The organism is Levilactobacillus suantsaii, assembly GCF_004115745.1.
Lineage (GTDB): Bacteria > Bacillota > Bacilli > Lactobacillales > Lactobacillaceae > Levilactobacillus > Levilactobacillus suantsaii.
Genome location: NZ_QXIL01000003.1, coordinates 1 through 115,343, shown reverse-complemented (window position 1 = coordinate 115,343; position 115,343 = coordinate 1). Strand labels below are relative to the sequence as shown.

The 115,343-nt window shown below is 52.1% G+C and carries 106 protein-coding genes, 1 pseudogene and 1 riboswitch (1 of these 108 running past the window's edge); of the genes and pseudogenes, 94 read left to right on the top strand and 13 right to left on the bottom strand.

Annotated elements, in window-relative coordinates:
• From dltB to lepA, 4 genes are all read left to right on the top strand, one after another.
• Window positions 1-814: the 3' portion of a D-alanyl-lipoteichoic acid biosynthesis protein DltB gene (gene dltB, locus DXH47_RS02585; RefSeq protein ID WP_129031520.1), read on the top strand. The gene continues 398 nt to the left of window position 1, outside the view; only the last 814 of its 1,212 coding nucleotides appear in the window; the start codon falls outside the window, past its left edge; the stop codon is at window positions 812-814.
• Window positions 815-850: 36 nt separating this feature from the next.
• On the top strand, window positions 851-1,084 hold the full coding sequence (gene dltC, locus DXH47_RS02580) for a D-alanine--poly(phosphoribitol) ligase subunit DltC (protein ID WP_129031519.1): 234 nt from the start codon (window positions 851-853) through the stop codon (window positions 1,082-1,084).
• A 3-nt stretch (window positions 1,085-1,087) separates the two neighbouring features.
• The gene (dltD, locus tag DXH47_RS02575; RefSeq protein ID WP_129031518.1) at window positions 1,088-2,377 is read left to right on the top strand and encodes a D-alanyl-lipoteichoic acid biosynthesis protein DltD; all 1,290 of its coding nucleotides are present in this window, start codon (window positions 1,088-1,090) and stop codon (window positions 2,375-2,377) included.
• Between the two features lie 122 nt (window positions 2,378-2,499).
• Window positions 2,500-4,332, top strand: coding sequence for a translation elongation factor 4 (gene lepA / locus DXH47_RS02570; protein WP_129031517.1), 1,833 nt, complete (start codon window positions 2,500-2,502; stop codon window positions 4,330-4,332).
• 77 nt (window positions 4,333-4,409) lie between these two features.
• Here the strand turns inward: lepA and DXH47_RS02565 are convergent, their stop codons facing one another.
• The 3 genes from DXH47_RS02565 to mscL form a co-directional block, all read right to left on the bottom strand.
• Entirely contained in the window at window positions 4,410-4,616 is a 207-nt protein-coding gene (locus DXH47_RS02565) for a hypothetical protein (RefSeq protein ID WP_129031516.1), read from the bottom strand.
• A 132-nt stretch (window positions 4,617-4,748) separates the two neighbouring features.
• Entirely contained in the window at window positions 4,749-5,111 is a 363-nt protein-coding gene (locus DXH47_RS02560) for a hypothetical protein (protein WP_129031515.1), read from the bottom strand.
• 136 nt (window positions 5,112-5,247) lie between these two features.
• Window positions 5,248-5,622 (bottom strand): large-conductance mechanosensitive channel protein MscL, encoded by a 375-nt coding sequence (gene mscL / locus DXH47_RS02555; protein ID WP_129031514.1) that lies wholly within the window; start codon window positions 5,620-5,622, stop codon window positions 5,248-5,250.
• A 257-nt stretch (window positions 5,623-5,879) separates the two neighbouring features.
• Between mscL and DXH47_RS02550 the strand changes: the two genes are divergently transcribed.
• The 8 genes from DXH47_RS02550 to DXH47_RS02515 all read left to right on the top strand — a co-directional run bounded on the left by DXH47_RS02550 (window position 5,880) and on the right by DXH47_RS02515 (window position 12,442).
• Entirely contained in the window at window positions 5,880-6,140 is a 261-nt protein-coding gene (locus DXH47_RS02550; protein ID WP_129031513.1) for a hypothetical protein, read from the top strand.
• A gap of 365 nt (window positions 6,141-6,505) precedes the next feature.
• A complete protein-coding gene (locus DXH47_RS02545) occupies window positions 6,506-6,823 on the top strand; it encodes a hypothetical protein (protein ID WP_170954933.1) in 318 nt (105 codons plus the stop codon).
• Window positions 6,824-6,918: 95 nt separating this feature from the next.
• The gene (gene prmA, locus DXH47_RS02540) at window positions 6,919-7,869 is read left to right on the top strand and encodes a 50S ribosomal protein L11 methyltransferase (RefSeq protein WP_129031511.1); all 951 of its coding nucleotides are present in this window, start codon (window positions 6,919-6,921) and stop codon (window positions 7,867-7,869) included.
• 3 nt (window positions 7,870-7,872) lie between these two features.
• Window positions 7,873-8,634 carry an RsmE family RNA methyltransferase gene (locus DXH47_RS02535; RefSeq protein WP_129031510.1) on the top strand — a complete coding sequence of 254 codons (762 nt, stop codon included), beginning with the start codon at window positions 7,873-7,875 and terminating at the stop codon, window positions 8,632-8,634.
• 98 nt (window positions 8,635-8,732) lie between these two features.
• Window positions 8,733-9,035 (top strand): hypothetical protein, encoded by a 303-nt coding sequence (locus DXH47_RS02530; RefSeq protein WP_225423482.1) that lies wholly within the window; start codon window positions 8,733-8,735, stop codon window positions 9,033-9,035.
• Between the two features lie 17 nt (window positions 9,036-9,052).
• Window positions 9,053-11,281 carry a RelA/SpoT family protein gene (locus tag DXH47_RS02525; RefSeq protein ID WP_129031509.1) on the top strand — a complete coding sequence of 743 codons (2,229 nt, stop codon included), beginning with the start codon at window positions 9,053-9,055 and terminating at the stop codon, window positions 11,279-11,281.
• A gap of 13 nt (window positions 11,282-11,294) precedes the next feature.
• On the top strand, window positions 11,295-11,738 hold the full coding sequence (gene dtd / locus DXH47_RS02520) for a D-aminoacyl-tRNA deacylase (RefSeq protein WP_129031508.1): 444 nt from the start codon (window positions 11,295-11,297) through the stop codon (window positions 11,736-11,738).
• 59 nt (window positions 11,739-11,797) lie between these two features.
• Complete coding sequence (locus DXH47_RS02515; protein ID WP_129031507.1) at window positions 11,798-12,442, top strand: HAD-IA family hydrolase; 645 nt, start codon at window positions 11,798-11,800, stop codon at window positions 12,440-12,442.
• Between the two features lie 86 nt (window positions 12,443-12,528).
• Here the strand turns inward: DXH47_RS02515 and DXH47_RS02510 are convergent, their stop codons facing one another.
• Window positions 12,529-13,371 (bottom strand): fructosamine kinase family protein, encoded by an 843-nt coding sequence (locus tag DXH47_RS02510; protein ID WP_129031506.1) that lies wholly within the window; start codon window positions 13,369-13,371, stop codon window positions 12,529-12,531.
• Between the two features lie 26 nt (window positions 13,372-13,397).
• The gene (locus DXH47_RS02505) at window positions 13,398-14,249 is read right to left on the bottom strand and encodes an N-acetylmuramoyl-L-alanine amidase (RefSeq protein WP_129031505.1); all 852 of its coding nucleotides are present in this window, start codon (window positions 14,247-14,249) and stop codon (window positions 13,398-13,400) included.
• 362 nt (window positions 14,250-14,611) lie between these two features.
• On the opposite strand from DXH47_RS02505, the gene hisS reads away from it, so the two are divergent.
• The 8 genes from hisS to DXH47_RS02465 all read left to right on the top strand — a co-directional run bounded on the left by hisS (window position 14,612) and on the right by DXH47_RS02465 (window position 23,735).
• Entirely contained in the window at window positions 14,612-15,907 is a 1,296-nt protein-coding gene (hisS, locus tag DXH47_RS02500) for a histidine--tRNA ligase (RefSeq protein ID WP_129031504.1), read from the top strand.
• A gap of 25 nt (window positions 15,908-15,932) precedes the next feature.
• Window positions 15,933-17,723 (top strand): aspartate--tRNA ligase, encoded by a 1,791-nt coding sequence (gene aspS / locus DXH47_RS02495; protein WP_129031585.1) that lies wholly within the window; start codon window positions 15,933-15,935, stop codon window positions 17,721-17,723.
• A gap of 155 nt (window positions 17,724-17,878) precedes the next feature.
• Complete coding sequence (msrA, locus tag DXH47_RS02490; protein ID WP_129031503.1) at window positions 17,879-18,406, top strand: peptide-methionine (S)-S-oxide reductase MsrA; 528 nt, start codon at window positions 17,879-17,881, stop codon at window positions 18,404-18,406.
• 80 nt (window positions 18,407-18,486) lie between these two features.
• A complete protein-coding gene (locus tag DXH47_RS02485) occupies window positions 18,487-19,362 on the top strand; it encodes a YitT family protein (protein WP_129031502.1) in 876 nt (291 codons plus the stop codon).
• Window positions 19,363-19,556: 194 nt separating this feature from the next.
• Complete coding sequence (locus tag DXH47_RS02480) at window positions 19,557-20,720, top strand: CDP-glycerol glycerophosphotransferase family protein (RefSeq protein ID WP_129031501.1); 1,164 nt, start codon at window positions 19,557-19,559, stop codon at window positions 20,718-20,720.
• A gap of 21 nt (window positions 20,721-20,741) precedes the next feature.
• Window positions 20,742-21,551, top strand: coding sequence for an ABC transporter permease (locus tag DXH47_RS02475; RefSeq protein WP_129031500.1), 810 nt, complete (start codon window positions 20,742-20,744; stop codon window positions 21,549-21,551).
• Window positions 21,552-21,571: 20 nt separating this feature from the next.
• Window positions 21,572-22,795: a CDP-glycerol glycerophosphotransferase family protein gene (locus DXH47_RS02470; RefSeq protein WP_129031499.1), complete on the top strand. Its 1,224-nt coding sequence runs from the start codon at window positions 21,572-21,574 to the stop codon at window positions 22,793-22,795.
• Between the two features lies 1 nt (window position 22,796).
• On the top strand, window positions 22,797-23,735 hold the full coding sequence (locus DXH47_RS02465) for a deoxyribonuclease IV (RefSeq protein ID WP_129031498.1): 939 nt from the start codon (window positions 22,797-22,799) through the stop codon (window positions 23,733-23,735).
• Between the two features lie 77 nt (window positions 23,736-23,812).
• Here DXH47_RS02465 and DXH47_RS02460 read toward each other — a convergent pair whose 3' ends face one another.
• A complete protein-coding gene (locus DXH47_RS02460; RefSeq protein WP_129031497.1) occupies window positions 23,813-24,640 on the bottom strand; it encodes a pyruvate, water dikinase regulatory protein in 828 nt (275 codons plus the stop codon).
• A gap of 179 nt (window positions 24,641-24,819) precedes the next feature.
• On the opposite strand from DXH47_RS02460, the gene rpsU reads away from it, so the two are divergent.
• Window positions 24,820-25,008: a 30S ribosomal protein S21 gene (gene rpsU, locus DXH47_RS02455; protein ID WP_024746218.1), complete on the top strand. Its 189-nt coding sequence runs from the start codon at window positions 24,820-24,822 to the stop codon at window positions 25,006-25,008.
• A gap of 43 nt (window positions 25,009-25,051) precedes the next feature.
• On the opposite strand, the gene DXH47_RS02450 is transcribed toward rpsU, so the two are convergent.
• Window positions 25,052-26,065 carry a zinc-binding alcohol dehydrogenase family protein gene (locus DXH47_RS02450; RefSeq protein WP_129031496.1) on the bottom strand — a complete coding sequence of 338 codons (1,014 nt, stop codon included), beginning with the start codon at window positions 26,063-26,065 and terminating at the stop codon, window positions 25,052-25,054.
• A 144-nt stretch (window positions 26,066-26,209) separates the two neighbouring features.
• On the opposite strand from DXH47_RS02450, the gene DXH47_RS02445 reads away from it, so the two are divergent.
• From DXH47_RS02445 to DXH47_RS02250, 40 genes are all read left to right on the top strand, one after another.
• Window positions 26,210-26,656: a GatB/YqeY domain-containing protein gene (locus tag DXH47_RS02445; RefSeq protein WP_129031495.1), complete on the top strand. Its 447-nt coding sequence runs from the start codon at window positions 26,210-26,212 to the stop codon at window positions 26,654-26,656.
• 207 nt (window positions 26,657-26,863) lie between these two features.
• On the top strand, window positions 26,864-27,835 hold the full coding sequence (locus tag DXH47_RS02440; RefSeq protein WP_170954935.1) for a PhoH family protein: 972 nt from the start codon (window positions 26,864-26,866) through the stop codon (window positions 27,833-27,835).
• Window positions 27,835-28,323, top strand: coding sequence for an rRNA maturation RNase YbeY (gene ybeY / locus DXH47_RS02435; protein ID WP_129031493.1), 489 nt, complete (start codon window positions 27,835-27,837; stop codon window positions 28,321-28,323). Before DXH47_RS02440 ends, ybeY begins: the two co-directional genes overlap by 1 nt.
• A complete protein-coding gene (locus DXH47_RS02430) occupies window positions 28,301-28,705 on the top strand; it encodes a diacylglycerol kinase family protein (protein ID WP_129031492.1) in 405 nt (134 codons plus the stop codon). Before ybeY ends, DXH47_RS02430 begins: the two co-directional genes overlap by 23 nt.
• Window positions 28,706-28,717: 12 nt before the next feature.
• Window positions 28,718-29,623 carry a GTPase Era gene (era, locus tag DXH47_RS02425; RefSeq protein WP_129031491.1) on the top strand — a complete coding sequence of 302 codons (906 nt, stop codon included), beginning with the start codon at window positions 28,718-28,720 and terminating at the stop codon, window positions 29,621-29,623.
• Between the two features lie 18 nt (window positions 29,624-29,641).
• On the top strand, window positions 29,642-30,436 hold the full coding sequence (recO, locus tag DXH47_RS02420; RefSeq protein WP_129031490.1) for a DNA repair protein RecO: 795 nt from the start codon (window positions 29,642-29,644) through the stop codon (window positions 30,434-30,436).
• Window positions 30,437-30,725: 289 nt separating this feature from the next.
• On the top strand, window positions 30,726-31,652 hold the full coding sequence (gene glyQ / locus DXH47_RS02415) for a glycine--tRNA ligase subunit alpha (protein ID WP_129031489.1): 927 nt from the start codon (window positions 30,726-30,728) through the stop codon (window positions 31,650-31,652).
• Window positions 31,652-33,727, top strand: a complete 2,076-nt coding sequence (gene glyS / locus DXH47_RS02410) for a glycine--tRNA ligase subunit beta (protein ID WP_129031488.1) — start codon at window positions 31,652-31,654, stop codon at window positions 33,725-33,727. Before glyQ ends, glyS begins: the two co-directional genes overlap by 1 nt.
• A 292-nt stretch (window positions 33,728-34,019) precedes the next feature.
• Complete coding sequence (pepI, locus tag DXH47_RS02405; RefSeq protein ID WP_129031487.1) at window positions 34,020-34,898, top strand: proline iminopeptidase; 879 nt, start codon at window positions 34,020-34,022, stop codon at window positions 34,896-34,898.
• A gap of 236 nt (window positions 34,899-35,134) precedes the next feature.
• Window positions 35,135-36,985, top strand: a complete 1,851-nt coding sequence (gene dnaG, locus DXH47_RS02400; RefSeq protein WP_170954932.1) for a DNA primase — start codon at window positions 35,135-35,137, stop codon at window positions 36,983-36,985.
• A 10-nt stretch (window positions 36,986-36,995) separates the two neighbouring features.
• On the top strand, window positions 36,996-38,126 hold the full coding sequence (gene rpoD, locus DXH47_RS02395; RefSeq protein WP_404820002.1) for an RNA polymerase sigma factor RpoD: 1,131 nt from the start codon (window positions 36,996-36,998) through the stop codon (window positions 38,124-38,126).
• Between the two features lie 258 nt (window positions 38,127-38,384).
• Entirely contained in the window at window positions 38,385-38,909 is a 525-nt protein-coding gene (locus DXH47_RS02390) for an RrF2 family transcriptional regulator (RefSeq protein WP_129031485.1), read from the top strand.
• A gap of 43 nt (window positions 38,910-38,952) precedes the next feature.
• On the top strand, window positions 38,953-42,339 hold the full coding sequence (locus DXH47_RS02385) for an MMPL family transporter (RefSeq protein WP_225423484.1): 3,387 nt from the start codon (window positions 38,953-38,955) through the stop codon (window positions 42,337-42,339).
• Between the two features lie 143 nt (window positions 42,340-42,482).
• The gene (locus DXH47_RS02380; RefSeq protein WP_129031483.1) at window positions 42,483-43,190 is read left to right on the top strand and encodes a tRNA (adenine(22)-N(1))-methyltransferase; all 708 of its coding nucleotides are present in this window, start codon (window positions 42,483-42,485) and stop codon (window positions 43,188-43,190) included.
• On the top strand, window positions 43,177-43,986 hold the full coding sequence (locus DXH47_RS02375) for a Nif3-like dinuclear metal center hexameric protein (RefSeq protein WP_129031482.1): 810 nt from the start codon (window positions 43,177-43,179) through the stop codon (window positions 43,984-43,986). Before DXH47_RS02380 ends, DXH47_RS02375 begins: the two co-directional genes overlap by 14 nt.
• 39 nt (window positions 43,987-44,025) lie before the next feature.
• Window positions 44,026-45,267: a peptidase T gene (gene pepT / locus DXH47_RS02370; protein ID WP_129031481.1), complete on the top strand. Its 1,242-nt coding sequence runs from the start codon at window positions 44,026-44,028 to the stop codon at window positions 45,265-45,267.
• A gap of 137 nt (window positions 45,268-45,404) precedes the next feature.
• Window positions 45,405-48,020 (top strand): ATP-dependent chaperone ClpB, encoded by a 2,616-nt coding sequence (clpB, locus tag DXH47_RS02365; protein WP_129031480.1) that lies wholly within the window; start codon window positions 45,405-45,407, stop codon window positions 48,018-48,020.
• Between the two features lie 193 nt (window positions 48,021-48,213).
• A complete protein-coding gene (locus DXH47_RS02360) occupies window positions 48,214-49,332 on the top strand; it encodes an ABC transporter ATP-binding protein (protein ID WP_129031479.1) in 1,119 nt (372 codons plus the stop codon).
• A complete protein-coding gene (locus tag DXH47_RS02355) occupies window positions 49,289-50,236 on the top strand; it encodes a carbohydrate ABC transporter permease (RefSeq protein WP_129031478.1) in 948 nt (315 codons plus the stop codon). The genes DXH47_RS02360 and DXH47_RS02355 overlap by 44 nt, the downstream gene beginning before the upstream one ends.
• Complete coding sequence (locus DXH47_RS02350) at window positions 50,236-51,057, top strand: carbohydrate ABC transporter permease (RefSeq protein WP_129031477.1); 822 nt, start codon at window positions 50,236-50,238, stop codon at window positions 51,055-51,057. Before DXH47_RS02355 ends, DXH47_RS02350 begins: the two co-directional genes overlap by 1 nt.
• Entirely contained in the window at window positions 51,057-52,421 is a 1,365-nt protein-coding gene (locus DXH47_RS02345; RefSeq protein WP_129031476.1) for an ABC transporter substrate-binding protein, read from the top strand. The genes DXH47_RS02350 and DXH47_RS02345 overlap by 1 nt, the downstream gene beginning before the upstream one ends.
• Before the next feature lie 53 nt (window positions 52,422-52,474).
• Window positions 52,475-53,173 (top strand): glycerophosphodiester phosphodiesterase family protein, encoded by a 699-nt coding sequence (locus tag DXH47_RS02340; protein ID WP_129031475.1) that lies wholly within the window; start codon window positions 52,475-52,477, stop codon window positions 53,171-53,173.
• A gap of 104 nt (window positions 53,174-53,277) precedes the next feature.
• On the top strand, window positions 53,278-56,613 hold the full coding sequence (gene dnaE / locus DXH47_RS02335) for a DNA polymerase III subunit alpha (protein WP_129031474.1): 3,336 nt from the start codon (window positions 53,278-53,280) through the stop codon (window positions 56,611-56,613).
• Between the two features lie 93 nt (window positions 56,614-56,706).
• Complete coding sequence (locus DXH47_RS02330) at window positions 56,707-57,438, top strand: transaldolase (RefSeq protein WP_129031473.1); 732 nt, start codon at window positions 56,707-56,709, stop codon at window positions 57,436-57,438.
• Window positions 57,439-57,685: 247 nt separating this feature from the next.
• Complete coding sequence (gene pyk, locus DXH47_RS02325) at window positions 57,686-59,443, top strand: pyruvate kinase (RefSeq protein ID WP_129031472.1); 1,758 nt, start codon at window positions 57,686-57,688, stop codon at window positions 59,441-59,443.
• Window positions 59,444-59,697: 254 nt separating this feature from the next.
• The gene (locus DXH47_RS02320; RefSeq protein ID WP_129031471.1) at window positions 59,698-60,591 is read left to right on the top strand and encodes a CvfB family protein; all 894 of its coding nucleotides are present in this window, start codon (window positions 59,698-59,700) and stop codon (window positions 60,589-60,591) included.
• 31 nt (window positions 60,592-60,622) lie between these two features.
• Complete coding sequence (gene xerD, locus DXH47_RS02315; RefSeq protein WP_129031583.1) at window positions 60,623-61,504, top strand: site-specific tyrosine recombinase XerD; 882 nt, start codon at window positions 60,623-60,625, stop codon at window positions 61,502-61,504.
• Window positions 61,505-61,526: 22 nt separating this feature from the next.
• Complete coding sequence (locus DXH47_RS02310) at window positions 61,527-61,922, top strand: N-acetyltransferase (protein WP_129031470.1); 396 nt, start codon at window positions 61,527-61,529, stop codon at window positions 61,920-61,922.
• Window positions 61,876-62,661, top strand: a complete 786-nt coding sequence (locus DXH47_RS02305) for a segregation and condensation protein A (protein ID WP_129031469.1) — start codon at window positions 61,876-61,878, stop codon at window positions 62,659-62,661. Before DXH47_RS02310 ends, DXH47_RS02305 begins: the two co-directional genes overlap by 47 nt.
• Window positions 62,639-63,256 (top strand): SMC-Scp complex subunit ScpB, encoded by a 618-nt coding sequence (gene scpB / locus DXH47_RS02300; protein ID WP_129031468.1) that lies wholly within the window; start codon window positions 62,639-62,641, stop codon window positions 63,254-63,256. Before DXH47_RS02305 ends, scpB begins: the two co-directional genes overlap by 23 nt.
• Window positions 63,232-63,957 (top strand): pseudouridine synthase, encoded by a 726-nt coding sequence (locus DXH47_RS02295; RefSeq protein ID WP_129031467.1) that lies wholly within the window; start codon window positions 63,232-63,234, stop codon window positions 63,955-63,957. Before scpB ends, DXH47_RS02295 begins: the two co-directional genes overlap by 25 nt.
• Before the next feature lie 62 nt (window positions 63,958-64,019).
• Window positions 64,020-64,140: riboswitch (FMN riboswitch) on the top strand.
• Between the two features lie 107 nt (window positions 64,141-64,247).
• On the top strand, window positions 64,248-64,826 hold the full coding sequence (locus DXH47_RS02290) for an ECF transporter S component (RefSeq protein WP_129031466.1): 579 nt from the start codon (window positions 64,248-64,250) through the stop codon (window positions 64,824-64,826).
• A gap of 103 nt (window positions 64,827-64,929) precedes the next feature.
• Window positions 64,930-65,976: a helix-turn-helix domain-containing protein gene (locus DXH47_RS02285; RefSeq protein ID WP_129031465.1), complete on the top strand. Its 1,047-nt coding sequence runs from the start codon at window positions 64,930-64,932 to the stop codon at window positions 65,974-65,976.
• Complete coding sequence (locus DXH47_RS02280; RefSeq protein WP_129031464.1) at window positions 65,973-67,406, top strand: RecQ family ATP-dependent DNA helicase; 1,434 nt, start codon at window positions 65,973-65,975, stop codon at window positions 67,404-67,406. The genes DXH47_RS02285 and DXH47_RS02280 overlap by 4 nt, the downstream gene beginning before the upstream one ends.
• Window positions 67,407-67,466: 60 nt before the next feature.
• Entirely contained in the window at window positions 67,467-68,093 is a 627-nt protein-coding gene (locus DXH47_RS02275) for a LysM peptidoglycan-binding domain-containing protein (protein WP_129031463.1), read from the top strand.
• Between the two features lie 40 nt (window positions 68,094-68,133).
• Complete coding sequence (cmk, locus tag DXH47_RS02270) at window positions 68,134-68,820, top strand: (d)CMP kinase (RefSeq protein ID WP_129031462.1); 687 nt, start codon at window positions 68,134-68,136, stop codon at window positions 68,818-68,820.
• A gap of 73 nt (window positions 68,821-68,893) precedes the next feature.
• Entirely contained in the window at window positions 68,894-70,204 is a 1,311-nt protein-coding gene (gene rpsA, locus DXH47_RS02265) for a 30S ribosomal protein S1 (protein ID WP_129031461.1), read from the top strand.
• A 100-nt stretch (window positions 70,205-70,304) separates the two neighbouring features.
• Entirely contained in the window at window positions 70,305-71,612 is a 1,308-nt protein-coding gene (der, locus tag DXH47_RS02260) for a ribosome biogenesis GTPase Der (protein ID WP_129031460.1), read from the top strand.
• Between the two features lie 240 nt (window positions 71,613-71,852).
• Window positions 71,853-72,128, top strand: coding sequence for an HU family DNA-binding protein (locus DXH47_RS02255; RefSeq protein WP_011667553.1), 276 nt, complete (start codon window positions 71,853-71,855; stop codon window positions 72,126-72,128).
• 116 nt (window positions 72,129-72,244) lie between these two features.
• On the top strand, window positions 72,245-73,516 hold the full coding sequence (locus DXH47_RS02250) for a tetratricopeptide repeat protein (RefSeq protein ID WP_129031459.1): 1,272 nt from the start codon (window positions 72,245-72,247) through the stop codon (window positions 73,514-73,516).
• A 143-nt stretch (window positions 73,517-73,659) separates the two neighbouring features.
• On the opposite strand, the gene DXH47_RS02245 is transcribed toward DXH47_RS02250, so the two are convergent.
• Entirely contained in the window at window positions 73,660-74,553 is an 894-nt protein-coding gene (locus DXH47_RS02245) for a YitT family protein (protein WP_129031458.1), read from the bottom strand.
• A 171-nt stretch (window positions 74,554-74,724) separates the two neighbouring features.
• Between DXH47_RS02245 and DXH47_RS02240 the strand changes: the two genes are divergently transcribed.
• The 4 genes from DXH47_RS02240 to DXH47_RS02225 are packed head-to-tail and all read left to right on the top strand — an operon-like array spanning window position 74,725 to window position 79,325.
• Entirely contained in the window at window positions 74,725-75,924 is a 1,200-nt protein-coding gene (locus DXH47_RS02240) for a CCA tRNA nucleotidyltransferase (RefSeq protein ID WP_129031457.1), read from the top strand.
• Window positions 75,925-75,957: 33 nt separating this feature from the next.
• On the top strand, window positions 75,958-77,850 hold the full coding sequence (locus DXH47_RS02235; RefSeq protein ID WP_129031456.1) for an ABC-F family ATP-binding cassette domain-containing protein: 1,893 nt from the start codon (window positions 75,958-75,960) through the stop codon (window positions 77,848-77,850).
• A 19-nt stretch (window positions 77,851-77,869) separates the two neighbouring features.
• Entirely contained in the window at window positions 77,870-78,820 is a 951-nt protein-coding gene (locus DXH47_RS02230; protein WP_129031455.1) for a thymidylate synthase, read from the top strand.
• Between the two features lie 13 nt (window positions 78,821-78,833).
• Window positions 78,834-79,325, top strand: coding sequence for a dihydrofolate reductase (locus tag DXH47_RS02225; protein ID WP_129031454.1), 492 nt, complete (start codon window positions 78,834-78,836; stop codon window positions 79,323-79,325).
• Between the two features lie 114 nt (window positions 79,326-79,439).
• Here DXH47_RS02225 and trhA read toward each other — a convergent pair whose 3' ends face one another.
• Window positions 79,440-80,081: a PAQR family membrane homeostasis protein TrhA gene (gene trhA / locus DXH47_RS02220; RefSeq protein ID WP_129031453.1), complete on the bottom strand. Its 642-nt coding sequence runs from the start codon at window positions 80,079-80,081 to the stop codon at window positions 79,440-79,442.
• A 137-nt stretch (window positions 80,082-80,218) separates the two neighbouring features.
• On the opposite strand from trhA, the gene DXH47_RS02215 reads away from it, so the two are divergent.
• From DXH47_RS02215 to DXH47_RS02160, 12 genes are all read left to right on the top strand, one after another.
• The gene (locus DXH47_RS02215) at window positions 80,219-81,070 is read left to right on the top strand and encodes a DegV family protein (protein ID WP_129031452.1); all 852 of its coding nucleotides are present in this window, start codon (window positions 80,219-80,221) and stop codon (window positions 81,068-81,070) included.
• Between the two features lie 74 nt (window positions 81,071-81,144).
• Window positions 81,145-82,065 (top strand): SGNH/GDSL hydrolase family protein, encoded by a 921-nt coding sequence (locus DXH47_RS02210; RefSeq protein WP_129031451.1) that lies wholly within the window; start codon window positions 81,145-81,147, stop codon window positions 82,063-82,065.
• A gap of 16 nt (window positions 82,066-82,081) precedes the next feature.
• Complete coding sequence (locus DXH47_RS02205; RefSeq protein WP_129031450.1) at window positions 82,082-82,678, top strand: YpmS family protein; 597 nt, start codon at window positions 82,082-82,084, stop codon at window positions 82,676-82,678.
• Window positions 82,679-82,698: 20 nt separating this feature from the next.
• Window positions 82,699-82,920, top strand: coding sequence for a YozE family protein (locus tag DXH47_RS02200; protein WP_129031449.1), 222 nt, complete (start codon window positions 82,699-82,701; stop codon window positions 82,918-82,920).
• A gap of 11 nt (window positions 82,921-82,931) precedes the next feature.
• Window positions 82,932-83,801, top strand: coding sequence for a ribosome biogenesis GTPase YlqF (ylqF, locus tag DXH47_RS02195; protein WP_129031448.1), 870 nt, complete (start codon window positions 82,932-82,934; stop codon window positions 83,799-83,801).
• Window positions 83,785-84,567, top strand: a complete 783-nt coding sequence (locus DXH47_RS02190) for a ribonuclease HII (RefSeq protein WP_129031447.1) — start codon at window positions 83,785-83,787, stop codon at window positions 84,565-84,567. Before ylqF ends, DXH47_RS02190 begins: the two co-directional genes overlap by 17 nt.
• Window positions 84,568-84,608: 41 nt before the next feature.
• Complete coding sequence (gene dprA, locus DXH47_RS02185) at window positions 84,609-85,502, top strand: DNA-processing protein DprA (RefSeq protein WP_129031446.1); 894 nt, start codon at window positions 84,609-84,611, stop codon at window positions 85,500-85,502.
• A gap of 134 nt (window positions 85,503-85,636) precedes the next feature.
• Window positions 85,637-87,748 carry a type I DNA topoisomerase gene (gene topA, locus DXH47_RS02180; protein ID WP_129031445.1) on the top strand — a complete coding sequence of 704 codons (2,112 nt, stop codon included), beginning with the start codon at window positions 85,637-85,639 and terminating at the stop codon, window positions 87,746-87,748.
• Between the two features lie 222 nt (window positions 87,749-87,970).
• A complete protein-coding gene (gene xerC / locus DXH47_RS02175) occupies window positions 87,971-88,912 on the top strand; it encodes a tyrosine recombinase XerC (protein ID WP_129031444.1) in 942 nt (313 codons plus the stop codon).
• A gap of 20 nt (window positions 88,913-88,932) precedes the next feature.
• A complete protein-coding gene (gene hslV, locus DXH47_RS02170) occupies window positions 88,933-89,475 on the top strand; it encodes an HslVU peptidase proteolytic subunit (RefSeq protein WP_129031443.1) in 543 nt (180 codons plus the stop codon).
• Between the two features lie 20 nt (window positions 89,476-89,495).
• Window positions 89,496-90,914, top strand: a complete 1,419-nt coding sequence (hslU, locus tag DXH47_RS02165) for an ATP-dependent protease ATPase subunit HslU (protein WP_129031442.1) — start codon at window positions 89,496-89,498, stop codon at window positions 90,912-90,914.
• 87 nt (window positions 90,915-91,001) lie between these two features.
• The gene (locus DXH47_RS02160; RefSeq protein WP_129031441.1) at window positions 91,002-91,877 is read left to right on the top strand and encodes an aldose 1-epimerase family protein; all 876 of its coding nucleotides are present in this window, start codon (window positions 91,002-91,004) and stop codon (window positions 91,875-91,877) included.
• A 132-nt stretch (window positions 91,878-92,009) separates the two neighbouring features.
• On the opposite strand, the gene plsY is transcribed toward DXH47_RS02160, so the two are convergent.
• Entirely contained in the window at window positions 92,010-92,636 is a 627-nt protein-coding gene (gene plsY / locus DXH47_RS02155; RefSeq protein WP_225423481.1) for a glycerol-3-phosphate 1-O-acyltransferase PlsY, read from the bottom strand.
• Window positions 92,637-92,894: 258 nt separating this feature from the next.
• On the opposite strand from plsY, the gene parE reads away from it, so the two are divergent.
• The 7 genes from parE to DXH47_RS02120 all read left to right on the top strand — a co-directional run bounded on the left by parE (window position 92,895) and on the right by DXH47_RS02120 (window position 102,481).
• On the top strand, window positions 92,895-94,865 hold the full coding sequence (gene parE, locus DXH47_RS02150; RefSeq protein WP_129031439.1) for a DNA topoisomerase IV subunit B: 1,971 nt from the start codon (window positions 92,895-92,897) through the stop codon (window positions 94,863-94,865).
• Between the two features lie 27 nt (window positions 94,866-94,892).
• Window positions 94,893-97,343 carry a DNA topoisomerase IV subunit A gene (gene parC, locus DXH47_RS02145; protein ID WP_129031438.1) on the top strand — a complete coding sequence of 817 codons (2,451 nt, stop codon included), beginning with the start codon at window positions 94,893-94,895 and terminating at the stop codon, window positions 97,341-97,343.
• Window positions 97,344-97,479: 136 nt separating this feature from the next.
• The gene (locus tag DXH47_RS02140) at window positions 97,480-98,439 is read left to right on the top strand and encodes a LysR family transcriptional regulator (RefSeq protein WP_129031437.1); all 960 of its coding nucleotides are present in this window, start codon (window positions 97,480-97,482) and stop codon (window positions 98,437-98,439) included.
• 39 nt (window positions 98,440-98,478) lie between these two features.
• Entirely contained in the window at window positions 98,479-99,414 is a 936-nt protein-coding gene (locus tag DXH47_RS02135) for a manganese-dependent inorganic pyrophosphatase (protein WP_129031436.1), read from the top strand.
• Window positions 99,415-99,838: 424 nt separating this feature from the next.
• Window positions 99,839-100,477, top strand: coding sequence for a hypothetical protein (locus DXH47_RS02130; RefSeq protein ID WP_129031435.1), 639 nt, complete (start codon window positions 99,839-99,841; stop codon window positions 100,475-100,477).
• Between the two features lie 77 nt (window positions 100,478-100,554).
• Entirely contained in the window at window positions 100,555-101,625 is a 1,071-nt protein-coding gene (locus DXH47_RS02125; RefSeq protein WP_170954930.1) for a WxL protein peptidoglycan domain-containing protein, read from the top strand.
• Window positions 101,626-101,650: 25 nt separating this feature from the next.
• Window positions 101,651-102,481 carry a WxL domain-containing protein gene (locus DXH47_RS02120; RefSeq protein ID WP_129031433.1) on the top strand — a complete coding sequence of 277 codons (831 nt, stop codon included), beginning with the start codon at window positions 101,651-101,653 and terminating at the stop codon, window positions 102,479-102,481.
• Window positions 102,482-102,566: 85 nt separating this feature from the next.
• Here DXH47_RS02120 and DXH47_RS02115 read toward each other — a convergent pair whose 3' ends face one another.
• On the bottom strand, window positions 102,567-103,427 hold the full coding sequence (locus DXH47_RS02115) for an alpha/beta fold hydrolase (RefSeq protein ID WP_170954929.1): 861 nt from the start codon (window positions 103,425-103,427) through the stop codon (window positions 102,567-102,569).
• A 250-nt stretch (window positions 103,428-103,677) separates the two neighbouring features.
• Between DXH47_RS02115 and DXH47_RS02110 the strand changes: the two genes are divergently transcribed.
• The 6 genes and pseudogenes from DXH47_RS02110 (at window position 103,678) to DXH47_RS02090 (ending at window position 108,358) form a co-directional block, all read left to right on the top strand.
• Window positions 103,678-104,388, top strand: coding sequence for a GntR family transcriptional regulator (locus DXH47_RS02110; protein WP_129031431.1), 711 nt, complete (start codon window positions 103,678-103,680; stop codon window positions 104,386-104,388).
• A gap of 104 nt (window positions 104,389-104,492) precedes the next feature.
• Window positions 104,493-104,684 carry a hypothetical protein gene (locus DXH47_RS12005; RefSeq protein WP_318531338.1) on the top strand — a complete coding sequence of 64 codons (192 nt, stop codon included), beginning with the start codon at window positions 104,493-104,495 and terminating at the stop codon, window positions 104,682-104,684.
• Between the two features lie 18 nt (window positions 104,685-104,702).
• The gene (locus DXH47_RS02105; RefSeq protein ID WP_318531337.1) at window positions 104,703-105,659 is read left to right on the top strand and encodes an enolase C-terminal domain-like protein; all 957 of its coding nucleotides are present in this window, start codon (window positions 104,703-104,705) and stop codon (window positions 105,657-105,659) included.
• A 237-nt stretch (window positions 105,660-105,896) separates the two neighbouring features.
• Window positions 105,897-106,607, top strand: a pseudogene (locus DXH47_RS02100) (alcohol dehydrogenase catalytic domain-containing protein); the annotation flags it as partial.
• Window positions 106,601-106,996 carry a M57 family metalloprotease gene (locus tag DXH47_RS02095; protein ID WP_129031429.1) on the top strand — a complete coding sequence of 132 codons (396 nt, stop codon included), beginning with the start codon at window positions 106,601-106,603 and terminating at the stop codon, window positions 106,994-106,996. The pseudogene DXH47_RS02100 and the gene DXH47_RS02095, both read left to right, overlap by 7 nt.
• A gap of 324 nt (window positions 106,997-107,320) precedes the next feature.
• Window positions 107,321-108,358, top strand: a complete 1,038-nt coding sequence (locus DXH47_RS02090) for a DUF5776 domain-containing protein (protein WP_129031428.1) — start codon at window positions 107,321-107,323, stop codon at window positions 108,356-108,358.
• 99 nt (window positions 108,359-108,457) lie between these two features.
• On the opposite strand, the gene DXH47_RS02085 is transcribed toward DXH47_RS02090, so the two are convergent.
• Window positions 108,458-110,716, bottom strand: a complete 2,259-nt coding sequence (locus tag DXH47_RS02085; RefSeq protein WP_129031427.1) for a hypothetical protein — start codon at window positions 110,714-110,716, stop codon at window positions 108,458-108,460.
• Between the two features lie 871 nt (window positions 110,717-111,587).
• Between DXH47_RS02085 and msrB the strand changes: the two genes are divergently transcribed.
• The 4 genes from msrB (at window position 111,588) to DXH47_RS02065 (ending at window position 114,242) form a co-directional block, all read left to right on the top strand.
• On the top strand, window positions 111,588-112,052 hold the full coding sequence (gene msrB, locus DXH47_RS02080) for a peptide-methionine (R)-S-oxide reductase MsrB (protein WP_129031426.1): 465 nt from the start codon (window positions 111,588-111,590) through the stop codon (window positions 112,050-112,052).
• Window positions 112,045-112,566 (top strand): peptide-methionine (S)-S-oxide reductase MsrA, encoded by a 522-nt coding sequence (msrA, locus tag DXH47_RS02075; RefSeq protein WP_129031425.1) that lies wholly within the window; start codon window positions 112,045-112,047, stop codon window positions 112,564-112,566. Before msrB ends, msrA (DXH47_RS02075) begins: the two co-directional genes overlap by 8 nt.
• A gap of 23 nt (window positions 112,567-112,589) precedes the next feature.
• The gene (locus DXH47_RS02070) at window positions 112,590-113,024 is read left to right on the top strand and encodes an NUDIX domain-containing protein (protein ID WP_129031424.1); all 435 of its coding nucleotides are present in this window, start codon (window positions 112,590-112,592) and stop codon (window positions 113,022-113,024) included.
• A gap of 342 nt (window positions 113,025-113,366) precedes the next feature.
• Window positions 113,367-114,242, top strand: coding sequence for a DMT family transporter (locus tag DXH47_RS02065; RefSeq protein ID WP_129031423.1), 876 nt, complete (start codon window positions 113,367-113,369; stop codon window positions 114,240-114,242).
• A 185-nt stretch (window positions 114,243-114,427) separates the two neighbouring features.
• Here the strand turns inward: DXH47_RS02065 and DXH47_RS02060 are convergent, their stop codons facing one another.
• Window positions 114,428-115,141: an alpha/beta hydrolase gene (locus DXH47_RS02060; RefSeq protein WP_129031422.1), complete on the bottom strand. Its 714-nt coding sequence runs from the start codon at window positions 115,139-115,141 to the stop codon at window positions 114,428-114,430.
• Between the last annotated feature and the right edge of the window lie 202 nt (window positions 115,142-115,343).

The following is a 115,343-nucleotide window of genomic DNA, read 5'->3' as shown; positions in this document are numbered from 1 at the left end:
GACGCGCGATGGCACGTTGAAAAACTTTCAGATTATGACGTTTCTGCAGTTTATGCTCTTTTTCCCCACGATTTCTTCGGGGCCCATCGACCGTTACCGGCGCTTTGAGCACGATTACCGGTCGGTGCCGGACCGCGACACCTATTTGGGGATGATTCAAAAGGGTGTGCGCTACATCTTCGTCGGCTTTTTGTACAAGTTCATTCTGGCTTATTACTTCGGGCAAATCTTATTGCCACGGTTGCTCCAAATGGGGATGCAAGCGCGGGGCGGGTTCCTGGATCTGTCCTGGCCGGTTCTAGGCTACATGTACGTCTACAGTGCTTACTTGTTCTTTGATTTTGCGGGGTACAGTTTGTTTGCTGTGGGGACCTCGTATCTGATGGGCATTGCCACGCCGATGAACTTTAAGCAACCTTGGCGTTCACCTAACATCAAGGATTTCTGGAATCGGTGGCACATCACGTTGTCCTTCTGGTTCCGGGACTTTATCTACATGCGCTTGGTCTTTTGGTTCATGAAGCACCGCGTCTTCAAAAATCCGCGCACGACGGCTAACGTGACGTACATCATCAACATGTTAGTCATGGGGTTTTGGCACGGGGTGACCTGGTATTACATCACGTACGGCCTGTTCCACGGCTGTGCATTAGTGATCAACGATGCCTGGTTACGTTACAAGAAGAAGCACCGTGAGAGTGTGCCGCATAACCGGTTCACCCAGTGGTTCGCCATCTTCTTAACGGCCAACCTGGTGTGCTTTAGTTTTCTGATTTTCTCAGGATTCTTGAATCAACTTTGGTTCACCAATTAAAACGGAGTCTTCAATTTCATTTAGGGGGAAATAACAATGGATGTTCAAGCAACGGTATTAGAAATTTTAGCAGATCTAACGGGGAACGATGTCAGTGGAGCGATGGACGATAACTTGTTCGATAGTGGCTTACTGGATTCCATGGGATCTGTGCAACTGCTTTTGCAATTACAAAGCGAGTTAGGAATCAGTGTGCCAGTCTCTGAATTTGAGCGGTCAGAGTGGGACACGCCCAACAAAATCATTACTAAAGTGGAAAGCCTGGTCTAACTAATGGCTAAGCGACTACTACGGATTTTTGGGCCGATTATTTTAGCGGCCCTGCTGGTTCTCGCGGTATTCGTCTCACCAGTTACTTTCGGCTTTAAGCACGTCAGCGCAGGTGAAGAACGTCAAGCAGCCGTTTCCTTATCACCCAATGTGTTGAAGGGTAAACGACTCAAGGCGGCCGCACTCGGAGAAAATTACGTGCCGTTCTTTGGCTCATCGGAGTGGTCGCGGTTCGATCCGATGCACCCGTCGGTTCTGGCCCAAAAGTACGACCGGAGTTACCGGCCGTTTCTGTTGGGGGCACGGGGCACGCAATCTCTGACGCAGTTCTTCGTGATGCAAAACATCCAGGGGGACTTGCGGCATAAAAAGGCAGTCTTCGTGATTTCACCGCAGTGGTTCGTCAAAAATGGGACGCGTAAAGACGCCTTTGGCTTCTACTACTCCCAGCTACAAACGACGGAGTGGCTGTCGCATTACCGGCACGATGCCATTGACCGGTACGCCGCCAAACGCTTGCTGCAGATGCCGGTCGCACAATCTGACCACTTCATTTACGCGGCGTTGCAGCGGGTGGCGTCTGGGAAGTCGTTGACTGACTACCAAAAAGTTTACCTGCGTGCCAAAATGAACATGCTGACGCAAGAAGATCAATTCTTCTCCGGAATTAACTTGCCGTCGCAGAACCTAAACAAGGTGATGCAACAAACGAAGAAGTTACCCACTCATTACTCCTACGCTACGTTGAATCGCCTGGCCGGTCAGTTGGGGAAAGCCCAAACGGGTAATAACCGGTTCCACATCAGTGATACCTTTTATAAGCAACGGTTAAAAAAGGTGATTCGCAAGGGGAAGCTGAAGAACTTCCAAAAGAACCTCAGCTACACGCAATCCCCAGAGTTTGCGGATTTCCAACTGGTCTTGGATCAATTTGCGCGGTTGGACACCAACGTGATGTTTATCATCCCGCCGGTCAATGACCGCTGGTCCGCGTACACGGGGTTATCCAAGTCGATGTTGCGCCAGTTCGACCGCAAGATTCGCTACCAATTGGAATCGCAAGGTTTCACGCACATCTGTGATTTGAGCCACGATGGTAACGTGCCGTACTTCATGACGGATACGATTCATCTGGGGTGGCGCGGCTGGTTAGCCGTGGATCAACAACTCAATCCGTTCTTGACCAAGTCCCAACCAGCGCCACATTACAATATTAACGATAAGTTCTACTCGCAACAGTGGCAACAGTTACCACCGGAGCGTTTAGCCGCTTATAAGGTCACATCGAAATAGGGTCAGGGGAGGCGTTCGGCAACTTGTCGGTCGCCTTTTTGTGTGCGTGGGCCTAAGTTTGTACTTCCCCGTGATGGTTGGTATAATTATCGAGACAAATGGTAAAGAAAGTAGGAACGCAAATGGATTTGGAGAAATTAGCGCAACATCAAAAATATATTCGGAATTTTTCCATTGTGGCCCATATCGACCACGGGAAATCGACCCTCGCGGACCGGATCTTGGAAATGACCGATACGGTCGCCAAGCGAGACATGCAAGACCAAATCCTGGATAACATGGACTTGGAACGGGAACGCGGCATCACCATCAAGCTGAACGCCGTCGAACTGACCTACCACGCTAAGGACGGTCATGATTACGAATTTCACTTGATCGATACTCCCGGCCACGTGGACTTCTCCTATGAAGTTTCGCGGAGCTTAGCGGCGTGTGAAGGCGCCGTCTTGGTCGTCGACGCGGCTCAAGGGGTCGAAGCTCAGACCCTAGCCAACGTCTACTTGGCCCTCGATGATGACCTGGAAATCGTCCCGGTGATCAATAAGATCGATCTGCCATCGGCTAACCCTGATAAGGTCAAAAAAGAAATCGAAGACGTGATTGGCTTGGATGCTTCCGATGCCGTTTTGGCCAGTGCCAAGCAGGGCATCGGTATCGAAGACCTCTTGGAACAGATCGTGGCCAAGGTGCCGGCACCGACTGGTGATTTGACCGCGCCGTTGAAGGCGTTGGTCTTTGACTCGGTCTACGACGATTATCGCGGCGTTGTGTTGAGCGTGCGGTTGTATGACGGCACGGTGCGCCCCGGTGACAAGATTCGAATGATGAACAGTGAAACGGAATATGAAGTCACCGAAGTGGGCGTGAACTCGCCCAAACCTCTAAGTCGCGACTACTTGATTGCCGGGGATGTGGGTTACATCACGGCGGCTATCAAGGACATCACGAAGACCCGAGTCGGGGATACCGTGACTAATGCTGACGACCCGGCGGCTAAGGCCTTACCGGGCTACCGGGAAATGAATCCGATGGTCTACGCGGGACTTTACCCGACGGATAATGCCAAGTTGAACGACTTACGGGAAGCTTTGGAAAAGTTGAAGTTAAATGATGCGGCCTTGGAATTTGAACCAGAATCCTCCCAAGCATTAGGTTTTGGCTTCCGGTGTGGGTTCTTGGGGATGCTCCATATGGACGTGGTCCAGGAACGCCTGGAACGGGAATTCAACCTGGATTTGATTACCACGGCACCATCGGTCACGTACCATGCCTACTTGACGGATGGCACGATGAAGGAAGTCGAAAACCCGTCCGAAATGCCGGAAGCGGCGGCTATCAAGCGCATCGAAGAACCCATCGTTAAGGCGACCGTCATGGTCCCCAACGACTACGTGGGGGCGGTGATGGAGCTATGTCAGCACCGGCGCGGGCAGTTCGTGACCATGGAATACCTGGACGATTACCGGGTCAACATCGTCTACAACATGCCGTTGTCCGAAATCATTTTCGATTTCTTTGATAAGTTAAAGTCCAGTACCCGCGGTTACGGGTCCTTAGATTATGAGATGAACGGGTATCAGGAAAGTGACCTGGTCAAAATCGACCTGTTGTTGAACGGCGACAAGGTGGATGCCTTGAGTTTCATTGCCCACCGGACCTTTGCGGCCCAGCGCGGTCGGGAGATTGCGACGCGGTTGAAGGGCATCATTCCACGGCAAAACTTTGAGATTCCGATTCAAGCGGCCATCGGCGCGAAGATCATTGCCCGGACGACTATCAAGGCTTATCGCAAGGACGTGACGGCCCACCTGTATGGAGGGGACCGGACTCGGCGGATGAAGCTGTTAGAGAAGCAAAAGGCCGGTAAGAAACGGATGAAGGCTGTGGGGCAAGTTGAAATCCCCCAGGAAGCCTTCATGGCCGTGTTGAAGACCGATGAAGACGAAACGAAGTAAACTTAAATAATCCCAAATAAGGCTTATCTCAGTTGGCATGATGCTAATTGAGATAAGCCTTTTGGTGTACGATGAGATCAGTGCTTATGCACCTCAAGTGTCAACGACCGGGGTGCGTGGCCGCGGACCTTGTAGGTGGCGCTTTGGGCGGTATCCGCCTGAGTGAGTTTCTGCGCCAAGGCCTTCGCCTGCCCGTCATCGAGGCCTTCCAAATCGTAGGTGACGACCCAGCGCGCGGGAATGGCCCGTACTTTGACTAAAATTGGTTGAATCAGGTTGTCCATAATTATTTGCCTCCTGATAAATCTTAGGTTCATTGTAGCAAAGTTTAAGTTCTACAGCCGGGGCCAAACAAAAAAGCCCGGACGAGTGGTCCAGACTTTTGGTAATTGACGGGATGCATAGGGTGAATCGACTTACTCCGCCGTGGCGTCCTCTTCCAACTCTAACCAAATCGTGAGGGGGGAAGGGATATAATCGGGCCAATTCTCCATCTTCTTGGCACACCGGTCGAGCAGGTGGCTTTGACCATCGGTAGCGAGGTCATCAAAGACGCTTAAAGCGGCCGGATTATCGGTTAAATCAGTCATCAACGTTGGCACGGCGTGTTTCCACTCCTCAATTAAATCTTGATAGATGACGATTCGCCGGGCTTGGAGGATGGTGTAATCAACCCCCTCCACGTGGAGTCGTTTGATCAACCGGTCGTACTCGTTGAAGACGGCGGTCTGGGCGCGTTGCCAATCCGTTTTGGTGAAGGTTACTTTTTCTTCTCGCATGGTCGAATACCCTCTTTGACAGTGATATCACAATTTTGTGTCGCTTACCTAAAGCAAGCCTGACAACAGTATAGCATTTTACTGTCGAATGGGTAACGGCTTTCGGGTGGGGAAGTCGTTGCGGGGGTTCAGAAACCTAATGCTCCTCTTTCTTTAACAACGTTACGATTTCCTGTAAGTATTTTTCTTCGGCCGTTGGCTCCGCTTCTTCTTCCTTCTTAGGGGCTGGCAGGACCTTATTGATGGTTTTGACCAGCAAGAAGACTACGAAGGCGATGATAATGAAATTGATGATGGCGTTGATAAACGCCCCATAACGAAAGTGTGCTTGGCCCACGGTTAAGACCAGGTTGGAAAAATCGATACTGCCAACGAACATCCCGAGCAGGGGGTTGATCAGATTTTCGACCAGGGAATTCACGATGGCGGTGAAAGCTGCTCCAATAATGACCCCAACGGCGAGGTCCAAAACGTTGCCCCGAGCCACGAACGCCTTAAATTCTTTAAACATAATGTGACACCTTCCTCATTAAGTTGACTTGCCCTAATTTTCGACGATTTATTGGGAAAATGCAACCTAAACGCGGGGCTAATGGTGAGGGACCACGGTGATGAAGCCCATAAAAATGGCTGGTACGTCACAATTATTTGACCGTTAAAAGGTTAACGGGACGGGCACGAAAGGACTAGGCACCAGGCCCATAATCCGGTATATTATGGGGATAGCCACCAAGATAAACGGATTTAAATAAAGGGGGAATCACTGTTATGGAAGAAGAACAAGAAGTCAACTGGTACGCTGAGATGCGGGCCATTGAAGCGGCGGAGGACCGGGCTTTGTGTGTCTTAGGGAGCCCCTTGACCAACCAAGAGATTGCGGTTGCTGCGGAGATCCCATTAGCTGTGATTACGGCCGTGCGGGAGCAAGAAGTGGATTACCGGATGTTAACGGTTGAAGATATTTTGTCTCTGGACGATATTTATGAGTTGGCTCAGGAAGCTTTTGACGAACCAGAATTTTTTGGCTAACTGCTAATCAATGATCAGAAAAACTATTCTGTGGGGCTCCGCGACTAACGTTAGGAGTCCCGTTTAGTTTGGCCATCGGGGGTCGCCAATCAATCCCAAGAAAACTTAAGGTTTTTAGGGGTTATGAGTTTCTAATTTCAATCACTCATGCTATAATGTAAGTGGTTTCATGAAACGGAATTGGCGTAAAAACTGGTTTTCATCGGAAATCGGTCTTGAATTTTGGCTTCCCTAAACTAATTGCTTGCATTTTAGGGGCAAATCCATTACTATGTTTAATTGATACAATTTAAAGTGTCGACAACCGAAGACGGTCGTTCCCGTTGGTTAAACCAAAGTAGATTGTCATTTAGGAGGTGATTACCATGCTGAGTCGAACCAAAGAATATTTACGACAACATAATTATCGTTACGAAAAGTCGTACATTCGACCGCTAATGGCACCCGAGAGTGTCTACGTATTCAAGTTCGGTCGCAATTCGCTCAATAATCGGGTAATCATTCGTTATGGTCATACGTGGACTGGACGCCAGCGAATCAACGAGATTGACTTGCGGCTCCACAAGCAAAAGCATCCCCGTGTGTTTCAAAATGAAGCGGATATGCTGGATTATTTAGAAACACATCTTGCCCGTCGAGAGCAACGAAATGCTGACCATCCGACCGATGCCGAAAAGGTCTAAGGTTGGTTCCATTAATTTTTAAAGGCTAATGGTGAGCCAGCGACAACTTGAAATTGTCGCCGGCTCTTTTCATTTTTAAGGAGGACATTTCAGTTATGCAGTGGACAGAAGTCAGCGTGCTGACGACTAATGAAGCGGTTGAGGCCGTTAGTAACATTTTACAAGAGGCGGGGGCCAGTGGGGTCAAGATCGATGACGCCGCCGATTACGCCAATTTAAAACCAGGTAAGTATGGTGAGGTCGTGGATCTCAACACGATTCCGCACCGAACTACGGGCGCCGAAATCACCGCCTACTATCCGGAAACGGTCTTCGTACCGGAGATTCTTCCCACCATCAAGCAACGGGTCGCACAATTAAGCCAGTTCGGTTTGGACCCGACCCCTGGCACCGTGACCACCAAGGCGGTCGCTGACGAAAGCTGGGCCACGGCTTGGCAGAAGTATTATCATCCGGTACGAGTGACCCGCTATTTGACGGTTACGCCGAGCTGGGAAGCCTATGAACCCGTGCAAGCCGGCGAACAAGTCATTCGGCTGGATCCGGGGATGGCCTTTGGGACCGGGACCCATCCGACCACCATCTTATCGTTGATGGCCTTAGAAACGGTCATCCGTGGTGGGGAAAGTCTCTACGACGTGGGAACCGGTTCGGGTGTGCTCAGCATTGCGGCTAAAGCTTTAGGGGCGGATCACGTCGAAGCGTTCGACTTAGATGACGTGGCGGTGCGTTCGGCCAAAACAAACTTAGATTTGAATCCAGTGGCTAAAGATGTGGTTGCTCGGCCGAATAATTTATTGAACGACATTCACCAGCCGGTCGACATCGTGGTGGCCAACATCTTGGCCGAAATCATCGTGTCCCTGGTGCCACAAGCCTGGGAGAACCTCCAACCCGGGGGCCATTTCTTGACGTCGGGCATTATCGCTGACAAATTAGATACTGTGGTGGCCGCCCAAGAAAAGCAGGGCTTTATCATCGACAACGTGCTACAGATGAAGGATTGGCGCGGTGTCATCGCTCACAAACCAACGGAGGATGAATAAGGGATGCAACGTTATTTCTTAGAGACGCCCCAACAGGACGGGGATCAAGTGACGTTACCGGCGACGGTACAACACCACTGGGTCGTGGTCTTACGCGCCCAAGTAGGCGACGTGGCTGAATTTGTAGATCAGACGGCCCACCTGTTTCACGGTGAGCTTCTGCGCGTCACGAACGACGGTCACGCCGAGGTGCGGTTGACGGCGGTGGTGACGCCCACGGTCGAACTGCCCGCGCACGTGATCATCGCTTGTGGTTTACCGAAGCAGGAAAAAGCGGAGTGGATTGCGCAAAAGGCGACCGAAATGGGGGTCCAACAGGTTATTTTCTACGGGGCCGACTGGTCGATTGCCAAGTGGCATTCCCAGAAAGTTGCTAAAAAAGTTGCGCGCTTGACTAAGGTCGCTAACGGGGCGGCTGAACAATCTCACCGCTTAGTCCGACCGACCGTGACTTACGTGCCTAACCTTGCAGCGGTATTGGCGACCCCTAACGACCTCACCTTAATGGCTTATGAAGAATCCGCTAAGCGGGGCGAACACAGTGCGTTAACGGCGAACTTACAACGGGTCGTCGCCGGGCAAACCGTGCTGGCCATCTTCGGTCCCGAGGGTGGAATCAGTCCCGCCGAAGTCACCCAAGCTCAAACGGCTCACGCGATTTTGGTGGGGTTAGGGCCGCGAATCTTACGGACGGAAACGGCGCCATTATACTTTTTGGCCGCGGCGTCGACCATTTGGGAGTTACAAAGTCCGCAACGAGGGTGAAATCCCCTTGAAAACATGCTAAAATAGGTCCAATTATAGAGAGAGTAAAGGTGAATGCAATGGCATTTCTGGAAAAGTTGGGCTGGCGGTATTGGCTCATGGGAGTAGTTGTGGGCGTGGGCTTACCAGCCCTAGCAATGGGGTTGGGATTGGATCCAGTCTGGCGTTTCGGTGGGCTATTGTTAATCTTGAACGGGGGCGTTTCAATTGGGCTAGGTCACTTTGTGGCCACGCGACAACGACCGTGGTGGCTACTGCTGGTCTTTCCCGTGTTCTATTTTATCGGGGCGAGTGGGTTTCTCCCCGGTTACACGCGCTACTTCGCACTGGTCTATCTGTGCCTGTCTTATTTGGCTTACGGATTGACGGTTACGGCGCAAGCAGAAGAATCTAAAAATTAAGGGTGGTGGCGTCCAATATGACCAAAGAACGTGTCTGGACGGCTGAAGAAGTAATTGCCAGAGTGGGTAAATATATGAATGCGCAACATGTCGAAATGGTGGTCAAAGCCTGTCATTTCGCCACCGTTGCGCACCGCGACCAAACGCGGCAATCTGGCGAACCCTACATTATGCATCCTATTCAGGTGGCCGGTATCTTGGCCGACCTCAACATGGACCCCGAGACCGTCTCAGCGGGCTTTCTGCACGATATCGTGGAGGACACCGGCGTGACCTTGGGCGACGTGCGGGAACTCTTCGGGGATGACGTTGCGTTGATCGTGGATGGCGTGACCAAGTTAGGGAAAATCAAATATAAGTCTAACCGGGAACAGTTGGCGGAAAATCACCGGAAACTGTTGCTGGCCATGTCCAAGGACATTCGGGTCATGATTGTGAAGTTAGCCGACCGCTTGCATAACATGCGGACCTTGCAACATTTGCGGCCCGATAAGCAGCGGCGGATCGCTAACGAGACGCTGGAGATTTACGCACCGTTGGTGGACCGCTTGGGGATTAGCACTATCAAGTGGGAACTGGAAGACGTGTCGCTTCGGTATCTGAACCCGCAACAGTACTACCGTATCGTGCATTTGATGAATTCACGGCGCGACCAACGGGAACAGTACATCGCAGCGGCCATCAAGGTCATCCAAAAATCCATTAAGGACCTGCATTTAAAGCCCGAAATCTACGGTCGCCCAAAACACATCTACTCGGTCTACCGGAAGATGAAGGACCAGCACAAGCAGTTCAGTCAGATTTACGACCTACTGGCGATTCGGGTCATCGTGGACACCATCAAGGACTGCTACGCGGTCTTGGGGGCCATCCATTCCCAGTGGAAGCCGATGCCTGGCCGGTTCAAGGACTACATCGCGATGCCGAAGGCGAATATGTACCAGTCGTTGCACACCACGGTCATTGGACCTGAAGGCAAGCCCCTCGAGGTCCAGATTCGGACTAAGGAAATGCACGCCGTGGCGGAATACGGGGTCGCGGCGCACTGGGCTTATAAGGAAGGTGTCAAGGACAAGGTCCACGAGACCAACACCGGTGATAAGCTGAACCTATTCAAACACATCATCGAACTGCAAGAAGATACCGATGACGCGGCAGATTTCATGGACAGCGTCAAGGGCGAACTGTTCGGCGACCATGTTTACGCGTTCACCCCCAAGGGTGACGTGCTCGAGTTGCCTAAGGGAGCTGGTCCACTGGATATGGCCTACGCTATTCATACGGAAGTTGGGCACCACACCACGGGGGCTACGATCAACGGTAAAATCGTGCCACTGAACTACGAGATTAAAAACGGCGACATCGTGGATATCCGGACCTCGAGTAGTTCTGCTGGCCCGAGCCGGGACTGGTTGAAGCTGGTCTCGACGCGGCGGGCCCGCAATAAAATCAAGCAGTTTTTCCGTTTGCGAGACCGGGAACAAAGCATCACCCAGGGCCGCGAAATGGTCGAACGGTTGATCCGTGAAGCCGGCTACGATCCCAAGACCATCATGACGAAGGAAAATGGGGAAAAGGTCACCGCTAAGTTGCATTATCAACATATCGATGACTTGTTGGCCGCGATTGGGTTTGGGGATCTGCAACCCCAGGGAGTGGTCAACCGCTTGACCGATGACGTCCGCCAGGCGGCCGAAGACGAGCGCCGGCGCCAAGAGGAACGTGAAATCTTGGAGCAGCACCAGTCCATCAAGAGCGATAGCGATGCCGACCGTAAGGACCGTAAGAAGCAGCCTGACGGCGTGGTCATCGAAGGCGTCGATAATTTGCTGGTACGGTTGAGTCATTGCTGTGCCCCGGTTCCTGGCGACCAGATTACAGGTTACATCACCAAGGGGCGCGGGGTCTCCGTGCACCGGGTGGACTGCCCGAACGTGCGGCACGCTGAAGAAAGTGGCGAACGCATCGTGCCGGTCCGCTGGGGCAACGAACACGGCGACCGGACCAACTACCACGCCGATATCCAGGTCCAAGGCTACAATCGTAATGGGCTACTGAACGACGTGTTGCGGATGATCAATAACTCGACGAAGGACCTGACGTCCATCAACGGCAAGGGCGATCACAATAAGATGGTCATTATCTCGGTCAGTCTGGGGATTCGCAACCGTTGGGAACTTCAACGGATTATGGATAACATTAAAAATATTCCTGATGTTTACGTGGTCAAGCGACCGTTTCGGTAGAAAGGAAGCAAGTATGCGAGTTTTGTTACAACGGGTCACTCAAGCCAGCGTGACTATCGACAAACAAGTCGTCGGGTCGATTGCCCAGGGCTACTGCTTGTTGGTGGGTGCCGAAGATAGCGACACTAGCGACCAGGTCGATTATTTGGTGCATAAGATTAGTCATCTGCGGGTCTTTGAAGACCAGGCAGGAAAAATGAATCGCAGCATCACCGATGTTGCCGGCAGTATCTTATCGGTGTCGCAGTTCACACTTTACGCCAACACCAAGAAGGGTAACCGGCCGAGCTTTGTGGGCGCCGGGGACCCTAAGCACGCGCAAGCGATGTACGACGAGTTCAACCAAAAGCTAGCAGCGACGGGGATTTCGGTCGAGACCGGGGTCTTTGGGGCCGATATGCAGGTGGCACTGGTCAACGACGGACCGTGCACCATCTGGTTCGACACGGACGATTAAACTAAAATTAAAACGGGAGTCGGTCAAAAACCGGCTCCTTTTTTAGGGGGACATCAGTAATGCGGTATCAACAGTTATTTTGGGATTTTGACGGGACGTTAGTCGATACTTACCCGGGGATGGTCGCGGCGTTTACCACGGCGTTGACCCAGACGGGCGTGAACGCCTTTGAAATCGACCAGCCGGCCATCTACCAAGCCATGCGGCAACACAGTATGGGGACGGCATTGCGGCAGTTCAGTGCCGAGTACGGGGTGAGTCAGGATCGCTTGACCAACCTGTACCAACGACAGGCTGCCCCGAAATTAGCGACGGCGCCAGCCTTTGCCGGTAGCGCGGCCATTTTACAGACCGTGACCATGCACGGTGGGCGCAATTTCTTATTGACCCACCGCGACCAGCGGGCCATTGACCGACTCAAAGACTTAGGTCTATGGGGCGAGTTCAGTGGGGCCGTGACCGCTAGTGACGATTACCCACGCAAGCCTGACCCGACCAGCTTGAATGCGCTGTGTCAAGAATACGGCGTGCTTCCGCAAGATGCTTTGATGGTCGGCGACCGCAATCTCGATATCCAGGCGGCGCACCGCGCGGGGATGGCCGGAGCACTGTTCGATCCGGAACATCTGATTGTTGATGAGAGTCAATCTGAGGTCCGGGTCATTCGGTTAGCCGAGCTGCAGGCTTGGCTATTGGCCGATTAAGGACCGTAACCACAACAAAATGGGACCAACGCCGAATTAGTGCGCTGGTCCCATTTCGTTTTCAGATTGATTGTTTGGCGTGGTGGTTAACCGCGAGCTAACAGGTCATCGACGGCCCCACCGTATGCTTCACCGAAGAGGTTTAGGTGAGCTAATAGGTAGTACAACTGATAGTGGGGTAACCGCTCCGCGTATCCAGCCGGTAACGGGTACGCGGCTTGATAGCCCTTGTAGAAGTCCTGGGTGAAGCCGCCGAAGATGGTGGTCATGGCCAAATCAAACTCACGGTCCCCATAGAGGGTGTCTGGGTCGATCAAGGTCGGTGTGCCGTCGGCGGTGAACAGGTAGTTACCAGCCCAGAGATCACCGTGTAACAGTGACGGGGTGATGTCCCGGCCCTTATTTTCGGTGATGATGTGTTGGCGGACCTGGTCGTAGCCGGCCTGGCGCCGGTCGTTCCACAGGTTATGGGTTTGGGCCCGTTGCACTAACGGGTCGAGCCGTTGCTCAAGATAAAAGGTGGTCCAGTCGCTTTGCCAGTGGTTATTTTTAGGGAGTTTGCCGACCGCGTTATCCTGGTCGAACCCAAACTGCGGGGCCGTCACGTGGTGGACTCGGGCGACCGTTTCGCCCAGCGCGTACTGACTGCCGTGGCCGGTCTCTAGAAATTCCATCAGCAGGTAGGCGTCGCCGTCGATGGTGCCGGTCCCGAAGACTTCCGGGACGTTAGCGGCCTGACTTAGCGCCTTTAAGCCGGCAACTTCGTGTTGGTAGAAACTTGCTGGAGTCCGTGGTTGGACCAGCAAAAAGTAGGGTCCCTCGGGGGTGCTCAAGCGAAAGGCTTCGTTGATGTCGCCCCCGGAAACGGGGGTGGCGGAGGTGACTTGGCGTAACGGTAATTGTTTGAGCCAATCAGCAGTTAAAGTCATAAAATAATCGCACTTCTTTCATTAAATTAATGCTGAGTTTTGAAGTATTGGGTGAGACCGGCCACAACGCGGGTCGCCACGGCCCGTTGGTACTTAGCGGATTCGATTTCACGAAAATCCTTTTTAGTATTAATATATCCCATTTCGAGGAGCAATGACGGGCGGCTATTGTCGCGGATGACCTCGAAGTTGCCGAAGCGGATGCCCCGGTTGGTTAACGGCAGGTCGCTCATCTCTTGATTGATGTCCTGTGCCAAAGCGTAAGAGGTGCTCCGGTGGTAATAGTAGGTCGTGGTGCCCGAAGCCAGGTTATTGGTGGGCGACGAATCAAAGTGGAAACTGATGAAGGCACTGGCCTGGTTGTCGTTGGCTAAAGCCGGGCGATCAGCAAGACTGACGCTCTTGTCACTGTCCCGAGTCATGATGACGTGAGTCCCTTTAGCCCGTAATTTTGCGGCGACTCGTTTGGCCAACTGAAGGGTGTAAGTCTTTTCGTCGTGCTTTTGATTGATCGACAACGCGCCAGAATCGCTGCCCCCGTGGCCGGGGTCCAGCACGATGGTCGCTTCGGAGAGGGTCGTAGCGGTCTTTAACTTACCGGGGTGGTCGACCAACCAGCTGGCGACCCAGCCGAAACGATTATGACTGTCGCGAACGTGGTACCAATTGTTCTTTTCGCCTAAGATGGTCAGGCGACTATTTTTTTTGACCCGGGTGGTGACGTCGTAAGTCAGACCGGGGCCCTCCCGCAGACGCAGGTTGTTGACGGTCGCAGTGACCGCGTTGTGCTGGATAAACGCCCACAGGACGCCTCCCGCGATGATTAAGATGATGAGGCTGACGATTAAGCCAATCCAGTTTTTAGGTTTAAAATGCATGGCGGCACTCCTTGCTTCAAATTGAATCAATTATACCACGTCGATTGACCCGCGGCGAAGGTCGGCCCAAAGCGGCCCCTTGACTTTTTCAAGCGGGTTCAGTATTCTAAAGAAGAATCTAATATAGAAGCCGATGAGAAAGATCAGTAGCAGGCATGCCCGCTTGCAGAGAGGTCGCGGAGCTGAAAGCGACTAACGGGGGCTGGCGAAGACACTTTTGAGGCTAGTGACGCTTGGCGTCATTCGTTTGCAACGTTATCCTGCTGAGAAAAATAAAAGGTGGTACCGTGCATACCTGCGCCCTTGTCAATTGACAGGGGCGTTTTTTATTTGTTTAGCGGTTGAGGAAGGGAAGAATGTTTATGCGTTACCAACGGCCAAAAGGGACGGCAGATATCCTACCGGGGACGTCTGAAACCTGGCAGTTCGTCGAAAAAACGGCGCGCGATTTGTTCGCCCGTTACCGGTTCGACGAGATCCGCACGCCAATGTTTGAAAATTTCGAGGTGTTCTCCCGGACATCGGGCGATACGTCCGATATCGTCACCAAGGAAATGTACGACTTCAAGGATAAGGGCGACCGACACCTGTCCTTACGTCCAGAAGGCACGGCCGGTGTCGTGCGGGCCTTCGTAGAAAATAAATTATATGGTCCCGAAACGCAAAAGCCATACAAGGTCTACTACATGGGCCCGATGTTTCGCTACGAGCGGCCCCAATCCGGGCGGCAACGGGAATTTCACCAAATCGGGGTGGAGGCCTTCGGCAGTAATGCGCCGGAACTTGACGTCGAAGTCATCGCTTTGGGCATGGCGTTACTTAGTAAACTGGGCTTAAAGCACCTGCGCTTAGCGTTGAACACGTTGGGGGATCAGGAGACCCGCGCGGCTTACCGCCAAGCATTGATCGACTTCTTGGAACCCCACTACGATGACTTGAGTGACGATTCCAAGGTCCGGCTGCACAAGAACCCGTTACGGGTCTTAGACAGTAAGGACAAGCACGACCAGGCCATCGTGGCCGACGCACCGTCCATTTTGGACTTTTTGACGCCGGACGCGACGACGCATTTTAACCAGGTCAAGGCTAGTTTAGATGCTTTAGGCATCGCTTACGACGTCGATGCAACCATGGTCCGGGGGTTGGACTACTACAACCACACCATCTTCGAAATTATGGCCGATTCACCGGCCTTGGGCGAAGGCTACACCACGGTGTTGGCCGGTGGCCGCTACAACGGCTTAGTCGAAGAACTCGGCGGCCCCGAGATGCCGGGAGTCGGTTTCGGCATGGGCGTGGAACGCCTGGTCTTATTGATGCAGGCTGAACAGGTCGCAGTCCCGAATAACCACCCATTAGACGTGTACGTCGTGGGCATTGGCGAGCAGACGTCGATTGAGACCTTGAAGCTGGTCCAAGCCATTCGAGCGGCCGGCTTAACGGCGGACCGGGATTACCTGGGACGTAAACCCAAGGCCCAATTCAAGACGGCTAACCGCTTAACGGCGCGTTACACCTTAACGATTGGGGAAAAGGAACTCGAGACGCAAACGGCCAACTTGAAGGCCATGGCGACGGGCGAAGAAATCAACGTGCCCCTAGCCGACATTTACCAAGATTTTCAAGCCGTTGTGGCACAACGGTTTACCACCAAATAAGAGGGGAAATTAGATGGAAAAGAATTTGAAACGGACCACGTACGCGGGTCTCGTCGACGAGCAATATCTCGACCAGACCGTTGTTTTAAAGGGTTGGGTGCAAAAGCGCCGCGACCTGGGGGGCTTGATCTTTGTTGACCTCAGAGACCGCGAAGGCTTAGTCCAACTGGTCTTTAGTGAAGAATACAGTCCGGAAGCTTTAGCGGTTGCCGAACAGTTGCGGAGTGAATACGTGATCGAGATTCAAGGTCACGTCGTCGCTCGGGTCGCAAAGGAAATCAACCCGGACATGCGTACCGGAAAGGTCGAGGTCCGGGTCACGGGCATCAACCTCTTGAACAAGGCCAAGACGCCACCGTTCGATATTCGTGACGGTATCACGGCGTCCGATGACCTGCGGCTGCAATACCGCTACTTGGACTTACGCCGGCCGGAAATGCAACAGGGCATCATGCTGCGGAACCGAATCGTGCAATCCGTTCACAGCTACTTCGACCACAACGGGTTTATCGACATCGAAACGCCCGATTTGACCAAGTCGACGCCAGAAGGGGCCCGGGATTACCTGGTGCCTTCTCGAATCTACCATGGTCACTTCTACGCCTTGCCGCAATCGCCGCAACTCTTCAAGCAATTATTGATGGGGTCCGGTTTTGACCGGTACTACCAGATTGCCCGGTGCTTCCGAGACGAAGACTTGCGGGGAGACCGGCAACCGGAATTTACCCAGATTGACTTGGAAACGTCCTTCTTAACCGCCGAAGAGATTCAGGACCTGACCGAGGGCTTGATCGCCAAGGTCATGAAGGATACCTTGAACGTTGACGTTACCTTACCGTTCCCGCGGATGGACTGGGATGACTCCATGGCCCGTTATGGGACCGACCAACCAGATGTACGGTTTGGCATGGAATTGAAAGATTTGTCGGCTATCATGAAGGATACCGACTTCAAGGTCTTCTCCGGGGCCGTTGCCAACGGGGGCCAAGTCAAAGCCATCGCCGTTCCCGGTGGGGCCGACCTGTACAGCCGTAAGGACCTCGACAAGTACGCGAAATATATCGAACGCTTTGGCGCGAAGGGCTTAGCTTGGTTGAAGGTCACTGATGACAGCTTCAGTGGACCAATTGCCAAGTTCTTCAAGCACGATGGTGATTTTGCTAAAATCACTGAAGCTACGGGTGCTAAGAGTGGCGACCTGTTATTGTTCGCAGCCGATTCCAAACGCGTCGTGGCCCAGACTTTGGGTTACCTGCGAGTGGCGATTGCTAAGGAACAAGACATGATCGACCAAAACAAGTGGGCCTTCTTATGGATCGTCAACTGGCCATTGTTCGACTACGACGTGGATTTGAAGCGCTGGGTCCCAGCCCATCACCCGTTCACGATGCCAGCCGAAGGCGATGCGCACTACCTAAACGACGGCGAAGACCCGCACAAGGCCTACGCTCAAAGTTACGACATCATCTTGAACGGGTTGGAACTCGGTGGTGGGTCCATCCGGATTCACACCCGCGACTTACAGATGAAGATGCTGAAGGCGTTAGGCTTTACGCCAGAACGGGCCGAAAAGCAATTTGGTTTCCTGTTGAAAGCTTTAGACTACGGTTTCCCGCCTCACGGTGGTTTGGCTATCGGACTCGACCGCTTTGCCCGCTTACTGGCTAAGCGCGACAATATCCGGGACGTCATTGCCTTTCCGAAGAACTCCAAGGCAACGGAACCGATGACTCAGGCACCAAGTACCGTCACGGACAAGCAACTGGATGATTTAGACTTAGAAATCGCTAAGTTGGATACCGACGACGAAAAATAGTTGAAGTAAGCTACATGAAAAAACGCTAAGGGGGCGTTGGGTGATGTCAATTGGCACACTCAACGCCTTTTTGGCGGTCGCAGCGGGTAAGCGGCTTGACCTTTGCGGCTAAAAGCCGTTAAATAGAGCCATTAGTAAAAAAGCGAGGGATGTTGATGAGTAAAATAGAAACCGCAACGTTTGCGGGGGGCTGCTTCTGGTGCATGGTCCAGCCCTTTGAAGAACAACCAGGCATCGAAAGGGTCCTGTCGGGCTACACGGGTGGGACGGTGGCTGATCCGACCTACGAACAAGTTAAGACCGGTAAGACTGGTCACACCGAGGCCGTCAAGATTTGGTTCGATGCTGAGCAAGTCAGTTATCGACAGTTGGTCGATCTCTACTGGCAACAGACTGACCCGACCGATGCTTCAGGACAGTTCCAGGACCGCGGCGATAATTACCGGCCGGTGATTTTCGTGAATAGTGCTGCCCAGCGCCAAGTCGCGGAAGCCTCCAAGCAGGCCTTGCAGGACCGCGAACAGTTCGACCAGCCCATCGTGACCCAGATTCAAGTGGTCCAATCTTTCTACCCGGCAGAAGAACGGCATCAGCAGTTCTATAAGAAGCAACCGCAACGCATGGCTGAACAGGAAGCTGGCGGTCGGGCCGCCTTTATCCAGGCCCACTGGACGCAAGGTTAGGCCGGCGGTGAATATGACAACGACTAGTCAACTAATCAGTCGGCGCAGCACACCTAAAAGCGAGGTCGGGGGAGTAAATCATGGATGATGTACAGCAGCTATTCAAACGGCACACCTATACGGCTAAAATTTCGGTAGCTTTTTTCTACGGGGTTCTGGTGTCCATTGCGGTCAACTTCTTTTGGACGCCCGGCCATATCTATTCGTCCGGGGCGACCGGGTTGGCCCAATTGATCAACACCTTGACGGGCCGATACGCACCGGTACAGATTACCACGGCGTTGGGGTTGTTTCTGATTAACGTGCCGCTATTCGTCCTGGCGTGGAAGCAGATTGGCAAGTCCTTTACGATTTTTACCTTCATCTGCGTGCTCTTTGCGTCCGTCATGATTCGAATCATCCAGCCCGTTCACTTGACCACCGATCCCATTATCTGTGCGATTTTTGGTGGGGCGGTCAACGGGTACGGGACTGGGTTCACCCTAAAGAACAGCATCTCTACCGGGGGACTCGACATCATTGGGATCGTGGTCCGGCGTAAGACTGGCCGCAGTATGGGGACCATCAACATGGCGTTCAACAGTTTAATCGTCATTAGTGCCGGTTTCGTCTACGGCTGGCCGTACGCGTTTTACTCCGCATTGGGCTTGTTCGTCAACGCCAAAGTGATTGATTTGACCTTCACCCGGCAGCAACGGATGCAGGTCATGGTCATTACTAACCGGCCCAAGACGGTCATTGACAGTATCCAAAACCATATGCGGCGAGGAATCACCATCGTCCATGGGGCCGAAGGGGCTTACCATCACGATGAAAAAACGATTCTGTTTACCGTGATCACCCGTTACGAGATGGATGCCTTAGAGGTCGCCATGGAAGAAGCCGACCCAAAGGCCTTCGTCAGCATTTCCGATACCGTCAAGGTGCTGGGGCACTTCTACGAACCTAAATGGTGAAAAACAACATTTAAATTCAGCAATCTTAACCGGGTCCAAGATAGCTTCTTGGCCCGGTTTGTTAGGTGTTGGGCCCGGTAAAGAGGGAAAACTCGCTTGGCTTTCTTAAAGCTTCTTAAATTTCTCTAGGTTCGGCGGGCAGATGTGGTATAATTTTCGATGTTGTGGGCTGTTAAAAATAAGTGATATTGGTGATGAATGTGAAAGAATTCTATTTATGGTTAGTCCGGTGCGTGTCCATGTTGTGGTGTCACCGGCGACGCGATGCGGTGGTGTATCTGTTGAGCTTCAACGATAACCTGCCCTTTATCCTAGCAGTCAAGGCGGCGTTACCGGCTGACCAGCCGTTAATCGTATTTTATCGCCCACAACAAGCCACCAGTGCCCAGTACTTGGCCCAGCAGGGGGTCCGAACGATTTTGTTTCGAGACGGTCTGCGGTTTGCATTGACCGGAATTCCGCGGGTAATGCGTGCCCGGGTCTTGTATTGTGATAACTACTATGCCTTTTTGGGCGGCTTAGCGCATCCGCGTAACATGCGGATCGTGCAACTTTGGCATGCTGTCGGTGCAATCAAGAAGTTTGGCTGGGAAGACCCGACCACACCGCTGCGTTCAGCCAGTGACCAGCGCCGGTTTCAGGCCGTTTACGACCACTTCGACGAGTACGTGGTGGCGTCACCGGCCATGGGCCAAGTGTTCACGCGCAGTTATCGGGTTCCCGCACACCGGATGCAGGTGTTGGGGTACCCACGTTCGGACCGATTATTATCGCCGCAGTGGGTTGCGCAAGCCCGCGCTAAGGTGGCCCGCGTGGCCCCGGAACTTATGGGGAGCCGAATCATCTTATATGCGCCGACGTATCGACCCGGGGTGACGTTTACGCCGCCCCAAGACTTGGCGCAGGCCCTTACAGCCGACCCGCAAGCCAAAGTGGTGGTCAAACTCCACCCAGCGTTAGCCCAGACGGCCACGACGTTGCAGGCTCAATTGGGGACGCAAGTGGTCGTGGCTGATCAGCTCAGCACTTCGGAATTGCTGACAGTTACGGAAACACTGGTGACGGATTATTCTTCAGTGGCGTTTGACTACAGTCTGTTAGCCAACGCCCATAGTTTATTGTTCTACTTGTTTGATTTGTCGGCTTACCAACGTGAGCCGGGGATTCAAGCTGACTTTTTGTCCTGGTTACCTGGTCGGGCTTTGCGGAATAGCCAAGAGTTGGCGGCGGCGATTATTGCCGACCAAACGACCGACCTACGCCACTTCAATCAGCAGTGGAATACGGCCAATGACGGTCAGGCGACCGCCCGGGTCGTCGCACGTTATCACGGGTCTGCGACTCGCGGTAATGATTAAAAGTTAAAGGAGTGCAGCGCCTTGAAAGAGGTCATGACCTTATTTAAAGAGCAAGTATCAAGCTTGGGGATTATTTTTCGAATTTCTCGTTACGAGGACCAAGCCAGTTATCAAAGCCATTATTTGGGCTTGATGTGGGAGTACCTGTACCCGTTGATTCAAATCGGAATTTATTGGTTAGTTTTCGGGGTTGGCTTGAAGCATGGTCAACCATTGAACGGGGTCAGTTATTTGCCCTGGATGGTCATTGGGATTTCACCCTGGTTCTTTATGAATCGAGCCACGTTGGACGCGTCGAAGAGTATCTACCAACGGGTCAATATGGTGGCTAAAATGAAGTTCCCTGTGTCCGCGTTACCAACCATTAAAGTGGTCAGCAACCTGAGTTCCTTTTGGACGATGATGGTCTTTTCCATCTTTATCGGGTTGTTGAACGGCGTCTACCCGAAGGTCTCCTGGTTCCAGTGGATCTACTACTTCTTCGCCATGATTTGTTTGTTAGTGGCGTTAGGGATTTTTAATTCGTGTATTAGTGTGTTAGTTCGTGACTACCACATCCTGTTACAATCCGTGATGCGGATGTTGTTCTACGTGTCCGGCGTGCTGTTCAACTTCGTGACGACGTCGTTTCCGGCACCATTCGTGCACTTATTGGAACTCAACCCGTACTATTACGTGGTCAATGGGTTCCGGGAGTCGTTCTTAGGGACCGGTTGGTTCTGGGAGAACCCCTTACTGACGCTTGAATTCTGGGCCTTCGTGTTCTTCGTTTTACTGCTTGGCTCTCACTTGCATTACAAGTTCCGGTCCCGTTTCGTGGACTTAATCTAGATTGAAAGGAGCAACTGAAAATGACGAACAGTCGACAACGCCTGGTCCAGTCATTAAAGCTCGTTGCTCGCTATGGGCTCATCGTGTTGAACGGTGGGCTTATTTGTTTACCCATTAAGCAACGCTTAGTGATCTTTGAAAGCTTTAACGGTAAGGACGTCAACGATAATCCAGCGGCCATTTACCGTGCCCTTGTCCGGGCCGACCCGCAGTACCGACAAACGGCGTACTTCAGTGTAAAGCTCCGCGAATACGCGACCTTGCACGCCAAGTATCCCGAGATTCGCTTGGTCAAACGCTTCACCCCGCGCTGGGTCTGGTTGATGGCCCGGGCGGAATACTGGGTTTTGAACTCCCGGTTGCCGAATTGGTGGCACGCCAACCGACGGACCACCACGATTCAAACCTGGCACGGGACGCCGCTGAAAAAATTGGGGGTCGATATTGACCACGTGGCGATGCCAGGGACCACTACAGCCCAGTACCACACGGATTTTGTGACAGCAGCCAGTCGGTGGGATTACCTGATTGCCCCTAACCAATATTCTCAAAAGATTTTTAAACGGGCCTTCGGGTACCAAGGAAACTTTTTGCCCATTGGGTATCCCCGCAACGACGTGCTGTATACCGCGAATACCCCAACGCACATTGCGACTTTGAAACGCCAACTACTCGGAGACGTGACGGGGCCCATCGTCACCTATACCCCGACCTGGCGGGACGATACCGCCGTGCGGCCCGGGGTCTACCGGTTCGAGTTACCATTTGACCTCGGTGAGTTCTTCCAACACGTACCGGAGGGCACTCATTTGATTATCCGGCCCCATTACTTAGTAAAGGACCAAGTCAATATTGATGGTTATGAGGACCGGGTCACGGTGCTTGCGGAAGCCGACATTGCTTCTTTGTACTTAATCACGGATCTCTTGATTACGGACTACTCCTCGGTAATGTTTGATTTTGCCAACCTCAACCGGCCGCAATTGTTTTTCGCTTACGATTTGGCCCATTACCGCGACCAGCTCCGGGGCTTTTACTTTGCGTACAAGTCCGCGGCGTTGCCCGGACCCTTGGTCACCACGGCCAGGGCGTTCTATGATCAGTTGGACGTCTGGCAACAAGCCGGAAACTTTCCCGCGTATGCCCGCCAGCAAGCGGCCTTTAACCACCGCTTCTGTGCCTGGGAAACGGGGACGGCCAGTCAACGGGTCGCGCGGTTAATTCAGACTGGAAAGGAAGACTAAAATGGCAGACACAGAATTCTTGATTGGCTCGCACGTCAGTATGAAGGGCGACGCCATGTTATTGGGCTCGGCGCAACTCGCCGCAAAAAACGGTGAGAACGTCTTTATGGTCTACACAGGGGCCCCGCAAAACACGCGCCGTAAGGCCATTGAGAAGCTTAACGGACCAGCCGGCAAAGCTTTTATGGCAGCTCATGACCAACGCGCGGTGGTGGTCCACGCTCCTTACGTGGTCAACCTGGGTAACACCAAAAAGCCGCAAAACTTTGCCTTTGCCGTGGAATTCTTGACGGCGGAGATCCACCGGGCAGCCGCGATTGGGGCACGACAAATCGTCTTGCATCCGGGCGCACACGTTGGGGCCGGTGCCCCAGCGGCGATTGCCCAAATTGCCCAGGGCCTCGACCAGATTCTTCGGGAGACGGCCGACGAACCCGTCCAGATTGCCTTAGAGACCATGGCGGGCAAGGGGACCGAAGTGGGTCGGACCTTTGAAGAATTGGCCAGTATCATCGACCAAACGCCGACCAACGACCGGCTATCGGTTTGTTTTGACACTTGCCATACGAGCGATGCCGGTTACGCCATCGCCAGCGACTTTGACGGTGTCCTGGCGGAGTTCGACCAAGTCGTGGGCTTAGACCGGCTCAAGGTGGTTCATCTGAACGACTCGAAGAATCCGCAGGGCAGTCATAAGGACCGCCACACCAATATTGGGTTCGGGACGTTGGGTTTCACGGTCTTAAACGCCGTCGCCCATCACCCCCAATTAGCGGCGGTGCCGAAAATCATGGAGACCCCACCAGTGGGGCCGGACCGCAAGACCGGTGCCGACCCCCACGGGTATGAAGTGGCGATGTTAAAGGCACAGCGCTTCAATCCCGATTTGGAAGCCGATGCCTTGGATCAGCGGCCGTTTACGGCTTATTTGGACCGCTAAAAATTAGAGAGATTAAAAAGCGAGCACCCCAGTTTGGGGCACTCGCTTTTATCTTTCAGATGGGAATAGGCTTAAACTTAATCGCCGAGGGGATGCGGCCGCTGGTCGTAGTCCAAACTCTCCATAATCAGCGTGGCCGTTTCTTCAATGGACTTGTTGGACACGTCGATCACTAAACACCCGATTTTTTGGTAGAGTTTTTTAGCGTAGGCCAGTTCCTCGCTGATTTTTTGGGTATCAGAATAGGCGCCATCCGCGGGGAGCCCGTAGGAAATCATCCGTTCACGCCGAATCCGCCGCAGAATATCGGGTTGGTTGGTCAGCCCGAAGATGCGTTTCGGGTCGACCTGCCAAAGTTCTTCTGGCAATTGGGTCTTAGGCGAGAGCGGCAGGTTAGCCACCCGTAAGTTCCGGTTAGCCAAGAACAAAGATAGTGGGGTCTTTGATGTTCGGGAAACACCTAGAATCACAATGTCGGCTTTTAACAAGCCAGTTGGATCCTTACCATCATCGTAGGCGACCGCAAATTCCATGGCGGCGATGCGGTCGAAGTAGGTGCTGGTCAGGTTGTGGACCAAGCCGGGGACGCCCTCGGGTTGTAAGTCCGTCGCGGAGGCCACGATTTTCATGGCCGGTTGGATACAGTCGAAGTGTTGCAACTGATTGTCTTCGGCGAATTGACTCACGTGGTCACTGAGTTTACGGTTCACCAAGGTGTGGAACAGCATGGCGTGTTGTTTCTTGGCTAAGGATAGGATACCACCTAGGATGGAATCGGTTTGGATGAACGGAAACCGTTGATAGGTCGCGTGGACGGCCGGAAATTGAGAGACGGCCGTTTGGGCCACGGTCAGGGCAGTTTCTCCCGACGAATCGGAGATAATAAAGATAGTAATAGGCGCCATAATGGGGCCTCCTCTGGTTAGTTTCCTTTAGTGTACTCGTTGCCCGGAAACGGTTCAAATTAATTGAGTTGGATTATTGACGCGGTTTGGTTGATTATGTATAATGGTTAAGAACCGTAACGCTGGTAGAAGAATTCTAACCGGCGTCATTACTTGTGCTCGGAGGGAGGGAATTTCAAATGGCAAAGACAGTCGTTCGCAAAAACGAGTCTTTTGACGACGCTCTTCGGCGCTTCAAACGTACGGTTTCCCGTAGCGGTACTTTACAAGAATACCGTAAGCGTGAATTTTACGAAAAACCAAGTGTGAAGAAAAAGTTAAAGTCAGAAGCAGCGCGGAAGCGTAAAGCTAAGAAGCGTCGTTTCTAATAAAAAATCCTTGATGTCTCGGCATCAAGGATTTTTTTCTGACCTAATTTTGAATGACTAGCTTGCCGCGCATGTGGTGGTTATTCAATAGCCGGTGGGCGGCCATCACATTTTGGGCGTTGATCGGTTGCAGCGTCTTAGTCAGCGTGGAGACCAACGTGCCCGCGTCTAATAGGGCGCGAATCTGTTCTAGGATTTGGTGCTGGCTGCCCATGTCTGGCGTTTCGAAGTAGGCCTTGGTGAACATCCATTCCCAAGCAAAGGTGGCCCGCTTGTTCTTTAACGCCCGTAAGTCGATGGGGGTGTCGCTGCCAGTGATGGACACGATATGGCCACTGGGTTTGATCAAATCGACGATTTCGGGCCAGTGCTGATTCAAGTTGCTAAGCTCTAAAATGTAGTCGACGACCTGGTCGCCTAAGTCGTGGACCTGAGGCACTAGGTCCTGGCGGTGGTTGACGACAAAGTCGCTCCCGTGGTCGCGCGTCCAGGCAATCGTTTCGTCACGGGAAGCCGTCGCGATAACGGTCAATCCTGCCCAGTGGGCCAGTTGGGTCGCCACGGAACCGACGCCCCCAGCGCCGTTGATGACCAGGATGGTTTTGCCGTGGTTGTCGGCGTGCGGGTCGATGCCCAGTTGCTCGAATAGCGCTTCCCAGGCGGTCAAGGCGGTCAATGGCATGGCCGCACTTTGCGCCGGGGTAAGCTTAGTGGGGGCGTGACCAACGAGCCGTTCATCGACGAGTTGAAACTCGCTGTAGCTGCCGGGCCGTTTAAACGATCCAGCGTAGAAGACCACATCGCCCGGGTGAAAGAGGGTCACGGCATTGCCCACCGCTGTGACGGTGCCGTAAGCGTCAAAGCCGATAACTTTAGGTGCTTGGGGGTCTAACGGCTCGGTGTTGCGACGAACGGCGAGATCAACGGGATTGGCGGACACCGCTTGAACTTGGACCAATAGGTCGTGGCCGGTGGGGTCGGGTCGTTGCATCTCAAAATCTATTAGACTATGAGAATCATCTATGGGTAAATGTTGCGTGTAACCAATGGCACGCATGAAACACCAGTCCTTTCTAAAATCGGAGATTACTTCTAGCGTACTGAGCTCACGAGAAAAACGCAAGCGGCGTGCGTCTGGACCTGACGGAACTCAGAATAAGTAGTAAACTGAGACAGTACTTAAATTTAGGAGGAATTCAACATGAGTTTAGAAACCCAACTGAACACCGATTTAAAGACGGCCATGAAGGCCCACGATAAGTTGACCTTAAACGTGGTCCGGATGATGAAAGCCGCGTTGACCAACGAAAAGATCAAGCAGGGTCACGACTTGAGTGCCGATGAAGAATTAACGGTGGTCTCCCGGGAATTGAAACAACGAAAAGAGTCCTTGGACGAATTCCAAAAGGGTAACCGCGACGACCTGGTCGCTGGAGTCCAAGCCGAAATCAAGATCGTTGAAAAATACGCCCCAAAGCAATTGGGTGCTGACGAAATTGAAAAGATCGTGGCCGATAGTATCGCCAAGGTCGGCGCTAGCAACATGAGCGACTTCGGCAAGGTCATGGGCGCCGTGATGCCGCAAGTGAAGGGCAAGGCTGACGGTAACGTGGTCAACCAAACGGTCAAAGCCCAATTGAATAAGTAACGTTCAAGCCACTACGGGGAACCTTCTTCGTGGGGGCTTTTTTCGGTGGCGAGGGCGTTTTTCAAGCACCATTGCCCCAGAAACTGGCGTGCCCAGGGGATTTTAACGGCCAATCCTTTTACTATCCTGAGTGGTATGCTAAAATTCAAGTATCAGTAGACTTAATTTGGCAAAATAAAGGAGCAACCGTATTTGACTGAAAACGCGATGATTGAAAAAGAATATATCTTGGCGCACCCGGCCGATGAACCGGCTTTGTTAGGGGCCCAAGATCAATTTGTAACTTTACTGGAAGAAGGGCTCAGTGTCACCATTCGTCCCTTTGGCAATTCAATCAAAGTTGCGGGTGACGCCACCGCGGTTGACCAGACATTAAGCATTCTACGCAATATGAGTGCTTTACTGGCCAAGGGGATTCAGCTGAACAGTGCCGATGTGGTCAGCGCCATGAAGATGGCCGAACGCGGGACGTTAACTTACTTCCAAGACCTCTATACGGAAACGCTGATTCACGATGCCAAAGGACGGCCCGTGCGGGTGAAGAACTTTGGTCAGCGCCAGTATATCGACGCCATCAAGCATAACGACATCACCTTTGGGATTGGCCCGGCCGGGACGGGGAAAACTTATTTGGCCGTCGTCATGGCCATTTCCGCGTTGAAAAAAGGGGACGTGGAAAAGATCATTTTGACGCGGCCCGCCGTGGAAGCCGGCGAAAGTTTAGGCTTTCTACCCGGAGATTTGAAGGAAAAGGTGGACCCCTACTTACGGCCCATCTATGACGCGTTGTATGCCATCTTAGGCGCCGAACACACCACCCGGTTGATGGACCGGGGCGTGATTGAAATCGCGCCGCTGGCTTACATGCGAGGCCGGACTTTAGAGTCGGCCTTCGTGATTTTAGACGAAGCCCAAAATACAACGAACGCGCAAATGAAGATGTTTTTGACCCGGTTGGGCTTTGGCTCCAAAATGATCGTCAATGGGGATATTTCCCAGATTGACTTGCCGCACAACACCCGGTCGGGACTGGTCCAGGCCCAGGGAATCCTGCAAAACGTGGGCCACATCTCCTTTGTGACCTTCAGTGCCGATGACGTGGTCCGGCACCCCGTCGTGGCCAGCATCATCAACGCGTACGAGCAACACGAAACTAAACCAAATGGAGCTAACAAATAATGGATTTAGAGATTTACGATAAGACCCAGGCCGGGGTTTCCGACCAATACTTGACCTTGATTCGCGACGTCTTGCAGTTTGCGGGGAACTACCTCAAGCTAGCCGATAACACCGAAATGTCGGTGACTTTGATGAACAATGAAGATATTCACCGCATCAACAAGCAGTATCGTGGGGTGGACCGGGCGACTGACGTCATCAGTTTTGCCATTGAAGACGCGGAGGATGCCGACACGGACTTTCCCCTGGTGATGGACCCGGAACTTGCGGCCGAGATTCCCGAAAACATCGGTGATATCTTCGTGTCCGTAGATAAGGTCAGTGAACAAGCCGACTATTTGGGCCACTCGAACGAGCGGGAACTGGGCTTTTTAGTGGTCCACGGTTTCCTGCACTTGAACGGGTATGACCATATGAAACCAGAAGACGAAAAGGTCATGTTCAAATTGCAGGCCGATATCTTGGATGCCTATGGCCTCAAACGGTAAACCGACCCGGCAAACGGGGAAAAATCATAACTTTTGGCAGTCGCTGGGTCACGCCCTCGAAGGGTTGCACGTGCTCTATCATCTGGAGCGGAACTTTCGCAAACACCTTTTGGTGGGGGGCCTCGCCGTCCTCGTTGGCATCATCTTGCGTTTGACCGTCAATGAGTGGTTGTGGCTGACGCTGGCCATTTTTTTGGTGTTGACCGCCGAAACGCTCAATACCATCGTGGAAGCAGTCGTGGACCTAATCGTAGGCAAGACTTACGCCGATTTAGCAAAGCGAGCCAAGGACGTGGCCGCCGGCGGGGTGCTACTCGCGGCTCTGTTTGCCCTAGTGGTTGGTTGTTTAGTCATGTTGCCGGCGCTTGCCCGCTGGTTTTAAGGAGAAATAGCAATGGATAATCCAAATTACAAATCCGGGTTCGTGGCCATCGTGGGCCGCCCAAACGTGGGGAAATCGACGTTTTTAAACCGGGTGATTGGTCAAAAGATCGCCATTATGTCGAACACGGCCCAGACCACCCGGAACAAGATTCAAGGGATCTACACCACTGATGACGCCCAAATCGTTTTTATCGACACACCAGGGGTGCATAAACCCAAGACCGAATTGGGCGATTACATGGTCAAGTCAGCCTTGTCTGCGTTGAACGAAGTCGATGCCATTTTGTTCATGATCAACGCCGCCGAAAAGCGGGGTGCGGGGGATAATTTTATTATCGACCGCTTGAAGAATGCCAAGGCACCGGTCTATTTGTTGATCAACAAGATCGACCAGATTCACCCCGACGACTTGTTGAAGGTCATGGACCAATATAAGAAGGCCTTGCCGTGGCAGGCCGTCTACCCGATTTCGGCGCTCGAAGGCAACAACGTCGATGAGTTTCTGGGAGACTTAGTGGATCAGATGCCTCACGGGCCACAGTACTATCCTGATGACCAATTGACGGACCACCCGGAACGTTTCGTGGTCAGTGAACTGATTCGCGAGAAGATCTTCATGTTGACCCGCGAAGAAGTCCCCCATTCTGTGGCCGTGGAAGTCGAACGGATGCGGACCCAGGATGATGACCGGGTCCGTATCGATGCCACCATCGTGGTGGAGCGGCCGACCCAAAAGGGCATCATGATTGGTAAGGGCGGCAGTATGCTCAAAAAAATCGGGACGCTGGCCCGGCAAGATATCGAACACCTCTTAGGCAGTCCGGTCTACTTGAAGCTCTTCGTCAAGGTCCAACCCGGCTGGCGGGATAAGTCCAGCCTGCTGAAATCTTACGGGTACCGCAAGAGCGATATTTAACGATTAGGGGGGATGACCATGGCACAACACGTGACCGACTTTCACGGCATCCTTCTGTACCGCCGCGATTATGCTGAACGCGACTTTTTAATCAAGTTTTTTACGCTGGAGTTTGGTAAAAAGATATTTTTAATCCGCGGCGCCAAGAAACGGGGGTTTAAAATGACGGCTGACATTCTGCCATTTACCGTGGGGAGTTACGTCGGCGACATTCCCGACCAAGGATTGTCCTATATCCGCACGGCCCGCGAGACCACTCAGTTTCAAGGCATTGGGGCTGACATCTTCAAGAACGCCTACGCGACTTACATCATGAGCCTGGTCGACATCGCTTTTCCAGATAGTCAACCGCTCCCCGACTGGTATCACCGAGTCTACCGGGCCTTGGAACTGATTGACGAAGGGCAGAACCCAGCCATCGTGACCAACGTCATCGAGATTCAGTTGATGCCCGCCTTTGGGGTCGCCCCGCAATTGCAGGGGTGCGCCATCTGCGGACGCACGGATTTGCCGTTTGACTACTCGGAAAGTTACGGGGGACTCCTGTGTCAGCAACACTGGTCGGCTGATCCCCGGCGCTTACACCTGGGGCCGCGGACCATTTACTACCTGCGGCAATTCTCGATTCTCGATTTGGACCGGGTCCACCACATCAAGGTCAAACCCAGTACCGAACACGCTCTGCGACAATTGATGGATGAAATCTATGCCAGTCAGATTGGGGTCCACCCGCGCAGTAAGCGTTTCTTGGACCAGATGCAAGACTGGGCGCCCCGGCTGAAAACGCCGCCAGCTCACGATGAAGACGATTGACAAGCGCGCAACAGACGCTTATGATTAGTCACAGTTAAATAAGTCGACCATGATGAATGAAAAGTGTCAAGATCTACGAGTTAGCGACTTCGGGACGGTGTAAGCCGAAGCGAGATTTTGAAACGTTGGCACATTCGGAGTCGTTTACCAAGTAAGCTGCTAGTCGCTAGCGACTAGAAGTAGGGTGGAACCGCGAAATTAAGTCGTCCCTACGTGAATCTCTTTAGTGTAGATTCGCGCGGGGACTTTTTTGTGTGCTTATTTAGATCAATAAGGAGGAACAGTATCCATGACAGAAAAACTGTCCATGCAAGCGATTATTTTAAAGTTACAGCAGTATTGGTCCGCTCAGGGCTGCATGCTGATGCAGGCTTACGATACCGAAAAAGGGGCCGGAACCATGAGTCCGTACACCTTCTTACGGGCCATCGGACCAGAACCGTGGAACGCCGCTTACGTTGAACCATCTCGGCGGCCCGCTGACGGGCGGTACGGGGAGAACCCGAACCGGTTGTACCAACACCACCAATTCCAAGTGGTGATGAAGCCCTCACCGGATAACATTCAGGACCTCTATTTAGGTAGCCTGAAAGAACTGGGCATCGACCCATTAGAACACGACATTCGCTTCGTCGAAGATAACTGGGAGAACCCGTCCATGGGTTGTGCCGGTGTCGGTTGGGAAGTCTGGTTGGACGGGATGGAAGTCACCCAGTTCACCTATTTCCAGGTCGTCGGTGGTCAGACCGTGGATCCCGTGACTTCCGAAGTAACCTACGGGTTGGAACGGCTCGCATCCTACATCCAAGACGTGAATTCCGTCTTTGATTTGGAATGGGGCGACGGCGTCAAGTACGGTGACATCTTCAAGGAACCCGAATACGAACACTCTAAGTACAGTTTTGAAGAAAGCAATCAGGACATGCTGTCGCGGCACTTCGACGAATACGAAGCCGAAGCCAAGAAGCAGATTGCTAACGGTCTGGTGCACCCGGCCTACGATTATGTGCTGAAGTGCAGCCACACCTTCAACCTATTAGATGCGCGTGGCGCGGTCTCTGTGACCGAACGCGCCGGTTACCTCTCCCGGATTCGGCGGATGGCGCGGGCCATTGCCAAGGCCTTCGTGGCGGAACGTAAGAAGCGCGGGTTCCCGTTGGTCAAAGACGAGAAATTACGGGCAAAGTTATTGGCAGATTCTGAGGAGGCAAACTAATGGCACACACATTTTTATTAGAAATTGGGTTAGAAGAAATGCCCGCCCACGTGGTCACGCCGGCCGTGCGGCAACTTCAGAAGCGCGTTGCCGATTACCTGAAGGATGAACGGGTCAGCTATGACGCCATCCAACCGTTCTCCACGCCTCGGCGCTTAGCGTTAGAAATCACCGGGTTAGCGGATAAGCAAGATGACATCAGTGAATCGGTCAAAGGGCCGGCCAAGAAGATCGCCCAGGACGCCGACGGCAACTGGACCAAGCCAGCAATTGGCTTCACTAAAGGTCAGGGCCTGACGCCGGACGACATCGTGTTCAAAGAATTCAAGGGCACTGAGTACGTCTACGTCGATAAGTTCATCGCCGGTCAACCGGTGGCTGAAGTCTTAACGGGCTTACGTGACATCGTGATGGCCATGACCTTCCCGACCATGATGAAGTGGGGCACCCACCACTTCGAGTACATCCGGCCGATTCGCTGGTTAGTCGCCTTGTTGGACCAAGACGTGATTCCGTTTAGCATCTTAGACGTGACCACCGACCGGGTCACCCAAGGCCACCGGTTCCTAGGCCAGGCCATCTCGTTAAAGACCGCGGCCGACTACGAAAGTGCCTTGCACGACGAGTACGTGATTGCGGACGCCGCGAAGCGCAAGGCCTTGATTGCTGAACAGATCAAGCAACTAGCGACGGACCACAACTGGACGGTCGACATCGATGCCGGCCTATTGGAAGAGGTCAACAACTTAGTCGAATGGCCGACCGCCTTTGCCGGGAGCTTCGACCAGAAGTACTTGACGATCCCCGAAGAAGTCCTGATTACCTCAATGCGGGACCACCAGCGCTTCTTCTACGCTCGGGACCAAGCCGGTAAGTTGTTGCCGAACTTCATCTCCGTGCGTAACGGGACCGACCACGATCTCCAAAACGTGATTGCCGGAAACGAAAAGGTTTTGGCGGCGCGGCTGGAAGACGCGATGTTCTTCTACAAGGAAGACCAGAACAAGACCATTGCCGATGACGTTGAACGCTTGAAGAGTGTCAGCTTCCACGATAAGATCAGTACCATGGCCGAAAAGATGCAACGGGTCGAAGCCATCGTGACTGTTTTAGCCGACCGGTTAAACTTAGACGCCACCCAAACTAAGGCCGTCGTGCGGGCTAGCCAAATCTACAAATTTGACCTGGTGACCGGGATGGTCGGTGAGTTTGCCGAACTCCAAGGGGTCATGGGTGAAAAGTACGCCCTGCTCCAGGGTGAAGATCCGGCAGTTGCTCAGGCCATTCGGGAACACTACGAACCGATTTCGGCTGATGGTGCGCTACCAACGTCTGTACCGGGTGCCGTTTTGGCATTAGCTGACAAGTTCGACAGTATCCTGACCTTCTTTGCGGCGGGGATGATTCCGAGTGGGTCCAACGACCCGTACGCTTTGCGGCGACAAGCCACGGGAATCGTGCGGATCGCGACCGACCAGAAATGGTCGTTACCAGTCAATGAGTTGGCGACGGCCTTCATCGCGGCCGAACAAGCGGCTAACGTGGCGCCTGAGTTGGACCAAGCTGGTCAAATCGACGCGTTGGTTGATTTCTTGAAGGATCGGGTCCGCAAGATTTTCCGCGGCGCAAAGGTCCGTCACGACATCATCGACGCCGTTTTAGGCGGCACGAGTAGTGATATCACCGAGCTCTTCACGGCGGCGGATATCTTGACGGCTCATGCGGCTGACGAGAACTTCAAGGCCGTCATTGAATCGTTGACGCGGGTCATTCGCTTAGCTCAAAAGGCCCCTAAGGACATCGCCAACGTCACAATCGACGCTGACAAGTTCGAAAATGACAGTGAAAGTCAGCTCCACCAAGGTGTTGACGCCGTTGCTTCGGCCGCACCAAAGGGCTTAGCGACCCTGTACGCGGCGTTAGTTGCCGTGCAACCAGCCATTGCGGCTTACTTTGACGCCACGATGGTCATGGTCGACGATGAGGCCGTCCGGAACAACCGTCTGGCCGAACTGAGTCGCTTGGCGAACTTGGCTTTACAATTAGGTGACCTGGATCAATTGGTCGTCAAGTAAGGGCCAGTCTTAAATTTGAATTTATCGGAGTCAGCCCCGTTAGTTTAGCGACTAACGGGGCTGACTCTTTTTTGATAATTAAACCAGGAATTAAACAAATTACTTTAACCTAAAAAACTAACCCCCAGTGGTTCAAGGCCGATGTCAGCTCCCCGGCACGATAGTAATTGGGACGTTGGTTGAGCGGGGGGCCTCACGTCCTTGCATTTTCCACAAAATTATGAAATGATTAAAAATAAGTTAAAAAATAATAAGGGCTGCGAGGATTACGCGGTTAGAAGAGGGGATTTTGATGGAAGTTCAAGAAGGTTACATGCCGTTTCACGGGTTTAAAACGTATTACCGCATCGTGGGTCAAGGCACACCGGGACAGGCGCCGCTATTGCTGATTCACGGGGGTCCGGGGTCGTCACACAACTACTTTGAATTGCTTGACGATTATGCGGCCACGGGCCGGCAATTGATCATGTATGACCAGGTAGGCTGTGGTAAGTCGTCGCTTCCCGAAGATGAGGGCGTTTACGTTAAGGAGACTTGGGCCGAAGAGTTAGTGGCGCTGCGTCGCTATTTACATCTGGACCAAATCCACATGTTAGGGCAGTCCTGGGGTGGGATGCTAGAGATGCTTTATTTGACCAATTACAGCCAGGCTGGCGTCAAGAGCGTGATGATCGACGGATCGCCGGCGTCCATTAAACTGTGGACTCAAGAACAACATCGTCTGCTCACCTATCTAAGTTATGAGGACCAAGAGGCGATTGCCGTGGCGGAACGAACCGGCGACTTTTCGGGGCCAAAATATCAAGCCGCTAATGCACGGTATATGGAACGGTACTGTTGGGACGCACCCGATGAAAACTCGCCGGAACCGATGCGCCGGGCGACGAATGGCCAACGAGCGAGTCGAATTGCCGAAGGACCTAACGAGTTTACGGAAAACGGAACTATCAGTGATTTTGACGTGACCGACCAACTCCATCAGATTCACGTGCCGGTCCTGGTTACCAGTGGGACCGACGATCTGTGTACGCCCTTGATTGCCAAATCCGTCTACGACCACATTCCGGGCGCCAAGTGGCACTTGTTTGCCAACAGCCGCCATTTGGCGTTGCTCGATCAACACGAGGCGTTCATTGACGTGTTGGATCACTGGTTGACGGCTCATGACTAAGCCAATTGCTTGCAGAATTGACAAAAAGTTTTATGATGGAAAGCCGCAAAGGTTGTGAAGACCGAATTTATATTTGGGTCGCGACCGAGTGGTTTTACTTGGACAAATCGGAGCTTCGTGGTATTATATATTATGTATTTCTACGCACGAATTCCAATCAAAGAGTCGCACTTTTCGGGTTCCCGGGGTGCGACTTTTCAAGGCTAGCGTGAGTGGATAGAACCGGAAGGGGGCTCATGATGGCGAAAATTCCGGAAGATGTGATTGAAACAGTTCGGACTGCGACTAACATTGCCGATGTCGTGGGCCAATACGTTCAGTTAAAAAAATCGGGTAAGAATTTGTTTGGTTTATGTCCCTTTCACGAAGAGCGGACCCCGTCCTTTTCCGTATCGGAAGGCAAACAGATTTTTCATTGTTTTAGTTGCGGTCGGGGTGGCAACGTCTTTAAATTCTTAATGGAGTTGGAACATGTTAGTTTCCGCGAGGCAGTCGTGAAGGTCGCAGATTTTAGCCACGTGGATTTGGCGACGGATTACCGCACGGAGGCGGACGCCCCCGCGGTCGATTCGAAGACCAGCCAACTGATCGACTTGCACGAACAGGCGGCTAAACTCTACCATCATATCTTGGTCAATACCGAGATGGGGCAACCCGCCCTGGATTATCTGCACCAGCGGGGGTTGACCGATGCGACCATCAAGCAGTACCAGTTGGGGTTTGCCCCCGACCAGCGATTGTTGAAGCCCTTCTTTGAGCAGCGGCAAGCAGATTATCAATTATTGCGGCAAAGTGGGTTGTTCATTGAGAACACGGCGGGCGAGTTACGGGACCGATTCACCGAACGGGTGATGTTTCCGTTACGGAACGCCAGTGGTCACGTGGCAGCTTTCTCCGGTCGGGTGCTGAAGAAAAGTGATGACCAGCCCAAGTATTTAAACAGTCCAGAAACGGCGTTATTTACCAAAAGTCGGTTGTTGTTCAATTTTGATTTAGCCCGCTCGGCGATTCGCCAACGGGGTGAAGTTATTTTGTTTGAAGGTTACATGGACGTGATCTCGGCGACCCAAGCAGGGGTCCCAAACGGGATTGCCTCGATGGGTACTAGCCTTACGACCGAGCAGATTTATGCGCTTGAACGAACGACAGACCAGATCGATATCTGTTATGATGGAGATGAACCGGGACAACGCGCGACGCAACGGGCAATCGGGTTACTACAAGCTCACAGCAAGATGAAGATTAATGTGATTCAACTACCGCAGGGGCAAGATCCGGACGAGTATCGGCGTGCGCACGGTGACGAGGCGTTTCAGCAGGTGATGCAAAGTGCGAAGGAAACACCGATTCGTTTTCAGTTACGGTATTTGCGGCAGAATCGGGCGTTAGAGACTGACAGCGAACGCTTAGCCTATTTGAACGACGTGATGCCACTATTGGCGCAGGTCCATGAACCGGTGGAATTAGACCTTTATCTGAAGCAATTAGCTAATGAGTTCAATCTCGACCAATCAGCACTCGTGGCGCAACTCAAGCAGGTTCGGCAGACTACGGCAGCTACGCGAGAACGGCAACGACCCACACCAGCGCGGCCACGTCCGGCAGCAAATGATCCGGCCGTGACTGTCCATCAGCAACGCGCGCCGTTAACACGCTTGGAACGGGCGGAACGCCAGTTGCTCTATTGGTTACTGCACGACCGTAACGTTTGGGCGCGGGTCGCGCAGGTGGCCGACTTTAGTTTTGTGCACGACGATTATCAAGTGATCTACACCCTGGCCCAGGGCTATTTTCAGACTCACGAAACGTATCAAAGCGCCCAGTTCACGGATTTCATTCAAGAAGAGCGCCTGCAACAACTCGTGATCGAGTTGGAGTCGACCATCTCGTTAGCGGCGGTGACCCCGCGCGAGATTGAGGACTATTTGAAGGTGATTATGGATGAGGCACCGCTCGACGCGCAGATTCGGCATAAGAAGCAAGCGTTAACGGAGGCGTCCCGGTTAGGTGATGCCGACCAACAGCGACAGCTCGTCATTGAGATTGTCCGGTTGGAACAACAACGACAGGCAAACAAGCAAGTTTAGTCTAGGGGGTATTTTAATGGCAAAAAAGACCACGGATCAACCAATGTTTGATCAAAAGGCATACAACAAAACGGTGCGGGCTTTAATCAAAAATACGAAAAAGGCCGGGCACATTACGTACGATGAACTCACTGATCAGGTGGCGTCACCATACGCGCTGGATGCCAAGCAGATGGATAAGTTATTAGAGACGATCTCCGATGCGGGTATTAGCGTGGTCGATGCAAAGGGTGAACCTGACCCACGGGCCGTTAAAGCTCAAAAAGCCGTTACCAAGAAGGAATTGAAGGCGGCCTCCACGACGACCGGGGTCAAGATCAACGACCCTGTACGGATGTACCTGAAGGAAATCGGCCGGGTCAGTCTGTTGACGGCGGACCAAGAAGTTGCCTTGGCATTACGAATCGAAAAGGGCGAAGAGGAAGCCAAACAAGAACTGGCTGAAGCCAACTTACGGTTAGTGGTTTCTATCGCCAAGCGTTACGTCGGTCGGGGGATGCAATTCCTAGACCTGATTCAAGAAGGGAACATGGGTCTAATGAAGGCCGTCGAAAAATTCGACTACCGTAAAGGGTTCAAGTTCTCGACGTACGCTACTTGGTGGATTCGGCAGGCGATTACGCGGGCCATTGCTGACCAAGCACGGACCATTCGGATTCCAGTGCACATGGTTGAAACCATCAACAAGTTGATTCGGATTCAACGGCAGTTACTCCAAGATCTTGGGCGGGAACCAACGCCAGAAGAAATTGGAGCTGAAATGGATATGCCGACCGAAAAGGTCCGGGAAATCTTGAAGATTGCCCAAGAACCTGTTTCGTTGGAAACTCCAATCGGTGAAGAAGACGACTCGCATCTGGGTGACTTTATCGAGGACCAAGACGCGACGAGTCCGGCAGACCACGCGGCTTACGAATTGCTCAAGGAACAACTCGAAAGCGTGCTGGATACTTTAACTGACCGGGAAGAAAACGTTTTGCGGCTCCGGTTCGGCCTGGATGACGGGCGGACCCGGACGCTGGAAGAAGTCGGTAAGGTCTTCGGGGTTACCCGGGAACGGATTCGGCAAATTGAAGCCAAGGCGTTGCGGAAGTTACGGCACCCATCCCGGAGCAAACAATTAAAAGATTTCTTAGAATAAAGTTGAATTTACCCTTAAGGGGGTTAAAAAGTCCGGATTTTTCCGGGCTTTTTTTGTGGCTAAAAGGAGTCGATGGGGCTATGCTGTGGATAAGTTAGGGGTGGCGAAAGTATGGCGTTACCTCTAATTGAAACCGTTTACATTAACGACTAAGTGCCCCCATAGTGATTTAACGAGTAAAAAGTCTTGAATTTTACCTTAAAGGGGATATAATGTATCTCGTTTAAAAGAACCTTAATAAAAGGGAGGGAGAAGTTGATGAAAGCCAAGCCAAGTTTGGAGCAGGCACTGTGTATCGTGGCGTTGTTGGGGATTCAGGACCGAAAGATTCCGCTACATAGCCAATTGGTCGCTGAACGGTTAGGCATCTCCACGAGTTATTTGAAAAAAATCGTCCAAAAATTGGCCAAGGCGGACCTAGTCAAGACCGTGTCGGGGCGCGATGGTGGCATTGTTTTGGCCCGGGATCCGCAACAGATTACGTTGTTAGACGTGTTTGATGCGATTGAGAGTTCGGTGCCGTTCGTGAAGAATACGGGGTTGGTCGACAAGGTATTTGGTCTGGACCACGAACATGAAATGGTGCGCGCCTTTCACCTCAAGAATTTTCAAGATCGTCAGCCGGTGGCGAACGTTTTAGCGGTCTTTGACCAAGCGGAAAAGCAGTATCGCCAGCAATTAGCCACCTTGACCATTGGCGCGGTCCTGCCCACGGAAGGGTCAGCCGCTTTGCAATTGGATTGGACTGAATGGTTAAGCCGTTCAAATAAAGAACAACGTTAATTAAGTTAAGTTATAAAAGGAGGTCACGAACGCTGTGCGTTGGATGAACAAGCGTTATTTATGGAACATGATTGGCTGGCTGGTTATCGTCTTACTAGCCGTCATCACGATTCCCAACATGAGCAAATTAGTTGCCGACAAAGGGCAAATCACAGTCCCCAGCAACTATCAAAGTACGCGGGCCACGAACATGCAAAAGAAGTGGGGGCGTTCGCAACGGGGGACGACCGCAATCGTGGTGGTCTTCAATAATGGGAACTCGGCGTTAACCAGTTCGCAAAACGACAAGATTGACCAGACAATCAAGCGAATCAAAAACCACAAACAAAAGTATCAGATTCGTGCGATTACGGCGGCGAGCGATAGTTCGACCGCTGCTGATCAGTTAGTCTCGAAAGATAAGAGCACGCAACTTTTGCAACTGAACGTGCACCAGACATCGAAGCATTCCATCACCAAGATTCGCTCGGAAATCACGAACTTGGCGAAAACGTCGGGCGTCACCACCTACGTGACGGGGGCCGATGTCTTGAACCAAGACTTCTCGGATGCCACCCAAGCGGGGATTCAGAAGACCGAGATCATTGCTGCCGTCTTCATTTTCTTAGTCTTGTGGCTGGTCTTTAAGTCACCGATTACGCCACTGTTCTCATTACTGACAGTGGGTGTTTCGGTCATTACGTCTATCTCAGTGGTGGCGAACTTAGTCGACCGTTTCAACTTCCCATTCTCGAACTTCACGGAAGTCTTTATCGTGATCGTACTCTTCGGGATTGGGACCGACTACAACATTCTACTGTATAACGAGTTTCGCGAGCGACTCGCCCGCGGAACGGACAGGTATTCGGCGACTAAGCAAGCTATCCGCATCGGGGGTCGTACGGTCCTGTACTCCGGCGTGTCTGTTTTGATTGGGATGAGTGTCCTGAGCTTTGCGAACTTCTCGCTGTACCGTTCCGCCGTCGGCATTGCCGTTGGGGTCGTGGTCTTACTGGCTGTTCTGCTGACCTTAAACCCGTTCTTCATGGCGGTCTGTGGGCCGAAGATGTTCTGGCCGGTCAAGAAATTCCAGGGTGAAGGGGATAGCAAGCTGTGGCACACCATGGCGCGGCATTCCATGATTCGCCCCGTGATTACGTTGATCCTAGTTGGTATCATCTTCATTCCGCTGGCCTTAACGTCACACGGCGATTTGGACTACGATAACTTGGTCGAAATTGGCGATAACGTGCCGGCCAAGCAAGGGTTCAAGGTCGTTCAGCAACACTTCTCCAAGGGAACAGCTGAACCGACCACGATTTATATTCAAAGCAAACACAAGCTTGATAACGAAAAATCATTAATGTTGATCGACCGCTTGACTAAGCAGTTGCAACAAAGCGACGGGGTCAAGACCGTGGCGTCGGCCACTCAGCCGGGGGGTAAAGCTATTAAGAAGCTCTACGTCCGTAACCAGATGAGTACCGTCACATCCGGATTGGTCAAGGCGCAAAACGGGGTCAATAAGATCAACAAGGGCCTCAAATCAGCCCATAAGCAGTTAGCGAGTCAAGACGTTTCGGGAGCCGTCAGCAGCGCTAATAAATTAGCGTCCGGGTCCAAAGAAGTTAGCAATGGCGCCCAAAAGCTGAATAGTGGGTCGCAAAGCTTGTCGTCTGGGGCGCAGAGCTTGAGCTCTGGGACCAAGACGTTACAAAGCGGGATTAGCCAAGTCACGTCCGGGTTGAACCAATTGAACACCCAAGTCTCCTCGGCTTCCGGGGGGCAACAAGCTGCCCAATTGGCCCAATTGGAAAGTGCCTTACCGCAATTGAATTCGGCCATTCAGCAATTAAACAACCAGGTCGCTGGTAGTTCGACGAGCACCAGTGGTGTCACCAATTCGTTGAGTACCATTGGCACGCAGACCAAGGACATTGCGACCCAACTGCAGAACATCAAGCAGTCGGTCGGTAACGTGTCGTCCGTCTCGTCCAGTCAGGTCAACGCGGCCTTTGAAGCGGCAGGCGTACCGTTGTCGGCTGCTCAGAAGCAAGTCATGGCGAGTGTCCTCGCTAAGCAAACGCAGGCGCAAAAACAATTGTCGTCGGCCTTAAGCAGTTCTTTAGCGAAGATTGGCAGTGACGCCACGGCAATCGGCAACGCCGATCAAAGCGTCGCTAGTGAACTCCAGAGCTTGCAAAGATCGACCAGTACGTTACAAACTGCGGTGGCCACGCTGGCACAGAAGGCTAACGTTGTCCTACCGGGAGCCGCGACGGCGCTACAGTCGGCTAGCTCTCAATCTAGTCAACTCTCGAGTGCCACGAGCCAGTTGTCTTCAGCCATGAACACCATCAATGGCCGGATGCCACAATTGGTCACTGGTGCCACGGCGCTGGCTTCGGGGACCAACGAATTGGCTTCCAGTACCAGTCAACTGGTTTCCGGGGCGAGTCAAGTCGCGACGGGGAACCAGACGATGGCCACGCAATTGGCCAGCATGAGTAAACAACTGACCAGTTTGAAGAAGGGCTTAGGGACCGCCACGAACGGCCTCAGCACGGTTTCGACCGGGATGGGGTCGGCCAACAGCTACCTGGACGGCTTGCAGAAGTCGGCCGCAGCCAAGACCTTCTACATTCCAAAGAAGCAGTTGCACGGCAAGTCCTTTGCCCCCGCGTTGAAGACTTACGTGTCCCCGAACAAGAAGTTGACTAAGCTGACGGTCGTGTTAAGTGACGACCCAAGTTCGTCGGCCGCCATGGCGCGGTTGCCACAACTGGAAAAGGTGGTTAACGGCTCGTTGAAGGGCACTAGTTTGGGCGATGCCAAGGTCGCCTTTGGCGGCAACACGTCACAGACCAACGACATCAACCAGATGGCGTCGAGTGACTTTACGCGAACGGTCATCATCATGTTAGCCGGCATCTTCATTGCCCTGATGGTCGTGACCCGTTCGCTGGTTCAACCGATCATCATCGAAGGTATCCTGTTACTGGCTTACTCCGGGGCCTTAACGCTGGTCCACTGGATTACCAAGCCATTACTAGGGACCGACATGTTGACTTGGAACACACCGTTCTTCACGTTCGTCATGTTGATCTCACTTGGGGTCGATTACTCGATCTTCCTGATGCGTAAGTACCGGGAATACCTCCATGAACCGGGGGCCACGAGCGACAAGATGCTACAGGCGGCAACGGTCATTGGGACCGTGGTCATCTCGGCCGGCATTATCTTGAGCGGGACTTTCGCCGCGCTGATGCCATCCGGGGTCATGACCCTGATTCAAATCGCGTTAGCCGTCATCATCGGGATTATCTTGCTGGTCATCCTGTTACCAATCGTGATGCCAGCCGTGATGAAGATCACCTACCCGTACCCGTATTCCGGGATTGCCCGGCACGCGGATGACGAGCAGCGCGCGTCCCATCACGAAGATGACTAAGGTTAAAATTTAGTTGGCGTTAAATGAATCCCTCGTCGGTGACGATTTGTCACCGGCGGGGGATTTTTTGACGGGTACCCAAACGGTAGGGTTTAGCTTATACTAAAGGAGACTGAACAAATGTAGAGAAGGAGTTTACGACCATGGATGCAGACCATTTATCACAACGGCTGGCAACCGTTGCCAAATACGTGCCTGAGGGGAGTCGGTTAGCGGATATTGGGACCGACCACGCTTACTTGCCCGTGAACCTATTGAAACGCGGCCTGATTGCTGGCGGCGTGGCCGGTGAGGTAGTGCGCGGGCCGTTTGAAAACGCGCAACACGAGATAAAGCGCGAAGGTTTCACCGCCCAGTTGACGGCCCGTCTAGCCAACGGCTTGCAAGCTATCGAAGCCACGGACCACATCGATACCGTGGTTATTGCGGGGATGGGCGGTACACTGATCACCCAGATTCTGACCCAGGATTACGCGCGCTTAGCTGGTGTTCAGCGGCTGATTTTACAACCCAACGTGGGCGCCCATTTGGTGCGGCAGTTCTTGATGACCCACGGCTTTAAATTAGTAGCCGAAGAGATTTTGGCTGAAGATGGCCACATCTATGAAGTACTGGTGGCTGACCGAACGACTACGCCGGTGACCTATACGGCTGATGACTTACGGTTTGGCCCGTTCTTGTTGGCGGCCCCCAACGCCGCTTTCGTGGCCAAGTGGACCCACGAAGCCGAGCGAACCCAAGCGGTCTTACAGCAGATGCAAGCGGCTAAGCAGGTGCCGACGGCGAAGGTCGCCACGTTAAGGGCGGAATTAACACAGATCAAGGAGGTCTTGCAACGTGCGCGCACGTGAATTTGTGGAACGTTTTGAACAGTTTGCCCCGAAATCTTGGGCGGAACCTTGGGATGTCCCGGGGTTACAACTGGGGGATTTGGACGCGCCAATCCATAAGATTTTGGTAACGCTAGACGTCCGGCCCGAAACGGTGGCCGAAGCCATCAAGGTAGGCGCAGATTTCATCTTTGCCCACCATCCGGCCATGTTCCATCCGGCTAAAACACTGGACTTACAGGTGCCCCAGAACCAAATGTACGCGACGATTCTGGCGCATCACATCACGGTGTACGCCGCACATACCAACCTGGACAGTGCCCCTGGCGGGATGAACGATTGGTTGGCGGCGGCCTTAGGGTTAACGCACTGTACCGGCTTGGTCCCCAGCAACGGCCGCGAAGCAACGTCGGCCATTATGATGGGCCGCATCGGTAATCTGCCGACACCGACCACGGTGCGTGCCTTTGCACGGGACTGTCAGACGGCCTTTCACCTGGCCGGATTACGGTTAATTAGTAACACGCCGGACGCCCCGGTGCGCCGGGTGGCCATCTTAGGCGGCAGTGGCAGTGAATTTTACCCGGCTGCGTTGGCCCAGCACGCCGACGTGTACGTGACGGGGGATGTGTCCTACCACCCGGCGCAGGACATGTTGGCGGCGGGGCTCAGCGTTGTGGATCCCGGCCACCACATCGAAAGTATTTGTATCCCGCAATTGACTAAGTTATTTACGACTTGGCAAACGGAGAACAATTGGGACTTGACTATCCAACCGTTGGCTATCAACACCGAACCGTTTACCTTTATGATGTGACTGCTAATCACACGAGTAAAAAATGAAAGGATGATTGAATTGACGAAGTATGCAAACCTGATTCCGCGATTTTTAGATTACGTGAAAGTGAACACCCGCTCGGACCCGGCCTCGACCACGATTCCGTCAACGCCACGGCTGACGGACTTTGCGCAACGTTTGGTCAAAGACCTGAAGGCGATTGGCTTAAGTAACGTGCACATCAACTCACAATCGGCCTACGTTTACGCGACGCTACCGGCAAACACGGATAAAGCGGTCAAAAAGGTTGGGTTCATTGCCCATTTCGATACGGCAGACTTTAACGCCGAAAACATTCAGCCGCAAATCGTGAAAGACTATGATGGGCAATCCGTCATTAATTTAGATGAGGCGGGCAAGTACCAGTTAGACCCCGCCGTGTTCCCGAATTTGAAAAATTACCAAGGAGACACCCTGATTACCACCGACGGGACCACGCTACTAGGCGCCGACGATAAGTCCGGAGTCGCCGAAATCATGGCGGCCGCAGAATATCTGTTGGCCCACCCGGAAATCAAGCACGGTGAAATCGAGATTGGTCTGGGTCCCGACGAAGAAGTCGGGACCGGGGCGGACCACTTTGACGTGGCGGACTTTGGTGCCGATTTGGCCTACACCGTCGATGGCGGACCTTTGGGGCAATTGGAGTACGAAACGTTTAACGCCGCGGATGCTCAGGTCAAAATAACTGGGACCAACGTTCACCCGGCCGAGGCGAAGGGCGTGATGGTCAACGCATCGCAAGTTGCCATGGACTTTCACGCGGCTTTGCCAGCGCATGACCGGCCCGAAACGACTGAAGGCCGGGAAGGGTTCTTCCATCTCTACCGCATCACGGGGGATGTGGACACGGCCCAACTCAGCTACATCATCCGCGACCACGACCGGCAACTCTTCGAAGACCGCAAACGGCTCTTCCAGGGCATCGCCGACCGGATGAACCGGGCTTACGGTCAAAAGCGTTTGGAAGTCACCATCAAGGACCAGTATTACAATATGCGTGAGATCATCGAAAAGAATATGACCGTGGTCGATTTGGCTAAAGACGCTATGGAAGCCTTACAAATCAAGCCGTTGATTTTCCCGGTTCGGGGTGGTACGGATGGGTCCAAGATTTCCTTCATGGGCTTGCCAACGCCGAACCTGTTTGCCGGGGGCGAGAACATGCACGGGCGCTACGAGTACGTTTCCGAACAAACCATGGAACGGGCGACCGACGTTTTGTTAAAGATTGTGACCTTAGCGGAACAACGCGCTTAAATTAATTGGTCAAATTTGGTCAAATTATTTTGAATTTCAGCTTAAATCAGTTAGAATATGAGTGAAAATTGAGGTGACCTTAACGGGGCCTCTTTTTTAGCCACAACTTAAGTCTAAGTTGAAACGGAGGAAGAGATATGAATCCAGAAAAAATGACGCAAGCCTTGACGGACGCCTTAGGGGAGGCCCAACGGATTGCGGTCACCCGGCGACACCAAGCGGTCACGGTGGCACACCTATTTAAATTTTTGATTCAACTAGGTGAATTAGCTCGCCAGCTCTTTGAATCGGCTGGCGTTGACGTTGCGCAGTTGGACGCTGAACTCGACCGAGAACTGGACGGTATCAGTCAGGTCACGGGCAGTAACGTGCAATATGGTCAGACCTTTTCCAATAATTTGACCACTCTGTTGCAACAGGCCGACCAGTTGAAGGACAGTTACCATGATGAGTACTTGGCTATCGACATGGTGGTCTTGGCGCTGATGCAGTTAAGTGGGGAAAGCCTGACCGACTACTTGAAGCAACAAGGTTTGACCACTAAACAATTAAAGCTGGCCGTGGACCAAGTTCGCAACGGCGAACGAGTCACCTCGAAAAATCAGGAATCCCAGTACCAGGCCTTGAAGAAGTACGGAATTGATTTAGTCCAAGCTATGCGCAGTGGAAAAATCGACCCGATCATTGGCCGGGATGACGAAATCTTGTCCGTGATTCGGATCTTGTCACGGAAAACCAAAAACAACCCCGTCTTGATTGGGGAAGCCGGCGTTGGGAAGACCGCCATCGTGGAGGGCTTGGCCCAACGAATCGTGCGCGGCGACGTGCCCGACAACTTGAAAGACAAGACTATCTTTTCCCTCGATATGGGCGCATTGATTGCCGGGGCCAAGTACCGCGGTGAATTTGAGGAACGCTTGAAGGCCGTCTTAAAGGCAGTCACCAAGAGCGACGGTCAAATCATCATGTTCATCGACGAAATTCACAACATTGTGGGGGCTGGTAAGGCGGAAGGCAGCATGGACGCCGGGAACCTCTTGAAACCAATGCTAGCTCGCGGTGAGCTTCACCTGATTGGGGCCACCACGCTCGATGAGTACCGGGAATACATGGAAAAAGATAAGGCCTTGGCCCGCCGGTTCCAGCGAGTCGTGGTCGACGAACCCAGCGTGGCCGACACGGTCACGATTCTGCGGGGGATTCGCGAACGCTTCGAAATCCATCACGGGGTCCGCATTCACGACAATGCCCTGGTAGCGGCCGCTAAGTTGTCGAACCGCTATTTGACCGACCGTTTCTTGCCCGACAAGGCCATCGACCTGGTGGATGAAGCCTCGGCTTCGATTCGGGTCGAGATGAACTCGGCACCAACCGAACTGGACCAAGCCCAGCGTCAGATGATGCGGATGCAGGTCGAACAAACGGCATTGAAGCAAGAGACCGACGCCGCATCGAAGACTCGCTTACAAGAACTCACCAAGCAACTGGCCGACATCAAGGAGAAGGTCGACCGTTTGAGCGCTCAGTGGACGGACGAAAAGACGGCAATCCAACAACTCGGGACCAAGAAGACCGAAATTGACCGGGCCAAGCGCGAATTGACTGACGCCGAAAGTCAGTACGACCTGACCAAGGCGGCTAAGCTCCAACACGGGACTATTCCGCAGCTGGAAAAGGAACTGACGGAACTGGAAGCCCGCAACCATCAAAAGAAGTGGCTGGTCTCCGAATCCGTGACGGCGAACGAAATCGCGGCCGTGGTCAGTCGGATGACGGGGATCCCGGTCACTCGGTTGGTCCAAGGCGAACGCGAAAAGCTTTTGAAATTAGGTGACCGGTTGCATGACCGGGTCGTGGGCCAGGACCAAGCCGTAGCTGCCGTGGCGGATGCCGTCCTGCGGTCCCGCGCCGGGTTACAGGATCCGACCAAACCGTTGGGCTCATTTCTCTTCTTAGGTCCGACCGGGGTCGGAAAGACAGAACTGGCCAAAGCGTTGGCCGCTAACTTATTCGACAGCGAAGATCACATGGTCCGTATCGACATGAGCGAATACATGGAAAAGGAATCCGTGTCCCGGCTAGTTGGTGCAGCGCCCGGTTACGTGGGCTACGAAGAAGGGGGCCAACTAACCGAGGCCGTCCGGCGTAACCCGTACACCATCGTCTTGTTTGATGAGGTGGAAAAAGCACATCCGGACGTCTTTAACTTGTTATTACAGGTCTTAGACGATGGCCGCTTGACGGATAGTCAGGGTCGGACCGTGGACTTCAAGAACACGATCTTGATCATGACCTCGAACTTGGGGTCCGACATCCTGTTACAAGGGACCGATGACCAGGGAAAACTGACCAAGGACGCGCAAGAACAGGTCGCTCGATTGTTGCAAACACACTTCCGGCCCGAATTTTTGAACCGGATCGATGAGACCATCATGTTCACGCCACTGACGTTAGCCGACGTCCAACAAATCGTGGTCAAATTGGTCGCCCGGTTAGCGACGCGCCTGCATGAACAACAGTTAGACTTGACCATCACGCCAGCGGCCCAACAATGGATTGCCCAAGCTGGGTACCTGCCAGCTTACGGGGCGCGACCATTGCAACGGTTCATCACCACCCACGTCGAGACGCCGTTGGCCAAGTTGTTGATTGCGGGTGAGATTCCTGCTCACAGCTTGATCACCATCGACGTGGCGGATGATCAACTGACGTTCACGCATCAAGTGCAAACGCCCGCCGAAGTTCAACAGTAACAACGCAGTATAAGCCCAGTCTCAATGGCCATTCAGGCCGTGGAGGCGGGGCTTTTTTTAATGGATTGTTCACTGAGCTTACCGTTGCCGGTGGTTGGTTGCGGGGATAATACAAACCATTTACACGGAACATACGGGTCCTTTACATGCTTTCCTTACACTGAGACTAGTTTTTAATAAGGGAAGTGGCAAGATGTCAATTAAATTGGATGGCCTCAGTAAGGCATATCACGCTGAGGATTGGGTTTTACGCGACGTTCAAGCGGAAATCGAAAGTGGTGAGTTCTTCGCTATCGTCGGCCCGTCAGGATGTGGGAAAAGTACGTTATTACGTATGATTGCTGGGTTGATTCCCATTTCGGCAGGCGAGTTGACCATCGATGGTCAAGTCGCAACGAATCTGCCGCCCAAGGATCGTAAGCTCACGATGGTGTTTCAAAGTTACGCGCTCTTTCCGTTTCTATCGGTCACAGATAACGTTGGGTTTGGACTGAAAGCTCGTAAGTTCCCAGCAGCTGAAGTGGCTGACCGCGTCAATCGAGCCTTGGAACTGGTCAACCTCACCGAATTCAAGGATCGTAAGCCCCGCGACCTTTCCGGTGGGCAACGGCAACGGTTCGCACTGGCCCGTGCGGTGGCCAGTGACGCCAAGATTTGTTTGATGGACGAACCGCTCTCGAACCTTGACGCCCAGTTGCGGGTCAAGATGCGTACCGAATTGCGGAACCTCCAGCAAAAATTAGGCTTGACCGTGATCTACGTGACGCATGATCAGGTGGAAGCCATGACTATGGCTGACCACATCATGGTGCTACACGACCGCCACGTGCAACAGATTGGGACGCCCCTCGAAATCTATAGCCAGCCAGTCAACACGTTCGTGGCTAGTTTCTTCGGGGCTCCCCGGATGAACCTCTTGCCGGCACGGGTGAGTGGCGATGAAGAACTGACTTTGGCCCAGACGTTGAAGTTGCCTCTACCCCGCCCCTTAGCGGTAGCTGATTACACAGTTGGGATTCGGCCCAACGCCTTGACCATTCTGCCGCGGGACACCGCGACACCTAACGTGCAAGTCCAGACGGTAGAGTACCTGGGCGCTAACATGCTACTAGAAACGCAACTGGCCGACGGGACGGCCTTGGAATTAGTGGGGGACCCCGCCATGGCTTATCGTCCCGGAGAACAACTAGCGGTCAAGATCACCGGGACGGTTTATGTGTTTGATGCACAAGGCCAGGCCCAATTCATTTTGAAAGAAGGTATGACCAATGGAAGCCGGACACAGCGTTCCCAAGTCGCAGCCAACCGTTAAGTCCTTTGCCAAAACAGCAGCCAAGGGCTTTAACGTCCACGTCAATGATAAGTATTATGCCGCCGCTTTTTTAGGACCATCGCTCCTGATTTTAGGCGTGTTTGTCTTTTACCCGATGGTACGGACGCTCTATTTGAGCTTGTTTTTAACCAATAATGTGGGGCGACCGACTGTCTTTGTGGGCTTAAAAAATTACGTGAGCTTGTTGACCTCGGCGGCTTACCGAGCCAGTCTTACGGCAACGGGGTTCTACGTGGTCGGGGTCGTCGTTTTGACCCTCGCGCTAGGTATCTTGCTGGCGCAAGCGACCGTTCAAAAGCTGGCCGGGATTCAGTGGTTCCGGACCATCTTTTCGGCGACGATGGGGGTCTCGGTCTCGGTCGCAGCCATTTTCTGGCTGTTCATCTTTAGTCCTTCGGTCGGGTTATTGGACCAGATTGCCGCCTTCTTCCATTTACCGGTGATCAATTGGTTGACCGATCCCGGCTGGGCGATGGTCGCCATCATCGTTTCGACGGTCTGGATGAACCTCGGTTTCACCTTCTTGATTCTCTTTGGGGCCCTCCAGATGGTGCCCCCGACGTTGTACGAAGCAGCAGATATTGAAGGGGCGTCTAAGAGGTACCAATTCTGGCACGTGACGTTGCCGATGATTTCACCTACGCTGTTCTTTACCGCAACGGTCACGTTGATCGGGGCGTTCAAGAGTTTCGGGCTGATTGATCTGATGACCGCCGGGGGGCCGAACAATGCGACGAACCTGATGGTCTACCAAGTTTATAAGGATGCCTTTTTGACCGGGAACTATGGCATGGCTAGTGCCGAGTCGATCATTTTGGCTCTGGTCATTGCCTTGTTCACGTTACTGCAATTCAAATTCCTCGAAAAGCGGGTGACTTACTAATGATGAGTCTGACCAAAACGCACAAATCCCTTCGGTATCTAGGCTTGGGACTCCTGGCTCTGTTAATCTTAGGACCATTTATTCTTGGTTTCTGGACCAGTTTGATGCCCACGGCTGATATTGCCAAGGGGATTCTAATCAGTTCCCACCTTTCGCTGGCCAATTACGTCGATGCGGTGCAACAGACAGCCATTCTGCGGTATCTGGTCAACAGCCTGGTGATTTCGACGCTGACCATGTTGGCGCAGGTCTTATTCTGTTCACTGGGGGCTTACACGTTCGTCTTTCTTAAATTCAAAGGTCGAGATTTCCTATTCTACGTCATTTTAGCGACCATGATGCTCCCATTTGAAGCTGAGGTGATTCCAAACTTCGCTACGGTTCGGTTCTTGAACCTGTTGAACCATTACGCGGTCATGGTGATTCCGTTTCTGACCTCGGCCTTTGGCATTTTCATGTTGCGCCAGGCATTTCGCCAGATTCCCGGGGAACTCAAGGAAGCCGCCGATATCGAGGGCCTGAATCACTGGCAATTCTATTGGCGCGTGGCGTTACCTTACGCCCGCATTAGCATCTTCACGCTGGCGGCTTACAGTTTTCTGGAAAGCTGGAACCAATACCTCTGGCCGATGTTGACCACGTTTAGCGATAAGTTTCGTCCCGTGCAAGACGGTTTGCGGCAACTGCAGTCCCAAGAAACCTTCAACAATTGGGGGATGATCCAAGCCAGTGCCGTGATCGTAGTGATCCCAACGTTATTAGTTCTGTTCGTTGGGCAGCACTACTTCAAGAACGGGTTGAACGAAGGGGCCACGAAATAATGCGACGGATACGTAACTGGGAACGCTGGGGATTAGCTGGCCTGTGTCTGATTATTGTGGCTGCTATTGGCTTAGGGTGGGCCACGCATCAGCGGGCGACCACGGCTCAGGCCAATACCCGGACGAAAGTGGTTTTTTGGCACGAAATGACCGGTCCTGCCCAGCAAGAATTATTGACGTTGGTCAAAAATTTTAACCACTCACAAACAAAGTATGAAGTCGTTCCCGAATTTGAAGGGAACTATAATGAGGCGGTCCAGAAGATCATCGATACTCACGGGACTGATGCCTCACCGGCGGTCTTCCAATCGATGGATATCTCGACTAGCCAGTTGCACCACACGGGGTACACCACGCCGGTCCAAAAGTTTATCGACGAGGACCATTATCCGGTCCAAAAGATTGCGTCGGGGGCCCGCGCCTTTTACGCCAATAAAGGAGTGCAACTCTCGATGCCGTTCAATACGTCACAACCGGTCCTGTACTATAACGCGACGTTACTGAAAAAGTACGGGATCACGCCACCGCCGGTCAACCCGTCGTATCAGGATATCACCCGGGTGGCGACTCAGTTAATGACCCGCTCGCATAAAAAGGTCCAGGGGATCACCGTGGAAATCTATGGCTGGCTGTTCGAACAGTTCCTGGCTAACTCGGGGGAGTCATTAGCTAACCGGGAAGACGGGCATGCTGGGACCCCAACGGCCGTTAACTTCACCGGACCGGCGGCAGTCCAGACTATGCAGTGGATCCAAACGAATTTGAAGCGCGGCAGCTTCGTGAACTACGGGGCCGGCGCCAACGCTGTTAATAACGAAACGGCGAGCTTCTTATCGGGCCGGTTGGGGATGTTTCTCCAAAGCTCGGCTACGATTGGGCAACTGACCAAGGGTAACCCGGACAAATTGGGCATCACTTATTACCCGCATCCGGATGGTCAAAAAGCCAACGGAGTCGCCATTGGGGGCGCCTCGCTGTGGATCTCTAACGACAAGACGACCCACGTTCAACGGGGGGCTTGGGACTTCATCAAGTACTTGCTGACGGCTAAGAATCAGGCGGCTTGGCAAGTTGCGACCGGGTACTTGGCGTTGAACAAGGATTCGCAAAAGGAACCGGAATTACAGGCACTTTATCAAAAGTTGCCGGCAACTAAAGTTCCAGGAGAACAATTGCGCGCCGCTACGCCGAACAATACCAACTCGGGTATCTTTTTACAGGGCTTGATTCAGGCCCGGATCCTGACCCAAACGGCCATGGAACAGATTTATCAGGGGAGTGACCCACAAAAAGCATTGGCTACCGCCCAGAAATCAATGAATAGTTACATCAGCAATAATAATCGGTCTAACGGCTATTCTTGAGTAAGTTAAGGTGGCGTTGATCAGTTAAAAGAAGGGTTATGAGGAGGAAAATTATGGCAATCCGCACGGCAATTTTTGGCCACCGGGGGTATCCAGCGCAATTCCCAGAGAATAGTTTAGCCGGGTTCGACTATGCGTTGGCCCACCACATCGATGGCTTGGAGTTTGATGTTCAACTGACGAAGGATCGAGTCCCCGTCATCATGCATGACGAAAAGCTCAACCGGACCACTGATGGCAAAGGGTTCATTAAGGATTACACCCTAGCGGAACTACGACAGTTTCACTTGGATCGTGGCGAAGTAATTCCCACGTTAGCGGAACTGTTAGCGTTAGTGGGCGACCAGGATGTGCAGCTCAACCTAGAGTTTAAGACCAACAAAGTTCGCTACCCAGGGATTGAGAAGATCGTTTTGGATATGCTAGATACCGTGACCCTTGCGCGGCCCGTGATTTTCTCGTCGTTTTACCTGCCATCCTTAAAGGCTTGCCAGTTGTTGGCACCCGACGAGGCTTGTTGCTGGTTGACTGGGAAACCGGTGGTGAACGCCAAGGCGTTTGTGACTAACGAACACCTCGAGGGATTACATTTAAAGCATTACCAAGCCGATATTCCGGTAACGGAACGAATTTGGACGGTCGATGAGCCTGCTGAAGCTTATGAGTTGTTTCAGCAACAAGTCGCTGGTATTTTCACGGATGATTTTATGACCATGACGCGGTTACGTGACCGGATGTTATTGGTCAAATAAGACTGTTACCCCTCAAGATAAAATTCAGAACACGCGTTCGTTTGCAGTTAAACGAGCGCGTTTTTCTGGTATAATAGAGCAAACTAGGAAGGGGAGAAAGCGACGTGTTTGTGCCATTACAAGTCTTCAGCACCTACAGTCTGTTACAAAGTACCAATCGAATCACCGAATTGGTGCAAACGGCGAAACAACGGGGCTACACGGCGTTAGCTCTGACTGATAAAAACGTCATGTACGGCACGGTAGCCTTTTATAACGCCTGCCAAACGGCTGGAATCCAACCGTTACTGGGGTTGACGTTGACCACGCAGGGACTGGTGGTCAACGGGGAAAGCGAACTCAACTGGGTCTTCATTGCCCGTGACTTCACGGGATACCAGCAGTTGATGCAGCTGACGACAGCCTATCAGGTCGGCGAAGCCCCCGTCGACTTAGCGCGACAATCAGCGAATTTGACCCATCTAGACGTAATCGCTCCGCTGGATAGCGAAGTTCACCAATTGTTGGTTGCGGGGGATGCTCCGGCAGCCGTTCAGGTGGTCCAACGCTTACAACAATGGGTCCCCGCAAAACACCTGTATTTGGGTGTCGCTGCAGATACCGCTTTGGTTCTCCAGGATGGGTTATCGGCGGTCGCTGAGCAAACGCAAACCACGTTGGTCGCGTTGAGTCCGGTGACTTATTTGAACCGCGAAGACGATTTCGCCGTAAACGTGCTTCGGGCGATTGCGGCGGGGGCCACGATTGATGACCCCCAAACCAAACAGCACGAATTAGGCGACCATTGGTTGATGCCGGCGGCGGACCAGACTAATCGGTATGCGGGTCAGCTAGCGGCAGCGGCGACGGCGACCGGGCAGTTGGCGGCCGATGTGCAGGTGACCTTGCACTTTCAACAGCCACAATTACCCCAGTTTCCAACGCCGCAACAGTTGAGTTCACAAGCCTACCTTCAACAACTTTGTGAGCGGGGACTAGCTGCGCGTTTGCAAGGCCACGCAACGGCAGACCGAGCCGCCTACCAAGAGCGGTTGACCCATGAATTGGGCGTGATCCACCGGATGGGCTTTGATGATTATTTTCTGATTGTCTGGGACGTCATGAACTTTGCGCACCGCGCTCATATCCAGACCGGTCCGGGCCGAGGCTCAGCGGCCGGGTCGTTAGTGGCGTATGCGCTGGCCATCACGGAAGTGGACCCACTGGCCTACCACCTGTTGTTTGAACGGTTCTTGAACGAGGAACGGGCCCAGATGCCTGATATTGATTTGGATATCCCGGATGATCGACGGCAGGAGGTCCTCCAGTACGTTCACGACAAGTACGGCCACGAACGAGTCGCCCAAATTATTACGTTCGGGACTCTGGCGGCCAAGGCAGCGTTACGCGACGTGGGTCGCGTCTTAGGCGTGAGTGCCTTTGAAATGAGTGATTGGAGTGCGGCGATTCCGAACCAGTTGCACATCACCTTGCAAGCTGCCTACCAACAATCGCAACGGTTGCGCAATCTGGTGGCCGATAGCGACCGCAATCGCTTGCTCTTTACTACGGCGCGACAATTGGAAGGCTTACCGCGAAATTACTCGACCCACGCGGCCGGTATCGTATTGAGCCAGGGACAACTGACGGATCTGGTGCCGCTCCAACCGGGGAGTGAAGGCTTGCTCATGACCCAGTATCCTAAGGACACCGTCGAAGCCGTGGGATTGTTGAAGATGGATTTCCTGGGACTACGAAATCTTAGTATCCTGGCGAACGCCCTGCGGTTAGTCCGCAAGCAAACGGGTCACGCACTATCCGTGAACGATATCGATCTCAACGATGCGGCGACACTCCAGCTATTTGCCCAAGGAGAGACTAACGGGGTCTTCCAATTTGAATCGGCCGGTATCAAGCGGGTCTTGCGCCAATTAAAACCCGATAGTTTTGAACTGGTCGCGGCCGTAAACGCGCTGTACCGGCCGGGGCCGATGGAAAATATCGGTACCTTCATTAACCGCAAACAGGGCAAGGAACCCGTGACCTATGCGGCCGATGCGTTGAAACCCATTTTAGGTCCCACCTATGGCGTCTTGGTTTACCAAGAGCAGGTTATGCAGGTAGCGTCAGCCATGGGGGGCTTTACACTGGGCCAAGCCGATTTATTGCGGCGGGCTATGAGTAAGAAGAAGCACCGGACCATGGATGCCATGCAAAAGCAATTCGTCCAGGGGGCCTTACAGAAGGGCTACTCAGAAGATGTGGCCCAACGCGTCTTCGCCTATATGGACCGGTTCGCCAACTACGGGTTCAACCGCTCCCACGCGGTGGCTTACAGTAAGCTGGCGTTTCAACTAGCCTATTTGAAGGCCCACTACCCGGGACCATTTTATGCGGCGTTGCTGAATTCGGTGATCAACGTCCCGGTAAAGACTAAGATGTACTTAACCGAAGCCAAACGCCACGGGGTGACCGTGTTACCGCCAGATATCAACCGCTCGACGGCTTACTTTAATTTGCAAGATCAGGCGATCATCTTTGGGTTGAGTTCGATCAAGGGCGTGCGACGCGATTTTTTGCGAGCGATTTTAGCCGAACGGCACGAGAATGGGCCGTTCAAGACCTTACATGACTTTTTGAACCGCACTGATCCTAAGTACCGCAAGGCCGACCTGTTGAACGCCATGGTCTATGCGGGGACCTTCGATCACTTTGGGTACAACCGGGCGGAACTGATTGCGGCGATTCCCGAATTTTTGAGCACGGTCGAACTTTCGGGCAACAACGTGGACCTGTTTGCGGCCTTAGCACCCAAGGTCCAACATCAACCCGATTTAGATTTGATGACCAAGCTTCAAAAGGAAGAAGCGGTCTTGGGCGCATATTTGTCCGGTCACCCGGTCGAGCAGTACCGGGACCTTAGGCGAAAGCTCCACGCAGTGCCAATCAGTGATTTGGCCAGTGTCCAGCGGGCCACCGTGGTGGTCTACGTCACGGGGATTCGCAAGATTCGCACCAAGCGAGGCGAGCCGATGGCGTTTCTCACCGGCAGCGACGAATCCGCTGATGTGAGCATCACGGTCTTTCCCAACCAATTTCGCCAAGCTAGCACCTGGTTAGCGACCGGTCAAGTCGTCGTGGTTACGGGCAAGGTGGAACGCAAACGCGGGCTGCAACTAGTGGCCAACCGTTTGTCCGCGGCTCCTCAGCCGGTGACGTTACCCGCGGGGGCTCGTTGGTTTATCCGCGTTGATGCCGATCACGATGACCGAAAAGTGGCGGCGCAATTGGCCCAGGTCTTGACCCAACATGCGGGAGATGTCCCGGTGATTGTGTATCAGCCGCAGACCGACCAGAAGCGAGTCCTGCCCCGGCAACAGTGGTTAACGGCTGATGCGGCCCTGACGGCATCGTTAGAACGATTGATGGGCGCCGGTAACGTCGTCTTTAAAAATGGATAGACCAATTTAAATAAAAATGCCTCTAGACTATTTATATTAGCTTTGATACGATTATACCAATAACTAATATCATTTAATTTGGAGGCTTTTTTCATGCAATTAAACGTGAAGCTATATTCGGATGGGGCGGAATTGACCGCCATGCAACAGGTCGCACAAACGGGGCGGGTGCAGGGATTTACCACGAATCCCAGCTTGATGAAGGCGGCGGGGATTACGGATTATTTGGCTTTTGCTCGGGCCGCCGTAGCTGCCTTTCCCGACCAATCGATCAGTTTCGAGGTCTTCTCCAGTGACCCGGATCAGATGGTAAAAGAGGCCCTGGTTTTGGCGGACTTAGGGAAGCACGTTGCGGTCAAGGTACCTATCATTCGCGCCACCGGTGTTGACAACACGGCGGTCATCCAACGATTATCGCAAGCTGGTGTAAAGGTCAACGTCACAGCTATCACGACACTTGAGCAAGTTAAATTGGCGGTTCAAGCGTTAAGTGAACGAACTGGGGGGATCGTCTCTGTCTTTGCGGGCCGAATCGCCGATACCGGAGTCGACCCGGTACCATTGATGCGGGCAGCTGCGAAATTATGCCACGCTAAGCCACGAATCGAGCTGTTATGGGCCAGCACTCGTGAAGTCTTTAACATCGTTCAAGCGGACCAAACGGGGTGCGATATCATCACGGTACCACCAAAAATTTTGGCCAAGTTACCGAAACTCGGCAAGAAAGCGCTTCAAGTTTCCCTCGACACGGTTAAGACCTTCGATGCCGACATCCGGGACCTGGGCTTCACGATTCCGACGCCGACGTCAACCACTAGTGAGTAATGGTGGGCTTATTTAAAGATAAGGAAAAACTGTAATTGGTTTGTCAAAATTCGATTGCGCGTCAACGGAAAACGCTTACTTTGAGAATTTGGCAACAAAGTCGCTGAAATTCAGCGAACATAGCAGACATAAATTTTTAAAAGTGCTAAAATACTTCTGGAATCAAATTTGTGCTGAAGATTTTGGTCTACCAAACTTTCTGTTTGGCGACCGAATTCGTGCCAATTCTAAAGGAGAGATTTTTCTAATGAAGAAAACCAAGATTGTAAGTACCCTTGGTCCTGCAAGTACTGACGTGGATACCATCGTTAAGTTGATCGAGGCCGGAGCTAACATTTTCCGGTTCAACTTCTCCCATGGTGATCACGAAGAACACCTTGGCCGTTTGGAAAACGTCCACAAGGCGGAAAAGATTACTGGTAAGACTGTCGGCATTATGCTGGACACGAAGGGTGCTGAAATCCGGACGACCGTTCAAAAGGGCGGCAAGCTCCAATTCAACACTGGCGACGAATTCCGTATTTCCATGGATGCTTCCTTAGAGGGAACGAAGGACAAGATTGCGGTCACTTACCCTGGCTTGTTCGATGACGTCCATGAAGGTGGCCACGTCTTATTCGACGATGGATTGTTAGACACGGTCGTTGAAAAGAAGGACGATGCTACTAAGGAATTGTTGGTTAAGGTTCAAAACGACGGTGTCTTAGGTTCCCGGAAGGGTGTCAACGCCCCTGGTGTTTCCATCAACTTACCTGGGATCACGGAAAAGGACTCCGACGATATTCGCTTTGGTTTGGACCACGAAATCAACTTCATCGCTGCTTCCTTCGTTCGGAAGCCACAAGATGTGATGGACATTCGTGAACTGCTCGAAGAAAAGCACATGGAACACGTTCAAATCTTCCCAAAGATCGAATCTCAAGAAGGTATCAACAACTTTGACGACATTATCAAGGTGTCCGATGGGTTAATGGTTGCTCGTGGGGACATGGGGGTTGAAATCCCAACGGAAAACGTCCCGTTGGTTCAAAAAGCCCTCATCAAGAAGTGCAACTTGTTAGGTAAGCCAGTTATCACGGCTACCCAAATGTTGGACTCCATGCAAGAAAACCCACGCCCAACGCGTGCCGAAGCTTCTGACGTGGCTAACGCCGTCTTTGATGGGACTGACGCTACCATGTTATCCGGTGAAAGTGCCAACGGGGAATACCCAGTTCAATCCGTTGCAACCATGAACCAAATCGACATCAAGGCTGAAAATGCTTTGGCTGACTTTGGTCGTGACAACTTGAGCTTTGACAACGGTGACGTCACCGAATCTATCGGGGCTTCCGTTGCTCGGGTTGCGCAACAATTGGGTGTTAAGACTATCGTGGCGGCAACCGAATCAGGTTACACGGCCAAGATGATCTCGAAGTACCGGCCAAACGCGAACATCTTAGCGGTCACTTTTGATGACCGGACTCGGCGTGGCTTAATGGTTAACTGGGGCGTTTACCCAATCGTGACCGAAAAGCCATCCAACACCGATGAAATGTTCGACTTAGCCGCAGCTAAGGCCGTTGAAACGGGCTTGGCTAAGGAAGGCGACTTAATCCTGATCACCGCTGGGGTTCCAGTTGGCGAACGAGGCACGACGAACTTGATGAAGATCCAATTGATTGGTTCCAAGCTCGTTCAAGGTCAAGGTGTCGGCGACGATACGGTCATCGGTAAGGCAGTGATTGCCAACTCTGCTGCTGAAGCCAACGCCAAGACCGTTGAAGGTGGTATCTTGATTGCCAAGAACACCGACAAGGACTACTTACCAGCTATCGAAAAGTCCAGCGCCGTTATCGTTGAAAACGGTGGGTTGACTTCTCACGCCGCAGTCGTTGGAATTTCCATGGGAATTCCAGTGATCGTGGGCGCTGCTGGGGCCAGTGATAAGATTTCTGATGGTGAATTGATTACGGTCGATTCTCGTCGGGGAATCGTTTACCACGGTGCTTCTAACGCACTTTAAGCGACATTAAATTAATGATTGAAACGGACTTGCCAATTGGTGAGTCCGTTTTTTTACGGGTCGACCGGGAGAAAAACGGCTTTTTTGCGTCGCGCCCCTCGCTAGTTGGGAGATTTCCGTGTAGAATACAAGTTAGCGACTTTGAGAACGAACGGCAGTGGCCGGTACTAGGTACTTGATTTATCCGGTACGGTCCACAAAATCGATCGATTGAGACCCGGATGGGGTCATTCCCATCCAGAAACGAGGAAATTATGGAAAACTTATTAGGCCGTATGATTACGGGAAGTGTGACCGACGAAAACGAAACGGACTATTTCGTTCAAGCGGAAGGCACCACTTTTCGGCTGGCCAAGCAAGAAATCAAAAAACCTTTGAGAGCGGGGGCCACGTTTAAGGGCTTCGCGTACGAAAGTGAAGATCATCATCTGACCATTACCCGGAACGCCCCGCAGGTCCAGGTGGACCACTATGGTTGGGGCACGGTAGTCCGGAGCCAGCGAACGCTCGGAGTATTTGTGGACATCGGCTTGCCCAACAAGGATATGGTCGTCTCGTTAGATGACCTGCCGAGCATGATGGAACTGTGGCCACAGCAAGGTGACAAGCTGTTGATCGCGTTGCGCGAAGACCACAAGCAACGCCTTTGGGGCGTACTGGCCGACATGGATATCTTCCATGCGATTGCACAACCGGGTAAGAAGCGGATGGAAAATGCCAACGTGACGGCGACCGTGGTCCAAAACAAACTCGTCGGGACCCGAGTCATGACCGACCACTACGAGTTGGGGTTCATTCACCCGGATGAACGGGACGTTGAACCGCATTTAGGGGCGGAAGTCCACGGGCGAATCATCGGCGTGCACGACGACGGGACGTTGAACTTATCCTTAAAGCCTAGAGCCTACGAAGCTATCGATGACGATGCCGCCATGTTGCTGGCGGCGTTGGAACATAGCGAAGCTGGCCATTTAGAGTTCAGCGACAAAAGTTCGCCGGCCGCAATTCGGGCCTACTTTGGCATTAGCAAGGGCCAGTTCAAGCGGGCCATCGGCCACCTCTTAAAGGACCGCAAGATCACCCAACACGACGGACAGCTTTGGTTGGTCACCGATCAAGCGACCGACGATTCGGCACCGCAGGCTTAAGTAAGGGGGCGGTCGGGTGCGACCATTTGAAATGGCGATTGCGGATTTCACCCATTATTTGACGGTCGAGCAGGGCTTGGCCCGAAATTCGGTGACCAGCTACGCCCAGGAATTACGCGAACTAGCGGCGTATTTACAGCACCGGCAGATAAACGATTTTAAGGCTTGCGACCGGTCCCAGTTGATGGCGTATTTGGCGACGCTCACCCAACAGGGAAAATCGCGGAATTCGGTGATTCACGCGGTCTCGGCCCTGCGAAAATATTACCGATACTTGATGGAGACTCATCAGCTCACAGAAAACCCGATGGCTAACGTGGCCGCCCCCAAGCACGCCGAACATTTACCGGCGGTCTTGACGGTCGCCGAGGTCACCCGGCTTTTAGCGACGCCCGACGTGACCACGAAATACGGGGTGCGCGACCGCGCAATGCTGGAGGTCCTGTACGCCACGGGTTTGCGGGTCAGCGAACTCGTGCATTTGAAGCTCAGTGATTTGCACCTGGAGATGGGCCTCTTGCAGACCCTAGGTAAGGGAGGCAAGGAGCGCATCGTCCCCATCGGCGACGTGGCTTGTGACTGGGTTACCCGGTATCTCAAGACCAGTCGCCTGGTTCTATTGAAGCGGCGGACCAGTCCATATTTGTTCTTGAACGCTCACGGCGGCGGCTTGACCCGCCAGGCCATTTGGCAAAAGATCAAGCATTACGTGGCGTTAGCGGATATCAAAAAAGACGTAACGCCCCACACCCTGCGCCACTCGTTTGCCACGCACATTTTGGAGAACGGGGCTGATTTGCGGGTCGTGCAGGAATTGTTGGGGCACGCCGATATCACCACGACACAGATTTACACGCACATTTCGAAGCAGCGCCTGGCGGCCGTCTATGACCGGTATCACCCCCGGGCCTAACGCGAAAATTGGAGGCGCACGGATGTTATTAAAGTATCGGAGTGACTATCAAAAAATTGCGATGGGAATTATGAGTTTGTTACCCGCATTTAAGGACTGGGACCGACTCCAACAGGAATTGACCTGGTACCAGGGCGGTGACGACCGCACGTTATATTTATGGAAAGACCAGTACGATGATTTTGCAGGGGTCGTGGGAACCGAACTGCAAGCCAATTACATCATCGTCCGGCTGGTCGGGCTGATGCCGGACAAACAATCGACCACCAATGAATGGCAAATGCTCGACCAACTCGCGACCGCGACCCCAAAACAGCGACTGATGGGGACCCTCGCGACATCACAGATTATTGCAAAGTGGGAATTTCAGCATGGACAAAACCACCTCGACCGGCCAGCCACTGATTCAAGTCAGTGACTTTGAAGGCCCATTAGATCTTTTATTACACCTGATTAAAACGAATAAAATGGATATTTACGATATCCGCATCACCACCATCACCAGTCAGTACTTGACTTATTTACACCAGTTACAGACGTTGCGGTTGGACGTTGCTGGGGAATACTTCGTGATGGCGGCTAATTTGATGGCTATTAAGGCCAAACTCTTACTGCCGAAGCCGCAGACCTTAGCCCCGGCGGATGATGACGATGAACCTGATGATCCGCGGGCCGAATTGGTGGCCCAACTAGTCGAGTATCAGCGTTACCAACGCGCCGCGGCCGTGTTAAAAAAACGCGCGCAAGCACGTCAACAACACTTCACCCGTCCAGCCATGCCGGTGCCGGCAGATACGCCGTTGACCGTGGCTCCCGGAGTAACGGTCAACGATCTGCAAGCGACGTTGATTCACTTAGCGCACCGAGCGACCGCGACTCGGCCGGTGACCCAGCACGTGGCATCGGAACATTTCACAATCAAGCACCAGATGCATACGGTCCTACAACGATTGCTGAGGACAACGCGACCGGTAGCTTTTGACCGGTTATTTGGGCCGGCACCAGTCTTAGACGAAGTCGTGACGACCTTTTTGGCGGTACTCGAATTAGCTCGTCAGCGGCAGGTCACGCTACGCCAAGCCAGTCGGTTAGTGCCACTGGAAGTTAGTGCACGTCAAGAAGGGGGCTTGGTCGATGACACCACTCGCACAGATTGAAAGCTTACTGTTCGTCAGCGGTGACGAGGGGATGACGGTTGCCGATTTGGCGACCGTGACCGGGCTATTACGCCCGGCCATTTTGGCGAATCTAGAGCGGTTGGCCGAAAAGTATACGGCCGATGAGAATTCGGCTTTGGAACTGATGGTCAATGACACCACGTATCGTTTGGTCACTAAGGCGGCGCTCAGCCCCGTGATTCAGCGCTACTTTGAAAGTCCACTGAGTACGGCTTTGTCCCCGGCGGCCTTAGAAGTTCTGGCCATCATTGCTTATCGGCAACCGATTACCCGAATCGAAGTTGATGAGATTCGGGGCGTACAGAGCACGTCGACGGTCCAAAAACTGGTTTTGCGCCGGCTGATCGAACCTGCTGGGCGGTTAAATGAACCAGGACGGCCCAAAATTTATCGGACCACCGATTACTTTTTAGATTACTTCGGCTTAAAACAGTTACAAGACTTACCCCCATTACCGGCTGCGGCGACCCCCGCTGAAGCCAACGGCGATGAAGGGGACTTGTTTTTACAGGCCTTTAACCAACAATTGAATTCAGGAGATGACAAGACATGGAACGACTCCAAAAAGTCTTAGCCCACGCGGGAGTAGCCTCCCGGCGGCAAGCGGAGAAACTGATTATGAGTGGCCACATCAAGGTCAACGGAGCCGTGGTGACCGAACTAGGGACCAAGGTGGGCGTGCACGATAAGATCTTAGTCGATAACGTCCCCATCACAACGGAAACACCGGTATACATGCTGTTGTATAAGCCCCGTGGGGTAATCTCGACGGCCCACGACGAGAAAAAGCGGCGGACGGTCGTGGACTTGATTGAAGACGTGCCCCAACGGATCTACCCGGTCGGCCGTCTGGATTACGACACGTCAGGCCTATTGCTTTTGACGAACGATGGGGAACTGGCGAATCGGTTGACCCACCCCCGTTACGAAGTCGAGAAAGTTTATGTGGCCCGGGTCACGGGGATTCCCAGTAACGACGCCATGCGCCAGTTGCGTCAAGGAATAACCGTGGACGACGATCACTATGCACCGGCAAAGTCCAAGGTCCTGAGCGCGGACAAAAAGAAACAGACGGCGATCGTGCAGCTCACGATTCATGAAGGGCGCAACCATCAGGTCAAAAAAATGCTGGAGGCCGTGGGGTATCCCGTTGAAAAACTAAAGCGCGAGCAGTACGGTTTCCTGACTCTCAAGGGTTTGCAGCCGGGAGAGTCCCGCCACTTAAAACCCGAAGAATTAAAGGAATTAAAACGCCTCACGGGCTTAACAAAGTAAGTGAAAGTCTTGACAAACTTTAAGAAAGTTTGCATATTAAGTGTGTAATTAAAATTAATTAGGTTCATCTTCAAGGCAGGGTGAAATTCCCGACCGGCGGTAAAAGTCCGCGACCCACAGCGATGTGGTTGATTCGGTGCAATTCCGAAGCCGACAGTAAAGTCTGGTATGCAGAAGATGAGACGTTGCTCTTTGCGCTTCCTGACGTAATCAACAAGGTCTTGCCCTTCTGCGGCGAGGCCTTTTTTGGTCCCGCCGTGTGTGAGATGACCGTAAGGAGGAACAGAGTTATGGAAAGTCGACAACAGGGAATTAGCGTTCGCGCGATGGTCGAGATGGCGTTGTTTGCAGGGGTGTCGTACGTCCTGATGTTTATTTCGTTACCGATTATCCCGATTGTGCCCTACATGAAGCTCGACTTCAGTGATTTGGTGGTATTACTTGGGATGAGTATTTTCGGCGCCGGGGGTGCGATTTTGATTGCAGCGGTTAAGGAACTGCTCTACTTCGTGTCAACGGGGCTAGACGTCATGAACTTCATTGGAATCTTCACGGCGTTTATTGCGGACATCGTGTACATCGTGCCGATCAGTGCCGTGTTGAAGCATAAGCCAGCGACGCTTTCCCGGCAGGTCTTAGCGGTTATTGCGGGGACTTTGAGTTTGACGATTGTGTTGTCGCTCGCTAACCTGTGGTTCATCACGCCGTTGTACTTAAAGGTTTGGGGCATGTCCTTGAGCTTGCCCGTTCCGAAGTTGGTCCTGTTTGGTATCGTGCCATTCAACCTGATCAAGGGGGCCGTCCTGGGCTTCCTGTTCATCTTGTTGCATAAGCGTCTCGGTAATTGGCTCGGTCAGCATCAAAATTAAAAATTTCATGTAAAGTTTTGTTGAAGGGGGTCGACCGTGTGGTTGGCCCCCTTTTGATTATGGTAAACTAAAGAAGACTAAACGAACGAAAGGGGGGAGTGCGGTGACACCGCAAGACCTATTACAGTTGTTAAGCCAGCGGCAGGTGCGGCGCTTGCGGGTGATTGAGAATCTCTTACGGGGCCGTAAAACCGTGTCCACTCTGTATTGGGGGCAACGGTACGGACTCCTCTACTTACTAGGCCTCGATAAGGCGTTACAGCGGGGCGCGTTGGACCAGGTAGCGCAGACTTTGGTGACCCAACGATTAGCCGCCTGGACGCAAGATGAGCAGCCCCAGTTACGACTAACGCCAGCGGGGCATACGCAGCAACAGGCGACGACTTATTATCACCCGCAAACGGCTTTGACCTGGCCACGAGTTGATTTGAAATTAGTGACGCAACGACTCTTTTTAGCTGTCCAGGTGGTCTCACAGTACGCCCATCATAACGTGCAGTACTATCCTTTGATGACGGATCTCGCGACGCAGCAAGCGGTTCGACAGTGGTTTCACCAAATTAAAAGCACAGCTTTAGCACAAATGGTGCTCACGGCTTTGACGCACAGTTTGACCCAATTGCCAGAATTGACGGCGATGGTGACAACGGCTGGTTTGAGTGGGTATCAGCAACCTGGCCAGACCACGGCCCAGCTAGCGCGGACCTACCAAGAATCGGCCTGGGAGATTTACTTACGGCGAGTCGACGGGGTGATTCAAATTGCGACCGATGCTCGAAAGCGTGACCATCCGTTACACCCCCTCTTGGCACCGGCCTGGCAAACGCCGGTGACGCGTAGTGCGCAAGCCACGTTAGCTGCTGTGACGACCACGTCGTTATCGTTAGATCAGGTCGCTCAACAGCGGCACATCAAACCCAGCACGGTGCGCGAACATCTGTTAGAAGCCGCCATCATGTTGCCGGTGACCGCGGTGCCTTACGACCGCTTATTGCCGCAGACGACACGCCAGGACCTGCTCGCAGCATTGCCCGGAGCACTAGATGACTGGGAATATATGGCGTTGACGCCAGAACTGCAGGCACGTTACGATTTTTTCACCTTTCGGTTACTCGCGATTTGGTGCGGAAAGCAAGGTGAGATGGCATGATGGAATCATTGACGGCGAGTTTGAAACGTGGCTTCGGGCACACAACCTTTCGTGAAGGACAACAAGCCGCCCTAACGGCACTTGAACAACACCAGGATACCTTGGCCGTTCTTCCGACTGGAGCCGGTAAAACCTTAATTTATCAGCTCTACGGGTACCGGCATGCTGGTTGCGTCCTTATCGTGTCACCGTTGTTAGCGTTGATGACCGACCAAGTCAACCGGATGCGCGTGGCCGGGTTTCGCCGGGTCGCAGCCATTACGTCGTTGACCAGTTACGCGGAACGCCAGGTGATTTTGGCCCACTTCGCGGACTATCAGTTCTTATTCTTGTCGCCAGAGATGTTAGCTCAGCCCACGATGTTGGCGCAAGTCCAACAACTGCGGCTCAGTTTGCTAGTGATCGACGAGGCCCACTGCATCGTCCAGTGGGGACCGGATTTTCGGCCAGAATACTTATTGTTGGGGGCAATCCGGGAAAGATTGGCACGACCGTTGACGTTGATGTTAACAGCCACGGCCGATTCTGCCACCCAACACGAAATCGCCAAACAGTTGCGCACAACGCCGCAGATCATCACGGAATCCATTGACCGGCCAAACATCTTCCTCGATGTGGAGGCGGTCGCTAACGATGCTGAGAAGCGGGAGCGCCTCTTACAATTGGTCTCTCAGTTAGTTTTTCCGGGAGTGGTCTACTTCTCAAGCAAACAACTGGCCAGCGACATGGCCCAATGGTTACAGGAACAAACGGGGTTACCGATTGCTGCTTATCATGCGGGTTTGTCCAGCGAGGATCGCTTTAAGATTCAACAACAGTTTATGGCAGGCGAATTGGCAGTGATCTGTGCGACCAGTGCGTTTGGGATGGGGATCGATAAGAACGATATTCGCTACGTGATCCATTACCACTTGCCCACTGATTTAGGGAGTTACGCCCAAGAAATGGGCCGAGCTGGCCGGGATGGGCAACAGAGCTTGGCCGTGTTATTGTCGGCGCCGGGAGATGAACGCTTGCCACTGACCTTGATGGAGGCCAACCGGCCCGATGACACGACCATACAGCGGTTTTACGCCCATCCGCAGGCTTTCGATTCCGATGATCCGGGCATCGCTCTGTTGACGTTTTACTATCAACATGGGATTTCGCTGGCAGCGGTGCAGACGTTATTTACCCGTCGTGAGCAAGAACGGCATCACGCACTGGCCCAAATGCTGGCGTATGCCCGTGAACCAGATTGTTTGCGTGACCGCTGGTTAACGGCATTTGGACAGGCGGACTCGACACACACGGCGAAGTGTTGTGCCCCGGCTAAGGTCCCATTAGACTTAGCTGCCCTTGGCTTAAAACGGACGGTTCAACCGGCGGTAAACCCCGTCACACTGGACTGGCGCGCCCGTTTAGAAACGCTATTTTTATCGAATAATTAAGGAATTCAACGATGGGGTATGGTACAATTACCGGTGGAAGTTTTTCAGGGAGGTTAGATGATGAGTCAGAAACGTGACGAGCAAACGCCTAAGGACCAAACGTCGCGGCCGTGGGAACAGTCGTTTGCTGATGATCGGGACGATCAGGGGAACCTGTCGCGAACGAAGACGCGACGCCAAAATCATAGTAATACCATGGTAACGGTCATTTTGGTGGCTATTATTATTGTTATTGCGGCGGCTTCATTGGTTTACGGTCTGGCCCGGCAGAGTTCGGTCAATCGGCCCCAGAACAACAATACGGAGAAGGTCGCCGCCGGCTCGTCGAGTTCTAAGTCGACGAGTGCCAAAAGTTCGAGTCACCACGCGAAGAAACAAGCGACCAAAAAGGCCAAAGATAGTTCGGATACGAAGACGACAACTGCTAGTTCGACGGAGACCGCGACTAGCAGTTCTTCGGCTGCCGACACCACGACAACAACTTCGAGTAGTCAGGCGGCATCCAGTAGCCAGGCGACCTCGTCGTCCAGCAGCAGTACCAGTAAAAAGTACACCACGGTTGAATCTGGCCAAGGGGTCTACCGGGTCGCAACCAATGCGGGTATCTCGGAACAGAAATTACTAGAGCTGAACGGGTTATCTTCTGGGGCGACGGTCCATCCAGGCCAACGGTTACGGATTCGTTAATCAACCTTTAAAATCATTTTAATTATAGGAGTTAGACAGTATGGCTAAGCAAGGGTTACAAGTTGCCATTGATGGGCCGGCCTCCGCAGGGAAGAGCACGGTTGCCAAAATTGTGGCACAACGTTTTCATTATATTTATTGTGATACCGGGGCGATGTACCGGGCCATCACGTGGAAGGCACTGCAAACGGGAACTGATTTAGGCGATGAAGCCAAAATCGCCGATTTACTCGCACACAGCGAGATTCGGTTTGAACCAGGGACCCCGACGCAAAAGGTCTTCGTCGACGACACCGAAGTGACGTTAGCGATTCGGCAACCGGACGTGACCAATTCGGTCTCACAGGTGTCGGCTTTACCTGCAATTCGTAAAGAACTTACGTCGCGCCAACGGCAAATTGCGGCCGAGGGCGGCATCGTCATGGACGGTCGCGATATCGGCGCTACCGTGCTACCTAACGCGCAGGTCAAAATTTTCATGGTGGCGAGCGTGGCAGAACGGGCGCAACGCCGATTGAAGGATAATGCGGCTAAAGGCATCACCACACCTTTAGCCACGTTGAAGCACGAAATTGAAGAACGGGACCGGAAAGATTCGACTCGAGCTGTTTCTCCGTTGACCCAAGCAACCGATGCCATTCGGTTAGATACCACGTCATTATCGATTGAACAAGTGGCGGATCGGATCGCTGAAATTATTCGCGAAAAAGAAATGCAAGAGAAATAGGCATTTTACTAGCTTTTATCGCTATAATCAGATAAAATGGTGTTTAGAGTTGTCGCAAGGAGGAAATATTCGCATGAGTGAAAATGGCACGAGTCAAAACAATGATAACAACGATTTGCTAAACGCGTTGAATAACGTGGATAACGTGAAGGTCGGCGATGTTGTTAAGGGTGAAATCTTAGCAATCGACGACGATCAACAAGCAATCGTTGGAATCGGTGAAACTGGAATCGAAGGGGTCGTTCCGCGTAAGGAACTCTCCACGAAGCCAGTTGATGATATTAAATCAGTAATTAAAGTCGGGGACGTTTTAGACCTCGTCGTAATCTCACGGATTGGTAACGATAAGGAAGGCGGAAGCTACTTGCTTTCCCAATGTCGTTTGGAAGCCCGGAAGGTCTGGGACGATATTCAAAAAGAATACGAAGCCGGTCATACGTTGACGGTTCCAGTGACCCAGGTCGTTAAGGGTGGCTTGGTCGTTGATGCTGGTGTCCGGGGCTTTGTTCCGGCATCCATGGTTTCTGACCACTTCGTTGAAGATTTGTCCCAATTCAAGGGTCAAACTTTGGAATTCAAGATCGTGGAAATCGAACCTAGTGAAAACCGCTTAATCTTATCCCACCGGGCCATTGTTGAAAAGCAACGCGCTGCGCAACGGGAAAAGATCATGGCTGAGTTACAAGCTGGTGACACGGTTGAAGGTAAGGTTGCTCGTTTGACCAACTTCGGTGCCTTTGTAGACCTTGGCGGTGTGGACGGGTTAGTTCACGTTTCCGAAATCGCCTACGAACGGGTTGAAAAGCCAAGTGACGTCTTGAAGGTCGGCCAAGAAGTGAAGGTTAAGGTCTTATCTGTTGATCCAGACCGGAACCGGATTTCCTTGTCCATCAAGCAAACCTTACCAGAACCTTGGGAAGGCATCGAAGACAAGGCCCCTCAAGGCAGTGTCTTAGAAGGTAAAGTTAAGCGCCTGACCAGCTTCGGCGCCTTTGTGGAAGTCTTCCCTGGCGTTGAAGGGTTAGTTCACATTTCCCAGATTTCTCACCAACACATTGCGACGCCAGCTGACGTCTTGCAAGTAGGTCAAGAAATCAAGGTCAAGGTCTTGGACGTGCGGCCAAACGATCACCGTTTAGCGTTGTCCATCAAGGCCTTGGAAGAAAAGCCACAATCTGGTGACGAAGGTCGCGACAACGGCAACAACCGGCCACGGAACAATAACCGCGGCAATGGTGGTTCCCGTTCACGCCGGAACAACCGGAACTCTGCTGAAACTTCAACGGCTAACGCCCCAGAAGAAAGCACTGGCTTCTCTTTAGGTGACCTGATTGGCGACAGCCTGAAAAAGGACATCGAAAACCAGGAAAATAACAAAGACTAGTTAAAAGTCGAGTTAAAAGGGTCTAGAGCGAAACTTGAAGAGTTGCGTTCTGGATCCTTTTCTTGTCGGTTAAAAAACATTGCTAAAAGGAGGGATGACGATGGCTTATCCCGTAGTCGCCATTGTTGGTCGGCCAAACGTGGGTAAATCTACCCTGTTTAATCGGATCGCTGGCGAACGCATTTCCATCGTAGAAGATACGCCCGGGGTCACCCGGGACCGGATCTATGCCCCAGCAGAGTGGTTGGGGACGGAGTTTCGGATGATTGACACCGGAGGGATTGATATGGGTGACGAACCGTTTCTCACCCAAATCACCCAGCAGGCAGAAATTGCCATCGATGAGGCCGACGTGATCGTGTTGGTGGCTAGTGCCCCGGAAGGTGTCACGGACGCTGACGAAAAGGTGGCCAAGATTCTCTATCGCTCGAAGAAACCGGTGATTTTGGCGGTCAACAAAGCCGATAATCCGGAGGTTCGCGAAACAGTCTATGACTTTTACGCGTTAGGCTTCGGAGATCCCTATCCCGTTTCGGGGGCCCATGGGTTAGGTTTAGGGGACCTCTTAGACGAAATCGTGAAGAACTTTCCGACCGATGATGGGGCACCGAAGGACGATTCGATTCGCTTTAGCTTGATTGGCCGGCCCAACGTGGGGAAATCTTCGTTGGTCAATGCCCTGTTGGGCGAAGAACGGGTCATCGTTTCTGACATTGCTGGGACCACCAGAGATGCCATCGATACCAAGTTCACGGCCAATGACACCCGCTTCACCATGGTCGATACGGCTGGGATCCGTAAGCGCGGGAAGGTCTACGAGAACACGGAACGTTACAGTGTGATGCGGGCCATGCGTGCGATTGACGATTCTGACGTGGTCCTGGTGGTTTTGAACGCCGAGGAAGGCATCCGGGAACAGGATAAACGGGTCGCCGGATACGCGCACGAAGCGGGCCGGGGCATTATTATCTTGGTCAATAAGTGGGATACCCTGAATAAGGATAATCATACGTTGACGGATTTCGAAAACCTGATTCGCGCTGAATTCCAGTACCTGAGTTACGCGCCGATTCTCTTTGTGTCCGCTAAAACCGGCCAACGGTTGGACCAATTGCCGGCACTGATCAAGCGTGTGGCCACTAACCACAAGCAACGGGTCCAGTCTGCAACGTTGAACGACGTCATCATGGACGCGATTGCCTTGAACCCGACGCCTTCAGATAACGGGAAGCGGCTACGGGTCTACTATGCGACGCAGGTCGCGGTAGCACCGCCGACCTTCGTGGTCTTCGTCAACGACCCGAAGATGATGCACTTCTCCTACGAACGTTTTTTGGAAAACCAAATTCGGGAACACTTCGATTTTGAGGGGACCCCGTTGCACCTAATCGAACGGGCGCGAAAGTAGTGTTTAGCCCCGCGATGTCAACCTTTTCGTCGAAAAATCGGCGAAAATGACGAAAATCATAAAATAATGCGGGAATCTGCTTAAAAAATGCCGTTATCCCTTGTCATATAAGGATTCCTGTGCTATCTTTGATAAAGAAATGATGCGGTTTCCCCGTATTTGTTTCATCATTTTTGGACCACTCAAAAATGATCACTAGATGGCCAACGTCTAATCTTCTGTTCAGGAGGTGAATTCAAAATGGCAAACAAAGCACAATTGGTTAGCGATGTTGCAACTGCAACGGGTTTAACTAAAAAGGACGCAACGGCTGCAGTTGATGCAGTCTTCGATTCTGTCCAAGCAACGTTAGCTAAAGGCGAAAAGGTTCAATTAATCGGCTTTGGTAACTTTGAAGTCCGTGAACGTGCAGCTCGTAAGGGCCGTAACCCACAAACTGGACAAGAAATCCAAATTCCTGCAAGCAAAGTCCCTGCGTTCAAGCCAGGGAAGGCTTTAAAGGACGCCGTTAAATAATTAACCTTAACTATTTAATGGATAAAAGGCCAGCCCGGTCGTCGGACTGGTTTTTTATTACGCACCGATAATAAGTTGAAGAGTTGTAATTTGATGAGCTGAGGAGGCCAAAGCAGATGAGTTACGCACAAACCGCATTGGATCAACTGGAAAAGGGACAACTCGCGGCGTTTAAGAAGCAGTACGCGTTAGCACTGCGGCACGATGACGATGACACGCTGTTTAGCTTAGCGGAGGAGCTGTATTCGTTAGGCTTCTTGAACCAGTCCCGGCGAATTTATGAAAAACTGTTGGCGAAGTACCCCGATGAAGACGAGTTACGGACTAACTTAGCCGACATCGCCATCGATGAGGATAAGAACGATGAGGCTCTCGATTATTTGAACCAGGTCAAGCCGGATTCGCCGGCGTACGTCCAGTCCTTGATGGTCGCTGCAGATCTGTATCAGACCCAGGAACTCTTTGAGGTCAGTGAACAGAAGCTCCTGACGGCCAAGAAATTAGCCCCCGACGAGCCGGTAATCACCTTTGCGCTGGCCGAGTTATACTTCACTATGCGCGAGTTCCGGAAGGCCATTCCACTGTATTTGGATTTGATCAAGGCTGGCACGACCAGTCTATCGCGGGTGAACTTGGTTGAACGGCTCGGAGTGGCTTATGCCAACGCGGGGCGGTTTGAACAGGCTATCGGCTACCTCAAGCAGATTCACCCCGGGGACATGACGGCAGACGTGAAGTTTGAGACGGCCTTTACCTACCTGCAACTCAAGGAACGGCCGAGCGCCATCCACTTGTTTGAAGAACTCAAGGATAGTGACCCGAATTACACGTCGTTGTACCCGTATCTAGGGCAATCCTTAGAAGAAGAGAATCGCCTTCCCGAAGCGCTGACCACGTTACAGGAAGGCCTCGGTGTCGACCAGTACAACGAGAAGCTCTGGCTTCAGGCTGCCCACGTGGCGACTCGGCTCGATGACGAGAAATTAGCTGAGAAATATTTGAAGAAGGGCCACGGCCTGGATGCTGACGATTTGAGTGCCGTTATTCAGTTGAGTAACTTGTACGTCAAGCAAGAACGCTGGGACGAAAACGTGGCGTTGGTCCGGCCGTACCTGAGCGAAGATGGGGCGGACCCGCAACTTTACTGGAACCTGGCCGTTACGGCGGTCCATCAGGAGGACTTTGCTCATGCGCGGCAGTACTACGACGCAGCGGCACCGTTCTTCATGGATCAACCGGACTTTTTGAAGCCAGCCGTCTACTTCTACCGAGAAGAGGGCGCCCGCGACCAAGCCGTCAAATTACTAACGGCTTACGTCAAATTAGTGCCGGACGATGCCGACATGGCGTTACTGCTGGATAGCTATCACGACGAAGATATCGATTAAAGCTGAGAGAGGGATTGTTGCCGGTGCGGAACAATCCTTTTTTTAATTGAGCAGTTATATAAAAATTACTTTAACTTAAACCATCACCAAAAACAAGCAACCGCAAAACCCGCGGTTGCCAGAAACCAAACCGGCAAAACCGGTCAACGCTTAATTCGGTCCCAGAGACGCCGTTTGGGGACCGCAAAGCTGAAGCCTTCTCCCAGGGCCTCGGCGACGCTAATAATCGACACAAAGGCGTGAGGATCGCAATCCGTGATGATTTGCCGCAGAGTGTGTAACTCGTGCGGGGCTACCACCACGTAAATAATCTTGCGTTCCCGGTGAGAATAGCCGCCTTCACCATTCACTAGACTCACGCCCCGCTGCAAACGGTCCATGATGGCGTTGGTGATGACCTGGTATTGGTCCGAGATGACGATGATGCCCCGTGCTGCGTAGGCACCTTCTTGCGTGAAGTTGACAATACGCGTCATAATGAACGAATAAATCAGGGTGTAGGCCATGTGGGGAACATTGATGTAGACTAACGAAATCAGTAAGATAATGACGTCTAACCAGAGTAACGACTGACCCATGGGAACACCTAAGAAACGTTCCAGGATCCGAGCGACGATATCAGTCCCGCCGGTCGTGCCACCATAACGGTAAATCAATCCGGACCCAAAGCCCCCAGTGATGCCAGCTGCCAGGGCCGCCAACAAAAGGTCTCCCCGTAAATCGATAGCGATGGGGACCCGTTGCCAGATCCACAAAAAGACCGAGAGCATGACGGTGCCATAAACGGTATAAATCAATGATTGCTTGCCCAAGTAGCGGTATCCGATGGCCAACAAGGGGACGTTGATGAGAATCGTGGAATAGGCTGGGTCGAAGTGAAACAGCGCCCGAATGATCAAGGTAATCCCGGAGATACCACCATCTGCAAAATGATTTGCAATGTTAAAGAACACTAAGCTGAACGCCAAGGCCTCACACCCTAAGCCAATCATCAGCAGGTCCAACACCCGAATTTTTTCCTCTTGAACTTGTTGCATACCATGTCCCCTCCAACCAAAATAAACTTGATAGGTTCATGATAGCATAAGTGACGTGTTTTCCCGCAGCGGACAGCCAGGTCACTGCGGTCTGTACATTCAATTCTGCGCGGTAATCTGTTAGACTAGCAAAGGAAGACTTTTCGATAACCTGGCAAGGGGGGAGACGTTATGCAGTTAGAACATTTACCACGGGACTTTGAGCTCGCCCGACCGGTCTTACAGACCATCGAACAGGCTGGTTTTGAGGCCTATTTTGTCGGGGGCAGTGTCCGTGACACGATTTTAGGCAAGAAGATTCACGATGTCGATATCGCCACGAGTGCGTACCCCGATGAAATCAAACACCTTTTTAAGCGGACGGTCGATACCGGTATCGACCATGGGACCGTGATGATTCTCGATCACGGTACGGGATACGAAACCACGACCTTTCGTTCCGAATCCACTTATACGGACTTTCGGCGCCCAGACCACGTGACCTTCGTCCGCTCTTTAAGGGAAGATTTAAAACGTCGCGATTTCACCATTAACGCATTAGCGATGCGAGAAAATGGTGAGGTCATCGATTTGTTTGATGGCTTAGCTGATTTGAAAAATCGTCAGATTAGAGCGGTGGGCGACCCACAAGAACGGTTCCACGAAGACGCTCTGCGAATGATGCGAGCAGTCCGCTTTGCCAGTCAGCTCGACTTTGACATTGTGCCGGCGACCTTAACGGCCATGGCCGACCACGCCAACTTACTGGCAAAGATTGCGGTCGAACGGACCCAGGTCGAACTCCTGAAGCTGTTCACGGGACAAACACCTCAGCGCGGGCTTAACGCCATGCTAAAGACACAATTGTGGCGCTATTGTCCGGGCTTCGACCACCAAGAGGCCGCCTTGACACATTTGGCCCAGCGGTTGACCACTGGGGTGAGCGGTGAGGTGGCAGCTTGGGCGTTATTAAGCCTCAGTTTTGGCTTGGACCATGAGCAAACTACGCAATTTCTCAAGCATTGGAAGACCTCTAACCAGGTGGCTACGGACGTTCAGGCGGTGGCCGTTGCGGCGCAAGCTCTCATGACGCAACCACTGGATGCCTGGCAACTTTATCGCTGTGGCGCCAACCGGGTCCCTATCGCGAATGAAGTGGCGGTCATTTTAGGCGCACCGGACCGGGCTAAGCAGTTGACTGAAGCAATCGCCGCGTTACCGATTCAGCAAAAGCGGGATGTAGCGCTAACGGGTAAGGACTTGATGCAGGCTGGGGTTCAGCCAGGCCCCCAACTGGGGCAAATCCTAGCAACCTTAGAACGTCAAGTTGTGATGGGCGTAGTGGCCAACGACCGTGAGGCTCTGTTGGCCCAAGCCCAGACCTTGAACTAATTTTTGAACTAAAGAGGGTAGTGACGAAAACTTATGCAAACTTTGCGCGCGGAAAACCTACACCGAACTTATGGTGAAAAAACGCTTTTTGATAATTTGAACTTTATTATTAACGAACACGACCGCATTGGGTTGATTGGGGTTAACGGAAGCGGGAAGACCTCGCTACTCAACACCTTGTCCGGTGTCAATAACGACCAGACAGGGACCATTAGTACTCCTAAGGACTATACGATTGGTTATTTGACCCAGAAACCCGCCCTGGATGCCAATTTAACTGTGATGGATGCGGTCTTTTCCGGGGACCAATCCGTCTTTGTGACGATTCGGCGCTACGAAGCGGCTCTCGAGGCCTACGGGCAACACCCTGAAGATGCCAAGGCGCAGAAACGGTACTTAGATGCCGAAGCTAAAATGAATGAAGAGGACGCTTGGACCGCCGAAAGCGACGTTAAAACCATCCTCACACAACTGAAAATCACAGATTTGTCGCAACCCATCAAGACACTGTCGGGGGGGCAGGTCAAGCGGGTCGGATTGGCTCAAGTGTTGATTCAGTCACCTGATCTCTTGTTGCTGGATGAACCGACTAACCACTTGGACTTCGATTCCATCGCCTGGTTACAACAGTACCTGACATCGTATAAGGGCGCGCTACTAGTCGTGACCCATGACCGGTACTTCCTGGACCAAATTGCCAATCAAATCTGGGAGCTTGACTTTGGGAAACTTTACCAGTATCCCAGTAACTACCAGGCATATGTTCAGGAAAAGGCCGAACGGGTCAGCCAGGAGGCCGAGGCTGAACAGAAATCCAAGCGTCTTTATCAACAGGAATTAGCCTGGATGAAGGCTGGAGCCAAGGCCCGATCAACCAAACAAAATGCCCGGATCAATCGGTTCCATGAGTTAGCAAATCAGCAAGGTACCCGGCAAGTGCAACAGCACGTTTCTATTTCCTTGGGCCAACAACGCTTGGGGAAAAAAGTCATCGAGCTTAAGGATGCTAAGTTGACCCTGGGAGGCCACCTGATTTTGAATGGGTTTAGCGACCTGATTCAGGGAGGCGAACGCATTGGAATCAGTGGTGAGAACGGGGCCGGTAAGTCGAGCCTGCTCAATGTGATTGCGGGCAAGTTGCCGCTCGATTCGGGCATCATTGACGTGGGGGAAACGGTCAAAATGGCTTACTACACCCAGCAAATCGAGCCAATTCCCGAAGATAAGCGGATGATCAACTACTTATCCGAAGTTGGCCAGCACGTGACCGATAAACAGGGGAACTCCGTCAGCGTCACCGAATTGCTAGAACAATTCTTATTCCCCCGGTTCATGCACGGGACGTTGATTCGAAAATTGTCCGGTGGGGAGAAACGGCGGTTATATCTGCTCAAGCTTTTGATGGAACAGCCGAACGTCCTCTTGCTCGACGAACCGACCAACGACTTGGATATTAGTACCTTGACCGTACTGGAAGACTACATTGCGCAGTTTGCCGGGACCGTCATAACGGTTTCCCATGACCGTTACTTTTTGGATAAGGTTGCCGACCGCTTATTGATTTTTGACGGTAACGGTCAAATCGAGCGCTACTCCGGTCAATTCAGTGATTACTTGGCCGCGCAACAACAGACGACCACTAAGCCGAAGCCAACGCACGAGAAACCGAAGAACGCGGATCCGGAACCTAACCAGCCCAAGAAAAAGGTCAAGCTGACCTACGCCGAACAGAAAGAATGGGAAGGCATCGAAGACGTGATTGACGGGCTCGAAGCCAAGAAGGCCGCCGTGCAAAAGGACATGAACGCCAACGGTGATGATTATGATAAGTTAGCTGACCTGCAGCAGCAGCTTGACGACCTAGACAAACAGCTCGACGAAAAAGTAGCCCGCTGGGAATATCTCAGCGAGTATGCCGAAGATTAGAGGGGGACACACCAGAACTATGCTAGAAGACGCTTATTTGAATTTGGAACGAACCGTATTAACACAGGGCCACGAGAAGACCGACCGGACCGGTACCGGGACCATCAGTCTATTTGGCTACCAGATGCGGTTCAATTTACAGGAAGGGTTCCCGTTGCTGACCACCAAAAAAGTCCCGTTTGGCCTGATCAAGTCAGAACTACTGTGGTTCTTGCGCGGCGAGACCAACATTCGCTTTCTGTTGCAACACCATAACCACATCTGGGACGAATGGGCCTTTCAACGTTACGTCGAAAGTGCCGATTATCACGGCCCTGATATGCACGACTTTGGCCGCCGTTCGCTCGTTGATGCCGACTTCAACCGGCAGTACCAAGCCGAAAAAAAGGCCTTTTGCGACCGCATCTTAAACGACCAAGCATTTGGTGATCAATATGGCGACTTAGGCCTCGTTTATGGTCGGCAATGGCGCGCGTGGGAGGGCCATAACGGTCAGACCATCGACCAGTTAGCCAATGTGATTCAAACGTTACGGACTCACCCGGATTCACGGCGGATGATTGTCTCAGCCTGGAATCCGGCCGACGTGCCATCTATGGCATTACCACCGTGCCACACGTTGTTCCAGTTCTACGTCAATGATGGCCGCTTGAGTTGCCAGCTTTACCAGCGCAGCGGTGATATTTTCTTGGGGGTACCCTTCAATATCGCCAGTTACGCCTTATTAACCAACTTGATTGCCAAAGAAGTCGGTTTGGAACCGGGAGACTTTGTACACACTTTAGGCGATGCCCACATCTACAAGAACCACTTGGAACAGGTCAAGACTCAATTGACACGGACGCCTAAGGCCGCACCTAAACTTTGGTTGAACCCCGATAAGTCCAGCATCTTCGATTACGACATGACCGACATCAAGGTGACCGATTACGACCCAGCCCCGGCGATTAAAGCGCCGGTTGCCGTCTAAGGGAGGGACGCGTATGTTAATTTTTCTCTGGGCCGAAAGTAATGGCGGCGTGATTGGCTATCAGGGACAATTGCCCTGGCACTTGCCAGCCGACATGCACTACTTCAAGACCACGACCACGGGTCATACCGTCATCGCGGGCGCCAAGACCTTCGCGTCGTTTGGCCGGCCGTTACCGCACCGGACCAACGTGGTGGTTAGCCACCGCGATGCAAGTGCTTTCCCCACGGGGGTCACGGTCTTGAACTCGCTAGATGCCGTGCGCCAATATGCTCAGGCACACTCAACAGACCAACTGTACGTTGTGGGGGGTGCCCAATTATTTTCGGGTCTGCTCAACGATGTCGACCGGTTATACCGGACCACGATTCACGCCGATTTTCCGGGAGATACCTGGATGCCCACCATTAACTATGACCAATTCATCAAGATTGGTGAGCGGGTTGGTCAACGGGATGCCACCAACCCGTATGACTTCGAATTCGAGCGCTTTGAACGGCGCTAAAAGGCAGAAATTAAATTTAGGTTAAGATTAGGCCTGCTTTATTATGATGTTAGCTAGTTTTGAAGACTAGATTGAGCCGACACGTTGACCCACGGAAAGTTCACCGACCCGGGGTTACGCGTAAAATAAAATAGAAAAGTACATCAGCGCGGTGCCTAGCATCACGAACAGGTGCCAAATGACGTGACCAAAGGGAATCCGTTTGAAGCTGTACAGAATGGCGCCGACGGTAAAGGCCACGCCACCACCAAAGAGCATGGTAAAGCCAATAGGGCCTAAGCCGTGGTAAAGGGGATTGATGCCTAGTAAGCACATCCAGCCCATGACCACGTAAATGACGGTTGAGAGAACTTGGTGTTGACCTAACCAAATGGCTTTGTAGATAATTCCCAAGACGGCCATGGCCCAGATAATCCCAAACATGGTCCAGCCCAGACCACCACCGATAACTAATAGCGTGTACGGGGTGTAGGTCCCGGCAATCAATAAGTAGATGGCACAGTGGTCAAAAATTTGAAACACGTGCTTAGCCTTGGTGAAGACTAGGCTATGAAACAAGGTTGACGCCAGGTAGAACAGGACTAAGATCGACCCATAGATGGCAAAGGTGGTCATGCGTAGACTTCCCCCCTCAGCCTTGGCCTGTAGCAATAAAACGACCAGACTGGCAATGCTCAGTCCCGCGCCAATCCCGTGAGTGGCCGCGTTTAAGACCTCACTCACGATGCGATAACTCCGACTGCGTGTTGGTTCCAAACGACATCCTCCTAATTTAGGTGAGATTTACGGCAACAGCTGAAAAAAGCCGGTGAGTCTGCTATACTGTTACCGTATGTTCCATTACGAATATTGTATCATAAACCAAATTTTTGGTCAGAAAGAGTGGGATTCCCATGGCTAACATCAAAATTGTGACGGATTCGTCGGCGGGCTTGACCGACCAACAAATCCAAGATTATCACATTACCATCGTACCGTTAACCGTTATGATCGATGATACTATCTACGTAGAACGTGAATCGATCACGAATAAAGAGTTCATCGACCAGATGAAATTGTCGAAGACGTTGCCGAAAACGAGTCAACCTTCGATTGGGTCATTCGTCGAGACTTTTGACAAATTAGGTGCCGATGGTAGTGAAATTATTTGCTTCACCATGCTTGAAGCAATCAGTGGGACCATTCACGCGGCCGAACAAGCCGCGAAGTTGTCCAAGGCTACGGTCAGCGTAGTCGACAGTCAGTTTACCGACCAAGCGTTGGCCTTTCAGGTCATCGAAGCGGCTAAATTAGCCGCGGACGGGGCGGATAAAGAGACTATCATCGCCCGCGCGGCGGCAGTCCGTGACCGGACGCATTTGTTTATGGGGATCGTGACGCTCGATAACATTTTAAAGGGTGGCCGGCTCGGTCGAGCGGCTGGTTTATTGACGTCACTGCTCAACATCAAGATCGTGCTGGAAGTCACCGGCGGTCAGCTCAAGATCCGGGCCAAGGGCCGGGGGATGAAGACCATCGACAAGTACTTCGATAAGGTCTACGACTTGATGGAACAGACACCAGGAATTCAATCCATTGGTATTTCACAGGTCGAAGCTTACGACAGTGTCCAAAGCGTCCAGGACCACATCCACGCCTTTCTACCGGGCAAGGATATCTTAGTCCGCGAAACGGTGCCGATTATCGCCACCCACGGGGGGCTTGGGGCTTTTGCCTTGATGTACTACACGGATCCAACTAAATAACACGTTAAACAACCAAAGAAAAAGGGGTGGCCTGGTCACCGCTTTTTCTTTATCAAGGAGGAGGTGGACGTGCCGTGAAACAGGTTAAACATCTCGGTCGCCTACTGGGGAGTGTACTCTTCATCATTTTAGTGGTGGTGGCTGCCTTAACTTATTGGCACCCGGGCACCCGCACGTTACAAACCGAAAAGCAGAGCAATCAACGGACCCACGTGCGCATCGTAGCCCTCGGTGATTCGCTCACGGCCGGTGTCGGTGACCAGCAACAAAAGGGGGGCTACCCCGGCCGGTTGGCCACGAAGATTCGCCGGACCGAACACGTCAAAGTAACGATGCATAATTACGGGGTCGCGGGCGACCGCAGTGACCAAATCGAAAAGCGCTTGGTCACCAGTCAGCCTATGCAACATCAAGTTAAGCGGGCGCAAGCCATTACACTCACAGTTGGGGGTAACGACTTGCTACAAACGTTGACGCAAAACGTGACCATTAGCCAACAGTCTAAGTTGACCAGCCAACTGACCCGGGCTGAACACGCTTATACCAAGAAGCTGACCCATTTGCTAGCTGCAATTCGAAAATACAACCCACATGCCCCAATTTATCTCTACACCATTTACAATCCAATCTACGTGTACTTCGCTAATCTACCGCAGATCACCAACGCGGTCGATGATTGGAATGCCACCACTAAGGCCACGGTCCGGCACCAAAAGGCGCTGTACGTGGTCGATATCAACCGAGCATTATCAGTGGGTCAGTATAAGTCAATCACGCAGCAAGCTAAGCTTAAACGTGCCGCGCAGGAATCTAACAATGGCAAGCTATCGGCACAGAACTTTCAAAAGCAGATTCTCGCCAGTAACACCCATGACGAGCTCAACTACTACCTGTCTACGGCGGACCATTTCCACCCAAATGCCAAAGGGTACCGTTTGATGACCCGCAAGTTATTTGCTAAAATGCAGGCGCACCCACAGTGGTTAGAGAAATAAGGAGGTTTAATCAACAATGCCAGAACATCAGGCCACGCGGTCGCGTAACTGGTGGAAAATCAGTTGCCTAACTTTAGTCACGCTACTCGTTTTAGGCTTAATCGTGGTGGGAATTCAGGTCTTGCGGCCCGTAAAGGTCGCCTCAACCGCCCAGCCAACTAAGGGGGCCACCACCAACGTGAACGTGACCTTAAACAAGAAACAGGTCAACGCCTTAGCTGATTACTACGTCGATAAGTCGCTATCGGGCCAATCGATGAAGTACCGCTTTCAGGTCACCGACCACGCTCTTTTGACCGGCTCCACCAAGGTCTTAGGCGCCCACGTGAACTTTGCGTTACTCTTCAAGCCCAAGGTTTTGCCGTCCGGTAACGTGCGCTTGACCGCTCAAAAACTGTCGATTGGGTCGTTACCGGTGCCCGTCAGTTTCGTGATGAACTATGTCGCCAAGACCTATCCGTTACCCAAGTGGGTGGCCATGGACAGTGCCAACAAGACGGTGACCTTGCACTTGAACGCCATCGGCAACGGCAAGAAATTGTCGTATGCGGCGAAAAAAATCGATCTCTCCGGCAACGGGAAGTTCGTCTTCCAAGCCCGGATTCCCCAGTAATTCAGCAAAGGAGGCGCCTCATGCGCAAAACATTTTATCAGTTCTTAATGACGCAGCGCAATCCAGAAAGTTATGACCCGGTGGCGACGTTTGCTAACAACGCCTTTTATGACAGTGCGTTTCCCAAACAAGCCACGGATTTTGATGCGTTATCCAAATATTTAGAAGAAAATGCGGGGTACCTGCCGTCCATGACCATCTTCGATGATGCCTGGCGGCTCTACCAAGATTCACTCGCATAAGGAGTAATAGTATGAGTACCATTCAATGGTTTCCCGGCCATATGGCCAAAGCGATTCGGCAAATGGAAGAAAACATCCACCTAGTCGATATCGTGTTCGAACTAGTGGACGCCCGGATCCCGGCGGCTTCACGCAATCCCGAAGTTGCCCGTATTAGCGCTCACAAGCCCCATTTGATTATCCTCACCAAAAAGGACCTAGCCGACCCGCAGCAGACCGCCGCGTGGTTAGCTTACTACCGTGCGCAACACCAACCGGCTATCGCCATCGATTCGCGGGCCAACGTGACGCCCAAACAGATCACCAAACTAGCCTTGAACCTCTTGGCCGACAAATTAGCCGCCGAAAAAGATAAGGGTCTCAAGCCCCGTGCCATTCGGGCCATGACCGTGGGGGTGCCCAACGTGGGTAAATCTACGCTCCTGAACCACCTGGTTCGGCATAAGGCCGCCCAGGTCGGCGATACCCCCGGCGTGACCAAGGGCCAGCAGTGGTTACGGTCTAGTCAGCACCTGGAATTGCTCGACACCCCAGGAATCCTGTGGCCCAAGTTCAAGGACCAAGAGATGGCCCAAAAACTGGCGTTGACCGGCGCCATCAAAGAAAAGCTCTACGCCAAAGACGACGTGGCCTTGTTTGCCTTAGGCTTTTTCCGCCAGTATCACGTTGCGGCTTTGCAACAACGTTACCGGTTGAATGCCGCGGACCTTGAGCTCAGTGATGTCGACCTGCTATTAAAGATTACCGCCAATCTAGGGATGCGCGACGATTACGAACGAGCCAGTGAACGGTTGATCCTCGATGCCCGCCACCGAAAACTCGGCGGATTCACCCTGGACCGGGCGCCGAAAGAAGAGACTGCCGATGACCCAGACGCCTAAACGGCCCAGTTTAGCGACCTTGCGAGAAAATTTACGGACGGTCAGCGACCCGCAAGACCCGCAGTTAATCGCCTTGCAGGCTGATCCACGTAAGGGTGCCCAACAATTAGTGGCGACTATCCAGCGGCGGTTAGCGCGACAAGCGGCCGCCGAAGCCGCCTTTCAGGAGCGCTTGCACTACGAGCGGCGGTTTTGGGAACGAAATCTAGTGGTCGCGGGCATCGATGAGGTCGGTCGCGGCCCACTAGCCGGTCCGGTCGTGACCAGTGCGGTCATTTTACCACCAGATTTTGATGTCCCATTGGTCAATGATTCCAAACAATTGACGCCGCAGGAACGGGAACGCTTATATCCCATCATCTTGGAACGCGCCCAAGCCGTTAGTATCGGGGCCGCCAGCAGTGCGACCATCGACCAGCTCAACATCTATCAGGCCACCCGTCTCGCCATGCAACGTGCGGTGTTAGGCCTAGGGCTGGCGCCGGACCATTTGATTGTCGACGCCATGCAAATTCCGGTAGCGTTGCCCCAGACGCGCTTGATCAAGGGGGATGCCAAGAGTGCCAGTGTTGCCGCCGCTAGTATCGTGGCCAAGGTCTACCGGGACCATTTGATGGTGAGCTACGACCGTATCTACCCCGGCTACGGCTTTGCCAAGAACGCCGGCTACGGGACTGCGGAACATCTGGCGGGCCTAGATAAACTAGGGGTCACCCCGATTCATCGTCGGAGTTTTTCCCCGGTACGCCAAAGAATCACCGATTAATCACGGAGGTTAGTCCTAAAGACTTTTAGGAGGTGGGCAATATGCCCCTGACACCCCGTGATTTTTTACTGCGCTTAAGTTTACTCCCCGGTGTGGGTCGCCGCAGTGCACTTGCTTGTTGGCGCTGGCTACACGCACGACCCGCAGAAACGGTCATCACACCAACTAGCCTGGCAACTTTATTGGCCACCGTAAAGTTACCGGCCAAACAAACGGGTTTATTAACGGAACAATTATTTAGCGCTGACCTTGGCCAACGCGTCGCCGCCAACTTGGTCAACTGTCAGGCCTTGACCTTAGCAGACGTTGCTTACCCGGTCGCTTTGAAGGAAACCTACGAGCCCCCGATTGTATTGTATTTTCAGGGACACTTAGAAAATCTGCTGGCCCCTCAGCTCGCCGTCGTCGGGACACGGCACCTCACACCGTATGCCTTTCGGGCAATGCGAGCCGTGTTACCGGTCGTTAGTCGGCAGGGGGTGTGCCTCGTTTCGGGACTGGCTCAAGGCGTTGACACGTTGAGCCACCAGGTGGCTTTAGCCCACGGTGGGCCAACGATTGCGGTAGTGGGAACCGGGCTGGGCCGCGTTTACCCGGCAGCCAATCGTGGCCTGATGGCGGAGCTGGCAACGACCCAGTTGGTCCTATCGGAGTATCCCTTCACGGCGGGCCCGGCCAAGTACCACTTTGTGGAGCGCAACCGCATCATCGCCGGGCTGTGTCAAAGCGTTTTGGTGGTGGAAGCGGCCCACCATTCGGGGAGCTTGATCACCGCTAATTTTGCCCTGCAGGAGAACCGCAATGTTCTGGCCATCCCCGGAAATATCGACGGGTCGAATTCGGTCGGGACCAACGAATTAATCCTCGCGGGAGCTAAGCCAATCCTTAATTCGGAACATATAATGGAAGAACTTTTAGTTGACAAGCGGGCCTGACTTGAAATATTATGTGTTGGATTAAGAGTGAAAAGATTCGCGAGTCAACTACTCGCTGGATAAATAAAAAAATCGAGCCAGCCAGCCCCGATATCGTTAGGGTCTGGCCCGATTTATTGAGGGAGTAATGCGTATTGCCAACTACGGCGAAAACTAAAACCAGCACCCGGAAACGGAAAAAAACACCAAAAAAATTAGTGATTGTGGAATCACCGGCTAAAGCGAAGACCATTGAGAAGTATTTAGGCCGCACTTATAAGGTTATGCCCAGTCTTGGTCACGTACGGGATTTGCCTAAGAGTTCCATGGGCATCGATTTTGATCACGACTACGATCCCCACTACATCTCCATTCGGGGGAAGGGGGATGTCATCAAGGGCCTCCGTGCCGAAGCGAAAAAAGCTAAAGCGGTTTATTTGGCCTCTGACCCCGACCGTGAAGGGGAATCGATCGCCTGGCATCTGGCCCACATCTTGAATTTAGACGTGACCGATAAAAACCGGGTGACCTTTAACGAAATCACCAAGGATGCCGTCAAAGAAGCCTTCAAGACGCCACGGACCATCGATATGGATCTGGTCAACGCCCAACAGGCGCGGCGGATTCTTGACCGGCTCGTGGGATATTCGATTTCACCTTTGTTATGGAAAAAGGTCAAGAAGGGGCTTAGTGCCGGTCGGGTCCAATCGATTGCCTTAGCGCTGATCATCCAACGTGAAAATGAAATCAAGGCCTTCAATCCCGAAGAGTACTGGACCATCGATGGGGACTTTAAGAAAGGCCGGTCCCAATTTGGGGCCAACTTCTACGGGTTAAAGGGCAAAAAGCACGCCTTAAAGGATAGCGACGCCGTGCAGGCCATTTTAAGCCAGCTCGACCCAAGTCAACCCTTTAACGTTACCAACGTGGTCCGCAAAGAACGGAAGCGCTCGCCACAACCACCCTTTACGACTAGTTCGATGCAACAAGATGCCAACCGGAAGTTGAACTTCCGGACCCGCAAGACCATGATGGCCGCGCAACAGCTCTACGAAGGGATCAGCCTGGGCAAGGAAGGCACGCAGGGGCTGATCACTTATATGCGGACCGACTCTACCCGGATTTCCAGTCTCGCGAAGCACGAAGCTTCCACGTTCCTGCATGAAAAGTACGGCGCCGAATACGCGGCCACTAAACCCATCAAGGGAAAGTTGCCCGAAGGCGCTCAAGACGCCCACGAAGCCATCCGGCCGACCTCGGTCTACCGGACCCCGGCAAGTTTGAAGGACCGGTTGAACCGCGACCAATTCCGGTTATACCAATTGATTTGGAAGCGGTTCGTGGCCAGTCAAATGACTAACGCCGTGATGGACACCATGGCCGTGACCATCGAGCAAAACGGGGTCACGTTCCGCTCGAACGGCTCCAAGATGAAGTTCGATGGGTTCTTGAAGATCTATAAGGACGGTAAGGAAAAAGATAACTTGTTGCCCGAAATCGAAGTCGGTGACCAGATGACGCTGGCCAAGACCGACCCGGCCCAACACTTTACCCAGCCGCCAGCCCGTTACTCTGAAGCCAACCTGATCAAGGCGCTGGAAGAAAACGGTGTCGGCCGGCCGTCGACCTACGCGCCCACGTTGGACACGATTCAACGCCGTTACTACGTGAAGTTAGTCGGTCGGCGGTTCGAACCCACGGAACTGGGCGAAATCGTCGACAACATCATCAAAGAGTATTTCCCGGACGTGGTCAACATTGATTTTACGGCTAACCTCGAAAATGAGTTAGACGGTATCGAAGCCGGCCGCCAAGACTGGGTCAAGGTCGTCGATGACTTCTACAAGCCGTTCTCGACCGAGGTCGCTCACGCTGAAACTGCCATCGAAAAGATTCAGATCAGAGACGAACCAGCTGGTTTTGATTGTGACATCTGTGGGGCCCCGATGGTCATCAAGATGGGCCGTTACGGGAAATTCTATGCATGCTCGCGCTTTCCAGATTGCCGGAATACGAAGCCAATCGTCAAGGAAATCGGCGTGACCTGTCCCGTCTGCCACAAGGGCCAAGTCATCGAGCGCAAGTCGAAGAAAAACCGCATCTTTTACGGTTGCTCGCGCTACCCGTACTGTGACTTCGTGTCATGGGACAAGCCCGTTGGTCGGGATTGCCCCAAGGACGGCCACTACCTGGTCATGAAGAAGATTCGCGGCGGAAGCCAAATCGTGTGCCCGAACGGGGATTACGAAGAAGCGCCCCAGAAGTAGCGGCAGTGGTGAAGGCAACTGACGTCTAAGGACCACAATCAAATCGAAATTCTGCTCACATGGTGAGCACTAGAGGCGACCAGGACTGCGTTGAGCGGGCACTGGTCGCCTTTTGGGGTCTTAACGACGCCAATGCCCGTCAGTCGGGGGAAATCGCGTAACGAGTTAGTTGTATTTTTAGAAATCGTTTGCTAGCATTACTAGTGCAGGAGGGGATGTCCCGTGAACGATGCGATTCAAAGCTTCATGACTTACCTGAAGGGGGAGCGGCAGTATTCGCCAGAGACCATCAAGGCCTATCGCGAGGACCTGACCGAATTTTGCCATTTTTTGGCGGCTAACGGGGGCGAAAAGCCCTGGGACAAGATCGACCAACTCGACGTGGAGGTCTACTTGAGCGATTTGTATGACCGCCACTATGCCCGGACGACGATTGCCCGCAAGCTCTCGACGTTACGGTCGCTGTACAACTTTTTACTCAGTAACGGTACGGTGAGCGACGACCCCTTTGCCTACGTTCGGCTGAAAAAACGGCAGGATCATTTGCCACACTTTTTCTATGAACGCGAAATGACCGCCCTGTTTACGGCGGCGGCCGCCAACCCCAATGCTCAGCTTGCCACACGGGATACCGCATTACTGGAGGTGCTGTACGGCACCGGGATGCGGGTCAGTGAATGCGTGAATTTAACGCTAACGGCCGTCGATTTCGATAACCGGATGCTGCTAGTTGAGGGGAAGGGCAACAAGGAACGTTACGTGCCGTTTGGCCACTATGCCAGCACGGCGCTAAAGACGTACTTGCAAGAGGCCCGCACGCCGTTGATGGCGCGGTATCAACAGCACCATGATTTCGTGTTTGTGAACCACCGTGGGCAACAGTTGACGCCGGCAGGGGTGACCTATTTGCTCAACCAAATCATGAAGCGCAGCACGTTAACGGCCGACATTCATCCCCACATGTTGCGGCACACATTTGCCACGCACCTGTTGAACCGGGGCGCCGATTTACGGTCCGTGCAGGAACTGTTGGGTCACAGCAGTTTGTCGACCACGCAGATTTACACCCACGTGACCCGCGAACACTTGCAACGCGATTACCGCAAGTTCTTTCCCCGGGCCACGGAGGACGCGCCTGACGCCCCCAACCCACGTTCTAAATGAGATAAGGAGATGGCAAAACTATGCCAGTAAAATTTGAAGCCACCACGATTTGTGCCGTTCGCCATAACGGTCATAACGCCATGGCCGGTGACGGTCAAGTCACCATGGGAGAAAAAGTCATCATGAAGGGAACCGCCCACAAGATTCGGCGGATCTATAACAATAAGGTCGTTGTCGGTTTTGCCGGCAGTGTCGCTGACGCCTTCAATCTCGAAGAGAAATTCGAGGGTCAACTCAATGAATACAGCGGTAACCTCCAACGGGCCGCGGTCGAATTGGCTAAGCAATGGCGCTCCGACCAATCCCTCCAAAAGCTGGAAGCTTTACTGATCGTCATGGATAAGGACGAAATGCTCTTAGTTTCCGGGTCTGGTGAAGTTATCGCCCCCGACGATGATATTTTGGCTATCGGTTCTGGGGGGAACTTTGCCTTGGCGGCTGCGACGGCCTTACACCACCACACCCCGGACATGACGGCTAAGGAGATTGCCGAAAGTGCCATCCACATTGCGGGCGGCATCGACATCTTCACTAACGAAAACGTGATTTCAGAAGCACTCTAAAAAAGCGAGGAATGAATACCGTGGATGCAATCAATAAAACACCAAAAGAAATCGTCGGTCTGCTCGACCAATACGTGATCGGGCAAGACGAGGCGAAAAAGGCCATCGCCATCGCGTTGCGTAACCGTTACCGGCGGATGCAACTCGATCCAGCGATGCAAGAAGAAATTTCACCGAAAAACATGCTGATGATTGGACCGACCGGGGTCGGGAAGACTGAAATCGCCCGCCGATTGGCTAAGATCGTGCACGCGCCGTTTACCAAGGTCGAAGCCAGCAAGTTCACCGAGGTCGGCTACGTCGGCCGGGACGTGGAATCCATGGTCCGGGACTTGGTCGAAGTGGCGGTCACCATGGAAAAAAAGGACCAGTTCAAAAACGTCCGGGCCGATGCCGTGCAGGCGGCCAACAAGCGGTTAGTTAAGCTGCTAGCCCCGGCTAAGAAAAAGGAGAACAAAAACAATAACAACGAGTTCGCCAACATGATGAACATGTTCTCCCAGATGCAGAACGGTCAAACGCCGACGATGCCCAACCAAAACGATGAGGAAGTCACGGACGACATCCGTAACGAACGCTTATCCTTAGCGGACCAACTTAACAAGGGCTTGCTGGAAAACCACCAGGTCGAAATCGAAATGGATGACCCCCAACAGGCCAACGCGACCGATAACAATATGTTGGGCCAAATGGGCGTCGATTTGAGCGATACCTTAGGCGCTATCATGCCGAAGAAGCGCATCAAGCGGACGGTCTCGGTTGCCGAAGCGCGGGAAATCTTGGTCGCTGAAGAATCCGAAAAATTAGTCAACGATGCGGATATCAATCACGCGGCCATCCAACGTGCAGAAAACACCGGGATCATCTTCTTGGACGAAATCGACAAGGTCACTAAGGGCAACAGCCAAAACAGTGGCGACGTTTCCCGTGAAGGGGTCCAACGGGACATCTTACCAATCGTTGAAGGCACGCAGGTCAAGACCAAGTACGGGGCCATCAACACAGACCACATCCTGTTCATCGCAGCGGGGGCCTTCGCCGAATCGAAACCGAGTGATTTGATTGCTGAACTGCAAGGCCGATTCCCGATTCGCGTGGAATTGAACGACCTGAGCAAGGAAGACTTCGTCAAGATTTTGACCGAACCTAACAACGCGCTGGTCAAGCAGTACATCGCGTTGATTGGCACAGACAACGTTAAGGTGACCTTCACCATGGAAGCCATTGAGCGCATCGCCGAACTGGCCTTTGAACTCAACCATGAGAACCAAAATATTGGAGCCCGGCGGTTACAGACGGTGCTGGAAAAACTCCTCGAAGACCTGCTCTACGAAGGCCCAGAGATGGGTACTGGTGACGTCACCATCACCGAAAACTACGTCAATGATAAGATCGGTGACATCGTTCAAAACAAGGACCTGTCCCGCTATATTCTGTAAGTTACAGCTAAAAATTTTGTTTTTTTACGCCCGGGCCATGGTGCCCGGGCGTCTACATATTTCGTCACAATAGTTGGAGGGACCTCAATGTTAACCATCAGCAATGAGTATTTAACGGTTTTAATCAATCCTTTGGGCGCCGAAGTCACCAGCGTCAAGGACAACGCCAGTCACTTGGAGTATATGTGGCAGGCGAACCCGGTCTACTGGCCACGCCATGCGCCTATCTTGTTTCCCATCGTGGGTCGGTTGCAGGATAATCAGTACCAAGTCAACGGCCAGACCTATCAGCTGACCCAGCACGGTTTTGCTCGGGATAATGAGTTTCGTCTCTGGTCACGGACACCCAGTTCGGTGACCTTACGTTACGCGAGTGATGACCAATCGAAGACCAAGTATCCGTTTGACTTCGCTTTGACCGTCAAGTACACGCTCACGGCCCATCAACTCAAAGTTGCCTTTACGGTGGACAACCCCAGTGACCAGACGTTGCCGTTCTCGTTAGGGGCCCACCCTGGCTTTAACGTGCCATTCGGGGATGTCTTCAACAAGTTCGAGGATTACCAGGTCACGGTGGCGCCCAAGCGGGTCTACCAACGGGTCCCGTTAGTCGGGCCATACAGTGATTCGACCCATTCAGTCCCGTTAGACCTCACGCACCCCTTACGCTTGAGTCACGACTTATTTGACCACGATGCCCAAGTGCTCACGTTGAACGACCAGGAGACCACGGTCATGTTGGGCACGCCCCGAGATGACCACGGTGTGGCATTGACCACTACGGCCCCGTATCTAGGCATCTGGTCGCCGTACCCGAAACAAGCGCCGTTCGTTTGTTTGGAACCTTGGTGGGGCTTAGCTGACGACGTGCACGCGACCGGTGAGTTGACCAGTAAGGTGGCCATTCAAAAGCTGGCTGCCCACGCACAGTTCAACGCGGGCTACCAGGTCACCTATTTCTAAGGTCACCTATTTCTAAAATCGACGTGAAAAAGGACCCAGAAAAATTTTCTGAGTCCTTTTTGACCGCCTAAAAAAGCGGTCCAGCCATCCCAGAAAGGATACTGAACCGCTGGTTAGTCACATTGACGATGTCTAGCCTTTCGAAGACCGGCGCCGAAACCCCCGGCCGAAGGGGACCATCGACTCGGTCCCTTGTCGGATCCGCCGAATGTTACTGCGATGCCGGTAAAAAATGAAGAGGGTAAGGATCAGCGCGATGCCCGTTAAATAAATATCGTGGAAAAATAGCGAAATCAAAGTAATCAACGTAAAGGCAATCATGCTGGCCAGACTCACCATGCTGGTCCAATAGATCAAGCAGACCCACAAGCCTGCAGCGATACCGAACATCAACGGGTTATAAGCGAGGAGCATCCCCGCAGACGTGGCGACAGCCTTGCCACCTTTAAAGTGGTCGAAGACCGAGACGGTATGGCCCAGGACCGCGAACAACCCGAACAGTAACGGGGTCGCGTGGCCTAAACCGGTCGTGACGTGGCCCCAAATCGGCAGTAAGGTCGCCACCGTGCCCTTGGCAATGTCCAAGACCATGACGACCGTCCCCGCATAGGGACCTAAGACCCGATACGTGTTGGTGGTCCCAATGTTACCGGAACCAGCCTGACGAATATCGGTTTTAAAGAAAGCTTTACCAATCCAGACCCCGTTGGGAATTGCCCCCAACAGATAGGCCACTATAAGTAAGCTAACGAGTTTCACAACACATTCCTCCGCTCTTGAGTACCGTGATGGGGTAAACCCACCACCAATTAAAGCTGTTTTATATTTTAGCATGTTTTTCCCAGAACGCCAATTATCCTTAGAGAACCTAGTTTTTTATCGGGTCGCTGTGGTATGATAATGTGGTTATGGCTACTCGTAGCGGTCTTTGACCACCTTTATTGAACATATGTTCGGGATGGGGTACACTAAGAGTATGCGCAAAAAAGAGTTTGGAAACGAAAGGGAGATTTACGTATGGCGAAAGCAAAACCAACTTACGACGATTCCTCCATTCAAGTTTTGGAGGGATTGGAAGCTGTTCGTAAACGTCCGGGTATGTACATCGGGTCGACCGACAGTCGGGGCCTGCACCATTTGGTCTATGAAATTGTCGACAACGCCGTGGATGAAGCCTTGGCCGGTTACGGGAAGGAAATCAACGTGACTATCCACGCCGACAACAGTATCACCGTGGTGGACCACGGGCGCGGGATGCCGGTGGGGATGCATGCCTCCGGGATTCCCACCCCAGAAGTCATATTAACGGTCTTACATGCCGGGGGTAAATTTGGCCAAGGGGGCTACAAGACCTCTGGTGGCCTGCACGGGGTCGGGGCTTCCGTGGTCAACGCCTTATCGAGTACGTTGACCGTCACCATCGTGCGCGATGGTGTCCGGTACCAGGAAAAGTTCGCCCAGGGCGGCCATCCCCAAGGGACGCTCACCAAATTAGGCAAGACGCGGGCGCACAACGGGACGACATTAACGTTCAAACCGGACCGAGAAATCTTCACCACCACGGTCTATAACTTCAATACCTTAGCAGAACGTCTGCGTGAATCGGCCTTCCTGTTGAAGGGCGTGAAGATCACCCTGACCGATGAACGCGCCGGACAAGAACGCGAAGAAGAGTACCACTACGAAGACGGCATCAAGGAATTTGTCAGTTACCTCAACGAAGACAAGGATACCTTAGGCGATATCCTGTACTTCGACGGGAAGAAAGATGGCATCGAAGTCGAGGTGGCCGCTCAATACAACGACGGCTACACCGAAAACCTACTGTCGTTCGTCAACAACGTCCGGACCAAGGATGGTGGGACCCACGAAGCGGGGATGCGTAGTGGCTGGACCAAGGCCTTCAACGAGTATGGGCGCAAGGTTGGCCTGCTCAAGGACCGGGACAAGAACTTAGAAGGCTCCGACATCCGTGAAGGATTATCCGCCGTGATTTCACTGCGGGTCCCAGAAAACCTCTTGGAATTCGAAGGGCAGACTAAGGAAAAACTGGGGACCCCCGAAGCCCGCACCATCGTGGATAGCATCGTGGCCGAACAACTGACCTACTTCCTGATGGAAAACGGCGACTTTGGTAAAATGTTGATTCGCAAGGCCACTCAGGCCCGCCAAGCCCGCCAGGACGCCCGTAAGGCTCGAGACGAAAGCCGCAATGGGAAAAAACACAAGCGCCATGAGCGCCTGCTGTCCGGGAAATTAACGCCGGCCCAGTCGAAGAATTCGGCGAAGAACGAACTCTTCTTGGTCGAAGGGGATTCTGCCGGCGGCTCGGCAAAGCAGGGCCGAAACCGGAAGTTCCAAGCGATTCTCCCGTTACGGGGAAAGGTCTTGAACACCGAAAAGGCCAAATTGCCGGATATCATGAAAAACAAGGAAATCAGTACCATGATCTACACCATTGGGGCGGGCGTAGGAGCCGATTTCGACATCGACGCCGCTAACTACAATAAAATTATTATCATGACCGATGCCGATGATGATGGGGCTCACATCCAAATTTTGCTGTTGACCTTCTTTTACAAGTACATGCGGCCGATGATTGACGCCGGTCGGGTCTACATTGCTTTGCCACCGTTGTATCGGATTCAACGGACCGGCAAGAAGGCCAGCATCGAGTATGCTTGGACCAACGACGAACTCTTAGAAAAGACCAAGCATATCCCGACCCACGGTTACCACCTCCAACGGTTCAAGGGGCTGGGGGAAATGGATGCCAGCCAGTTATGGGAAACCACGATGGACCCCGATAACCGAACCCTGATTCGGGTGAAGATCGATGACGCGGCCTTAGCCGAACGGCGAGTCACCACGTTGATGGGGGACAAAGTTGAACCCCGGCGGAAATGGATCGAAAACAACGTTCAATTTACCCTCGAAGACGATGACCAGGACCTCATCACGGGGACCGAGTCTAAGGGCCAAGCCTAATTGCGCGGTGAAAGGAGTTAACAAGTCTTGAGTGAAGGACAAAAAATACAAGAATTAACGTTGGAAGAGGTCATGGGTGACCGCTTCGGTCGCTACTCCAAATCCATCATTCAAGAACGGGCCTTACCGGACATTCGTGACGGCTTAAAGCCCGTTCAACGGCGAATCCTGTTCGCCATGAATAAGGACGGCAACACCTACGACAAGGGCTTCCGGAAGTCCGCCAAGTCAGTCGGTAACGTCATGGGGAACTTTCACCCCCACGGCGATAGCTCAATCTACGAAGCGTTGACCCGGATGAGTCAGGACTGGAAGGTCCGCGAACCCCTCGTCGAAATGCACGGGAACAACGGCTCGATGGACGGGGATCCGGCGGCTGCTATGCGGTACACCGAGGCCCGGTTGAGTAAACTTTCGGGGGAAATGCTCCGCGACATTGAGAAGAACACCGTCGACATGACGTTGAACTTTGACGACACCGAGTACGAACCGACTGTCTTACCAGCGCGGTTCCCCAACCTCTTGGTTAACGGGGCCACGGGGATTTCAGCGGGGTACGCCACGGAGATTCCACCGCATAATTTAGGTGAGACCATCGATGCGTGCGTGTACTTATTGAACCATCCCCAAGCCACCTTGGCCGATTTGATGCAGTTCGTGGCCGGACCCGATTTTCCTACGGGCGGCATCATCCAGGGGAAAGATGGGATTATCCAGGCCTACAAGACCGGCCGCGGCCGCATTGAAGTCCGCTCGAAGACCACCATCGAACCCTTACGGGGCAACAAGAGTCAAATCATCGTCACGGAGATTCCCTACGAAGTTAACAAGGCCCAACTGGTCAAGAAAATCGACGAGATTCGCTTGACTAAGAAGGTCGAGGGCTTGGCCGAAGTCCGCGACGAGACCGACCGGGACGGCTTACGCATCGCAATCGAATTGAAACGGGACGCCGATGCCCAAGGAATTTTGAACTACCTGTTCAAGAACACCGAGTTACAGGTCACCTACAACTTCAACATGGTGGCTATCAACCATCAACGGCCAGAGCACGTGGGGCTAGTCGCTATCTTAACGGCCTATCTGGAACACCAACGCGATGTGATTACGCGCCGGACCAAGTATGATCTACAAAAGGCACTTGACCGGCAACAAATCGTCGAGGGGCTAATCAAGGCCTTATCCATCTTGGACCAGGTCATTGCGACGATTCGGGCCTCGAAGAACCGGCGGGATGCCCGGGACAATCTGGTCAGCACTTACGACTTCACCGAGAAGCAGGCCGACGCTATCGTGGCCTTGCAGCTCTATCGGTTGACCAACACCGATGTGACCCAGTTGGAAGACGAGGCCGCTAAGCTGGCGGCCGCCATTGAGACCGACCGGCAGATTTTAGCGGAGCCCAAGAAGCTCAATGCGGTCCTGCGAAAAGAACTCAAGGCCATCGCCAAAGAATACCGTAATCCGCGCCGAACGGCCATTCAAGACCAAATCGAAACGTTGAAGATCAAGACGGAAGTCACGGTCGCCGACGAAGACGTGGTGGTCATGGTCAGTCACGATGGTTACTTGAAACGGTCCAGCTTACGGTCGTATGCGGCTTCGGACGCCGCCGAAAACGGTTTGAAGGATGCGGATTATCCCATCTTTATGGCCCAATTGAGCACGTTGAGTCACTTGATGATGTTTACCAACCGGGGAAACTTGATCTACCGGCCGGTGCATGAAATCGCGGACGTCAAGTGGAAAGAGACTGGCGAACATCTCTCGCAGACCATTGGGTTGGAAAGCGATGAAGAAATCGTGGCGACCTACGCCTTTAGTTCCCTGGCCGAAACCGGACGCTTCTTGATTGCGACTAGCGATGGCTATATCAAGCAGACTGAATTTGCGACCTTGAAACCGGGCCGGACTTACAAGAAACGGGCAGCGGTCTACGAGAAGCTAAAGCATCCCGAAGCCCGCGTCGTGGCGGTGAAATATCTGGCTGAACCGACCGATGACCGGGGCGTCTTATTGGTTTCGCAAAACGGGTACGCGTTACGCTATTCGATTGATGAAGTCTCCGTCAACGGGGCCCGGACCACGGGGGTTCGCGCCATGGACCTGCGCGACGATGATCAGGTCGTTAATTTGGCGTTGGTCACTGACACTGACACTATCGCCTTAATCACGCAACGCGGTGGGTTTAAACGGCTAGCCATGACAGAACTGACGGTCACCAGTCGGGCTCGGCGTGGGGTCTTGATTCTCCACGAACTCAAGCGTAATCCACACCGAGTCGTCGACTTCTTGCGTGTCCCAAGTGAGAACCCAGCGCTAGAGATCATCACGGACCGGGAACGGACCCACGATGTCTTGCCGACGGACCACCCATTGAGCGGTCGGTATTCCAACGGCTCATTCGTGGTCGACACGGACGTCGAGGGAACGCCAATTCAGTTACGTCTGAAGCCCATCGAACTAGTTGTCAGTTAAGCCAGTATAAATGCTTTTATAAGCAGAATTAGTTGCGCTTTCAGTCCCCGCAGGCTATCATTGTGAGTAATGGTAACCATTAGGCTAACGAGTGCTCCGAGATTGCTCGGCACTCCGGTCATAAGGAGAAAAAGCGATGAAGACCAAACAGGAAAGTATTTTTTCTTCCAAAACTTTAACGTATTTTTTACAGCTGGCTGAAACAATGAATTATACCCAGGCGGCGCAGATTTTAGGCATTACGCAACCCGCCTTGACCCAGCAGATCAAGAAACTCGAGCGGACGGTCGGCGCCCCGTTGTTTTATTCCGTCGGCAAAAAGCTGCGACTGTCGGACGCGGGCTACACTATGCTGAACGCGACGCACGAAATCTACGGGATTTTAAATCAGGCGACCGATCAGATTCAGCAAGCCACGAGTGCCACCCAAGGTGAGATCAACATTGGCCTGTTGGCCTCCATCGAAGACGCAGTGTTCGAGGACTTCGCGATTATGTCGTACCAGAACAACCCTGGGATTCGGATTTCGTTTCACATGTTGACCCGGAAAGAAATTTGGGAACAACTGGAAAATAACCGTATCGATTTGGCCATCATGTATTTGCCAGACGATTCGATCAAGAATTGGAAACCTTACGATTCCAAGAAGATTATTTCCGATGACCTGTTGTATATCCACCACGATGAGCAGCTGGCCAAGAAACGGCGCATCAAGTTTCAGGATACCACCAACGGGCCGTGGGTCATGTATCCAGAGGGCTACTATTTGAACCAAACGTTGCATGAAGCTTACAAGAACCAGTTGGCCGATTTTCCGAAGAGCGTCGATAACTTCACCACGCCGTTACAGCTTTTGCATTTTTCAATGCAGACGCAAGCGGCAACGGCTTTGCCCAATTCGTTTATGATTGGTCAAGATGAACTGCCCGACACCTGGACGGCGCACTTTGACCCCAACATCCGCTTTGATTTAGCCTTTGTCTTTCGCAAGGGCAAAGCGGAGATCCCGCGGATTAGCCATTTTCTGGCCCAATTCGACCGGTACTTGCATACCGATGACTACATCTCGCGGCTCAAACAATTGCGTAACAACTAAGCTACACTTAAACTAATCTCGTTAAAGGAGTTTTTATCCATGAGTAAAGTATTGATTTTTGGTCACCAGAATCCGGATACGGACGCGATCGTTGCCGCCAAGGCCTTCGCTTACTACCAAACCCAAAAGGGCAAGGACGTTGAAGCCGTGGCCTTAGGTGACCCCAACATGGAAACCAACTACGTGTTGAACCACTTTGATGAACCCGCACCCCGGGTCGTCAAGACGGTGGCTAACGAAACGGACCACGTGATGTTAGTGGACCACAACGAAGCCCAACAAAGTGTTGCGGACCGCGACCAAGTCACCATCGACGCGGTCGTTGATCACCACAAGATTGGCAACTTCGAAACGGCGGCGCCATTATACTACCGGGCCGAACCAGTGGGCTGCTGCAGTACGATCTTAGTGGAAATGTTCAACGAAGCTAAGATTGAGATTCCAGCTAAGTTAGCCGGGTTGATGCTGTCTGCCATCATTTCTGACACCCTGTTACTCAAGTCGCCAACCACGACCGACGTTGACCGGGAAGCTGTCCGGGAATTAGCTGAAATCGCCGACATCGACGTGCAAAGCTATGGCATTGCCATGTTAAAGGCCGGCACTAACTTATCCGCTAAGAGCGACCAAGAATTGATCGACGCTGATGCGAAGTCCTTCGACATGAACGGTAAAAACGTTCGCATCGACCAAATCAACACGGTCGATTTGAACGACGTCTTGGACCGGCAAGCCGGGCTGGAAAAAGCCATGCAAGCCGAAAGCACGGACAAGGGTTACGACTTGTTCATTTCCTTAGCCACGAACGTCTTGACCAGCGACTCCGAATTGATCGTCGTTGGGGACGACGACAGCCAAGCCGCCGTAGAAAAGGCCTTTAACGTGAAGTTAGCGCAAAACCGCGCCAGCTTACCAGGCGTCGTTTCCCGGAAAAAGCAAGTCGTGCCACCATTGACCGATGCGTTTGCGGGCTAAACTTTAACTGAAAATTCAAACCGTCATCGTTTATGGCGATACGGTGTTCAAAAAAGGACTCAATTCCGTTGTGGATTGGGTCCTTTTTAGGATGTCTTCGTGCGCTGATTGGATTATAAAATAATTAATCACATTATAAAAAGTTCGTTAGTCTAATTGTTTTTCATAACACAAGTTCTGCAGTATGCTTTGGTAAGGTAAGTGAGAGGCTAAATTTTAGTTACTAATCCGGTAAAAGACCGGGTGGTTAAGGCAAAGAACTACGCCGACTAAGTGGAGGTGACGAAATAGCGCTGGTCGGTGGCGTAATCGAGCCGAAAGTCGTTTTCCCGTCACTTACTGATGACCGTCTCCTAAAATTAAGAAAGGTCGGAAAGATTTCAGCCGTTTACCGGACGGTCGCTAACCCCTGGAATCGACAAATATGATGATTAAAAAACAATTGTTTTCAGCGTTAGCGGTGGCAGGATTGGTCCTGCCACTGGGGTTCGCCGTAACCCCAGCATTAGCAGCTACCGGCGATACGACTACTACGGCACCGCAGACCGCTACCGGTAAGGCCACGGTAGCGGTAACGCCCGGGACCTTGGCATTTGCCACAGATAATGGTAAAGCCGTTGTGCCATCTTTTGACTTCAATGTCGGCTTGGATAGTTTAGACAAAGCCGTGCCCGCAGCAAATAGTGGTGATCTGAAAATCGATAACTTTTTAGGTGACGGTAGCAGCTGGAGCTTAACCGCCACTTTAGGACAATTTAATACGGTCAACAAGGACCAAAAGCCACAAGGAACTTTGGAATTTGACTCTAGCGCTTTGTCAAAAACCGACGCAACGGATAAGTTAAAGACCACTCAAGAAACGCTAGCCAGTCCCACAACAGCGACTGAGAAAGTTGCACCAAAGACGTTGTTCAGTGCACCTCAGAATGATGAAGACGGCATGGGAACGTTATCGATGACACTACAACCTAAGTTGACGAATTTTAGTGGCGTTGATCGTACAGGGACCTACACCGCAGATTTAACGTACACGTTAACTTCTGGTCCTCAAAAACAATCTTAAGCACAATTGACGACTAAACGGTCACACCAGGGCTCCTCCTTATGGGGAGCTTTGGTCATGTCCAGGGAGGGATTTTTATGTTGAAACGCGCTCTGGTTTGTTTCCTAATTCTCAGCGGGTGGTTCTGGTTTGGTGGCCCCAGTGCCCATGCTGATCAGGCAGCAGCGCCCGCTAGTTTTACGGTCACGCCCGTACTTCCTCGCGACAATGCTTCACACATAGCGTACTTTCAATTCCCGGTGCATCCCCGCGAACACCGGACGCTAAGCCTTCGGGTCACGAACCAGTCTCAACAACTGGGCGCTTACGCGGTAGTTCCGCGGGTGGCGGGAACCAATACCAACGGGACGCTAGACTACAGCATTGGCAATCATCTCGCCCAATTACCGGCCCAAGCGGCAACGCTCTTTGCGCCTAGCCAACGCCACGTGACCGTTCCCGCCCACACATCACGACTTGTGGACTTCCAGTTGACGGCGCCTAAACAGTCCTTCAAGGGCATCATGTTGACGGGGTTCACGGTGAGTCAAAGCAATGACTCGCAGCACACTCAAGCGGCCAAACACCGGACTGCTGGCATCGTGGCGCGAACGAACTACGTGGTGGCTTGTGAGTTTTACAACCATCGGTTAAGCCAACTACTCCCACCCAACATCACGTTCAAAGGTGGTCAGTACCGGCTGGTAAATGGGCAGCCGCAATTGGCATTGGGGATGTTCAACCACACGGCCGAACTGGTAGGTCAGGGACAACTGACGGCGAAGCTCCAACAAGCAACGGGCAAGACGGTGGCCAAATTTGATCAACGACCGCTGACGTTAGCGCCCCAGAGCCGCTTCAATTTGAATTTAGCGCCACAGCAACACCAGCTTGCGGCCGGGAAGTACACCTTAACTGGTAACCTATCGACACAGGGCGGCTTTACCTTTCCGTTCACGGTACCGGTGACCATCACCCCGCAACAAGCGCAAAGCGTTAAGCAACACATCGCTAGTCTGGGACCAAAGAAGCCAGTGAACTGGTTACTCATTGGACTGATTGTTTTAATGAGCGTCGTGTTAGTCTTACTGGCATTGAACCTTTACGCGCTCCGTGGGCACCGCTTGCCATGGGCGCAGCCGCAATTACGCCACCACTTGAAGGGGTGAAGGATTCGGGAAAGAGGGGACAGTGGTGCGATGGTTAAAAACGAGGATGCATAAAATTGGGTTGCTTTTTGTGGTCGTGACTTTAAGCTTTTGCCTTGGCGTAAGCGGACCATTACCGAGTCAAGCTAGCATCCAGGAACAAAGAATAAAGCAGAAAAAATCTTTATGGCCGAACTTCTTTAATTTGTCAAGTATGCTTCAGTTTATAGATAATATGATAGATGAGTTATTGAAAAATCGTTCACCCAAAAAATTTGAAAGTGATAAAAAAATAATAAGCAATCTGCTAGGTTCTCTTCCTGGTAATAAAAGTATTGCAAAAAAAGTACAGCAGGCAAAAGATTCGCAAGATTCGCAAGATTTACAAAATATTGTCAAAAATTTTGAAACAGAAAAAGAAAGTATTTCAGATAAATCTTCTTCCGCAATTAGGCTAACGATGTCACCTTCAAGTTTTGAGTTTCAGCCTATAATGTTGAAAGCTCACATGATGCCAAGTCAAATCACCCCACCAGCGCCAACCTTAACTGTGTTCAACCCCACGTCACAAGATTGGCATGTTAATGTAAAGCTAGGAACGTTTCAGGGCCCTCACGCAGTGCCAACGGGAGTTGCTTTGAATCTCCATACTACGGATAAGTCTAACCGGGCGTTATCTAACTTAACAGTGATTCCTGGTTTACGCTTGGTTCCTAATGATGAAGCTCATGAATTGCTAAGTGCTTCGAAACAAACAGATACCGGGTCGGCCACCATCGATTTCGACGGTTCCACACTCCAGTGGCCCAGTGACAGTTACGCTGGCACCTACACGGCAAACTTGACGTATACCCTAACAGTAGGACCGGAAAAATGACAAATCACAAAAATCGACAGTCAGTGCTTAGCTTACCTAAACACTAACTGCCGATTTTCGCATTAAATTTAATTAGTTATAGTCGTTAAGCGTTCGCGGACGTGATTCGATCCAAAATCGCTTGTGCCGCCACGTCGGGATGGTTTTCCGGAATCCAGTGGCCAGCGTCGACGGGGATGAAGCGGTAATCCGCCTTGACGTATTCCGCCGTTTTCTTTGCGGCCGCGGCGCCCAAAAAGGCATCGTGCCGGCCCCAAAGATAGGTCGTAGGCATGTGGATCAAATGGTCTTTCATATGCGGCTGGTTAGGCACCGTCAACCCGCGGTACCAGTTGATGGGGCCGCGTAAACTGGCCGGCGTCTTGAACCGAGCTAGGGCGTACTCGGTCGCTTGCTGGCTTAACCCTGAACGCCGCAAGAAAGTTTTGAGTCCTTTATGGGCGATGACTTCCGGTAACCCAGGGACCTGGAAGCCCCCGATATAGGCACTATGCAACAGCTGGGTGGAATGGTGGAACGACCAGGCCATCGCTTGGGGATGCGGCGTGGCAATCACTGTCAACGTTGTAATTCGTTGGGGCCATTTTTGCGCCAATTTCCAATCGAGAAGACCACCCCAGTCGTGGCCGACCAAGTGGACAGTCGAGAGTTGAAAGTGGGTGATCAGGGCGTTTAAATCGCCGAGTAAATGCGCCACGGTGTACGCCGCTCGGCCCTTAGGCTGCGCCGTTTCGGCGTAGCCCCGCATCTCGGGGACCCAGGTCTGGTAACCCGCCGCCGCGAGTCGGGCGACCACGTGGTTCCAGCTGACCGCGTCTTCGGGAAAGCCGTGCAACAGCAGAATCGGTTGGCCGGTCCCAAACCGGTACACGGGGAGGGTCAGGCCCTCATGCGTATAGGTTAAGCGAGTTCCCAGTGGTTGGGTGATGGTGGAACGAGTTGTCATAATTTTACCTTCTAATCTTTCAAGAATGTCTTTAATGTTATCACAGGTTAGGGGCCAGTGATAACCGAAACGTTCTGCGACCCGATTAGAGTCGAAAACCTTTATGGGGTGATGCATACGTTAAATCGATGCTATCCGGGTGGCGGCCGAAAATTTTCGGGGAAATAACTTTTTCACCCCGCGTTAGGTTAATTTAACGCATACGTTGTATACTTAAAAGAGAAATTTACGCTAGAAATGAGGGGTTTTGATGACAGATAACACGTTAAGTACCGTTTTAAAACAGTACCGTGAAGAGGTGGCGCACGCTTCGTTGACGCGCCAAGCGTATACGGCGATTTTGAAAGCAATCCGGGAGTTATATCTTCAACCCGGGCACTCCTTTTTGGAACGGGAAATTGCCGACCTATTAGCGATGAGTCGCACTCCCGTTCACGAAGCATTGATTCGTTTGGAAGCGGCCGGCTGGGGGACCGTGATTCCGCGGCGGGGGTTTCAGGTCGCCCCGATTCAAGCCCAAACCATTACGGAAATCGCCCAGATCAGTGCAACGCTGGAGGGCTTGGCAACGGCCCTGGTAACCTCCCAGCTCACCGACCAACAGTTGACCCAACTTGAGACGCTCATCACCCAGCAAGACGCGGCAATGCAGGCGCAAGACCTACGCCGTTACGTGCAGATCGATCAGCAGTTTCATAGCCAACTGGTGGCCCCGACGCCCAATCACCGGCTGGGAATTCTGATTGGGAGTTACGCCGACCAACTCTACCGGGCCCGGTTGTACGCCATCGACGACCGGACGTTACCGGTCCAGTCACTGCAAGAACACCGGGCCATCATCGCTGCCATCCGGTCGCGAAATGCCCAGGCCGCGCAAGAACTCATGGTGGGCCACCGACACCGCGGGAGTCAGGAAATGGTCCAGATTATTCGCCATAAGGAAACGCCAACTGGGAAATAGTCACCTTGACATTAATGTATACATTAACTACAATAAAGCTAGATTAAGCGCTTAGTCTAAATTCAACCGTCGATCAGGTTTAATTGAATGGAGACTACTGAATTATGAAGATTGTTGCGATTAAAGAAAAGCCCGTTAAAATTAGTTCTAGTATCCGTAACGCATACATTGATTTCTCAAAAATGAACGTGTCGGTCGTGGCCGTGGTCACGGACGTTAAACGCGATGGCCAGCCCGTGATTGGGTATGGGTTCAACTCCAACGGTCGTTACGCCCCGAGTGGTATCATCAACTAACGCATGATTCCCCGCATCATGCAGGCCAAGCCGGAAGACTACTTAACCGCGGACGGGACTAATTTGGACCCGTTCAAGCTCTGGGACCTCATGTTGACCAACGAAAAGCCTGGGGGCCACGGTGAGCGATCCGTTGCTGTGGGGACCATCGACATGGCCATTTGGGACGCGGTGGCAAAAATCGAAGAAAAGCCGCTGTACAAGTTACTGTCCGAACGCTACGGGGATGGCCATCCCGATGACAAGGTCTTCGTTTACGCGGCCGGCGGGTACTACCAACCGGGCAAGGACGACACTATGCTCCAAAAAGAACTCAAGAGCTACTTAGATTTGGGCTACTCGGTCGTCAAGATGAAGATTGGCAACAGCCTGGAAGAAGACCAGCGCCGAATCGAAGCAGCGTTGAAGGTCGTCCCATCCGGGCAACACTTGGCCGTCGATGCCAATGGTCGCTTAGATTTACCGACCGCCATCAAATACGCGGACATGTTGGCGCCGTACGATTTATTCTGGTATGAAGAACCCGGTGACCCGCTCGACTTCCAGCTGCAAAATACACTGAGCCGTTACTACTCGCAGACCATGGCCACGGGGGAGAACCTCTTCTCCATGCAGGACGCGCGGAATTTGATTCGTTACGGGGGGATGCGCCCCGACAAGGACTACCTCCAATTTGACTGTGCCTTGAGTTACGGCCTGGTCGAATACATGAAGACCTTGAAGATGTTGAAGGAAAATGGCTGGTCGTCTCTCCGGTGCATCCCGCACGGTGGGCACCAAATGTCGTTGAACATCGCGGCTGGCTTGAAACTGGGGGGCAATGAATCCTATCCCGGTATCTTTGAACCGTTCGGTGGCTTTGCGGACGATGAACCCATCGAAGACGGTTACGTGAAGTTGCCGCAGGTTCCGGGGATTGGCTTCGAAACCAAGGCCAAGTTGATGAAAGTCTTGCGCGACGTCGCGGCGTCCTAAGCGGTAAGGCTAAAAACAAATTCTATTTACTGAGAGAGACATCCCCGTGATGACGGTCGACTTACCGTGATTACGGGGATGCTTTAGTCTCAACTAGTGGCTCCTGTCATTAGTGACGCCCCGTAAGTAATTTGCCACCCTAGTTAAGACCGAAACGGGTATAATTAAATTGTTATCCGGACGCACGGGAAACCGCCGCGTTTTGGATAACAATAGAGCGAAGGGAAGGATTCTTAAATGAAAGCAGCTGTTTTTGCGCAGGCCGGCCAAATGAAGGTCGCCGACATTGATAAACCCACCATTCAACAACCCGATGACGTGATTCTCCACATCGTGCGGGCCTGTGTCTGTGGTTCCGACCTCTGGGCCTACCGGGGCTTCGATGATAAGGAAGCTAATTCCGAAAATTCCGGGCACGAAGCCATCGGAATCGTCGATGCCGTGGGCGAAGACATCACCACGGTCAAACCCGGCGATTTCGTGATTGCGCCGTTCACCCACGGGTGTGGCCACTGTCCCGCTTGTTTGGCCGGCTACGATGGTGTTTGCCAATCGCACACGGACAACTTTAGCGACGGCGACCAAGCTGAATACGTCCGCTTCCAACACGGACAATGGGCCCTAGTCAAGATTCCGGGTCAACCCAGCGACTACAGCGAGGGGATGTTGAAGTCCTTATTGACCTTAGCCGATGTGATGCCGACGGGTTACCACGCGGCGCGCGTGGCTCACGTGAAGCCGGGTGACACGGTCGTGGTCTTAGGTGACGGAGCCGTGGGCCAATGCGGCATCATCGCGGCCAAGTTGATGGGCGCTAAGCAAATCATCTCGACTAGTCGCCACGCCGATCGGCAAGCCTTAGCCAAGGAATTTGGCGCCACCGATAACGTGGCTGACCGGGGCGACGAGGCCGTCAAGCAAATCATGGAACTGACCCAGCAATTTGGCAAGATGCGATTAAGGCCTGGAACAAAACGGGGGCGTTTAAGTTTAAAAAGGGAACGGCAAAGACCGCGCAAATCAAACTGACCACGGACACGGCCAAACAATCCGCGACAATGGGCGATAACGTGGGCGTGACCGAATACTGGGCGCGCCATAACGACTTAATTGCCGTGATCAGTACGTTGAACCCGGCGTTATTAGCTGAGTTTGGTTACTCCCATGCCGACGACGAACACGTGGCCGAACACGAACTGGGCCATGCAATGGGGTTGAATCATAACCCCTCTTCCCGGAGCGTCATGTATTACCGCAATCGCTCGGAGGGCATCCAAAAAGTGGACGTGCTGGGCGTTAAGGAACGGTACAGTACGCCGGCCGGTGAATCGGATTAAGTTAGGCATCATAATGTGCAATTAAATAAGGGCTTTAGGACCGGTTAGTCAACGCTACAGTAAGTTGATTAGCCGTTTTTTGGGTGTGGTGTTAATCGGATAAAAATTTCCTTTGAAGCTTCGTCTACACTGCCAGTTGGAGGAGAGGGTCAACGTCATTAATTTAAAGCAGAAAAAGGGTCGCTTAACGTGACTTTAGCGGTATACTTAACGTTAGTTAACCAGCGTTTTTTCGGATTATACGATTTTTAATCGATTTTAGCGCTAAAATGGTTAGCTTTAAGGACGAAGGGTTATTAACTATTTTTTTAAAGGGGATGCCGTATGACACATAAAGCTTTATTGGCGCTGATGTTCGCGTTAGGGGGACTCACGATTGGGGGAATCGGGGATGCCCAGGCGAGCGCCAAGTACTACACTACCAATCCAGGAATCATCTGCACCAAAAAGACCGTGGTTTACTATCAAGATGCCGCCAAGACCAAGCGACTGGCAACAATCCACAAGAATCATTACGCTCAAATCAGTCAGGTGATCCAAGCCAAAGGGCACGCGCCTGTCCTCAAAACGACGACCGGAAAATACGTGACCGCTAACCGGGCGTTTGTCGCGAAGACCGCGGGGTATCAAAATCCCAAGCGGTACTATCAAGTTAGCTATTCCCAGATTAAGCCTTACGGACAGGTTGGGTACACCGTCAAGCGGAACTACGAAGGAATCAAGACCTGGAAGATTATGCGGCGCTTAGGGACCGCTAACGGCTACAACAAGTACAATGCGGCGACTTATCGCGCCGTCCGGACGTTCCAAAAACGCCATCATCTAAAGGTCACGGGCAACGTGAATCAGCAGACCTGGGTGAAACTTGGCTTCTCCAAGGCCAGTTGGACTAGCATTGACGCGTACGTTGCACCGCTGGGGGCGCACGCCTGGAACGGGCGTGAAGACCACATCAACGCCATGATCAAGCAGGCTCGCCTTTACCTAGGAAACCCTTATTTGGTCGGTTCCTCCAGTAGTCCGGCCTACGGGACCGATTGTTCTGGATTGGTGATGCAAGCTTTATACGCTGGCGGCATTAATCCTCAACCAATCAGTGCCATTCACCACGCTTTCCCAGGGAACGAATGGAACTCCCGGAACCTCTGGGCCAGCAAGCAGTTCAAGCACGTGGCTTACCAGCATAAGCAACGCGGCGACTTGATTTTCTACTACCAGCCGGGGACCCACACGATTTGGCACGTGGCCATTTACCTGGGGCAGGGCAAGGTCATCGAAAGCTGGCCACCACGAATCATGATTCAACCGATTAAGAACAGTCAACGGTCGGACATTGCCGGGGTGGCACGGGTATTCAATTAGTTAAATTAATTTGAATGACTTCTAGAAATTTTAAAGGTACAGAATAGCCCCCTAAGATTGGCGCTTAATTGCCATCTTAGGGGGCTATTTGTTGGAAATTTATTTGCGAAAAGGCCTTATAAGGCTTGCCAAAATGCTATGGGATTGATAAGGATCGGTGACATCTATCCAAGTGAAAAATTCGGGGACTGATAACGGTAAAATATTGCCCCCAAAATCGTCATTGAAAACGGTAGGGGGTAAGGCTTCTTTATATTTTTGGGAAGGTTTATCACCAAATTTGGGGGCGTTGGTGTCCAAGTTAGTGATGTCATAAAGTAAGTTACGATTTTTAGGCTGGTAGGTAAAACTCTCCGGATGGCTTAAATAGAGATTGCGCCATAGTTCGCGTCCTGATTGAGCGGCATCGTCGATCATCCCCTTAGGAAAGAAATCGGGTAAGGGCAAGTGACACATCGTATAATAGTCCTCAAATATTTGCCGAGTGACAATTAAAAAATCATGTTTCTGACCATTGATGTCGGTGACAAAGGTCGTATTGACATCGTGTATCTTTTCTTCAAATCGCATAAGAAAATCTTTAAACAGGGTGTTGTCTAAGGCGTTCGCAACTTTTTCGTAGGCGATGGAACAATCCTTAGAATGATTTTTATCGAAGATGTTACTGATTTTTAAGTAATAGGCACGGCGAGCGGCACGAGCATTCAAATGGTAATCAACTGTATTGGTCGTTCCAATAAATACCGGATATTCATCCCCATTTTCGTTCGCGGTATTATTAGAATCCACAATTAGATCACGAGCCTTACTAAAGAAGAAATCGGGAACTTCGTCAATTAGCAACGGATAAACTTTTGTCTCAATCAGCCACCGACTAATTTGTCGAATACCGTTGTCCTTGGCGTTGCGCGCTTGTTGGGGGACGATACTGGCGTAATTCATAATCTGTTGAGAATCGACGTTCAGTTTAATCATCTTAGCAATTAAGGTTAAGAGTAACGTTTTCCCCGACCCAGGCCGCCCACCAATGAATAGAAACAGGGGGACGTCTGCTTCCGAGGTGCTCCCAGTCAAATGATTGCGAATATATGAAATAAACGGCGCTGTAAAGGCATAGAGAATGGTTTCATAGACACGTTTGGACTCTGTTTTATCTGGTTTGATGGTATACGCGGTATAACTGGCAATCAACGTCGCAATCGTTTGGAGTGAGCTTTTTATTTCGGCTAGGCTGGCGTATCGACCGAACGAGACTGCTTCGTCGTGGTTAACGACGCTTGGAGCTAATAGCCCACTTTCATTTTTTTCGGGGTTAAATTGCGTATCTTGTCGTAATAGTCGCGGCCGCTCACTTACAGTTTCGCTCACGGGCTGAGTGACCTTAGTATGTAGTGTTTTAATGAGTTTAGTCGTTAAGGTTCGGGGCGGCGCAATGGTTGGGTGTTGTCCTTTTTTAACGGTGATGATGTCATCAGCCATTTTGTAGATGGTTTTGGTCTTGATTTTTTGATCATTGTCTTTTTCTGCTTGTTTGGCTCTACTTTTAGCGTTCGTAATTTCTTGAATTCGTTGCGGTAGCTCTGGACTTAAAATTTTTGTTTGAATTCCCCGTTGAATTGCTTGGGCTTTAATAGCCGTATCATTAGCTTTAATGGCTGCCATGTCATCAGCATTGAGGGCGTCTGGTGAAAGGATGACAGCCGCTTCTGCCGTAGGATTATTGGTAAACAAGTCCAAGCTCTTAACGGGTTCTGGACTAAACTCAACGTTATTGGGATGAGTGCGATGCAATAATTCTTTGGGAAAATAATCGGTTAGATTAGGCTTGATGTCCAGCGTAAAGTGTTGCAGCCAGAGGTGGTAAAGCTGAGGGTCATCACTAATGACAAGGGATTCCATTTGATTGGTTTTAGGGTTGAAAGCCATGTCAGATAAATTAGCCGAGCCAATGATAACCCGCGTTTTACCACTATCGGTGTTGCTTAATAGGTATAACTTTTCGTGGATGGCGAGACCGGGAATGGGAATTCGCATCGAAAAACGATGATCAATTACAGACTCGCGCATTTGAGGCGTCAATGCTTGATAAAGTTTAGTCGAGTCACCTTCATAAATTGAGTCCAAGGTGTTGGCTACGGATAGTCGTTCTAATTCCTCATTGTTGGCAGCTTGGACTGAATGTTCCGGGATACCAACGACAAGCGTTAGCATGTGGAACGCAGACAAGTAATGATTGATAAATTTGGGGGATGCAGAATAGGTCACACCGATGAAACTGTCAAATTCATCTGTATCCAAAATCTTTTTAATGGACCAATCGACCTGTTTTCCGTTATATAAGATAAAAGTTGAATTCATGGAAGACACTTCCTAACCTGTAAGAGTGGTAAACCTGGTCATCGGTGAGCTTTACGCCATGACCTATTTTTTATCATACTAAAGCTTGGGGAAGTCACGAAGAATAATGACTTCGATCGGTGCTTAAGAATTTAATGGTTACTCTAGTTTGGTTAAAGCATTAGGTGTCAGTGTTAGTTGACAGATTTGATCCGGTTGATTATATTTAGATTAATTATTAATGAGCATTTTATCATAATAAATTGATTTTGCCTATATGGGAGAGACCCCAATGTTAATTAGGTCAAAAGCCCTAGGCCGTACATGACACGCACCATAGCGGCGATCCAGTCGGCCGATAGTTTAGCCTTTAACGCCGAAATCGCTATGGTTACCGGTATTATCCGCCTAACATTAGGGGGAACTTGATTTCAATCTGCTGGAATATGTCAAGCAAGCGGCAATGGTCACTTTGAGAAAATTAAGACATTAACTAAAAGGTTCGGCGTTGATAGCTCAAACTTCAAAACTTTCTCCATTGAAATTGAAGATGAATCAAAATTGTAATTACTGCGGGAGAAAGAAGGCCAGTCGAAATGAGTAAAGCTTTGCGGCGGAATGTTCAAGCTTATTACGTGGCATTAGTTCTAATCACTATTGCATCGGTTTTACCCCATGCAGTTCTCACCATAGTGTTGCTAGCTAAGGGGCTTTCCTTATCCCAAATGATGCTAGTTCAAGCAGGGCACAGTTTGGCGATAATAATTTCAGAATATCCCAGATGAATCAGGGACATCAATTCACGAGTTAAGATAGTTGCTATTTGCGCTAAAAAATTTAGAATATTAGATAGTGCGAAATAATTGCACACAATTGACTAGGAGGGATTCGGATGACAGCAAAGGAAACACCAGCAGATCTGAAGCAACGCTTGACCACCGAAGAATACGCCGTGACCCAAAACGCCGCGACGGAACCCGCATTCACGGGAAAGTACGACCAGTTCTTTGAACCGGGCATCTACGTGGACGTCGTCAGTGGTCAACCACTGTTCAGTTCAACGGACAAGTATGATTCTGGCTGCGGCTGGCCGGCGTTTACCAAGCCCATTGCGGCCGAAAACGTCGTCGAACATACGGATCACTCATTCGGTATGGTCCGCCAAGAGGTGACGAGCCAAGAGGGGAAATCCCACTTGGGCCACGTCTTTACGGATGGGCCGACCGATAAAGGTGGCTTGCGCTACTGCATCAACTCGGCAGCCTTGAAATTCATTCCGGCTAGCAAATTAGCTGAAGCCGGCTATGCTGACTTTGCCCAACTATTTCCTAAGCAAGGAGGGTCCAACAATGGCTAAGACTGACACCGCAATTTTTGCGGGCGGCTGTTTCTGGTGCATGGTGAAGCCCTTTGACAGTCAACCCGGCATCAAATCTGTAGTTTCTGGTTACACTGGTGGCCACACGGTCAACCCGACGTACGAAGAAGTGGCATCGCACACTACGGGCCACACGGAAGCCGTCGAGATTACTTTCGACCCAGACGTTATCAGTTATGCCGAACTAGTCGAAATCTACTGGCGCCAAACGGATCCGACCGATGCCAGCGGTCAGTTCCAGGACCGCGGCGACAGTTACCGACCCGTCATCTACGTGAACAGTCCAGAACAACGGCAAATTGCGACGGCTTCTAAACGTAAGCTGGCTGCAAGTGGTCGGTTCGATGATCCTATCGTCACGCAGATTGAGGACGCCCAACCGTTTTACCCTGCGGAAGAAGAACACCAGGACTTTTACCGCCGCAACCCGTTCCGCTACCAAATTGAAGAAATGGGTGGTCGTGAGGCCTTCATTCAACAGAAGTGGAACTAGCGTAAAAGAACGGGGGCAAACAGATGGGATACGTGTTAAATTTGCGGCAGGTTGTGGGGTCGCAGCCCTTGATTGTGGTTGGGGCAGCCGCTTTGGTCGTGCAAGCGGACCAGCTCTTGCTGGTCAAACGCCGTGACAATCAACTATGGGGTTTACCAGCTGGGTCCAAGGAATTGGACGAAAGTCTGGTCACCACGGCCAGCCGTGAACTACATGAAGAAACCGGCTTGGTTGGTCAGCACCCGAAGCTGTTGACGGTCGTCAGTGGTCCAAACATGCAGTATCGGTATCCTAACGGTGACCAGATTGATTCAGTTACCGCCGTCTACGCTTTAACGGCCACGGGCACCGTGCAGACGAGCAATGAAACCAGTCAGGTTCAGTACTTTTCACGGCAAGATTTGCCCGTTGACTTGACGCCCATTACTAAACAAATTTTAACTGAATTGAAGTTTTAAATGTCTCGGCATAATCGCCCGCTAAACGGTGATTATGCCTTTTTTGGTGAGTAATTCAAAAATCGAAGCTTTTTAAGTAGGTCTCAAATTAAGTGCCCACTGAATTTCATAGGTAAATGAAGCGGCTTGGTTGATGCGTGCTTTTTGTCAGGAATGACCGAATAACCACGTAGTTAGCGCCAATCTAGGCCCTATGATATACTGGTAATACTTTTTCTAAGGAAGTGAGACTAATGTTTTTAGCACCATTATTTGAATGTGATGTTCCGACGCGCCACTAATCAGCGGCGCGTGTCCGCTGATTTTATCGCAAGTTAAATAAAATAAGCGGAGGAATTTATCTTGAAAACTAATAGAATACTCGGAAGTGTTGATCTCGTGTTGGCTGCGGCCATTTGGGGCGGTATGTTTGTAGTCGTCAAAAGTGTTGTGGCTGAGATTCTACCAATTCAGCTAGTGTGGTTGCGTTACGTCGTGGGAGCAGTGGTTCTGCTCGCACTAGCGTTACTGCGCCGCATCCAATGGCATTGGGATTGGCGTAACCTAGGATTGATTGGGTTGGTGGGAATTATCGGTGATACGATTTCTATCGTGGCCCAGGAAACGGGAACTTGGCTGTCTTCAGCCCAGCTAGGATCAGTCGTCACAACGGCTACGCCCGCCTTTATGATTCTCTTTAGTTGGCCCTTACTCAAGCAACGACCGCACTGGTACCATTGGTTAAGCTTAGCGTTGGCTAGTAGTGGTGTTCTTGCTATTGTCGGTCACCAAGTTACCGGGAAGCATATTGCATTAGGGGTCATTTGCTTACTGATTGCGGCACTGACTTGGGCCTTAATGTCAGCGTTAGTGCAACTGATTGGGTCAGAATATGATGGCCTGCAGGTCACTTTACTGGCAACCGTTGTCGCCATCATCTGCTTGACTCCCGTCATTGGGTACCAACACCAGGTCTTACAGACGATTCACTGGGGGAGTCCCCACATTTTCCTGAGTATTTTTTATCTGGGTGCCATTTCGACGGCGCTGGCCTTTTTCCTATGGAACCAGGGCTTGCGGCGTTTCGATAGTCCGGCTTCTGGAATCTTTTTCTTGATTCAACCGGTAGTCGGTAGTATTTTAGGTTGGTTATTTCTCCAAGAGCCTATCTCTAGTGGCTTCTTTGGTGGATTGTTCCTGATTTTACTAAGTGTGTTAGTGACCAGTCGGTTTGGCTAGCGGCCGATGCGAACACAGACTCACTTAAATGATTTAGTTAAATAAACATTGACGTTGCCAAGAACATATATAATCACAAAACGCACAAAAACACTCTGAGTCGGTTTTATGCCGAGCTCAGAGTGTTTTTTTAGACTATTTTTATTAAACCTCACTAATGATTGCGGCTGATAAGTTAATAGCCATTAGCGAACCCGATTATTCAACCAGGTGATTAACCGGTGGGCGACAAGTCGTTGTTGCTTTTTTACCGTTATCGTGGCGTCATGATCACCTTTTTGATGACCATAGCTTCCGAAACCCGCGTGATTACCGCCAGAAATCTGGACATACTTAGTTTCTTGAGGTAGGAAACGTTTGGCCTGTTGGTAGTGCGCTTGGTTCAGAACACCATCACGGGTTGCGGTTAGTGATAAGACGGGGACTTTGGTGTGCCGCAAACTCCCTTTAGCTTCCGGATAGCTGGCCAGGAAAAAGGCGCCTTTAAGTCCTTTCTGGTGCTGATGTGCGTACCGACTAGCCATGGTACCGCCAAGCGAATGGCCACCAATCACGTAATTCTGTTTAGTACGGACTTTGTTCGCAGCGTTAACCCGCAGAACGGCGAGATCTAAGGGAAAGTGAACGATATAAACGGAATAGCCAGCTTGAGCAACCTGATGAGCCCAGATACTGTAGCTTTTGGGATCCACCAAAGCGCCGGGATAGAAAATAATCTGGGGATTGGCGTCGTTTCCTTGAAATTTGGTTGTCGAACTGACCATGATACTGGTTTTGGCTGCGGTCGTAGCGGCGGTGCTGGGTGTATAGGCTTGCTGTTTAAGCACAATCACACCAATTATAATGATAAGCAGCAGGGCTAGAAGACCGCCCAGTAACCATTTACGAATCTTTTTCATAAAATAAATCCTCCTGTAATTCATTTTATCATGAACCAGACACGGTTTAGGCATAATTCACAGAAAACCCAGAATATAAGGCTTCTTTTTACGACGAATTGTCAAATCAAGTGTAACTTTTTACCGAAGAAAACTTCAGATGGTGTCTTCCAGCCTAAGACCTTACGGGGGCGATTATTTAAATTCCTGACAAACTTCGCGA

Excerpts from the sequence above, each read along its gene's own strand:
- dltC (WP_129031519.1), top strand. The coding sequence starts at position 851 with ATGGATGTTCAAGCAACGGTATTAGAAATTTTAGCAGATCTAACGGGG.
- dltD (WP_129031518.1), top strand. The coding sequence starts at position 1,088 with ATGGCTAAGCGACTACTACGGATTTTTGGGCCGATTATTTTAGCGGCC.
- lepA (WP_129031517.1), top strand. The coding sequence starts at position 2,500 with ATGGATTTGGAGAAATTAGCGCAACATCAAAAATATATTCGGAATTTT.
- DXH47_RS02565 (WP_129031516.1), bottom strand. The coding sequence starts at position 4,616 with ATGGACAACCTGATTCAACCAATTTTAGTCAAAGTACGGGCCATTCCC.
- DXH47_RS02560 (WP_129031515.1), bottom strand. The coding sequence starts at position 5,111 with ATGCGAGAAGAAAAAGTAACCTTCACCAAAACGGATTGGCAACGCGCC.
- mscL (WP_129031514.1), bottom strand. The coding sequence starts at position 5,622 with ATGTTTAAAGAATTTAAGGCGTTCGTGGCTCGGGGCAACGTTTTGGAC.
- DXH47_RS02550 (WP_129031513.1), top strand. The coding sequence starts at position 5,880 with ATGGAAGAAGAACAAGAAGTCAACTGGTACGCTGAGATGCGGGCCATT.
- DXH47_RS02545 (WP_170954933.1), top strand. The coding sequence starts at position 6,506 with ATGCTGAGTCGAACCAAAGAATATTTACGACAACATAATTATCGTTAC.
- prmA (WP_129031511.1), top strand. The coding sequence starts at position 6,919 with ATGCAGTGGACAGAAGTCAGCGTGCTGACGACTAATGAAGCGGTTGAG.
- DXH47_RS02535 (WP_129031510.1), top strand. The coding sequence starts at position 7,873 with ATGCAACGTTATTTCTTAGAGACGCCCCAACAGGACGGGGATCAAGTG.
- DXH47_RS02530 (WP_225423482.1), top strand. The coding sequence starts at position 8,733 with ATGGGAGTAGTTGTGGGCGTGGGCTTACCAGCCCTAGCAATGGGGTTG.
- DXH47_RS02525 (WP_129031509.1), top strand. The coding sequence starts at position 9,053 with ATGACCAAAGAACGTGTCTGGACGGCTGAAGAAGTAATTGCCAGAGTG.
- dtd (WP_129031508.1), top strand. The coding sequence starts at position 11,295 with ATGCGAGTTTTGTTACAACGGGTCACTCAAGCCAGCGTGACTATCGAC.
- DXH47_RS02515 (WP_129031507.1), top strand. The coding sequence starts at position 11,798 with ATGCGGTATCAACAGTTATTTTGGGATTTTGACGGGACGTTAGTCGAT.
- DXH47_RS02510 (WP_129031506.1), bottom strand. The coding sequence starts at position 13,371 with ATGACTTTAACTGCTGATTGGCTCAAACAATTACCGTTACGCCAAGTC.
- DXH47_RS02505 (WP_129031505.1), bottom strand. The coding sequence starts at position 14,249 with ATGCATTTTAAACCTAAAAACTGGATTGGCTTAATCGTCAGCCTCATC.
- hisS (WP_129031504.1), top strand. The coding sequence starts at position 14,612 with ATGCGTTACCAACGGCCAAAAGGGACGGCAGATATCCTACCGGGGACG.
- msrA (WP_129031503.1), top strand. The coding sequence starts at position 17,879 with ATGAGTAAAATAGAAACCGCAACGTTTGCGGGGGGCTGCTTCTGGTGC.
- DXH47_RS02485 (WP_129031502.1), top strand. The coding sequence starts at position 18,487 with ATGGATGATGTACAGCAGCTATTCAAACGGCACACCTATACGGCTAAA.
- DXH47_RS02480 (WP_129031501.1), top strand. The coding sequence starts at position 19,557 with ATGAATGTGAAAGAATTCTATTTATGGTTAGTCCGGTGCGTGTCCATG.
- DXH47_RS02470 (WP_129031499.1), top strand. The coding sequence starts at position 21,572 with ATGACGAACAGTCGACAACGCCTGGTCCAGTCATTAAAGCTCGTTGCT.
- DXH47_RS02465 (WP_129031498.1), top strand. The coding sequence starts at position 22,797 with ATGGCAGACACAGAATTCTTGATTGGCTCGCACGTCAGTATGAAGGGC.
- DXH47_RS02460 (WP_129031497.1), bottom strand. The coding sequence starts at position 24,640 with ATGGCGCCTATTACTATCTTTATTATCTCCGATTCGTCGGGAGAAACT.
- rpsU (WP_024746218.1), top strand. The coding sequence starts at position 24,820 with ATGGCAAAGACAGTCGTTCGCAAAAACGAGTCTTTTGACGACGCTCTT.
- DXH47_RS02450 (WP_129031496.1), bottom strand. The coding sequence starts at position 26,065 with ATGCGTGCCATTGGTTACACGCAACATTTACCCATAGATGATTCTCAT.
- DXH47_RS02445 (WP_129031495.1), top strand. The coding sequence starts at position 26,210 with ATGAGTTTAGAAACCCAACTGAACACCGATTTAAAGACGGCCATGAAG.
- DXH47_RS02440 (WP_170954935.1), top strand. The coding sequence starts at position 26,864 with ATGATTGAAAAAGAATATATCTTGGCGCACCCGGCCGATGAACCGGCT.
- ybeY (WP_129031493.1), top strand. The coding sequence starts at position 27,835 with ATGGATTTAGAGATTTACGATAAGACCCAGGCCGGGGTTTCCGACCAA.
- DXH47_RS02430 (WP_129031492.1), top strand. The coding sequence starts at position 28,301 with ATGCCTATGGCCTCAAACGGTAAACCGACCCGGCAAACGGGGAAAAAT.
- era (WP_129031491.1), top strand. The coding sequence starts at position 28,718 with ATGGATAATCCAAATTACAAATCCGGGTTCGTGGCCATCGTGGGCCGC.
- recO (WP_129031490.1), top strand. The coding sequence starts at position 29,642 with ATGGCACAACACGTGACCGACTTTCACGGCATCCTTCTGTACCGCCGC.
- glyQ (WP_129031489.1), top strand. The coding sequence starts at position 30,726 with ATGACAGAAAAACTGTCCATGCAAGCGATTATTTTAAAGTTACAGCAG.
- glyS (WP_129031488.1), top strand. The coding sequence starts at position 31,652 with ATGGCACACACATTTTTATTAGAAATTGGGTTAGAAGAAATGCCCGCC.
- pepI (WP_129031487.1), top strand. The coding sequence starts at position 34,020 with ATGGAAGTTCAAGAAGGTTACATGCCGTTTCACGGGTTTAAAACGTAT.
- dnaG (WP_170954932.1), top strand. The coding sequence starts at position 35,135 with ATGATGGCGAAAATTCCGGAAGATGTGATTGAAACAGTTCGGACTGCG.
- DXH47_RS02390 (WP_129031485.1), top strand. The coding sequence starts at position 38,385 with ATGAAAGCCAAGCCAAGTTTGGAGCAGGCACTGTGTATCGTGGCGTTG.
- DXH47_RS02385 (WP_225423484.1), top strand. The coding sequence starts at position 38,953 with ATGAACAAGCGTTATTTATGGAACATGATTGGCTGGCTGGTTATCGTC.
- DXH47_RS02380 (WP_129031483.1), top strand. The coding sequence starts at position 42,483 with ATGGATGCAGACCATTTATCACAACGGCTGGCAACCGTTGCCAAATAC.
- clpB (WP_129031480.1), top strand. The coding sequence starts at position 45,405 with ATGAATCCAGAAAAAATGACGCAAGCCTTGACGGACGCCTTAGGGGAG.
- DXH47_RS02360 (WP_129031479.1), top strand. The coding sequence starts at position 48,214 with ATGTCAATTAAATTGGATGGCCTCAGTAAGGCATATCACGCTGAGGAT.
- DXH47_RS02355 (WP_129031478.1), top strand. The coding sequence starts at position 49,289 with ATGGAAGCCGGACACAGCGTTCCCAAGTCGCAGCCAACCGTTAAGTCC.
- DXH47_RS02350 (WP_129031477.1), top strand. The coding sequence starts at position 50,236 with ATGATGAGTCTGACCAAAACGCACAAATCCCTTCGGTATCTAGGCTTG.
- DXH47_RS02345 (WP_129031476.1), top strand. The coding sequence starts at position 51,057 with ATGCGACGGATACGTAACTGGGAACGCTGGGGATTAGCTGGCCTGTGT.
- DXH47_RS02340 (WP_129031475.1), top strand. The coding sequence starts at position 52,475 with ATGGCAATCCGCACGGCAATTTTTGGCCACCGGGGGTATCCAGCGCAA.
- DXH47_RS02330 (WP_129031473.1), top strand. The coding sequence starts at position 56,707 with ATGCAATTAAACGTGAAGCTATATTCGGATGGGGCGGAATTGACCGCC.
- pyk (WP_129031472.1), top strand. The coding sequence starts at position 57,686 with ATGAAGAAAACCAAGATTGTAAGTACCCTTGGTCCTGCAAGTACTGAC.
- DXH47_RS02320 (WP_129031471.1), top strand. The coding sequence starts at position 59,698 with ATGGAAAACTTATTAGGCCGTATGATTACGGGAAGTGTGACCGACGAA.
- xerD (WP_129031583.1), top strand. The coding sequence starts at position 60,623 with ATGGCGATTGCGGATTTCACCCATTATTTGACGGTCGAGCAGGGCTTG.
- DXH47_RS02310 (WP_129031470.1), top strand. The coding sequence starts at position 61,527 with ATGTTATTAAAGTATCGGAGTGACTATCAAAAAATTGCGATGGGAATT.
- DXH47_RS02305 (WP_129031469.1), top strand. The coding sequence starts at position 61,876 with ATGGACAAAACCACCTCGACCGGCCAGCCACTGATTCAAGTCAGTGAC.
- scpB (WP_129031468.1), top strand. The coding sequence starts at position 62,639 with ATGACACCACTCGCACAGATTGAAAGCTTACTGTTCGTCAGCGGTGAC.
- DXH47_RS02295 (WP_129031467.1), top strand. The coding sequence starts at position 63,232 with ATGGAACGACTCCAAAAAGTCTTAGCCCACGCGGGAGTAGCCTCCCGG.
- DXH47_RS02290 (WP_129031466.1), top strand. The coding sequence starts at position 64,248 with ATGGAAAGTCGACAACAGGGAATTAGCGTTCGCGCGATGGTCGAGATG.
- DXH47_RS02280 (WP_129031464.1), top strand. The coding sequence starts at position 65,973 with ATGATGGAATCATTGACGGCGAGTTTGAAACGTGGCTTCGGGCACACA.
- DXH47_RS02275 (WP_129031463.1), top strand. The coding sequence starts at position 67,467 with ATGAGTCAGAAACGTGACGAGCAAACGCCTAAGGACCAAACGTCGCGG.
- cmk (WP_129031462.1), top strand. The coding sequence starts at position 68,134 with ATGGCTAAGCAAGGGTTACAAGTTGCCATTGATGGGCCGGCCTCCGCA.
- rpsA (WP_129031461.1), top strand. The coding sequence starts at position 68,894 with ATGAGTGAAAATGGCACGAGTCAAAACAATGATAACAACGATTTGCTA.
- der (WP_129031460.1), top strand. The coding sequence starts at position 70,305 with ATGGCTTATCCCGTAGTCGCCATTGTTGGTCGGCCAAACGTGGGTAAA.
- DXH47_RS02255 (WP_011667553.1), top strand. The coding sequence starts at position 71,853 with ATGGCAAACAAAGCACAATTGGTTAGCGATGTTGCAACTGCAACGGGT.
- DXH47_RS02250 (WP_129031459.1), top strand. The coding sequence starts at position 72,245 with ATGAGTTACGCACAAACCGCATTGGATCAACTGGAAAAGGGACAACTC.
- DXH47_RS02245 (WP_129031458.1), bottom strand. The coding sequence starts at position 74,553 with ATGCAACAAGTTCAAGAGGAAAAAATTCGGGTGTTGGACCTGCTGATG.
- DXH47_RS02240 (WP_129031457.1), top strand. The coding sequence starts at position 74,725 with ATGCAGTTAGAACATTTACCACGGGACTTTGAGCTCGCCCGACCGGTC.
- DXH47_RS02235 (WP_129031456.1), top strand. The coding sequence starts at position 75,958 with ATGCAAACTTTGCGCGCGGAAAACCTACACCGAACTTATGGTGAAAAA.
- DXH47_RS02230 (WP_129031455.1), top strand. The coding sequence starts at position 77,870 with ATGCTAGAAGACGCTTATTTGAATTTGGAACGAACCGTATTAACACAG.
- DXH47_RS02225 (WP_129031454.1), top strand. The coding sequence starts at position 78,834 with ATGTTAATTTTTCTCTGGGCCGAAAGTAATGGCGGCGTGATTGGCTAT.
- DXH47_RS02215 (WP_129031452.1), top strand. The coding sequence starts at position 80,219 with ATGGCTAACATCAAAATTGTGACGGATTCGTCGGCGGGCTTGACCGAC.
- DXH47_RS02205 (WP_129031450.1), top strand. The coding sequence starts at position 82,082 with ATGCCAGAACATCAGGCCACGCGGTCGCGTAACTGGTGGAAAATCAGT.
- DXH47_RS02200 (WP_129031449.1), top strand. The coding sequence starts at position 82,699 with ATGCGCAAAACATTTTATCAGTTCTTAATGACGCAGCGCAATCCAGAA.
- ylqF (WP_129031448.1), top strand. The coding sequence starts at position 82,932 with ATGAGTACCATTCAATGGTTTCCCGGCCATATGGCCAAAGCGATTCGG.
- DXH47_RS02190 (WP_129031447.1), top strand. The coding sequence starts at position 83,785 with ATGACCCAGACGCCTAAACGGCCCAGTTTAGCGACCTTGCGAGAAAAT.
- dprA (WP_129031446.1), top strand. The coding sequence starts at position 84,609 with ATGCCCCTGACACCCCGTGATTTTTTACTGCGCTTAAGTTTACTCCCC.
- hslV (WP_129031443.1), top strand. The coding sequence starts at position 88,933 with ATGCCAGTAAAATTTGAAGCCACCACGATTTGTGCCGTTCGCCATAAC.
- DXH47_RS02160 (WP_129031441.1), top strand. The coding sequence starts at position 91,002 with ATGTTAACCATCAGCAATGAGTATTTAACGGTTTTAATCAATCCTTTG.
- parE (WP_129031439.1), top strand. The coding sequence starts at position 92,895 with ATGGCGAAAGCAAAACCAACTTACGACGATTCCTCCATTCAAGTTTTG.
- DXH47_RS02140 (WP_129031437.1), top strand. The coding sequence starts at position 97,480 with ATGAAGACCAAACAGGAAAGTATTTTTTCTTCCAAAACTTTAACGTAT.
- DXH47_RS02135 (WP_129031436.1), top strand. The coding sequence starts at position 98,479 with ATGAGTAAAGTATTGATTTTTGGTCACCAGAATCCGGATACGGACGCG.
- DXH47_RS02130 (WP_129031435.1), top strand. The coding sequence starts at position 99,839 with ATGATGATTAAAAAACAATTGTTTTCAGCGTTAGCGGTGGCAGGATTG.
- DXH47_RS02125 (WP_170954930.1), top strand. The coding sequence starts at position 100,555 with ATGTTGAAACGCGCTCTGGTTTGTTTCCTAATTCTCAGCGGGTGGTTC.
- DXH47_RS02115 (WP_170954929.1), bottom strand. The coding sequence starts at position 103,427 with ATGACAACTCGTTCCACCATCACCCAACCACTGGGAACTCGCTTAACC.
- DXH47_RS02110 (WP_129031431.1), top strand. The coding sequence starts at position 103,678 with ATGACAGATAACACGTTAAGTACCGTTTTAAAACAGTACCGTGAAGAG.
- DXH47_RS12005 (WP_318531338.1), top strand. The coding sequence starts at position 104,493 with ATGAAGATTGTTGCGATTAAAGAAAAGCCCGTTAAAATTAGTTCTAGT.
- DXH47_RS02105 (WP_318531337.1), top strand. The coding sequence starts at position 104,703 with ATGCAGGCCAAGCCGGAAGACTACTTAACCGCGGACGGGACTAATTTG.
- DXH47_RS02090 (WP_129031428.1), top strand. The coding sequence starts at position 107,321 with ATGACACATAAAGCTTTATTGGCGCTGATGTTCGCGTTAGGGGGACTC.
- DXH47_RS02085 (WP_129031427.1), bottom strand. The coding sequence starts at position 110,716 with ATGAATTCAACTTTTATCTTATATAACGGAAAACAGGTCGATTGGTCC.
- msrB (WP_129031426.1), top strand. The coding sequence starts at position 111,588 with ATGACAGCAAAGGAAACACCAGCAGATCTGAAGCAACGCTTGACCACC.
- msrA (WP_129031425.1), top strand. The coding sequence starts at position 112,045 with ATGGCTAAGACTGACACCGCAATTTTTGCGGGCGGCTGTTTCTGGTGC.
- DXH47_RS02070 (WP_129031424.1), top strand. The coding sequence starts at position 112,590 with ATGGGATACGTGTTAAATTTGCGGCAGGTTGTGGGGTCGCAGCCCTTG.
- DXH47_RS02060 (WP_129031422.1), bottom strand. The coding sequence starts at position 115,141 with ATGAAAAAGATTCGTAAATGGTTACTGGGCGGTCTTCTAGCCCTGCTG.